Annotated in this window: 101 protein-coding genes, 3 tRNA genes and 1 pseudogene (2 of these 105 running past the window's edge); 49 read left to right on the forward strand and 56 right to left on the reverse strand. The window is 67.6% G+C overall.

Annotated elements, in window-relative coordinates:
• The 7 genes and pseudogenes from GRI75_RS03715 to GRI75_RS03740 form a co-directional block, all read right to left on the reverse strand.
• Positions 1 to 443: the 5' portion of an FKBP-type peptidyl-prolyl cis-trans isomerase gene (locus tag GRI75_RS03715; RefSeq protein WP_235911276.1), read on the reverse strand. Its footprint begins 52 nt before the window's first position; 443 of the gene's 495 nt are visible here — the first part of the coding sequence; its start codon is at positions 441 to 443; its stop codon lies off the left edge, out of view.
• A gap of 319 nt (positions 444 to 762) precedes the next feature.
• Entirely contained in the window at positions 763 to 1161 is a 399-nt protein-coding gene (locus tag GRI75_RS03720; protein ID WP_160745622.1) for a DUF6491 family protein, read from the reverse strand.
• Positions 1162 to 1248: 87 nt separating this feature from the next.
• Positions 1249 to 3834 (reverse strand): TonB-dependent receptor, encoded by a 2586-nt coding sequence (locus GRI75_RS03725; RefSeq protein WP_160745623.1) that lies wholly within the window; start codon positions 3832 to 3834, stop codon positions 1249 to 1251.
• Between the two features lie 75 nt (positions 3835 to 3909).
• A complete protein-coding gene (locus tag GRI75_RS14730; RefSeq protein WP_328597936.1) occupies positions 3910 to 5388 on the reverse strand; it encodes a M16 family metallopeptidase in 1479 nt (492 codons plus the stop codon).
• Between the two features lie 224 nt (positions 5389 to 5612).
• Positions 5613 to 6755, reverse strand: a pseudogene (locus tag GRI75_RS14735) (M16 family metallopeptidase); the annotation flags it as partial.
• On the reverse strand, positions 6752 to 8560 hold the full coding sequence (locus tag GRI75_RS03735) for an amino acid kinase family protein (protein WP_160745624.1): 1809 nt from the start codon (positions 8558 to 8560) through the stop codon (positions 6752 to 6754). The gene GRI75_RS03735 and the pseudogene GRI75_RS14735, both read right to left, overlap by 4 nt.
• Before the next feature lie 227 nt (positions 8561 to 8787).
• Positions 8788 to 9006, reverse strand: coding sequence for a hypothetical protein (locus GRI75_RS03740; RefSeq protein WP_160745625.1), 219 nt, complete (start codon positions 9004 to 9006; stop codon positions 8788 to 8790).
• 189 nt (positions 9007 to 9195) lie between these two features.
• Between GRI75_RS03740 and GRI75_RS03745 the strand changes: the two genes are divergently transcribed.
• Together GRI75_RS03745 and GRI75_RS03750 are read left to right on the forward strand one after the other, a co-directional pair.
• Positions 9196 to 9924, forward strand: coding sequence for an SDR family oxidoreductase (locus tag GRI75_RS03745; RefSeq protein WP_160745626.1), 729 nt, complete (start codon positions 9196 to 9198; stop codon positions 9922 to 9924).
• Positions 9925 to 9935: 11 nt separating this feature from the next.
• A complete protein-coding gene (locus tag GRI75_RS03750) occupies positions 9936 to 11084 on the forward strand; it encodes an alpha-hydroxy acid oxidase (protein WP_160745627.1) in 1149 nt (382 codons plus the stop codon).
• 71 nt (positions 11085 to 11155) lie between these two features.
• Here GRI75_RS03750 and GRI75_RS03755 read toward each other — a convergent pair whose 3' ends face one another.
• On the reverse strand, positions 11156 to 11386 hold the full coding sequence (locus tag GRI75_RS03755; RefSeq protein WP_160745628.1) for a hypothetical protein: 231 nt from the start codon (positions 11384 to 11386) through the stop codon (positions 11156 to 11158).
• A gap of 236 nt (positions 11387 to 11622) precedes the next feature.
• On the opposite strand from GRI75_RS03755, the gene GRI75_RS03760 reads away from it, so the two are divergent.
• Complete coding sequence (locus GRI75_RS03760) at positions 11623 to 12579, forward strand: M48 family metallopeptidase (RefSeq protein WP_160745629.1); 957 nt, start codon at positions 11623 to 11625, stop codon at positions 12577 to 12579.
• A 16-nt stretch (positions 12580 to 12595) separates the two neighbouring features.
• Here the strand turns inward: GRI75_RS03760 and GRI75_RS03765 are convergent, their stop codons facing one another.
• Positions 12596 to 13111 (reverse strand): flavin reductase family protein, encoded by a 516-nt coding sequence (locus GRI75_RS03765; RefSeq protein WP_160745630.1) that lies wholly within the window; start codon positions 13109 to 13111, stop codon positions 12596 to 12598.
• A gap of 98 nt (positions 13112 to 13209) precedes the next feature.
• On the opposite strand from GRI75_RS03765, the gene ribB reads away from it, so the two are divergent.
• The 4 genes from ribB to GRI75_RS03785 are packed head-to-tail and all read left to right on the forward strand — an operon-like array spanning position 13210 to position 18207.
• Positions 13210 to 14499 (forward strand): 3,4-dihydroxy-2-butanone-4-phosphate synthase, encoded by a 1290-nt coding sequence (ribB, locus tag GRI75_RS03770; RefSeq protein WP_160745631.1) that lies wholly within the window; start codon positions 13210 to 13212, stop codon positions 14497 to 14499.
• A gap of 10 nt (positions 14500 to 14509) precedes the next feature.
• Positions 14510 to 14929 carry a 6,7-dimethyl-8-ribityllumazine synthase gene (gene ribH, locus GRI75_RS03775; protein WP_160745632.1) on the forward strand — a complete coding sequence of 140 codons (420 nt, stop codon included), beginning with the start codon at positions 14510 to 14512 and terminating at the stop codon, positions 14927 to 14929.
• Positions 14926 to 15852: an aldo/keto reductase gene (locus GRI75_RS03780; RefSeq protein WP_160745633.1), complete on the forward strand. Its 927-nt coding sequence runs from the start codon at positions 14926 to 14928 to the stop codon at positions 15850 to 15852. The genes ribH and GRI75_RS03780 overlap by 4 nt, the downstream gene beginning before the upstream one ends.
• A 60-nt stretch (positions 15853 to 15912) precedes the next feature.
• Complete coding sequence (locus tag GRI75_RS03785; protein WP_160745634.1) at positions 15913 to 18207, forward strand: putative bifunctional diguanylate cyclase/phosphodiesterase; 2295 nt, start codon at positions 15913 to 15915, stop codon at positions 18205 to 18207.
• A 4-nt stretch (positions 18208 to 18211) separates the two neighbouring features.
• On the opposite strand, the gene GRI75_RS03790 is transcribed toward GRI75_RS03785, so the two are convergent.
• Together GRI75_RS03790 and eno are read right to left on the reverse strand one after the other, a co-directional pair.
• Complete coding sequence (locus GRI75_RS03790) at positions 18212 to 19102, reverse strand: HAD family hydrolase (RefSeq protein ID WP_160745635.1); 891 nt, start codon at positions 19100 to 19102, stop codon at positions 18212 to 18214.
• Between the two features lie 58 nt (positions 19103 to 19160).
• Positions 19161 to 20447 carry a phosphopyruvate hydratase gene (eno, locus tag GRI75_RS03795; RefSeq protein ID WP_160745636.1) on the reverse strand — a complete coding sequence of 429 codons (1287 nt, stop codon included), beginning with the start codon at positions 20445 to 20447 and terminating at the stop codon, positions 19161 to 19163.
• Between the two features lie 182 nt (positions 20448 to 20629).
• Here eno and GRI75_RS03800 point away from each other — a divergent pair, with 182 nt between their 5' ends.
• The 5 genes from GRI75_RS03800 to GRI75_RS03820 all read left to right on the forward strand — a co-directional run bounded on the left by GRI75_RS03800 (position 20630) and on the right by GRI75_RS03820 (position 22860).
• On the forward strand, positions 20630 to 21232 hold the full coding sequence (locus tag GRI75_RS03800; RefSeq protein WP_160745637.1) for a hypothetical protein: 603 nt from the start codon (positions 20630 to 20632) through the stop codon (positions 21230 to 21232).
• A 6-nt stretch (positions 21233 to 21238) separates the two neighbouring features.
• Entirely contained in the window at positions 21239 to 21700 is a 462-nt protein-coding gene (locus GRI75_RS03805; RefSeq protein WP_160745638.1) for a phage holin family protein, read from the forward strand.
• Positions 21697 to 22032, forward strand: a complete 336-nt coding sequence (locus GRI75_RS03810) for a hypothetical protein (RefSeq protein WP_160745639.1) — start codon at positions 21697 to 21699, stop codon at positions 22030 to 22032. Before GRI75_RS03805 ends, GRI75_RS03810 begins: the two co-directional genes overlap by 4 nt.
• 23 nt (positions 22033 to 22055) lie before the next feature.
• On the forward strand, positions 22056 to 22547 hold the full coding sequence (locus GRI75_RS03815; RefSeq protein ID WP_160745640.1) for a hypothetical protein: 492 nt from the start codon (positions 22056 to 22058) through the stop codon (positions 22545 to 22547).
• Between the two features lie 79 nt (positions 22548 to 22626).
• Positions 22627 to 22860: a DUF4170 domain-containing protein gene (locus GRI75_RS03820; RefSeq protein ID WP_160745641.1), complete on the forward strand. Its 234-nt coding sequence runs from the start codon at positions 22627 to 22629 to the stop codon at positions 22858 to 22860.
• 177 nt (positions 22861 to 23037) lie between these two features.
• Here GRI75_RS03820 and greA read toward each other — a convergent pair whose 3' ends face one another.
• The 3 genes from greA to carA form a co-directional block, all read right to left on the reverse strand.
• The gene (gene greA / locus GRI75_RS03825) at positions 23038 to 23526 is read right to left on the reverse strand and encodes a transcription elongation factor GreA (RefSeq protein WP_202389581.1); all 489 of its coding nucleotides are present in this window, start codon (positions 23524 to 23526) and stop codon (positions 23038 to 23040) included.
• Positions 23527 to 23596: 70 nt separating this feature from the next.
• Entirely contained in the window at positions 23597 to 26920 is a 3324-nt protein-coding gene (gene carB, locus GRI75_RS03830; protein WP_160745643.1) for a carbamoyl-phosphate synthase large subunit, read from the reverse strand.
• 84 nt (positions 26921 to 27004) lie between these two features.
• Positions 27005 to 28168 (reverse strand): glutamine-hydrolyzing carbamoyl-phosphate synthase small subunit, encoded by a 1164-nt coding sequence (gene carA, locus GRI75_RS03835; protein ID WP_160745644.1) that lies wholly within the window; start codon positions 28166 to 28168, stop codon positions 27005 to 27007.
• Positions 28169 to 28318: 150 nt separating this feature from the next.
• Here carA and GRI75_RS03840 point away from each other — a divergent pair, with 150 nt between their 5' ends.
• Genes GRI75_RS03840 through rpoD form a run of 4 tightly spaced genes read left to right on the forward strand, consistent with a single transcriptional unit; the run spans position 28319 to position 33393 of the window.
• The gene (locus GRI75_RS03840; RefSeq protein WP_160745995.1) at positions 28319 to 28771 is read left to right on the forward strand and encodes a GatB/YqeY domain-containing protein; all 453 of its coding nucleotides are present in this window, start codon (positions 28319 to 28321) and stop codon (positions 28769 to 28771) included.
• Positions 28768 to 29424, forward strand: coding sequence for a hypothetical protein (locus GRI75_RS03845; protein WP_328597921.1), 657 nt, complete (start codon positions 28768 to 28770; stop codon positions 29422 to 29424). Before GRI75_RS03840 ends, GRI75_RS03845 begins: the two co-directional genes overlap by 4 nt.
• Positions 29425 to 29458: 34 nt before the next feature.
• Complete coding sequence (dnaG, locus tag GRI75_RS03850) at positions 29459 to 31342, forward strand: DNA primase (protein ID WP_160745645.1); 1884 nt, start codon at positions 29459 to 29461, stop codon at positions 31340 to 31342.
• Positions 31343 to 31350: 8 nt separating this feature from the next.
• Positions 31351 to 33393 (forward strand): RNA polymerase sigma factor RpoD, encoded by a 2043-nt coding sequence (rpoD, locus tag GRI75_RS03855; protein WP_160745646.1) that lies wholly within the window; start codon positions 31351 to 31353, stop codon positions 33391 to 33393.
• 79 nt (positions 33394 to 33472) lie between these two features.
• Here the strand turns inward: rpoD and GRI75_RS03860 are convergent, their stop codons facing one another.
• A complete protein-coding gene (locus tag GRI75_RS03860) occupies positions 33473 to 34555 on the reverse strand; it encodes a sensor histidine kinase (protein WP_160745647.1) in 1083 nt (360 codons plus the stop codon).
• 105 nt (positions 34556 to 34660) lie between these two features.
• Positions 34661 to 36847, reverse strand: coding sequence for a spermidine synthase (locus tag GRI75_RS03865; RefSeq protein WP_160745648.1), 2187 nt, complete (start codon positions 36845 to 36847; stop codon positions 34661 to 34663).
• Positions 36848 to 37993: 1146 nt separating this feature from the next.
• Between GRI75_RS03865 and rpiB the strand changes: the two genes are divergently transcribed.
• The 7 genes from rpiB (at position 37994) to GRI75_RS14415 (ending at position 42267) form a co-directional block, all read left to right on the forward strand.
• A complete protein-coding gene (rpiB, locus tag GRI75_RS03870; RefSeq protein WP_160745649.1) occupies positions 37994 to 38437 on the forward strand; it encodes a ribose 5-phosphate isomerase B in 444 nt (147 codons plus the stop codon).
• 4 nt (positions 38438 to 38441) lie between these two features.
• Positions 38442 to 39764, forward strand: coding sequence for a serine hydroxymethyltransferase (gene glyA, locus GRI75_RS03875; protein ID WP_160745650.1), 1323 nt, complete (start codon positions 38442 to 38444; stop codon positions 39762 to 39764).
• Between the two features lie 4 nt (positions 39765 to 39768).
• Positions 39769 to 39984: a hypothetical protein gene (locus GRI75_RS03880; protein WP_160745651.1), complete on the forward strand. Its 216-nt coding sequence runs from the start codon at positions 39769 to 39771 to the stop codon at positions 39982 to 39984.
• A gap of 3 nt (positions 39985 to 39987) precedes the next feature.
• The gene (gene nrdR / locus GRI75_RS03885) at positions 39988 to 40467 is read left to right on the forward strand and encodes a transcriptional regulator NrdR (protein WP_160745652.1); all 480 of its coding nucleotides are present in this window, start codon (positions 39988 to 39990) and stop codon (positions 40465 to 40467) included.
• On the forward strand, positions 40460 to 41179 hold the full coding sequence (locus GRI75_RS03890) for an RNA methyltransferase (RefSeq protein WP_160745653.1): 720 nt from the start codon (positions 40460 to 40462) through the stop codon (positions 41177 to 41179). Before nrdR ends, GRI75_RS03890 begins: the two co-directional genes overlap by 8 nt.
• Before the next feature lie 188 nt (positions 41180 to 41367).
• Positions 41368 to 41982, forward strand: coding sequence for a 30S ribosomal protein S4 (rpsD, locus tag GRI75_RS03895; RefSeq protein WP_160745654.1), 615 nt, complete (start codon positions 41368 to 41370; stop codon positions 41980 to 41982).
• A 114-nt stretch (positions 41983 to 42096) separates the two neighbouring features.
• Positions 42097 to 42267 carry a hypothetical protein gene (locus GRI75_RS14415; protein WP_202389582.1) on the forward strand — a complete coding sequence of 57 codons (171 nt, stop codon included), beginning with the start codon at positions 42097 to 42099 and terminating at the stop codon, positions 42265 to 42267.
• A 522-nt stretch (positions 42268 to 42789) separates the two neighbouring features.
• Here GRI75_RS14415 and tgt read toward each other — a convergent pair.
• The 9 genes from tgt to GRI75_RS03940 all read right to left on the reverse strand — a co-directional run bounded on the left by tgt (position 42790) and on the right by GRI75_RS03940 (position 50332).
• Positions 42790 to 43914 (reverse strand): tRNA guanosine(34) transglycosylase Tgt, encoded by a 1125-nt coding sequence (gene tgt / locus GRI75_RS03900; RefSeq protein WP_160745655.1) that lies wholly within the window; start codon positions 43912 to 43914, stop codon positions 42790 to 42792.
• 5 nt (positions 43915 to 43919) lie between these two features.
• Positions 43920 to 44870 (reverse strand): DUF481 domain-containing protein, encoded by a 951-nt coding sequence (locus GRI75_RS03905; protein ID WP_160745656.1) that lies wholly within the window; start codon positions 44868 to 44870, stop codon positions 43920 to 43922.
• A gap of 18 nt (positions 44871 to 44888) precedes the next feature.
• A complete protein-coding gene (locus GRI75_RS03910; protein WP_160745657.1) occupies positions 44889 to 45656 on the reverse strand; it encodes an ABC transporter permease in 768 nt (255 codons plus the stop codon).
• A complete protein-coding gene (locus GRI75_RS03915; RefSeq protein ID WP_160745658.1) occupies positions 45653 to 46597 on the reverse strand; it encodes an ABC transporter ATP-binding protein in 945 nt (314 codons plus the stop codon). The genes GRI75_RS03910 and GRI75_RS03915 overlap by 4 nt, the downstream gene beginning before the upstream one ends.
• 84 nt (positions 46598 to 46681) lie before the next feature.
• Positions 46682 to 47713, reverse strand: coding sequence for a tRNA preQ1(34) S-adenosylmethionine ribosyltransferase-isomerase QueA (gene queA, locus GRI75_RS03920; RefSeq protein ID WP_160745659.1), 1032 nt, complete (start codon positions 47711 to 47713; stop codon positions 46682 to 46684).
• A gap of 130 nt (positions 47714 to 47843) precedes the next feature.
• Positions 47844 to 48587 carry a peptidylprolyl isomerase gene (locus GRI75_RS03925; protein WP_202389583.1) on the reverse strand — a complete coding sequence of 248 codons (744 nt, stop codon included), beginning with the start codon at positions 48585 to 48587 and terminating at the stop codon, positions 47844 to 47846.
• Between the two features lie 77 nt (positions 48588 to 48664).
• A complete protein-coding gene (gene coaD, locus GRI75_RS03930) occupies positions 48665 to 49177 on the reverse strand; it encodes a pantetheine-phosphate adenylyltransferase (protein ID WP_160745660.1) in 513 nt (170 codons plus the stop codon).
• Positions 49174 to 50079, reverse strand: coding sequence for a polyprenyl synthetase family protein (locus GRI75_RS03935; RefSeq protein WP_328597922.1), 906 nt, complete (start codon positions 50077 to 50079; stop codon positions 49174 to 49176). The genes coaD and GRI75_RS03935 overlap by 4 nt, the downstream gene beginning before the upstream one ends.
• Positions 50080 to 50083: 4 nt before the next feature.
• The gene (locus GRI75_RS03940) at positions 50084 to 50332 is read right to left on the reverse strand and encodes an exodeoxyribonuclease VII small subunit (protein ID WP_160745998.1); all 249 of its coding nucleotides are present in this window, start codon (positions 50330 to 50332) and stop codon (positions 50084 to 50086) included.
• A gap of 279 nt (positions 50333 to 50611) precedes the next feature.
• Between GRI75_RS03940 and purL the strand changes: the two genes are divergently transcribed.
• Positions 50612 to 52846 carry a phosphoribosylformylglycinamidine synthase subunit PurL gene (gene purL / locus GRI75_RS03945; RefSeq protein WP_160745662.1) on the forward strand — a complete coding sequence of 745 codons (2235 nt, stop codon included), beginning with the start codon at positions 50612 to 50614 and terminating at the stop codon, positions 52844 to 52846.
• Positions 52847 to 53212: 366 nt separating this feature from the next.
• Positions 53213 to 54472, forward strand: a complete 1260-nt coding sequence (locus GRI75_RS03950; RefSeq protein WP_160745663.1) for a DUF418 domain-containing protein — start codon at positions 53213 to 53215, stop codon at positions 54470 to 54472.
• 116 nt (positions 54473 to 54588) lie between these two features.
• On the opposite strand, the gene serB is transcribed toward GRI75_RS03950, so the two are convergent.
• Positions 54589 to 55473 carry a phosphoserine phosphatase SerB gene (gene serB, locus GRI75_RS03955; RefSeq protein WP_160745664.1) on the reverse strand — a complete coding sequence of 295 codons (885 nt, stop codon included), beginning with the start codon at positions 55471 to 55473 and terminating at the stop codon, positions 54589 to 54591.
• On the opposite strand from serB, the gene miaA reads away from it, so the two are divergent.
• From miaA to GRI75_RS04015, 12 genes are all read left to right on the forward strand, one after another.
• Positions 55466 to 56410, forward strand: coding sequence for a tRNA (adenosine(37)-N6)-dimethylallyltransferase MiaA (miaA, locus tag GRI75_RS03960; protein WP_160745665.1), 945 nt, complete (start codon positions 55466 to 55468; stop codon positions 56408 to 56410). The two genes, serB and miaA, sit on opposite strands and share 8 nt — an antisense overlap.
• A gap of 143 nt (positions 56411 to 56553) precedes the next feature.
• Positions 56554 to 58296, forward strand: coding sequence for a biosynthetic-type acetolactate synthase large subunit (gene ilvB, locus GRI75_RS03965; protein WP_160745666.1), 1743 nt, complete (start codon positions 56554 to 56556; stop codon positions 58294 to 58296).
• The gene (ilvN, locus tag GRI75_RS03970; RefSeq protein ID WP_160745667.1) at positions 58296 to 58811 is read left to right on the forward strand and encodes an acetolactate synthase small subunit; all 516 of its coding nucleotides are present in this window, start codon (positions 58296 to 58298) and stop codon (positions 58809 to 58811) included. Before ilvB ends, ilvN begins: the two co-directional genes overlap by 1 nt.
• Positions 58812 to 58928: 117 nt before the next feature.
• Positions 58929 to 59948: a ketol-acid reductoisomerase gene (gene ilvC / locus GRI75_RS03975; RefSeq protein ID WP_160745668.1), complete on the forward strand. Its 1020-nt coding sequence runs from the start codon at positions 58929 to 58931 to the stop codon at positions 59946 to 59948.
• 116 nt (positions 59949 to 60064) lie between these two features.
• A complete protein-coding gene (locus GRI75_RS14670; protein ID WP_160745669.1) occupies positions 60065 to 60472 on the forward strand; it encodes an I78 family peptidase inhibitor in 408 nt (135 codons plus the stop codon).
• 91 nt (positions 60473 to 60563) lie between these two features.
• Positions 60564 to 61214: a YceI family protein gene (locus GRI75_RS03985; protein WP_160745670.1), complete on the forward strand. Its 651-nt coding sequence runs from the start codon at positions 60564 to 60566 to the stop codon at positions 61212 to 61214.
• A gap of 34 nt (positions 61215 to 61248) precedes the next feature.
• A complete protein-coding gene (locus GRI75_RS03990) occupies positions 61249 to 61656 on the forward strand; it encodes an I78 family peptidase inhibitor (protein WP_160745671.1) in 408 nt (135 codons plus the stop codon).
• Between the two features lie 208 nt (positions 61657 to 61864).
• Positions 61865 to 63550, forward strand: a complete 1686-nt coding sequence (gene leuA / locus GRI75_RS03995; RefSeq protein WP_160745672.1) for a 2-isopropylmalate synthase — start codon at positions 61865 to 61867, stop codon at positions 63548 to 63550.
• 70 nt (positions 63551 to 63620) lie between these two features.
• Entirely contained in the window at positions 63621 to 63866 is a 246-nt protein-coding gene (locus GRI75_RS04000) for a hypothetical protein (RefSeq protein WP_160745673.1), read from the forward strand.
• Positions 63867 to 63957: 91 nt separating this feature from the next.
• Positions 63958 to 65739: a single-stranded-DNA-specific exonuclease RecJ gene (gene recJ / locus GRI75_RS04005; RefSeq protein ID WP_160745674.1), complete on the forward strand. Its 1782-nt coding sequence runs from the start codon at positions 63958 to 63960 to the stop codon at positions 65737 to 65739.
• Between the two features lie 69 nt (positions 65740 to 65808).
• Positions 65809 to 65883: transfer RNA gene (locus GRI75_RS04010), tRNA-Glu, on the forward strand.
• A gap of 27 nt (positions 65884 to 65910) precedes the next feature.
• Positions 65911 to 65985, forward strand: a tRNA-Glu gene (locus GRI75_RS04015).
• A 103-nt stretch (positions 65986 to 66088) separates the two neighbouring features.
• Here the strand turns inward: GRI75_RS04015 and GRI75_RS04020 are convergent.
• From GRI75_RS04020 to GRI75_RS04035, 4 genes are all read right to left on the reverse strand, one after another.
• Positions 66089 to 66982, reverse strand: coding sequence for a zinc metalloprotease (locus tag GRI75_RS04020; RefSeq protein ID WP_160745675.1), 894 nt, complete (start codon positions 66980 to 66982; stop codon positions 66089 to 66091).
• 138 nt (positions 66983 to 67120) lie between these two features.
• A complete protein-coding gene (locus tag GRI75_RS04025) occupies positions 67121 to 69439 on the reverse strand; it encodes a TonB-dependent receptor (RefSeq protein WP_160745676.1) in 2319 nt (772 codons plus the stop codon).
• Between the two features lie 210 nt (positions 69440 to 69649).
• Positions 69650 to 70333, reverse strand: coding sequence for a class I SAM-dependent methyltransferase (locus GRI75_RS04030; protein WP_202389585.1), 684 nt, complete (start codon positions 70331 to 70333; stop codon positions 69650 to 69652).
• A gap of 7 nt (positions 70334 to 70340) precedes the next feature.
• A complete protein-coding gene (locus GRI75_RS04035) occupies positions 70341 to 70805 on the reverse strand; it encodes an Rrf2 family transcriptional regulator (RefSeq protein WP_160745999.1) in 465 nt (154 codons plus the stop codon).
• Positions 70806 to 70951: 146 nt separating this feature from the next.
• Between GRI75_RS04035 and GRI75_RS04040 the strand changes: the two genes are divergently transcribed.
• The 6 genes from GRI75_RS04040 to phoB all read left to right on the forward strand — a co-directional run bounded on the left by GRI75_RS04040 (position 70952) and on the right by phoB (position 77080).
• Positions 70952 to 72151: a sensor histidine kinase gene (locus tag GRI75_RS04040; RefSeq protein WP_160745678.1), complete on the forward strand. Its 1200-nt coding sequence runs from the start codon at positions 70952 to 70954 to the stop codon at positions 72149 to 72151.
• 95 nt (positions 72152 to 72246) lie between these two features.
• Positions 72247 to 73632, forward strand: coding sequence for a phosphate ABC transporter permease subunit PstC (gene pstC, locus GRI75_RS04045; RefSeq protein ID WP_160745679.1), 1386 nt, complete (start codon positions 72247 to 72249; stop codon positions 73630 to 73632).
• Positions 73625 to 74875: a phosphate ABC transporter permease PstA gene (gene pstA / locus GRI75_RS04050; RefSeq protein ID WP_160745680.1), complete on the forward strand. Its 1251-nt coding sequence runs from the start codon at positions 73625 to 73627 to the stop codon at positions 74873 to 74875. The genes pstC and pstA overlap by 8 nt, the downstream gene beginning before the upstream one ends.
• Complete coding sequence (pstB, locus tag GRI75_RS04055; protein WP_160745681.1) at positions 74869 to 75651, forward strand: phosphate ABC transporter ATP-binding protein PstB; 783 nt, start codon at positions 74869 to 74871, stop codon at positions 75649 to 75651. The genes pstA and pstB overlap by 7 nt, the downstream gene beginning before the upstream one ends.
• Positions 75651 to 76328, forward strand: a complete 678-nt coding sequence (gene phoU / locus GRI75_RS04060; protein WP_202389586.1) for a phosphate signaling complex protein PhoU — start codon at positions 75651 to 75653, stop codon at positions 76326 to 76328. The genes pstB and phoU overlap by 1 nt, the downstream gene beginning before the upstream one ends.
• Before the next feature lie 62 nt (positions 76329 to 76390).
• Positions 76391 to 77080: a phosphate regulon transcriptional regulator PhoB gene (phoB, locus tag GRI75_RS04065; protein WP_160745683.1), complete on the forward strand. Its 690-nt coding sequence runs from the start codon at positions 76391 to 76393 to the stop codon at positions 77078 to 77080.
• Positions 77081 to 77341: 261 nt separating this feature from the next.
• Here phoB and GRI75_RS14530 read toward each other — a convergent pair whose 3' ends face one another.
• The 7 genes from GRI75_RS14530 to GRI75_RS04095 form a co-directional block, all read right to left on the reverse strand.
• Complete coding sequence (locus tag GRI75_RS14530; protein WP_328597923.1) at positions 77342 to 78055, reverse strand: extensin-like domain-containing protein; 714 nt, start codon at positions 78053 to 78055, stop codon at positions 77342 to 77344.
• 14 nt (positions 78056 to 78069) lie between these two features.
• Positions 78070 to 78696 carry a LysE family translocator gene (locus GRI75_RS14535; protein WP_235911277.1) on the reverse strand — a complete coding sequence of 209 codons (627 nt, stop codon included), beginning with the start codon at positions 78694 to 78696 and terminating at the stop codon, positions 78070 to 78072.
• A gap of 22 nt (positions 78697 to 78718) precedes the next feature.
• Positions 78719 to 82453, reverse strand: a complete 3735-nt coding sequence (locus GRI75_RS04075; RefSeq protein WP_160745685.1) for an error-prone DNA polymerase — start codon at positions 82451 to 82453, stop codon at positions 78719 to 78721.
• Positions 82454 to 82460: 7 nt separating this feature from the next.
• Complete coding sequence (locus GRI75_RS04080) at positions 82461 to 83897, reverse strand: UdgX family uracil-DNA binding protein (protein ID WP_235911284.1); 1437 nt, start codon at positions 83895 to 83897, stop codon at positions 82461 to 82463.
• The gene (locus GRI75_RS04085) at positions 83894 to 85141 is read right to left on the reverse strand and encodes a putative DNA modification/repair radical SAM protein (protein ID WP_160745686.1); all 1248 of its coding nucleotides are present in this window, start codon (positions 85139 to 85141) and stop codon (positions 83894 to 83896) included. Before GRI75_RS04085 ends, GRI75_RS04080 begins: the two co-directional genes overlap by 4 nt.
• Before the next feature lie 61 nt (positions 85142 to 85202).
• Positions 85203 to 86738 (reverse strand): DUF6504 family protein, encoded by a 1536-nt coding sequence (locus tag GRI75_RS04090; protein ID WP_202389587.1) that lies wholly within the window; start codon positions 86736 to 86738, stop codon positions 85203 to 85205.
• Complete coding sequence (locus GRI75_RS04095; RefSeq protein ID WP_160745688.1) at positions 86692 to 87423, reverse strand: hypothetical protein; 732 nt, start codon at positions 87421 to 87423, stop codon at positions 86692 to 86694. Before GRI75_RS04095 ends, GRI75_RS04090 begins: the two co-directional genes overlap by 47 nt.
• Positions 87424 to 87802: 379 nt before the next feature.
• Here GRI75_RS04095 and GRI75_RS04100 point away from each other — a divergent pair, with 379 nt between their 5' ends.
• Entirely contained in the window at positions 87803 to 88276 is a 474-nt protein-coding gene (locus tag GRI75_RS04100; RefSeq protein ID WP_160745689.1) for a pyridoxamine 5'-phosphate oxidase family protein, read from the forward strand.
• 71 nt (positions 88277 to 88347) lie between these two features.
• Here the strand turns inward: GRI75_RS04100 and GRI75_RS04105 are convergent, their stop codons facing one another.
• On the reverse strand, positions 88348 to 89940 hold the full coding sequence (locus tag GRI75_RS04105) for an amino acid permease (protein WP_160745690.1): 1593 nt from the start codon (positions 89938 to 89940) through the stop codon (positions 88348 to 88350).
• A gap of 136 nt (positions 89941 to 90076) precedes the next feature.
• Here GRI75_RS04105 and panB point away from each other — a divergent pair, with 136 nt between their 5' ends.
• Both panB and GRI75_RS04115 read left to right on the forward strand, forming a co-directional pair.
• Positions 90077 to 90946 carry a 3-methyl-2-oxobutanoate hydroxymethyltransferase gene (gene panB, locus GRI75_RS04110; protein ID WP_160745691.1) on the forward strand — a complete coding sequence of 290 codons (870 nt, stop codon included), beginning with the start codon at positions 90077 to 90079 and terminating at the stop codon, positions 90944 to 90946.
• A 71-nt stretch (positions 90947 to 91017) separates the two neighbouring features.
• The gene (locus GRI75_RS04115) at positions 91018 to 92073 is read left to right on the forward strand and encodes a DUF475 domain-containing protein (protein WP_160745692.1); all 1056 of its coding nucleotides are present in this window, start codon (positions 91018 to 91020) and stop codon (positions 92071 to 92073) included.
• On the opposite strand, the gene GRI75_RS04120 is transcribed toward GRI75_RS04115, so the two are convergent.
• The 11 genes from GRI75_RS04120 to efp all read right to left on the reverse strand — a co-directional run bounded on the left by GRI75_RS04120 (position 92057) and on the right by efp (position 104605).
• Positions 92057 to 93022: a bile acid:sodium symporter family protein gene (locus GRI75_RS04120; protein ID WP_160745693.1), complete on the reverse strand. Its 966-nt coding sequence runs from the start codon at positions 93020 to 93022 to the stop codon at positions 92057 to 92059. The two genes, GRI75_RS04115 and GRI75_RS04120, sit on opposite strands and share 17 nt — an antisense overlap.
• Positions 93023 to 93062: 40 nt before the next feature.
• Complete coding sequence (locus GRI75_RS04125; protein ID WP_160745694.1) at positions 93063 to 94862, reverse strand: tetratricopeptide repeat protein; 1800 nt, start codon at positions 94860 to 94862, stop codon at positions 93063 to 93065.
• Complete coding sequence (gene prsR / locus GRI75_RS04130) at positions 94846 to 96210, reverse strand: PEP-CTERM-box response regulator transcription factor (protein ID WP_160746001.1); 1365 nt, start codon at positions 96208 to 96210, stop codon at positions 94846 to 94848. The genes GRI75_RS04125 and prsR overlap by 17 nt, the downstream gene beginning before the upstream one ends.
• On the reverse strand, positions 96210 to 98300 hold the full coding sequence (gene prsK / locus GRI75_RS04135) for an XrtA/PEP-CTERM system histidine kinase PrsK (RefSeq protein WP_160745695.1): 2091 nt from the start codon (positions 98298 to 98300) through the stop codon (positions 96210 to 96212). The genes prsR and prsK overlap by 1 nt, the downstream gene beginning before the upstream one ends.
• 14 nt (positions 98301 to 98314) lie before the next feature.
• Positions 98315 to 99700: a TIGR03013 family XrtA/PEP-CTERM system glycosyltransferase gene (locus GRI75_RS04140; RefSeq protein ID WP_160745696.1), complete on the reverse strand. Its 1386-nt coding sequence runs from the start codon at positions 99698 to 99700 to the stop codon at positions 98315 to 98317.
• A gap of 239 nt (positions 99701 to 99939) precedes the next feature.
• Complete coding sequence (locus tag GRI75_RS04145) at positions 99940 to 100605, reverse strand: SIMPL domain-containing protein (protein ID WP_235911285.1); 666 nt, start codon at positions 100603 to 100605, stop codon at positions 99940 to 99942.
• A gap of 239 nt (positions 100606 to 100844) precedes the next feature.
• Positions 100845 to 101123: a hypothetical protein gene (locus tag GRI75_RS04150; protein ID WP_160745698.1), complete on the reverse strand. Its 279-nt coding sequence runs from the start codon at positions 101121 to 101123 to the stop codon at positions 100845 to 100847.
• An 82-nt stretch (positions 101124 to 101205) separates the two neighbouring features.
• Positions 101206 to 102966 (reverse strand): SLC13 family permease, encoded by a 1761-nt coding sequence (locus GRI75_RS04155; RefSeq protein ID WP_202389588.1) that lies wholly within the window; start codon positions 102964 to 102966, stop codon positions 101206 to 101208.
• A gap of 61 nt (positions 102967 to 103027) precedes the next feature.
• Positions 103028 to 103112: transfer RNA gene (locus GRI75_RS04160), tRNA-Leu, on the reverse strand.
• Between the two features lie 98 nt (positions 103113 to 103210).
• Complete coding sequence (locus tag GRI75_RS04165) at positions 103211 to 104032, reverse strand: inositol monophosphatase family protein (RefSeq protein ID WP_160745699.1); 822 nt, start codon at positions 104030 to 104032, stop codon at positions 103211 to 103213.
• A 9-nt stretch (positions 104033 to 104041) separates the two neighbouring features.
• Positions 104042 to 104605 carry an elongation factor P gene (gene efp / locus GRI75_RS04170; RefSeq protein WP_160745700.1) on the reverse strand — a complete coding sequence of 188 codons (564 nt, stop codon included), beginning with the start codon at positions 104603 to 104605 and terminating at the stop codon, positions 104042 to 104044.
• A 90-nt stretch (positions 104606 to 104695) separates the two neighbouring features.
• Between efp and GRI75_RS04175 the strand changes: the two genes are divergently transcribed.
• Entirely contained in the window at positions 104696 to 105043 is a 348-nt protein-coding gene (locus GRI75_RS04175) for an elongation factor P (protein ID WP_160745701.1), read from the forward strand.
• Positions 105044 to 105227: 184 nt separating this feature from the next.
• On the opposite strand, the gene GRI75_RS04180 is transcribed toward GRI75_RS04175, so the two are convergent.
• The 3 genes from GRI75_RS04180 to thiE form a co-directional block, all read right to left on the reverse strand.
• Complete coding sequence (locus tag GRI75_RS04180; protein WP_160745702.1) at positions 105228 to 105857, reverse strand: M23 family metallopeptidase; 630 nt, start codon at positions 105855 to 105857, stop codon at positions 105228 to 105230.
• 4 nt (positions 105858 to 105861) lie between these two features.
• On the reverse strand, positions 105862 to 107103 hold the full coding sequence (locus GRI75_RS04185) for a L,D-transpeptidase family protein (protein WP_160745703.1): 1242 nt from the start codon (positions 107101 to 107103) through the stop codon (positions 105862 to 105864).
• A gap of 91 nt (positions 107104 to 107194) precedes the next feature.
• Positions 107195 to 107854, reverse strand: coding sequence for a thiamine phosphate synthase (gene thiE, locus GRI75_RS04190; protein ID WP_160745704.1), 660 nt, complete (start codon positions 107852 to 107854; stop codon positions 107195 to 107197).
• Here thiE and GRI75_RS04195 point away from each other — a divergent pair.
• A complete protein-coding gene (locus GRI75_RS04195) occupies positions 107843 to 108601 on the forward strand; it encodes a DUF72 domain-containing protein (RefSeq protein WP_160745705.1) in 759 nt (252 codons plus the stop codon). The two genes, thiE and GRI75_RS04195, sit on opposite strands and share 12 nt — an antisense overlap.
• 43 nt (positions 108602 to 108644) lie before the next feature.
• Entirely contained in the window at positions 108645 to 109040 is a 396-nt protein-coding gene (locus tag GRI75_RS04200) for a hypothetical protein (RefSeq protein ID WP_160745706.1), read from the forward strand.
• Between the two features lie 307 nt (positions 109041 to 109347).
• Here GRI75_RS04200 and GRI75_RS04205 read toward each other — a convergent pair whose 3' ends face one another.
• The 4 genes from GRI75_RS04205 to tkt all read right to left on the reverse strand — a co-directional run.
• The gene (locus GRI75_RS04205) at positions 109348 to 110235 is read right to left on the reverse strand and encodes a fructose bisphosphate aldolase (RefSeq protein ID WP_160745707.1); all 888 of its coding nucleotides are present in this window, start codon (positions 110233 to 110235) and stop codon (positions 109348 to 109350) included.
• Positions 110236 to 110260: 25 nt separating this feature from the next.
• A complete protein-coding gene (locus tag GRI75_RS04210) occupies positions 110261 to 111466 on the reverse strand; it encodes a phosphoglycerate kinase (RefSeq protein ID WP_160745708.1) in 1206 nt (401 codons plus the stop codon).
• A gap of 192 nt (positions 111467 to 111658) precedes the next feature.
• Positions 111659 to 112666 (reverse strand): type I glyceraldehyde-3-phosphate dehydrogenase, encoded by a 1008-nt coding sequence (gap, locus tag GRI75_RS04215; protein ID WP_160745709.1) that lies wholly within the window; start codon positions 112664 to 112666, stop codon positions 111659 to 111661.
• 17 nt (positions 112667 to 112683) lie between these two features.
• Positions 112684 to 114194: the 3' portion of a transketolase gene (tkt, locus tag GRI75_RS04220; RefSeq protein ID WP_160745710.1), read on the reverse strand. The gene runs 463 nt beyond the window's last position; the window shows 1511 of its 1974 coding nt (coding positions 464-1974); its start codon lies off the right edge, out of view — the gene reads right to left on this strand; it ends in the stop codon at positions 112684 to 112686.

The raw sequence follows: 114194 nt of genomic DNA on the forward strand, positions 1-114194 counted from the left end.
AATGTCGCGCCGCCGGGAATGGGGCCGCCTCCCCTCGCGCCGTAGGCAAGCTGCTGTGGCACCGCGAACTCATACGTGTCGCCCAGCGACATCAGCGGCACGCCCTCCTGCCAGCCCTTGATGAGGCCCGGCAATGGAAACGTGGCCGGCTCGCCGCGCGCGACCGAGCTGTCGAATTCGGATCCGTCGATGAGCCGGCCCGTGTAATGAATCGTCACCGTGTCCGCAGGCGACGGCCGCGTGCCGGAGCCGGTTCCCTTCACCTTGCGGTACCGCAACCCGCTCGCGGTCGATTTCCATCCGTCCTGCCGATCGAGCTCGATCAGGAATACCGTCTGGTTGTTCAGCCAGCGCGCGTCGTGCTCCGGGCTGGCTGCCGGTGCGGCATGCGCTGCCGCCGCACAAAGCGCAGTGGCCATCCCCAGGCCGATGAAATGTCGCAAGTCTTGCCTCCCGTGAGTTCGCCGCCCGATCGACGCCCGAGCCATCCAGTCCGGAGCCTCATGCCGAAGCTCCGGGCCATCCTATGGCAGATCGATGCGGATCGTGTCGCCCGCCGCGCACCGGAGCTCCACATCCATTTCTCGGCCGCCACCGCGCGCTATCGTGCCTCCCCTGGCCCCACTCTTTAGACGCACCGGGGGCCGGATTCCGCACGCGCTAAGCAACTTTCCGTGCAGTGCGTAGCCTACCAGACGGAGCCGCCCCGCGGAACCGCGCCGGGCAGATCGCGCGTTCGCGCCTGTGGACGGCGACTGTGCCCTACCCGGCTTCAGGTTCGGCTTTCGCGGTGCGGCGGACGGCGTCGATGTAGCAGGATACGCGGCGGCGGGTCGCGGGATCGCGGAAGTGGATCTCGCCCTGCCCCACCTTGTCACCGACGCAGATCCACGAGCCGGGGCGGGACTCCAGCGCGATGCGCTGCGTCCAGTCGACCTGGTCGCACATCGGGCCGGAGATATCGATCTCGTACGTCCTGCTCGGCCCGGCATCGAGCCGGACGGTGTCGCGGTCGACCGACGAATAGCCGGTCACCATGGACACGTTGAAGCAATCGCCGCCGGACGTCGGGCCGCGTGCCGTCTGCGGCGCTTGCGCGGCGCAGCCGGCCAGGACGAGGACCAGCATCGGCATCGGTATCGCAAGGGTGAGCATCCTCATCGGACTTCCTCCTTCATGGGCCCCGTGTTCGGACTCGCGGGTGCGTTGTGCCGGCCTCCACCATACAGGAACGGGCAGGCCGCAGCATCACAGCTGCTTCCGAATACTGAGGCGGACGGCCCGGCCGAGCGGGTCGAGCCAGGCGCCTTCGAACCCCGCCGGCGTCGCGCCGGACGCGTCGCGCACCTCCATGCGCGAGTCGAACAGGTTGGTCAGGCTGACGCTCAGCCGCGTGCCGCGCAGCCAGGGGGCGGCGGCGAGCTCCGGCCGCCTGCCGAGATCCGCGAACAGGCGCAGGTCGAGCGTTGCAAGATCGGAGAATGCAAGATCGGTGGCGCCGCCGCGCAGCCGGCTGCCGCTCTGCCAGTTGGCGTTGAGCGAAGCGCCGAGCCCGGCCATCGTCAAATTGGCGGCGCCGATGACCTGGTGACGGGCGCGGCCACGCCCGCCGAACGCATCGCCGGCGAGGAAGTCGAGCGGCGCGATGCCCTCGCGGATCGTCAGCCGGTCGCGCAGGCTCCAGTTGTGGCTCAGCGACAGCACCACCCGGCCCCGGCCTCTGGCGCCGGGTCCGCCGCCCCAGTCTCCGGCGTGTGCCGGCTCGGCGCCGTCGTCCGTCTCTTCCCCGTTCCGGGGTGGGCGTCCGATCGGCAGCGAGGCGAACAGGCTCCAGCCGAGATGCTGCTGGGCGCCCCGCGCGAAATTGACCGGACGCAGGTCGACCCGCACCAGCCGTCCCTCCCCGTCGCGGACGAACCGATCGGGGAACACCGCCTCGATCTCGGGCGTGACGGCGGGCAGCAGGCCGGCGGCGTCGCGCGTCGTGCTGCGCGAATAGTTGAGGTTCAGCGCCACATTGGCGTCGGGCAGCGGGCGCAAGTGACCGGACAGGCTCAGCACGTTGCGGCTGCTCGCCAGCAGCGCCGGGTTCCCCCCTTCCACCCGGGTGACGGGCACCGTCTCCCCGGTGACGAAGTCGAACACCGGCACGTTGGCGGTCTCGACGACCGGATCGGCGCGCTGGGTGATCGGCGGCAAGCCCTGGTTGCGCGAATAGGTCGCGCTCAGGCGCAGCGGCCGGATGGGCGACCAGGTCGTGCCGAGATCGACATTGGTCGCGGCGCCGACTTGCGAGAGCCGCTCATGCCCGACGGTGAAGTTGAGGCTCAAATCGCCGAGCGGCGCCAGAACCGCGTGCCTGCGGCTGGCGATCGGCAGGGTCATCGTGGCGCGCACCCGCGCCGTGTCGGCGGAAAGACGCGTCTGCTGCACGAGGCCGGCGCGCCGCCCGCTGCTCTCGGAGCTGCGCGAGGCCACGCCCGCGGCGAAAGTCGTGGTGACATTGCCGGCGGGGAGCCGGGCGACGCTGCCGGTGGTGACGACGTCGGCCACCGCGGCGTCGCTCTCGGTCCGGGTCCGGTCGGGCGGGCCGGCGCTGACCAGAGTAGGCGCGACCGGTCCGAATGGGTTGGTCGCCGGATCGCCGGCCGCGATCCGGGCCGCGAATGCGCTGGCGTCCACGCCGGCATCCGTCTGCTGCACGGCGCGGGTGTGGTCGTAGCTGGCCGTGAAAGTCCAGTTCCACTCGGCGAGGCTGCCGTTGAGGCCGAGCCCGAACTGGCCGGTCCCGGTTTCGCTGCGGCCGGCGAGCGCGCCGAACGTCTCGATCGCGCGGTGGAGCGCGACATCGTCCGCGAACGGCGAGTACGGGCTGCCGGCCGGGATCGTCAGCAGGCTCGTCGGCAGCCCGAACGCGCTCGCCGAATTCTCTTCGGCATAGCGGGCGTTGAAAGTGGCATTGATGTCCTCAAGGATCGGCCGCGCGAAAGTCGCGCCCAGCGCCAGGGACCGCGTCTGCGGCAGTAACGTGCGGTAGCGGCCGTCGCCGGTGCGGTTCGGGCGTTCGGCGGTGGCGAGGAAGTCGGCGAGCCGGAGCGGCGCCGTGGCCGCCGCCGCCGGCACGCCCGCGAGAATGACCGTGGCGCCCGCGAGCGCGCTCAGCGCGGGGTCGATCTCGCCGGCGGGCCCCAGGCCGGCGATGTTGCCGGCCGGATCGAACAGCCCGCTCGGGCCGGACAGGCCGCGCTCGGCGGCGTTGAGCGGGCTCGCCCGGGCATAGTCGAGCTCCAGGCTCAGCCGCTCGCGATCCCGGATCCGGGTCATGTTGAGGCTGGCCTTCTGCTCGTCCCGTCCTCCGGCGGTGGCGAATGCTGCTTCGGCGGTGGCCGCCTGGAAGCGGGTCTCGAGCACGATGTTCACCACGCGCTGGTCGGCGCGGTAGCCGTAAGCGAGCGCCACCTCCGGCGGCAGGATGTCCACGCGCTCGATCGCCTCGGGCGGCAGGCGGCTGACCTCGTTCACTCCGGCGATGCGCCGGCCGTTGACCAGCACGACCGGAGCCTCCCCGGTCTGCGGGCGCAGGCTGGTCAGCAGTTCTCCGACATTGCCGGCGCCGTAAGTGGCGATCTCCTCGCGGCCCAGGCGGACGTCCGGGACGCTCCGGCCGATCACCGTCCCGCGCTCTTGCGGCGCGGTGACGATGATCTCGTTCTCAGGCGGAATCTCCCCTTCCGGTGCGGGCGGCGAAGCCTCCGCGGGGTTATCCTGGCCGTGAGCGGGCTGGGCGACGATCGCCAGCAGAACCAGTGCGCGAGCGGTAACGGTCGGTCTCATATCGCTTCATCTCTCGCTTCCCCCCTGCTTTTTGGCGCGCGTACGCCCCCACGCAACGCGCGCCGGAGATGCACGCTATTCGATACGCAAATCTTCGATCGGCAGGCCGAGCGCGGCGAGCTGCGGCCGCACGACCGCCGCATCGCCGACCACGACCCACACGAAGCGGTCGGGATCGATCAGCCGGCGCGCCTCGCGGTCGAGCTCGTCGGCGCTGAGCCCGCGATACCGGTCGGCGATGGTTTCCCAGTAGTCGTCCGGACGCGCGTGAAGCGCATTGGACATCATGCTCCCCAGCAGGGCATTGGACGTCTGGAACTGTCCCGGGAGCTCGCGCGTGCTGCCCTGCACGACCCGCTCGAGCTCGCCGGCCTGGGTGCCGCTGGTTGTGAGGAACGCGCCCATGAGATCGCGCAGTGCCGCGATCGACTCGCCCGTCTTGTCCGCCTGCACCGGGGCCTGAACCGTGTACGCGATCTGATGCTCGCGCAGGCCCGGTCCGCCGCGCACCCCGTAGGACCAGCCGCGCCGCTCGCGAAGTTCCATGTTGAGCCGGGCCATGAAATCGCCCGCCACGACGTCGTTGGCGGCAGATAGCGCCAGGAGATCCTGCCGCCCGTTCGCGTCCAGCAACTGCGCGCCGACGATCAGGGACTGCGGCGATTGCGGGCGGTCGATCAGCACGATGCGCGGCTGCGGCTGCGGGACCGCGGCGGCGAAGCTCTTCGTCCCGCGCGGCGCGTCGGGCGCCCGCCAATTGCCGAACCGCGCCTCCAGCTGGGCGGTCAGCTGCGCCAGCGGCAGATCGCCGACCGCGAAGATCGTCGCGTTGTCCGGCCGCACCCACGAGCGGTGGAAGGCCAGGATGTCCTCGCGCGTGATCGCCCGCACCGCGTCGGGATCGCCCGAGCCGCCGGGGCGGCCATAAGGATGGTCCGGCCCGTAGAGCAACGGCGGCAGCGCGCGGCCGGCGAGGCCGTTCGGCTGGGTCAGCTCGGAAGCGATCGCAGCGAGTTGCTGCCCGCGCAGCCGCTCGATGTCTTGCGGCTTGAACCCCGGGTTGCGGACCACGTCGGCCAGCAGGTCGAGCGACGGCCCGAGATTGGGCGTGAGCGCCGCGAGGCTGACGGACGAGCGATCGAGACCGGCGCCTGCGCCGATCGTCGCGCCGAGCCGCTCCTGCTCTTCGGCCAGTTCGTTGGCCGTGCGGCTGCCGGTCCCTTCGTCAGGAGGCCGAGCATCATCGCGTGAAGGCCCCGCCGGTCGGCACGGTCGGCCGCGGCGCCGGCGTCGAACTCGACCACGACCCGGGTGACCGGAAGCGTGGTGCGCCGCGCGTAGACCACCTGAATGCCGTTGGAGAGCCGGGCCCGCTCGACCTCGGGCAAGTCCAGCCCCGGCGCGTCGGCCATGTCCGGCAGCGGCCGCATGGGCCCGCGCGGAGCGGCGGTCGCGGCGGGATCGCCAGCCGCTGCGGTCTGGACCGGGGCCTCGACGTAAGGCTCTCGCTCCCCCGGATCGACGCGCAGCGCCAGGGTCGGGCGGGACAACCAGCGCTTCAGCGCGCCTTGCACCTGGGCCGGGGTCACCGCCGCAAGCTGCTCGAGCTGCCGGCGGTAGAAGCCTGGATCGTCGGCGTAGAGCATGCCTTCGGCCAGGGCGGTCGCCTTGCCGTTGACTTGCTCGAGCCCGCGCACGCGGCCGGCGAGCGCGGACATGACCGTGCGGCGCACTTCGTCCGCGCTGGGGCCCTGGCGAACGAACTCCGCGATGATCTCGTCGAGCCGGCGCGACACCGCATCGGCGTCCTGCCCGGGCTTCACGTCGACCGTCACGTCGAACATGCTGACCCGCTGGAACGGCTGCGCGCTCGCGGTCACGCGGACCGCGCTTTCGTCCCCGCGCACCAGCAGGTTGTCGAGCCGCGAACTGGCGAGCCCGCCCAGGATGGTCGCGCCGACCTGCAGCGGCACGATGTCCTCGTGGGTCAGGCCCGGAATGGCCCAGGAGCGGTAGAGACGGGTGTTGGCCACCCGGTCGTGCAGGGTCCGGTCGACCCGCGCCGGCAGAGTGGGCACGTCGGCCTCGGCGGGCCTGTTCACCGGCCCGCGCGGAATGCCGCCGAAATAGCGCTCGACCAGAGGGCGCGCCGCGGCCGCGTCGATATCGCCGGCAAGCACGAGCACGGCGTTGTTCGGGCCGTAATTGGCACGGAACCACTCGCGCACCGTATCCAGCGTGGCGGCGGATAGGTCCGCCATCGACCCGATCGTCGAGTGGCGATAAGGGTGGCCTTCCGGAAAGAGCTCTTCGAGCTGCGCATATTCGACCATGCCGAACGACTGGTTGTCGCCCTGGCGCTTCTCGTTCTGGACGACACCGATCTGGTTGGTGAGAGTCTCCTGGCTCACCGCCCCGAGCAAGTGGCCCATGCGGTCGCTTTCCAGGAACAGGGCGCGTTCCAAGGCCGGCGTCGGCACCGTCTGGTAATAGTTCGTGCGGTCGAACCAGGTGGTTCCGTTGAGGTCGGTCGCGCCGATCTTGGAGGTGTGCTCGAAATAGTCGCCCGGCGCGTTCTCCGAGCCGTTGAACATGAGATGCTCGAACAAGTGGGCAAAGCCGGTGCGGCCGGCCGGCTCGTCCTTGGAGCCGACGTTGTACCACACGGAGACCGCCACGACCGGCGTCTTGCGGTCCTCGTGGACCACGACGCGCAAGCCGTTGGGAAGAGTGAAGCTCTCGAACGGTATCGCCACCCGCTCGACCAGAGCGGCCGGGTCCGCCGTATTCTGCGCTCCGACCGCCGCCGGCGCGGACTGGGCGCTGGCCATCGGCGCCAGCACGAGGCTCGCCAGCAGGACCGCAAGTCTGAGCATGGAACGCTTCCTCCCCGGGCGACTATGATTCGCCTTCCCCATCATAAGACGCGTGAGACGCCCGAATCCGCACGGAGCGGCTGCTCCTGCCGGAGGGCGCCTACCGGCTCCTGTGCCGCGGGGCCCCCGCTCCGGCGCAGCGCGGCGATAGCGTAGAGATCGGCCAGCAGCGCTTCCGCCGTGGCCGCCCCGCCGGCGCCGCGCCCGCTGGCGCTCAGCTCCTCGCCACCGGCCAGCCGCACGTGCAGGACGTTCCATTCGGCGGCAGGCGGCCGGATGCCGGCCAGGCCGGCGGGCACGAACCGGATCGCGCCGGCCGGCGCCGGGCCCGCGCCTTCGAAGCTGGCCAGCTGGATCCAGGTCTCCCCGCTGGCGCCGATCCGCGCCGCCAGGGCCCGGTCCAGCGCCTGCACCGCGATCGGCGCGGCGAGCGCGGCTTCGCCCCAGATCTCCGCCGCGAGGATGCGCAGCTTGGCCGCCGCATCGCGCCCGCTCAGGTCCGCGCTCGGGTCGGCTTCCGCATAGCCCGCCCGCCGGGCCAGCTCGAGCGCCTCATCGAAGCTCCGCCCCAGCGCCAGTTCGTTGAGCACCAGATTGACCGTGCCGTTGAGCACGCCTTCGATCGCCACGACCTGCCCGCGCCCTCGCGCGCGCCGGGCGAGTTCGACCATCGGCGCGCTGCCGCCGACGCAAGCGGAGTATTCGAGCCGTCCCCCACGCTCCCCGGCGAGGCCGTGCAGGGCGCCGAAGCCGGCCGCGATTGCCGCCTTGTTGGCGCTCACCACGTCCCCGCCCCGGGCAAGGTGCCGGCTGCACAGCGCGGTGCCCGGTTCGCAGCCGCCGGTGGCGTCGACCAGGATGTCGAAACCGCTCTCCAGGAAGCGCGCCGGATCCGCGGTGGGTTCGCACACCGGCGCGACCGCGCGAGCCTTGCCGGCGTCGGCAACCAGGATCGCGGCGATGGCGAATCCGGTCTCCCCGGCCAGCCGCACCTGGAGCGCCTGGCCGACCGTGCCGAACCCCGCGAGGCCGATCCGCAGCGGCGCCGCGCTTGCCGGGCGGACGGGCGGGCGGGACCTGCCGGCCACCACGGTCGGATCGCTGGAGCCGATCGCCCCGACCTCGATGCTGACCGCGCGGGCCGCGGCATACTCGACTGCGCGCGGCTGGAGCAGCGGGCGCGCGATCGTGAGGCAGTCGCGCCAGCTGACCTCGGCGTAGCGCTGCAGGCTGGCGGGGTCGACCGCCGGATCGTGGTCGTAGACCCCGTCGACATCCTTGTAGAGCCGCAGCGCGGCCCCGGTCTCGCCGGCGATGAAGATGGCGGAGAAGTCCGTCCCGCCCCGGCCGAGCAATGTGCGGCGTCCTTCACGATCGAGTCCGACATAGCCGGGCACGATGACCACGCTGTGCGAGCGGGCCACGGCCGCGATATCGTCACTCAGGCCGACGGGCCGGCCGGCCAGCGCATCGCCTTCGGTGCGGATCGCCAGGGCCTCCGGCTCCAGCAGCATGGCGCGGATGCCGATCCTCAGGCAGGCCAGGCGCAGGAGCCGCGCGGTCTTCTCCTCGCCCAGCGAGACGATGTCGGGAACGCCGGTGCGATCGCCGCCCCCGGCGGTCTCGCACAGCTGCAGGAGCTCGTCGGTCTCACCCTCGAAGGCCGAAACGACCGCAATCACCGCCGCGCCATCGCGGGTCTGGCGGTAGATTTCGCCCGCCACGCGCTGCAGGTCGTGGCCCGAGCGGAGCACGGAGCCGCCGAACTTGAGCACCCTGAGCGGCCGGTTCGATCCGCTCGCTCGGCGATCGGCGCCGGCCGGTGTGGTATCTTCCAGCAGGCGCAACACGTACCCCCAACAGCTTCCCTGACCGATCCGGCGGACCGATACGTTTGCCGGTTCGCGGCATCGCTTCCGGCGAGGAAATCTCCATCTCCTCGGACTTCGATCCCGCCCGAAACGCAGTACGGCGCGGGGCACCACGGCTCTGCGGGACGAGCCAAGCTGCCATGCTCCGAAAGTCTAGACGTTCGACACGGCGAGTTCCGCACCGCCGCGCCGAGAAAAACCGCTCCTCAGCCCCGCTCCGCGGGCCAATCCGGCCGGAAGGCCAGCCAAAGATGGAGCGCCCCGACCATGTCCTCGCCCGCCTCGCGATCGGCCTTGCGGCCCGGCGCCCCGCTCGCGACGGCGGCATTTCCCGCATGTCTTCTGCGCATTTCGATCTCTGCCGATCCTTCCGCTCGTCCGCCGCCGTCGTCCGATCCGCCGATGCCGGCAGCTTCGAAATCCATCGATGTTCCTCCCTCTTGCCTGGCGGACTGCGCCGGCCGGTCCCGCGGCGTCTGTTGCGCTCCTTCCGTTAGACGCACGACCCGGCCTTTTCCGCATGCCTTGCAGGTGCGGAATGCGCCGCTCGCCCTTGCGGTTTTCGTCCCGTCCCGTCAGGAAAGGCTGCAAACCGAGATGGGAGAACGATCGCAGTGAGCATTCTGGAAGGCCGTGTCGCCGTCGTTACGGGAGCCAGTTCGGGCATCGGCGAAGCCTGCGCGCTTTCGCTGGTCGAAAAGGGCGCCAGGGTCGTGCTCGCGGCGCGGCGGGCCGAGCGGCTCTCGGCACTGGTCGAGCGGCTCGAGGCGATGGGCGGCGAAGCGCTCGCCGTCGCCACCGACGTTACCGACGAAGCGGCGATCGACAACCTGTTCGCGCAGGCCGTCGAACGCTTCGGCACGGTCGACGTGCTGATCAACAACGCCGGGATCGCCGACAGCACCCCGGTGGACGAGATGCCGCTCGAACTGTGGGAGCGCGTGCTCACCACCAACCTGACCAGCGCCTTCCTGTGCAGCCGCGCCGCGTTCCGCGTGATGAAGGGCAAGGGCCGCGGGCGGATCATCAACATCGGCTCGATCTCCGCGCGCGTCCCGCGGGAGAACAGCCCGGCTTATGCCGCCAGCAAGTGGGGCCTCGACGGGCTGACCCGCTCGCTCGCGATCGACGGGCGCGCGCACAACATCGCCGCCTCGATCTTCCATCCCGGGATCGTCGCCACCGAGATCGCCCCCGGCGCGGTCAAGCTGCCGGAGGATCTGTCCGCCGATCCGAAGGACATCGCCGACGTGATCGTCCACATGTGCGACATCCCCGACCACCTGAACTTCTACGAGGGCCTCGTGGTGCAGAACAAGATCCCGTTCCTGGGGCGCGGCTGAGGGCGCGGCGGATGGCCGCCGATCTCGGCTGCTACAACATCGCCGACTTGCGCGAGCGGGCGCGGCGGCGCCTGCCGCTCGGCATCTGGGAATATGCCGAACGCGGGGTCGAGGACGAATGCGGCATGGCCCGCAACAGGGCGGCATTCGACGCGCTGACCTTTCGCCCGCGAGTCCTGCGCCGGGTCGACAAGATCGACACTGCCACGCAGATTCTCGGCGGACCGGCGGCTTTCCCGCTCGCCGTCGCGCCGACCGGGGCCGCTGGGCTGCTGTGGTACCGGGGCGATCTCGCCCTCGCCCGCGCTGCCGCCAAGGCGAACGTCCCGTTCACCATCTCCAGCGCCAGCACGATGGACCTGGAGGACATCGCCGAAGCGGGCGGCCGGCTGTGGTTCCAGCTCTACCTGTGGGAAAACCGCTCGCTGTCCCTCGCGGTCGTCGATCGCGCGGCGGCGCTCGGCTGCGAGGCGCTGTTCGTCACGCTCGACATGCCGGTCCCGCCGAACCGCGAATACATCCAGCGCAGCGGCTTCGGCACGCCCTTCACGCTGAACGCGCGCAACACGCTGGACGTCCTCACCCATCCGCGCTGGCTCGCGGGGGTGATGGGCCGCTACCTGCTCACGGGCGGGATACCGACCCAGGCCAACCTGCCGGATCGGCTGCGCGCCAAGGTCACCAAGGGCGCGCCGCCCGGGGCCCTGTTCAAGCAGGACGATCTCGACTGGGATGACGTGAAGCAGCTGCGCGACCGCTGGCCGGGCAAGCTGGTCCTCAAGGGCATACTCCATCCCGAGGATGCGGAGCGGGCGCTGGCGCTCGGCGCGGACGGGGTCGTGGTGTCCAACCACGGCGGCCGGTCGCTCGATTGCTCGATCGCCTCGCTGGAGGCCCTGCCGGCGATCCGCGATGCGGTCGGCGGGCGCATGTCGATCCTGCTCGACAGCGGGATTCGCCGGGGCAGCGACATCGTGAAAGCCATCGCCGGCGGGGCCGATGCGGTACTCGCGGGCCGCGCGCCGCTTTACGGGCTCGGCGCCTTCGGGGAAGCCGGAGTGAGCCGCGCGATCGAGCTGCTGCGGGCGGAAACGGCGCGCACGATGGCCATGCTCGGCACGCGCACGATCGAGGAAGTGAAGTCCGCCCTCCGCAGCTGACTCCACCCAACGCACACAAAAAAAACGGCGGGGAAAGCCCCGCCGTTTTCCTTCAATCGGCGGTCGATTGCTTACGGGCTGACGGCCACGTCGTCGTCGTCGTCCGACAGGACGATGCCGAGGACGCCGGCGACGATCAGGATGCCGAGCAGGAGACCGAAGGTGCCGACACCGGCCAGACCTTCCGCTTCCGAAACCGACGAAGCAGTACGTGCTTCAGCGGCGGGAGCAGCGGCCGCGGCAGTCGAGCCGAGCACAAGCCCGGCAGCTGCGAGACCGAGAAGCGATTTATGAATAACCATTCGTTGCCCTTCCTTTGTCAAAGCCGAAGAACGAAGGAAGATTCCCAGTTCGCCGGCCTCTTGCGCAATTTGATTTCAGGGCCGTTATGGCCCTCCCCCATGAGCGCTATGTCACCGTCCATAACTGCTCAACCATTATCCGTTTCCCGGGGCAAGGAAAAAATCCGAGCTCCCTGTGCCGAAGGTTTGTGAAAGTTTTGTTTAAACCTGCGGATCGCTGGAATATCGGAGATGCCGTGAAGATCAGCAACTTGGTCGCCGCGGCCCTCATGGCCGCCGGCCCCGCAGTCGCACAGGACGCGCCTGCCGCAGGCTCGCTGCGCGCGCAGGACGAGCGCCTGCTGCGGATCGCCGAGCCGATCCTGGCGAGCAATCTCGCGCTGTGCGATCGCACGATGCCGCGCCTCGGCGTAGCCCTGCAGAGCACGGACCAGTATGCTGCCGGCCAGGACCCGGGCTTCGCCGCCCCGGTCGCTTTCGCGGTGGTCCTTCCGCAATCCGCCGCTGCACAAGCCGGGATCGCGCCGAACGACGGGCTGCTCTCGGTGAACCGGCAGCCGGTGGCGAAACGCGCGGAGCTCCAGGCATCGCCGCTGCGAGATTCGGCCTTCGCCGCGATTGCGGAGCACGCCGTCGGCGAGCCGCTGAGGCTCGAGGTCGTAAGCCGCGGCGCGCGGCGGGAAGTCGTCCTGAACCCGCCGGCCGAATGCCGCATCCTCGCCGAGATCCTGGCGGACAGCGGAACCACGGCGCGGTCCGACGGCCGGGTGATCCAGATCAGCCGCGGGCTCGCAGCGCGCGCTACGGACGGGGAAATCGCGGCGATCTTCGCCCACGAACTCGCCCACTCGATCCTGCGCCACCGCGACCGCCTGTCCGCCGCAGACGTCAGCAAGGGTCTCGGCGGCGAATTCGGGCGCGACCGGCGTCTCAACCGGGAGGCCGAGATCGAGGCGGATCGCCTGAGCGTGCACTTGCTGGCGAACGCGGGCCTCGACCCGGCGACCGCTCCGGCGTTCTGGCGCTCCCCGCTCGGCAAGCAGATCGGCGGCGGCCTGTTCCGCAGCCGCGTCTATCCCTCGCCGGAGGCTCGCGCACAGCAACTCGAAAGGGAAATCGCCGACTACCTCTCGGGCGGCCCGCCGAGCTATCCCGGCCATCTCCTGGCCCAGCGCGGCCGACCGCTCGAATAAGCTCCCGCGACCCAGCTCAGCGTGAGGCGCGTTCCGGCGCCGCGCTGATGTCGATGTAGTGGCGGTCGTAGTAGGTCAGCGGGGCGGCATCCTCGCGGTGCCGGGCGTCGATCAGCTCGCCGATGAAGATCGTGTGGGTGCCGAACTCGTGCCGGTGCGCGGTGCGGCATACGAAGCTGGACTGGGCGTTCGCCAGCACCGGCACGCCGTGGGCCTCCGACCACTCACCCACCGCGAAGCGCCCTTCCCCCCGCTCCCGCGTGAATATTTCCGCGATGTCGCGATTGCCGAGCCCGAGCACGTTGACGCAGAACGTCTCGGCGCAGGCGAGCGGCTCGTGCAGCGACGCCGAGCGGTTGATGCACACGAGCAGCGAAGGCGGATCGAAGCTGAGCGAGCTTACCGCAGTGGCGAGAATACCGTGGCGCTCGCCCACCCGGCCGGTCGTCACGGCATAGACGGTGGCCGCGACATGACGCATCGCGGCGCGAAATGCCTCTAGAATCGCTGGGTGATCTGGGGTGTCGCTCATCACCAGCCTCTTGCGGCCCTGCTCTTGAGTGTTCAAGTGCCAAGCTCAAATGTGATATGAAGCTTCCATCGCACATTTCAATGTGATATTCAGCCCGCATGAACAGACAGACCATCGAGCGCGTCCGCGCTCTCGTCAGCGAAGGGCGCATGTCGCGCGCCGGACTTGCGCGCGCCGCCGGCCTACATGCCAACACTCTGCGCGATTGTACCGAACTCGACTGGAATCCGACCGCCGAAACGCTCGCCAAGATCGATCGCTTCCTCGAGGATAACGACCAGACGCCGGTGCTCGTCCCGATCGAAGAGATCATCGACGAAGCGCGCAACGGGCGCATGTTCATCCTCGTCGACGACGAGGACCGCGAGAACGAGGGCGATCTGATCATCCCCGCGCAGATGGCCACGCCCGATGCGATCAACTTCATGGCTACCCACGGCCGCGGCCTCATCTGCCTGGCGCTGACGCCGCAGCGGGTCGAGACCCTCGGCCTGCCGCCGATGAGCCGTTCCAACCGCACCCGGCACGAAACCGCCTTCACCATCTCGATCGAGGCGCGCGAGGGCGTCACCACCGGGATCAGCGCCGCCGATCGGGCGCGCACGATCTCGGTCGCGATCGACGCCGGGAAGACGGCCGACGATATCGTCACCCCCGGCCACGTCTTCCCGCTAGTCGCCCGCGAAGGCGGCGTGCTCGTGCGCGCCGGCCATACCGAAGCGTCGGTCGACATATCCCGCCTCGCCGGGCTCAACCCTTCGGGCGTGATCTGCGAGATCATGAACGAAGACGGCTCGATGGCCCGGCTCGACGATCTGATCCGCTTCGGGCGCAAGCACGGCCTCAAGATGGGCACGATCCGCGACCTGATCGCCTACCGCCGCAAGCACGACCACCTGGTCGAAAAGCGTGCGGAAGGCCGCTTCCGCAGCCGCTGGGGCGGCGACTGGCGCGCGATCAGCTTCTACAACAAGGCGACAAAGGGGGAGACGATGGCCCTGGTCAAGGGCCACATCGATCCCGCGAAGCCGACGCTGGTGCGCATGCACGCGATGTCGATCTTCGAAGACCTGTTCGCCAAGGACACCAAGCGCTGCGGCCTCCTCGAAGGGGCCATGCGCATCATCGGCGAAGAGGGCGCCGGAGTCGTCGTGCTGATCAACCGCCCTGCCCCCGACTATGCGAGCAAGGCGGTTCTAAGGCTGGAACGCGACGAGCCGGCGGAAGACGGCCAGCTGCCGCTCGAGCAACGCGATTACGGGGTCGGGGCGCAGATCCTGGCGGAACTCGGCGTCCACGACATGATTCTGCTCACCAACACCCAGCACTCGCTGGTCGGCCTCGAAGGCTACGACCTGTCCATCGTCGGCGAGCGGCCGATTTCCTAGGAGCATTTTCTTGGCACGTTTTCTGATAGTCGAAGCCCGTTTCTACGATCACCTCAACGACATGCTGATCGCCGGCGCCCGCGGCGCGCTGGAAGCGGCCGGGCATTCGGTCGAGGTCGTCACCGTGCCCGGCGCTCTCGAGGTGCCTGGGGCGATCGCCCTGGCGGCGGAAAGTGGGCGGTACGACGGTTTCGTTGCCGTCGGCGTGGTAATCCGGGGCGAAACCTACCACTTCGAGATCGTCGCCGGCGAAAGCGCCCGCGGCATCATGGCGCTGACGATGGACGGGATCGCCGTCGGCAACGGTATCCTGACGACCGAGAACGAGGCCCAGGCCTTGGTCCGCGCGGATCCTGCGCAAGCCAACAAAGGTGCGGGCGCTGCCGAGGCTGCTATGGCCCTGCTGAAGCTGCAGGAAAGATTCGCATGACCTCGCACCCATCGATCGCCGGAATCCCGCTCGTACTGGGCGGCAACGTGTTCGGCTTCACCGCCGACGAGGACACCAGCTTCGCCGTTCTCGACCGGTTCTACGAAGCCGGCGGGCGCATGGTCGATTCGGCGCAGGGCTATTCCGTGTGGGTGCCCGGCCATGTCGGGGGTGAGAGCGAAACGGTAATCGGCAAGTGGCTCGCCAGCCGCGGCGTACGCGCCGAGATGCGCATCGCCACCAAGACCGGCATGTCCGGCAACCCCGGGGACCTGCAGCCCGCGAAAGTGGCGGAAGAACTGCACAAGTCGCTCGACCGGCTGCAGACCGACTACGTGGACCTGTACTATGCCCACCGTGACGAGCCGCAGACCCCGCTGGAAGACGTCGCCGCCGGCTTCGACGCGCTGGTGCAGCGAGGCCTGGTGAGGGAGATCGGCGCCTCGAACTACAACGCCGAACGGCTCGGCGCCGTCTGCGATATCGCGACCGGCAACGGCATGACGCCGTTCACGATCCTGCAGAACGAATACAACCTGGTCGAGCGCGGCAGCTATCCGCCGGAATTGCAGCAGCTCTGCATGGACCGCGGCATCGCCATGCTGCCGTGGTTCGGGCTTGCCGCCGGGTTCCTGACCGGGAAGTACCGCACGCGCGAGGACCTGAAGCGCTTCAACCGCGGGTCGAGCATCGAGCGCTTCTTCGACAAGGGGCTCACGGTCCTCCCCACGCTCGACGCCGTCGCGGCTGAGACCGGGGCGAGCCACGGCGCGGTCGCCCTCGCCTGGCTGCTGCGCCAGCCCGGCATCGCCGCGCCGGTCGCCAGCGCCAGCAGGCCCGAACAGCTCGATATCCAGTTCGAGGCGCTGCAACTGGAACTGAGCCAGGATCAGCTCGATCGGCTGACGAGATCGTCATCCTGAACCGCCGGCAAGTGACCGACCCAGCGGCATGCCCCAGCGTGGCGAACTCCCCGTAGGCCGATGACGGCTCCCGACCAGGACCTGTCCCGGCCGATCGCCTGGCTCGTGGGCACGAAAGCCACGCCTCCGGCGTCGGTTGCGGCGCAGCTGCAGGCGGGCCTGTTCACCTCCATGCCGATCTTCCTCGGCGGTATCATCAACAGTATCGCCATTGCTGCGATCGCAGCCGCGCGGCATCCGACGACGCCGTTCCTGATCTGGCTGTCATTGGAGGTCGCGATCGGCCTGATCCGGCTGCCGATCGTGCTCGGCGGCAGAGCGGCACTGCGAAACGGCCGAAAGCCTCCGGTCACGGCCGCAGCGCTCTGCTCCTGCGCGTGGGCGGCCTCGGTCGGCTTCGGCGCGTTCATCTCGATCCGTACGGAAGACTGGGTTCTCGCGACGATCATCTGCCTGTCGGCCGCAGCGATGGTCTGCGGCATCTGCCTGCGCAATTTCGGCACTCCGCGCCTCGCCGCGCTGATGGTGTCGCTGATGCTGGTCCCGTGCGCGGTCGCCGCGCTGCTTACGTCGGAAGCAGTGATCGCCATCGTCGGCCTGCAGTTGCCGATTTACATGATCACGATCTTTGCATCCTCGTTCGCACTGCACGAAATGATGGCCTCACGCATGAAGGCACTGGCGGAGCTTCAGCGAAGCGAAGGCCTCAACCAGAGCATCATGGAAGCGAGCCCGGACTACACGCTCATCCTGGACGAGCAGGGCCGGATCGTGTTCATGAACTCGCCGAGGGGATCGACCGGGGAGCCGGAAAATCTCTACGGGATGGAGTGGCTCCCGCTGCTCCACCCGGACGACCGCGACGAAGCTGCGCGCGTTCTTGCCAGCGCTCGCTCCGGCACGCCCGCCAGTCTCACCGCCCGCTCCATCGTCGAGGGCCAACCGGTGCGCTGGTTCGACGTCATCGCCAGCCCAATTATGGGGAGCGCGGGCCAGACGATGATCGTCGGCCGGGACATCACGCACCAGAAAGCATCGGAGGCGCGCGCGGTCTGGGTCGCGCGCCACGACCCGCTGACCGGCCTGGCCAATCGCTCGGTGCTGCAGGACGAGCTGGAACGGCGCCTCCTCGGGGCTGCGCATGGCGATGGGTCGGCGCTCCTGATCGTCGACGTCGACAATTTCAAGACCATCAACGACACCCTTGGGCACGATGCCGGCGATGCGCTGCTGTGCACTTTCGCCGAGCGCCTGCGCAAGGCGGCCGGGCCCAATGACCTGGTGACGCGAACCGGCGGCGACGAGTTCGCGCTGCTGATCGCCGCCCGCAACCTGTCCGACGTGACCGACGCGGCGGAGCGGATCTACGCCAACTTGCGCGAGCCCTTCGTTCACGAGAACCGCCTGCTGGAATGCAGCGCCAGCATCGGCGCCAGCATGCTGCTGAAGGACGGCGTGAACCGTTCCGAGGTGATGAAGTCCGCCGACATCGCGCTCTACGCGGCCAAAGCCGGCGGCCGCGGGCAGCTCAAGGTGTTCGACCTCGGGATGAAGACCCAGGTGGAACGACAGCAGACCATGCTCGCTTCCGCCCGCAAGGCGCTGCAGCAGGATCGCATCGTGCCGTTCTACCAGCCCAAAGTGCAGCTGGGCACCGGACGCATCGTCGGGTTCGAGGCGCTGCTGCGCTGGACCGACGACTACGAGGCCTTGCGGACTCCCGACGATCTCAGCGCCGCCTTCGACGACCCGCCGCTGGCGGCCGCCCTCAGCGAGCGCATGATCGACCTCGTCCTGGATCAAATGCAGGAATGGGGCGCCTCGGGCATCGACTTCGGACATGTCGCGATCAACGTCACCGCAGGAGACTTCCGCCGGCGCGAGTTCGCCGAACATCTGCTGGAAAAGCTGGCGCAGCGCCGGCTCAGCCCATCTCTCCTGCAGCTGGAGGTCACCGAAACGGTCTTCCTGGGGCGGACAGCAGGGTACGTCGAAACCGCTCTCGAGACGCTTAGCGGCAGTGGCGTCCGGATCGCGCTTGACGATTTCGGCACGGGATATGCCTCGCTTTCCCACCTGCAGCAGTTTCCGATCGACCTGCTCAAGATCGACCGCAGCTTCGTGGCCAGGATCGGCGAGGACAAGGAAGCGGAGGCGATCGCCGATGCGGTGATCAATCTGGCCCGCTGCCTCGCTATGGAGGTGGTTGCCGAAGGTGTCGAAAGCCCCGCGCAGGAGAGCTTCCTCGCCCGTCACGGCTGCCACACCGCGCAAGGTTATCTCTATTCGCGCCCCATGCCGGCCGTCGACGTACCGGAAGCAGTGCTCGGCGGTCCGAAGGGAACTGCCAGGTAAGCCGCTATTCGGTCACCTCGGCGCCCGGATCGGTGAGAGACGGGACGAGGAACCAGCCGTCGCCCATCATCGGGTAGAGCCCGACCGCTCCGTCGGGGTCGCGGAGATAGTCGAACAGTTCGTCGAAATCGCTGCGCTCGTCGCCCGCGATGGCGACCACGCAGACGTCCAGGTTGGCCTCCTGGCGCAGCACCTGCTTGCGGTCCTCGCCGCTACGGAGCAGCAGCAGCTGGTCTTGCCCTTGGGGATCGAGCCCCGACGCACGCAGCGCCCGGGCCACGTCGCCGGCGCGGCCGGCGGGCAAGCGGCTGATCCAGAGCACGGTGATCCCCGCGGCACGCAGCCGTGCCAGCCCTTCCGCAGTCCCGGCCGGCGCTGCGGAAAGGCGTTCGGGGGCGAACGGCGTCGACCGGTCGTCCAGGTCGATCACCACTGCGGGAAACTGTGCCGGGCACTCGCGGCGCACCGGGGCGTCGATCGAGGGAGGAGATTGCAGCAGGGCGGATTGCAGGCGGCTCGCTTCGCCTGCGGCCGGCTGTGCTTTGCTCGCAGTGTAAGCGAAGAACTGCTCCCACCGCTCGGACACGGGCGCAGCCGCAACGGCTCCGCTCGGCGGCGGAAGCTCACGAAGCGACGTTATCTCCACGCCAGTACCCGGCTCGATCCCGCCGACCGCCTCCCTTGCCTGCTCCGTCTCCAGGGTCACCTTGGGGTCCGGGCTCGGCACCTCGGTCGCCGCGCGGACCCTGTGCTTGTCCCGCACCATGAACGCGCCGCCGGCAAGCAGCGGCAGCGCCACTGCACCCAGGCAGCCGCTCAGGAGCGGAAGCAGGCCGAGCGCCAGCCACGCTCGGCGGCGCTCGGACAGCGGCGAACCAGGCTGGCGTCCTATCATCGGCGGCAGCGATAGCAGAAGCGGCGCTCGTGAAGCAAAGCGCCGCAGCCGCGGGATGTCACCGGGCCAGGCGTCCGAAGCAGCCCGTGCCCGCATAGCTTGCGCTCTCGCCCAGCTCTTCCTCGATGCGGATGAGCTGGTTGTACTTGGCGAGACGATCCGAGCGGGCCAGCGAGCCGGTCTTGATCTGGCCGCAGTTGGTGGCGACCGCGAGGTCGGCGATCGTCGCGTCCTCGGTCTCGCCGGACCGGTGGCTCATCACCGCCGTGTAGCCGGCGCGGTGCGCCATATCGACCGCCTGGAGCGTCTCGGTTAGGGTGCCGATCTGGTTGACCTTCACCAGCAGCGAATTGGCGAGGCCCTGCTCGATGCCCATCGAGAGCCGCTTCGGGTTGGTGACGAACAGGTCGTCGCCGACCAGCTGCACACGGCTGCCGACGCGCTCGGTCAGCGCCTTCCACCCGGCCAAATCGTCCTCGCTCATGCCGTCTTCGATCGAGCGGATCGGGTAGCTGTCGCAGAGGTCGGCGAGATAGGCGGCCATCTCCTCGCCGCTCAGCGAGAGGCCCTCGCCCGAGATCTCGTACTTGCCGCCCTTGAAGAACTCGGTCGCGGCGCAGTCCAGCGCCAGCACGATGTCCTCGCCGGGCGTGAAGCCGGCCTGCTCGATCGAGGCCATGATGAAGTCCAGCGCCGCGCGGGTGCTGGCGAGGTTCGGGGCGAAGCCGCCCTCGTCGCCGACGGCGGTGGCGAGGCCCTTCTGTTGCAGGCCCTTCTTCAGCGTGTGGAACACTTCGGCGCCCCAGCGCACCGCTTCGGCCAGGGTCGGCGCGCCGACCGGCATGATCATGAATTCCTGGAAGTCGATCGGGTTGTCGGCATGCTCGCCCCCGTTGATGATGTTCATCATCGGCACGGGGAGGACATGGGCGGAAACCCCGCCGATGTAAGCATAAAGCGGCAGCCCGCGAGCGCTCGCCGCCGCCTTGGCGACCGCCAGGCTGACGCCGAGGATCGCATTTGCGCCGAGCGCGCCCTTGTTATCGCTGCCGTCGAGCGCCAGCATCGCCAGGTCGATGTCGCGCTGATCCTCCGCATCGAGGCCGAGAAGCGTGTCGGAAATGGCGCCGTTGACCGCCTCGACTGCCTTCAGTACGCCTTTGCCAAGATACCGGGCCTTGTCCCCGTCGCGCAGCTCGACCGCCTCGTGGGCCCCGGTGGAAGCCCCGGAGGGAACCGCTGCGCGGCCGAAACTGCCATCCTCCAGCAAAACGTCGACTTCGACCGTGGGGTTGCCCCGGCTGTCCAAAATCTCGCGTCCGTGGATGTCGATGATAGCAGTCATTGAGGAAGCTCCGCGCATGGTGTTGCAATCGGGCAATACAGTGCCCAATCAGGAGGGACGGGCGGCGCCTATACCGCGGAACCAAGCGGTGCAAGTCGCGTTCGGGTTGACAAGGGCCGGATGGGGATTCCTACTCGCCGGCAGACCTAGAAACCCCGCGGGGAAACAGGAAAGGGCATTCCATGGCCGAAGCTACTGGCAACTCGCCGAAGACACCGAAACCCACCGCTGCGAAAGCGCAGACGACCGGCGCCAGCACCGCCAGCACCGCCGGCACGACCGCGATGACCGCCGGCTCGGACACCTCGTCGAGCGACGGCGCTGGCACAAGCGACAAGCGCTCCGAAGCCAAGTCGCGCTTCAACGCGGCACTCGAGGAAGCCAAGGCCGGGGCCGCCGCGCTCGGGGCCGAGGCCAAGGAGCGTGCGGGCACATACCGCACCCAGGCCAAGACGAAGAGCGACGATTACAGCGTCCAGGCCAAGATGAAGGCCGGCGAACTCGCCCGCGAAGGCAAGACCCGGGCCAGCGACGCACTGGCAACGCTCGGCAAGATGGTTGCCGACAACGCGCCGACCGTCGATGAGAAGCTCGGCAGCAAGTACGGCGACTATGCCCGCAGCGCCTCGCGTAGCCTGCAGGAAACGGCCGCCCGGCTCGACGAGAAGAGCGTCGAGGAACTCGGCGAGGACGCCCGCGAATTCGTTCGCCGCAGCCCCGGTACGGCAGTGGGCCTGGCAGCAGTCGCCGGGTACTTCATCGCCCGCCTCTTCCGCAGCAAGTAACCGGCGGTGAGGCCACAGGCCGAGGAAGACTTCGCCCCGCTCCCGGGCGCCGGCGAAGTCACCCTGCCCCGCCAGCCCGGCGGCGACCACGCAGCTTCGCATCACGAAGCCGCCGGTTCCGCCGAGGAACGCTCGCTGTTCGAAGACGTCGAGGTGCTGATCGAAGACGGCAAGACCTACCTCGAAGCCGAACTCAACTTCCAGAAGACGCGGGCACGCTTCGCCGGCGATCACGCCAAGTGGGTCCTGGCCTATGGTTCGGTGGCGCTGGTCGTCGCGCTGGTGGCGCTGATCGCGCTTGCGGTGGGCCTGATCATAGCCCTCACCCCGCATCTGAGCGCCTGGGGCGCGACCGCGCTCGTGGTCGTCCTCTTCGGCGTGGTCGCCGCTCTCGCCGCCCGCGCGGCCCTGAGCCGCGTCCGGGAATTGAGCAAGGCATTCGGCAGCGGTACGGAAGGTAGTCGATGAACGCACTGGCCAACGAACTCGCCCGCGACCGGGCCGTGCGCGACGCCGCGCTGGCCGTGTTCCGTGCCGATCTGGCGTTCATTCGCGAGGATCTCGGGACGCGCGGCATCGGCGGGCGCATCAGCGACCGGATCGGTGAAAGCGCCAAGGACATGCTCGACGACGCGGTCGACTATGCCGAAGAGAACCGCGGCATGGTGGCCGCCGCTGTCGCCGCCCTGGTGCTGTGGTTCGCCCGCGCGCCTTTGCTTCACGGGTTGGCGCAAATCCTCGGCTTCGATGATGGCGAGGCGGAACTTCAGAACGGCGACGCCCGTTCGCACGACGACTGACACGATACCGAGGGAGACGCAGCATGGCCGACGCCAAGCGCAAGCAGATCGAGAAGAAAGTCGCCGCCGCCCAGGCGCGCAACGACGCGCGGACCGAACCGACCCTGATGGACCGTGCCGGCGAGAAGGCTATCGAAGCCAAGGACAAGTTCACCGCTTTCGCCAAGGAGCACCCGGTGGCAACCGTCGCCGGCGGCTTGGCGATCGGCGTGCTGATCAGCGCGATGTTCCGCGGCTCGCCCACGCGCAAGGCCGGCAAGAAGATCGGCACGAAGGCCGCGGGCCTGGCGGCGATCGGCGCCGAACTGGCGATGGCCTATGCCCAGCAGGCCTGGGAAGCGGCCGAGGATGCCGGCCGGACCGGCGCGTCGAAGCTCGATCGGCTCGGCGGCACCATCGGCGGCCGCGCGCATGATCTGGGCGAGGATGCCGCGGACTATGCCGCAAGCGCCCGCGAACGCGCGCGCGCGGCTGGCCGTTCGATGACCGAGATGCTGCGCAGCCGGCTCAACTGAGCAGGCTCTTGCGGCCCGCTGCGGTTCGCCTAAGGAGCGGGTGAAACCCCATTCGCGCGCTTCGAAGGAAATGAAACCGATGGCGAAACAGCTACTTCACCTGGTGATGGGCGGCCGAGTGGTCGATCCGCAGGGCGTCGAGTTCCAGAACCTCGACGAGATCGACATCGTCGGCGTGTTCCCGAACTACGCCGCCGCCGAGGAAGCCTGGCGCGGCCATGCCCAGCGCACTGTCGACGATGCCGAGATGAAGTACGTCATCGTCCACCTCCACCGCCTGCTCGAGCCGGAGCTGCCGCAAGCGGACGGTTAAGCTCCCCGCCCCCTCCTCTTCGGAGGAGGGGCGGCGAGACTTGGTGAGCCGCAGGCGAACCTAGTCGCAGCGGGTTGGTGCTGCGGCGGGCGAAACGTTTCGCGTCGCCTCCACCACCCCGGCCCCTCCTCTGGAAGCGAAGCTGTCCCGAAGGGACAACAGGAGGGAAGTCGAGCTTCAAATGAACTCGATCTTCTCGATCAGGTAGACCCGGTCGCCCGAGGGCACGGTCACTTCCACCTCGTCGCCGACTTGGCGCCCGATCAGGGCCCTGCCGAGAGGGGAATCGTAGGAGATGCGGCCGATCTTGGCATCGGACTCGGTCTGGCCGACGATCTGGTAGCGGTGCGTCTTGTCGTCTTCGTCCACCACGGTGATGGTGGCGCCGAACACGACCTTGTCGCCGGACAGCGTCGCCGGATCGATAATCTGGGCGCGGCTCACGCGATCTTCGATCTCGCCGATCTGCGCTTCGACCTGGCCCTGCCGCTCCTTGGCGGCGTGGTACTCGGCGTTCTCCGACAGATCGCCATGCGCGCGCGCTTCTTCGATCGCGTCGACGATCTTCGGCCGCTCCAGCCGCAAAGCCTTGAGGTCGGCGGTCAGCTTTTCATAGCCTTCCGCCAGCATCGGCACCTTTTCCATACTCGGTCCCTGTCTTTCCATTGAAACCCGTCAAAACCGCCCTCCCCGCTCATCTCAGAGCGATGGTACGGACGAAATGTCGGGGAATGTTTCAGCTATAATAGTCTTGCAGCGACCGCACTTCAAGTTCGCTCACTTTGACCGAGGTGATCGCCTGCGCCACCGCGGCCGAAGCGGTCGCCGTGGTGTAGTAGGGGACTTTCGCCTGCAGCGCCGATGCGCGGATCGACTGGCTGTCCTTGTGGCTTTGCCAGCCTTCGGTGGTGTTGAAGATCAGCGCGATGCCGCCGTCGACGATCTTGTCGACGATGTGGGGCCTACCTTCAGCAACTTTGTTCACACGCTCCACTGGAAGTCCGGCCTCGGCGAGGTAGGCCTGGGTTCCGCCGGTGGCGACGACGGTGAGGCCGTGCTCGATGAGCTGGCGAACCGGCTCCACGATCTGGGCCTTGTCGCTGTCCTTGACGGAGACGAACAGCACGCCCGTGTTCGGCAGAACGGTGCCCTCGGCGAGCTGGGACTTGATGTAAGCCGTGGGGAAATCGCGGTCGATTCCCATGACTTCGCCTGTGGACTTCATCTCCGGTGTGAGCACCGGATCGGCCCCCGGAAAGCGCGCGAAGGGGAACACCGCCTCTTTCACGGTCATGTAGTCGATCCGCCAGTCGATCGGCGGCAGGTCGGCCAGCATCTCGCCCGCCATGACCCGCGCGGCGATCTTGGCGATGGGAATGCCGATCGCCTTGGCGACGAACGGCACCGTGCGGCTGGCGCGCGGGTTGACCTCGATCAGGTAGACCTCGCCGTCCTTGACCGCGAACTGCACGTTCATTAGGCCGCGCACGCCGAGGGCCAGAGCGAGTTGCTCAGCCTGCCGCTCCATTTCCGCGATGATCTCGTCGGGCAGGCTGTAGGGCGGCAGGGTCGCGGCGCTGTCGCCCGAGTGGACGCCGGCTTCCTCGATGTGCTGCATCACCCCGGCGACAACCACCTGCTTGCCATCGCACAAGGCGTCGACGTCGCATTCGATGGCATCGCGCAAGTACTGATCGACCAGCACCGGGGAATCGCCGGACACGTTCACCGCCGTGGCGATGTAGTTGTCGAGCTGGGCTTCGGAATCGACGATCTCCATCGCGCGCCCGCCGAGCACGTAGCTCGGGCGCAGCAGCACGGGATAACCGATCCGAGCGGCGACGGCGGCCGCCTCGTCGCGGCTCTTGGCGATGCCGTTCATCGGCTGCTTGAGTTTCAACTGGTTGATCAGCCGCGCGAAACGCTCCCGGTCTTCAGCCAGGTCGATGGCATCGGGGCTGGTGCCGAGGATCGGGATGCCCGCTTCCTCCAGCGCGCCGGCCAGCTTCAGCGGGGTCTGCCCGCCGAACTGCACGATCACGCCGACCAGTTCGCCGCGCGAGTGCTCAACGCGGAGGATCTCCAGCACGTCCTCGGCCGTCAGCGGCTCGAAGTAAAGCCGGTCCGACGTGTCGTAGTCGGTCGAGACAGTCTCCGGGTTGCAGTTGACCATGATCGTCTCATAGCCCGCTTCGGCCAGCGCGAAGCAGGCGTGGACGCAGCAGTAATCGAACTCGATGCCCTGCCCGATCCGGTTCGGACCGCCGCCGAGGATGACGATCTTCCTGCGGTCGCTCGGCCAAGCCTCGTTCTCGGCCTCGCCGAAGCTCGGCGCCTCGTAAGTCGAGTACATGTAAGGAGTGATCGCCTCGAACTCGGCGGCGCAGCTGTCGATCCGCTTGAACACCGGCAGCACGCCGAGCTTCTGGCGCAGCTGGCGGACTTCGTCCTCACTGGTCGCGCCGGCCATCGCCCGCAGCGCATCGTGCAGCAGGCCGCTGCGGCGCGCCTGCGTTTCGGCGAGCCCGCCGGCAACCCCGACGGAGCGCACGGCCAGGGTGGCGAGGCGCTTGTCGGAGAAGCCCATCGCCTTCAGGCGGCGCAGACCCTCGGCATCGCCCGGCAGGCCGTTCTGCCCGATCATCGCCTCTTCATAGACGATCTCTTCGATGTGTCGCAGGAACCAGGGGTCGTAATGGGTGATCGCGTGGACTTCCTCCACCGTGAAGCCCTCGCGCATCGCCTGGGCCGCCATCAGCAGGCGGTCGGGCGTGGCGCGGCTCAGCGCGGCAGTGATCTGGTCGCGGCTGGCGCCTTCCAGCTCGACAACACGGTTGAGACCGTCGAGCCCGGTTTCGAGACCGCGAAGGGCCTTCTGCAGGCTTTCCTTGAAGTTGCGGCCGATCGCCATGACTTCGCCGACCGACTTCATCGCGGTCGACAGCTCGGCCTTCGAGCCCTTGAACTTCTCGAACGCGAAGCGCGGGATCTTGGTGACAACGTAGTCGATCGTCGGCTCGAAGCTCGCCGGGGTGGCGCCGGTGATCTCGTTGCTGATCTCGTCCAGCGTGTAGCCGACCGCAAGCTTGGCTGCGACTCGGGCGATCGGGAAGCCGGTGGCCTTCGAAGCCAGCGCGGACGAACGCGAGACGCGCGGGTTCATCTCGATGACGATCAGGCGGCCGTCCTTGGGATTGACCGCGAACTGGACGTTGGAACCGCCCGTCTCCACCCCGATCTCGCGCAGCACGGCGATGCTCGCCGAGCGCATGATCTGGTATTCCTTGTCGGTCAGCGTCAGCGCCGGCGCGACGGTGATGGAATCGCCAGTGTGGACGCCCATCGGATCGACGTTCTCGATCGAGCAGATGATGATGCAGTTGTCGTGCTTGTCGCGCACGACCTCCATCTCGTATTCCTTCCAACCGAGCAGGCTTTCCTCGATGAGCACCTCGGTGGTCGGGCTGGCGTCGAGGCCGGAGCGGACGATGTGCTCGAACTCCGCCTTGTTGTAGGCGATGCCGCCACCGGTGCCGCCGAGCGTGAAGCTGGGGCGGATGATCGACGGGAGGCCGGTGCGCTCGAGCACCGCGTAAGCCTCTTCCAGGCTGTGCGCGATGCCGCTGCGGGCGCTTTCAAGGCCGATCTTGTCCATCGCCTCGCGGAAACGCTGGCGGTCCTCCGCCTTGTCGATCGCATCGGCATCGGCGCCGATCATCTTGACGCCGTACTTCTCCAGCGTGCCGTCGTTGAACAAAGCCAGCGCGCAATTGAGGGCGGTCTGCCCGCCCATCGTCGGCAGGACGGCGTCGGGCCGCTCCTTCTCGATGATCTTGGTGACGATCTCCGGCGTGATCGGCTCGATGTACGTGGCATCGGCGAACTCGGGATCGGTCATGATCGTTGCCGGGTTGGAGTTCACCAGGACGACCCGGTACCCCTCTTCCTTCAGCGCCTTGATCGCCTGCGTGCCCGAATAGTCGAACTCGCACGCCTGGCCGATCACGATCGGACCGGCGCCAATGACGAGGATGGAGGATATGTCTGTGCGTTTAGGCATTACTGGCCTTCTTGTTTTCGGACGCTGCGTTCCCGATCCTCGCGGATCGGCCAGGGGTTGTCTGTGCTTTTGGCTGCCAGCCGATCACGCCAGCATGCCAACGAACTTTTCGAACAGGTAGAAACTGTCCTGCGGGCCGGGGCTGGCCTCGGGGTGGTACTGCACGCCAAAGGCTTTCTTGCCCCTGATCGCGATGCCGCAGTTGGAGCCGTCGAACAGCGAGACGTGGGTTTCCTCGACGCCTTCGGGCAGCGTGGCGCCATCGACCGCGAAGCCGTGGTTCATGCTGGTGATCTCGACCACGCCGTCCTCCAGCCGTTTGACCGGATGGTTGGCGCCGCGATGGCCCTGGTGCATCTTGCTGGTCTTCGCGCCGGCCGCCAGCGCCAGAAGCTGGTGGCCAAGGCAGATGCCGAACACCGGCATGTCCGCATCGAGCAGCGCCTTGATCGTGGGCACGGCATATTCGCCGGTCGCCGCCGGATCGCCCGGGCCGTTGGAGAGGAACACGCCGTCGGGCTTCAGGGCGAGGATCTCGTCGAGCGAGGTCTTCGCCGGCACGACCGTCACCCGCGCGCCCGCCTTGGCCAGGTTGCGGAAGATGTTGTCCTTCGAACCGTAATCGATTGCCACGACATGCGGCACGCCTTCGCGTGGGGCGAAGCCGTAGCCCTGGCCGAGCGTCCAGAAGCCGCCCTCCCAGTTCTCCTGCTTCTCGCGGGAGACGCGCTGGGCCAGGTCCATGCCTTCGAGCCCCGGCCACTCGCGCGCCTGCTTGAGCAGCGCCGAAATGTCGAAGTTGCCGCGGGGGTCGTGGGCGATCACCGCATTGGGCGCGCCTTCGAGCCGGACCTTGCGGGTCAGCGCGCGGGTATCGATTCCGGAAAGGCCGATCTTCAGGTGCCCCTTCATCCAGTCGTCGAACTCGCGTTCCGCCCGGAAGCTGGAATGGCGGGTGACTTCCTCGCGCACGATGCAGCCGACCGCGCCTTCGACGTTCGACTCGACGTCCTCAGGGTTGGCGCCGACGTTACCGATGTGCGGGAAAGTGAAGGTGACGATCTGCGCGGCGTAGGAAGGATCGGTCATCACTTCCTGGTAACCGGTCATCGCCGTATTGAAACAGACTTCACCTACGGCGCTGCCGATGTGGCCGAATCCTTTGCCCCAGACGATTGTTCCATCCGCGAGAACGAGGACTCCGGTCGCACCTTTGGGGGGCGCAAGCGAAGATGCGGGGTCGGCCATTTTGGGGCGCTCCGAGTAAGGGGTTTTCCGGCGATGCGTGCTAAGTCGCTGCCGCTAATCACCGGCCGCGCCCGCGTCAACCTGTCCAAGCGCGATTTATCCAGCTATTTGCCTGGCCATACCACGCAATCGACAGGGAAGAACTGGGCAATGCTCCGCGACGATCTCAAACAGGCGCAGATTTCCGCGATGAAGGGCGGCGACAAGGAACGCCTCGCCGCGGTCCGGCTGATCCTGGCCAAGGTCAAGGACCGCGACATCGAGCAGCGCACCGCCGGCAAGGAAGTGGCCGACGACGACCTGGTGATCGACGTGCTGCAGAAGATGGCCAAGCAGCGCCGCGAATCGATCACGATGTTCGAAAGCGGCGGCCGCCAGGAACTGGCCGACAAGGAGCGCGGCGAGCTCACCGTGATCGAGGAATTCCTGCCGAAACAGATGGACGAGGCGGAAACCCGCGCTGCGATCGACGCGATCAAGGCCGAGGTCGGCGCCGCGGGCCTCAAGGACATGGGCAAGGTCATGGCCGAGCTCAAGGCGCGCCACGGCGCCGCGCTCGACATGGGCCGGGCGAGCGGCTGGGTAAAGGAAGCGCTGCAGTGAGGCTGGGCGCCGCCCTGCCCCTGCTGCTTATGGCCGCCTGCTCGGACGCGCCCGATACTCCCGCGCCGGAGCCGACGCCGGCGCCCCGGTTCACGCCCGACAAACCGCGCATGCTGGTGCCGGCGGACCTCGCCACCGTGCACTTCGGCGGGCGCATCGAAGGGCTCGAAGGTCCGGAAGTGACCGGTAGCTTCGTGCTGGACGGGGAACCACTGGCCGAGATGGTCAGCTACGTCGCCTGCCCCGAAGCCGTGACCGAGTGCGACCCGGCCGAACTGCCGGACGGTACGGTTTATACCTATGTCCACCGGGTGACCCCGGCCGAAGGCGTCGAGAACGCCGCCGTGTTCCGCACGGCTCGCAAGATCAGCGCATTCGCCAACGGCGTCGGCTTCGACCGGCACGAGGCGGACGCGGCGCTCGGCCCCGGCGGCAAGATCGACGTCTCGGCCGACAACGGCGCGCTCGTCTGGCGCGTGATCGGCGGCGACGGCTGGAAGGCCGGCGAGACGATCACGTTCTACTGGCAATCGACCATGCCGCCCGAAGAACCGCGCCAGGCCTATCAGTTCGAAGCCGACGGCAGCGCCGCAATCGGCAGCGGCCCCTTCCCGCCGCGCGAAAAGCCGGTGCAGGAAACCGCCTCGCGCTAGCGCGCCACACCCCCGCGGGCTAGGGTGGCGGGATATGTCGCTTTCTCCCCAATGGCTGGACGAACTGCGTGCGCGCGTGACGCTTTCGAGCGTGATCATGCGCACGACGAAGCTGCAGAAGGCCGGGCGCGAATGGAAGGCCTGCTGCCCGTTCCATAACGAGAAGACGCCGAGCTTCACCGTCAACGACGAGAAGGGCTTCTATCACTGCTTCGGCTGCGGCGCGCATGGCGACGCGATCCGCTGGATGACCGACCAGCGCGGCCTGGCGTTCATGGACGCGGTGAAGGAGCTGGCTGCCGAGGCGGGGCTGGAAGTGCCGCAGCCCGACCCGCGTCATGCCGAGCGGGCCGAGCGCCAGGCGGGACTGCACGACGTCATGGCGGCCGCGCAGAACTGGTTCGCCGACACGTTGCGATCCGACGAGGGGCGGAAAGCGCGCGAGTATCTCGCGGGCCGCGGGTTCGACGGGCACACGATCGAGCGGTTCGGGTTCGGCTATGCCCCCGATGCGCGCGGCGCGATGAAGAAGGCGCTCGAGAAGTTCGAGGAGCCGATGCTGGTCGAAGCCGGCCTGCGCATCGTCGTGGACGGCAAGGAGCCGTACGACCGCTTCCGCGGGCGGCTGATGCTGCCGATCCAGGACGCGCGCGGGCGGGTGATCGCGTTTGGCGGGCGGATTCTCGACAGCGGCAAAACGGATGCGCCCAAGTATCTGAATTCGCCGGACACTCCGTTGTTCGACAAAGGCCGGACGCTGTACAACCTGCATCGCGCCGGCCCCGGCTCGCGGCAGAGCGGCCGGATCGTCGTTGTCGAAGGGTACATGGATGTCATCGCCCTCGCCGCCGCCGGGATCGAGGAAGCGGTCGCGCCGATGGGCACCGCACTGACCGAGCGGCAGATCGAGCTGCTCTGGCGGCTGGTCGGCGTGCCGCTGCTGTGCTTCGACGGCGACGCGGCCGGGCAGCGCGCGGCGATGCGGGCGGCGGCGCGCGCCCTGCCCTTGCTTCGCCCGGGCCACTCGCTCTCGTTCGTCCACCTGCCGGCGGGGATGGACCCCGACGACCTGCTGCGGCGCGACGGCCGCGCGGCGCTGGACCGGCTGCTGGCCGAGCCGCACAGCCTGCTCGACACGCTGTGGCAGCACGAGCGCGAGGCCCTGCCGCTGAGCTCTCCCGAGGACAAGGCCGGTCTCAAGGAGCGCCTGCTGGCTCACGCAGACGCCATCCAGCACCCGGACATCCGCGCGCTTTACCGCCGCGAACTGATGGACCGGTTCTCCGCGTTCGCCTTTCCCAGGCGCGAGTTCACGAAGACGCCGTTCGTACCGCGCGGCGGGAACGCACCGAAATGGCGCGGCCCCGCGCCGAGCGACACCGCGCGGCTCCTGCGGGTGACCTCCGGCGCGCGCGACCATCTGACCCAGGCCGTGCTGGCCGGGCTGGCCCGGCATCCGCGCGAGATCGCCCGCCATGCGGAGTCGCTGGCCCGGCTCGCGGTGGCCGAACCCGGGGCGGCCTTGGTGATCGACGAACTGCTCGATGCGTCCGAAGCGCTTGAAGCGGGACGAGGAAATCCCATATCCACGCCAAAGGACATCGCTCCGCCCCCGGATAACACTCGCTTCTCCTTCCTGCTGGAAGGCGCCGATCCGGAGGACGCGCGCGAGGATCTGGCCGAGGCAGTCGCCTTGCTGGTCGAAAGGCCGGCGCTCGAGGCGGCGATTGCGGAAGCGACGGCGCGGTTCGATCACGATCCGGAAGGCGCCTTCGCCGAGCAGCAGCGGCTGCGGAAACGAAAGCTGGAAATCGAGGTGCGACTCGGGCACATGGCCCGGAAACGCGCCGCCGGTCCGGCGTTGGAAGATAATCTCACCGGGGCGGCAACGGCTTCCGGCGAACAGGAAACGGAATAACCGAAGCAATGGCGTCCGATGCCACGACCAATCAGCAAAACGAAGATGCGCCCCTGATCGACCTCAACGAGGCGTCGATCAAGAAGCTGATCGCGAAAGCCAAGCGTCGCGGCTATCTTACCTACGACGAGCTGAACGAAGCCCTGCCGCAGGACCAGATGTCGTCCGAGCAGATCGAAGACGTGATGTCGGCGATCTCCGAGATGGGCGTCAACATCGTCGAGAACGACGAGGACGCGGCGGAAGAGGACGACGATTCGGGCCAGGGACCGGACGAGATCAGCCCGTCCGACGACGAGGACGATGCCGAGGACGACGGCGAGACCAAGCACGTCCCCGAGAAGAAGAAGGCCGCTAGCACCGAGCGCACCGACGATCCGGTGCGGATGTACTTGCGCGAGATGGGCGCGGTCGAGCTGCTCAGCCGCGAGGGTGAGATCGCCATCGCCAAGCGCATCGAAGCCGGCCGCGACACGATGATCATGGGCCTGTGCGAGAGCCCGATCACGTTCCACGCCATCATCATGTGGTCGGAAGCGCTCAACAACGAGGAAATGCAGCTGCGCGAGATCCTCGATCTCGATGCCATGCTTTCCAAGGAGCCGCCCGTCGACAAGATGGAAGAAGGCGGCGAGGACGACGACGGCGAAATTAGCGAGGAAACCGCCGGCCCGTCCTACAAGGAAGACGAGGAAGAGGAGGAAGAGGAAACCTCCGAGGACGACGAGGACGGCGAGGGTTCGGCTCGCCGGCGCGAACGCGAAGAGGAGGACGAGGAAGACAACACCCTGTCCCTCGCGCAGATGGAAGCGGCGCTGAAGCCCGAGGCGCTCGAGCGCTTCGCCCGCATCACCGACCTGTTCAAGAAGTTCGAGAAGCTGCAGAACGAGCGCGTCGAAGTGCTCGGCCGCGGCGAGGAATTCCCGAAGGCGAAGGAAGCCAAGTACGAACAGCTTCGCGAGGAGCTGACGGCTGAGGTCGAGAGCGTGCAGTTCCACGCGACCAAGATCGAGTACCTGGTCGACAACCTCTATGCCTTCAACCGCCGCCTGACCGCGCTCGGCGGGCAGATGCTGCGCCTAGCGGAGCGTCACAAGGTCAAGCGCGCCGACTTCCTGCAGGAATACGTCGGCAACGAGCTGGATGAAGCCTGGCTCGCCTCGATGGCGAAGAAGGACAAGAAGTGGGCCGCCTTCGCCGAGAAGGAAGCCGACGCGGTCGAGCGCATTCGCGCCGAGATCGCCGACATCGCTTCCGCCACGGGCATGAGCCTGAACGAGTTCCGCCGGATCGTGAACATGGTCCAGAAGGCGGAGCGCGAGGCGCGCATCGCCAAGAAGGAAATGGTCGAGGCCAACCTGCGCCTGGTGATCTCGATCGCCAAGAAATACACCAACCGCGGCCTGCAGTTCCTGGACCTGATCCAGGAAGGCAACATCGGCCTGATGAAGGCGGTCGACAAGTTCGAGTACCGCCGCGGCTACAAGTTCAGCACTTACGCCACCTGGTGGATCCGCCAGGCGATCACCCGCTCGATCGCCGACCAGGCCCGCACGATCCGCATCCCGGTGCACATGATCGAGACGATCAACAAGCTGGTGCGCACCAGCCGCCAGTTCCTCCACGAGCAGGGCCGCGAGCCGACGCCGGAGGAAATGGCCGAGCGTCTCTCCATGCCGCTGGAGAAAGTCCGCAAGGTGATGAAGATCGCCAAGGAGCCGATCTCCCTCGAAACGCCGATCGGCGACGAGGAAGACAGCCACCTGGGCGATTTCATCGAGGACAAGAACGCGGTGATCCCGGTCGACGCCGCGATCCAGGCAAACCTCAAGGAAACCGTCACCCGCGTGCTGGCATCGCTGACCCCGCGCGAGGAACGCGTGCTGCGGATGCGCTTCGGCATCGGCATGAACACCGATCACACGCTCGAGGAAGTCGGCCAGCAGTTCTCGGTCACCCGCGAACGCATCCGGCAAATCGAGGCCAAGGCGCTGCGCAAGCTCAAGCACCCGAGCCGCAGCCGCAAGATGCGCAGCTTCCTGGACCAGTAAGGCCGGGGATGGGGATCGATCAGGATCGGCGCCGCACGCGCGGCGCGGTCCTGACGGGTTCCTGCGCTCGGCGGCCCCCTCAGACCGCCTGCGGCATGTGCGATGTGAAGGAGGCGTGGGTGAGCGACACCTTCAGGCCTCCGGCTTCCCCGCCTTCCGTTTCCACATTCGCGTCGAGCTGCTTGGCCAGGGCGTTGACGATCGTGGTCCCCAGACCGCCCGGTGCTTGCTGGACCGGCTCTGCGGCGGATTTGCCGACGCCGTTGTCCGACACTGTCAGCTTCCAGTCGGCCCCGGCGACTTCGTAAGTCACCAGGATGTTCGCGTCGGGCTTCTCTGCCGGGAAGGCATATTTGATCGCGTTGATGACCAGTTCGGTGACGATCAGCCCGAGGCTCACCGCGTTGGCCGAGTCCACCGTTCCCTCGTCGCTCAGCACCTTCACGGCGATCGGCTGCTGTTCGCCGATCATCGATGCCGCCAGCGCGGCGCACAGCTTGCTCAGGTAAGTCCCGACGTCGATCCGCTCGATCCCGCTCGATGCATGGAGGTGGAGCTGCACTTCGGCCACCGACATGACGCGCTGGTGCGCCTCGCGCAGGTGCTGGCGGGTTTCCTCGGAAGTGACGGCTTTCGCCTTCAGCAGAAGGATGGCGGCGATGATCGAAAGGCTGTTGGCGACCCGGTGCTCCATTTCCTGCAGCAGCACCTGCTTCTGCCGGAGCAGCTCCTCGGTCCGCTCCAGCAGGTTAGCCTTGTCGAGCTCGATCGCCCGGCGCGCGGTGATGTCGCTGAAGGCGAGCAGGATGGTCGCACTCGGGCTGTCCTCGTAGAGCACCTTGCGGGCATTCAGCAGCATCGTCTTGCGGCCGATCCCGGGAAAGTCATGCTCGACCTCGAAGCCGTCCATGGAGGTCTTCTCGGGGATGATCGTCTCCAGCAGGACGCGCAGCGCCGGGATGTCCCACTGTCCGTCGCCGAGGCCGTAGAGAAGGCAGCCCCGCGTCTGCTCCGGATCGACCTTGAAGGTCTCATAGAACGAGCGGCTGGCCGCCAGGACCCGGAACCTGTCGTCTAGCACGAGGAACGGGTCCGGGATCGTGTTCACGATCGCCTGCGCGAGGACCTGGGCGTCGTGTACGTTCTCGGGAGAAGTCAGCATGTGGTCGCCCTTTCGAGGAAGCGGCAACTTGCTGCGTCGGGACGGCCATACGCGATCCGCAGCGACGTGTCGCGCTTTGCCGGTTCTGGGCCGTTCCGCGCCGGACTAGAAGCGCAGCAGCGGGACCACCGATGCATTGTCGTCGGTCCACGCACGGCGCGAGGGCGGCGGCATGTCCTCCCACGGGTGCGGACTGGCGGCTTCGAGCGCCTCGATTCGCTCCTCGCTGCGCCCCAGGACGATCCAGTCGGACGCCGCCAGGCCTGCGGCCAGGTCAACCGGGTCGCGCCGGATGCGAGCATGCCAGCCGCCAGCCCGCGCCAGCGCGGAGATCATCGGCGCCAAGTCGATGAAGCGGTTGGACACGTGGACGAGAAGCAGCCCGTCCCCGCTTAGCGCGCGGCGGTAGGTCGCGAAGGCTTCCCTGGTCAGAAGATGCATCGGAATGGCGTCGGAGGTGAAGGCGTCGATCACCAGAAGGTCGAATTCGCCCGCCGGCTCCTCCGCCAGCTTCAGGCGGGCATCGCCGATAACGATCCGCGCATTGGGGGCGCAGTCGGCCAGGAAGGTGAAAGTCCGGTCCCGCGAGTATCGAACGACCGCCGGATCGATCTCGAAGAACGTCCAGCCCTGCCCCGGCTTCCGGTAACAGGCCAGCGTGCCCACGCCGAGCCCGACGATCCCGACCTGCGTGCCGGTATCCGCGCCGGCGAGCGCGATCCCGGCGCCGGACCTTGGACCGTAATATGCGGTCGGATCCTTGCTGCGGCCCGGCGCGAGCCATTGCTGGCCGTGCATGGTCGTGCCGTGGGTCAAACGGCGCATGCCTTCCTTCTCTTCCACGCTGTAGACGCCGAAGTAGCTGCGGGAGCGGGCGCCGGCGGCGCTCATCTCCAGCGTCGACAGCCCGCCGTAGCCCAGCATGAGCAGCGCGAAGATCGCGGCGAAGGCCCAGCGCTTGCCGATCACCAGCATGCCGAGCACGATCAGGACGCCGATCGGCCACAGCATCTCCGATCCGGTGCCCTGTTCGACCGCGATCGAAAGCCGCCACGCGGCGATCGCCGCCACGATTACCGCCAGCAGTGCGGCTGCCCGGCTAAGCCGCCCGCTGCGCCAGAACCGACCCAAGAACGGCAGGAGCGGGGATTGCGGGATCAGCAGGGCCGCCGCGAAGAGTAGGATGGCGTGCTCGTAGACCCAGTCGAACACGACCGGTGCGATAAGCGCGGTGAAGATCCCGCCCAGCGCGCCGCCCGCGGCCACCATCAGGTAGAAGAAGGTCAGATGCCGCGGATGGGGGCGCAGAGCATAGAGCCTACTGTGAAGCACCACCGCCAGCACGAACAGCAGCGCAACCATTCCCATGGCCAGGATCGGGTTGCCCTGCCCACCCGAGATCATCGCCAGTCCGCCCACCAGCAGCAGCGTAAAGGGCGCCCATCGGCTAAGGATGTCGGACCAGTCGCCGCGTTCGGAAAAAGCGACCGAGAAGCTCAGCAGATAGAAGCCGAGCGGTATCACCCACAGCAGCGGCATGGCCATTAGGTCAGTGGTCAGCAGCGTGGTGGTGGACAGCATCAGGCCGGAAGGAACGGCGGAGAGCGCCAGCCAGAGCAACAAGCGAGGTTTGCCGATCGGTTCGGCGGCGGCCTCGGACGCTGCAGGCGCCGCGCCGGAACTGGGCACATTCCAGCGCGATGCCGCAGCCAGCGCGGTCATGGCGATGAGCACCAGATAGCCGATGGTCCAGGCCCTGCTCTGCTCGCCCAGCGCCATCTCCGGTTCGAGCCAGAACGGATAGGCCAGCAAGCCAGCGAAGCTGCCGATGTTGGAGGCGGCATAGAGCCGGTAGGGGTTCTTCGCTGCCGGGGCCGCCGCATACCAGCGCTGCATCAGCGATGCCTGGGCCGAAAGCAGGAAGAACACCGGCCCGATCGTCGCCAGGAACAGCGCGGGCGCCCAGAGTACTTCCCAGCCCGCCCGCGGCGGTGGAATGTCGGCCAGGCTCGCCGGCAGGGTCAGGGCCGCCAACGACAGCAGGCTCAGATGGATCGCCGCCTGTCGCCGTAGCGGAAGCCGCGAAAGCGCATGGGCATAAGCATAGCCGCCCAGCAGCAGGACCTGGAACACCAGCATCGCGCTGTTCCACACGCCGGGCGCCCCGCCCAGCTGCGGCAAGGCGAACCGCGCCACCATCGGCTGTACCAGGAACAGCAGGAAACTGCCGCCCAGGATCACAATCGTGAACAGGCCGCGCCCGGCGGCGCCTCTGGTGGAATCTCCCTGCATGGGCACCGCCTTGCGGCGCGCGGCCCAGCGATGGCAAGCCCGGAAATGCACGGCTGGTGGTCGCCCGCGCCTCTCCCCCGTCATGCTGAACTTGTTTCAGCATCCATGCTTCGTCTGCCGCGGCAGTGCAGGCGGAGGAATGGGCCCTGAAACAAGTTCAGGGTGACGGAGGGGGTGAGAGTAAAGGACAACCTCGGGCCGCTCCTGCATCTATGCCCCCCCGCCCCTCGTCCGTTCGTGGTGAGCTTGTCGAACCACGGCTGGCGCGTGCGAGGGTCCTTCGACAGGCTCAGGACGAACGGGTTGAGGGCTGTGCAATGTTGGCAACGGCCCGGCCTCGACCGGATCGCTGACTCGCCCCCTTCCCCGTCATGCTGAACTTGTTTCAGCATCCATGCCTCGTCTGCCGCGGCGATGCAGGCGGAGGAATGGGCCCTGAAACAAGTTCAGGGTGACGGAGGGGTGAGGGTAAAGGACAACCACGGGCCGATCCTGCATCCATGCCACCCGCTCCTCGTCCGTTCGTGGTGAGCCTATCGAACCGCGTGAGCGCCAGTGGTCGTCCTTCGACAAGCTCAGGACGAACGGGTCGAGAGCTGTGCCAAATTGGAAACGGCCCGGCCTCGACCGGGATCGCCCACTCGCCCCTCCCCGTCATGCTGAACTTGTTTCAGCATCCATGCCTCGTCTGCCGCGGCGGTGCAGGCGGAGGAATGGGCCCTGAGACAAGTTCAGGGTGACGGAGGGGTGAGGGTAAAGGACAACCACGGGCCGATCCTGCATCCATGCCCCCCGCCCCTCGTCCGTTCGTGGTGAGCTTGTCGAACCACGCGAATGCAAGCTTGCCGTCCTTGGATAGGCTCAGGATGAACGGGTGGAGTTTGCTCGCCTAGTGTGGAATTTTCTCCCGCTCCGGGAACCGTTCCGAGCACTCGCCGTTTCCTATCTTACCAAGCGATGTAAAAATCATTTGGATGCGGTTTCTTTCGAGAAATCGAAGAAACCGGCAGGAGCCCCGACGTCCTCAACAGACGCCGGGGCTTTCCTGTCTCAGGCGGCGTGTGGCACGGCAGCAAAAGCTGACCTCGCGGTGGACAAAGCCCAATTGCGGTGGCTTCGCACGGCCGGAATCACTATGTGCGGCCCATGAAGATCGCCATCGCTTCCGACCACGCAGCGCTCGACCTCAAGGCGGCGCTCGCGCAGTGGCTCTCCGAACAAGGGCACGAGGTCGACGATCTCGGACCGTACGGTGTCGAGAGCGTCGATTACCCCGATTACGGGTACAAGCTGGCCGAGGCGGTCGCCTCCGGCGGCGCCGAGCGCGGCGTGGCGCTGTGCGGCAGCGGGATCGGCATTTCGATCGCGGTGAACCGCAACCCGGCCGCGCGCTGCGCGCTGGTGTCGGAGCCGGTCTCGGCCGCCCTCGCCCGAGAGCACAACGACGCCAACGTGATCGCCATGGGCGCGCGCCTGATCGGTCCGGAAATGGCCAAGGCCTGCCTCAAGGCCTTCATCGACACTCCCTTCGGCGGCGAGCGCCACCAGCGCCGCGTCGACAAGCTTTCCAAGATTCCGCAGGACGCCTGAACGCATGAGCACCGCCAACGCACCGACCTCCGCCGCCAGCGCGGAGGTCCTCAACCGCTTCTGGCACGACAGCCTGTCCGAAGCCGATCCCGAGATCTTCGCTGCCATCCGTAATGAACTCGGCCGCCAGCGCGACCGGATCGAGCTGATCGCCAGCGAGAACATCGCCAGCACTGCCGTGCTCGAGGCGACCGGATCGGTCTTCACCAACAAGTATGCCGAAGGCTATCCAGGCCGACGTTACTACGGCGGCTGCGAATATGCCGACGTGGTCGAGACCCTGGCGATCGAGCGGGCCAAGCAGTTGTTCGGCTGCCAGTTCGCCAACGTCCAGCCCAACTCCGGCAGCCAGATGAACCAGGCCGTATTCCTGGCCCTGCTGCAGCCGGGCGACACCTTCATGGGCCTCGACCTCTCCTCCGGCGGGCACCTGACCCACGGTTCGCCCGTGAACATGAGCGGCAAGTGGTTCAACGCCGTGGCGTACGGCGTGCGCAAGGACGACCAGCGGCTCGACATGGAGGCGGTCCGCCGCCTCGCCCACGAGCACAAGCCCAAGCTGATCATCGCCGGCGCCACCGCCTATCCGCGCCAGTGGGACTTCGCCGCCTTCCGCGAGATCGCCGACGAGGTCGGGGCCTACCTGCTGGTCGATATGTCGCACTTCTCCGGCCTCGTCGCCGGCGGCGCGCACCCCTCGCCCTTCCCGCACGCCCATGTCGTCACCACGACCACGCACAAGAGCCTGCGCGGGCCGCGCTCGGGCGTGATCCTGTGGGATGACGAGGCGCTGTCCAAGCCGCTCAACATGGCGGTGTTCCCCGGCATGCAGGGCGGCCCGCTGGTCCATGTCATCGCCGCCAAGGCGGTCGCCTTCGGTGAGGCGCTGCGGCCCGAGTTCAAGGCCTATGCCGCCAGCGTAGTGGAGAACGCCAAGGCGCTCGCCGCCAGCCTCGCGGAGGCCGGGCTGACGATCGTCTCCGGCGGGACCGACAACCACCTGATGCTGGTCGACCTCACCCCCAAGGACGTCACCGGCAAGGCCGCCGAGAAGGGCCTCGACCGGGCCTATCTCACCTGCAACAAGAACGGCATTCCGTTCGACCCGCGCAGCCCCTTCATCACTTCCGGCGTTCGCCTCGGCACGCCGGCGGGCACGACGCGCGGCTTCGGACCGGCCGAGTTCCGCAAGATCGGCGGCCTCATCGCCGAAGTCGTCGACGGGCTTGCCAGGAACGGTGACGAGGGCGATGCTCAGGTCGAAGAAAGCGTCCGCCGCCGGGTTGGCGAGCTGTGCGCCGCCTTCCCAGTCTATCCCGGGAGATGACACGATGACCGAGCCGAACGACAAGCCCGACCTCGTCGAAGGCCTTCGCGAAGAGGTCAAAGGCATGGCCAAGGAAGGCATGCGCCACCCTTCGACCAAGCCCGTGCTGACCGGCGCGGCCGTGGGCGCCGTGGCGGGCGCGGTCCTGCCGATCGTCAGCTGGCCGCTCGGGCTGGTCGCCGGCGCCGGGTACATGCTCTACAAACGTATCCGCCGCTGACGAATGCGTTGCCCGTTCTGCGCTCATGACGACAGCCAGGTAAAGGACTCGCGCCCTACCGAGGACAACACCGCGATCCGCCGCCGCCGTCAGTGCGAAAGCTGCGGCGCCCGTTTCACGACGTTCGAGCGCGTGCAACTGCGCGAGATCACCGTGGTGAAGTCCGGCGGCAAGCGCGAAAGCTTCGACCGCACCAAGATCGAACAATCGGTCGCCCTCGCCTGCCGCAAGCGCGGCGTGGAGCAGGAGCGGATCGACCAGCTCGTCTCCGGAATCCAGCGCCAGGTCGAAACCATGGGCGATGCCGAGATCCCCTCGGCCCGCATCGGCGAGATGGTGATGGACGGCCTGCGCCAGATCGACAGCGTCGCCTACATCCGCTTCGCCAGCGTTTACCGCGACTTCAGCGAAGCCAAGGACTTCGAGGAATTCGCCAGCGCGATCCAGGAAGCCGGCGGGCGGGATGCGGCACGCGATGACTGAGGCCCCGATCATCGTCCTCGTCCGCCCGCAGCTCGGCGAGAACATCGGCAAAGCGGCGCGGGCTATGCTCAATTTCGGGCTGACCGAGATGCGCCTGGTTTCCCCACGTGACGGCTGGCCCAACCCCGATGCCGGGCCGGCGGCGAGCGGGGCGGATCGCGTGCTGGCAAACGCGCAGGTGTTCGAGACCACGGCCGAAGCGGTGGCCGATTGCGCGCACGTCTATGCCACGACGGTGCGGAAGCGCGGGGTCACCAAGCCGGTGCTCACCCCGGAGCAGGCGGCGAAGGACATCGCCACGCAGCAGGGCCGCAGCGCCATCCTGTTCGGGCCGGAGCGGTCTGGGCTGGAGACCGAGGACGTCGCGCTCGCCCGCGCGATCGTGACCGTGCCGATCAATCCGGAGTTCGGCTCGCTCAACCTGGCGCAGGCAGTCATCCTCGCCGCCTATGAGTGGTCGAAGCATTGCGACCTGGTCCAGCCGACGCTGGAAGAGGAACTGCCCCCTGCCCCGCAGGAGGAGCTCGAAGGGCTGATCGCCCATTTCGAGCGCCTGCTGGAGCCGAAAGGCTACTTCCTGCCCGAAGCGCGGGCCGAGGCGACGCGCCGCACCTTGCGCGGAGTGCTGACGAAGCCGCGCTGGAATCACCTCGAAGTGCGCACCTTGCGCGGCGTGCTTTCGGCGTTCGGGAAGACCAGACGCGAACCTTAGAGCTGTGCCCGTGCCCGAGGCCCGGCACGAAGCTTGACTTTCGCCCTGCGCCCGGCCATGGGCGCCCCTCGCGATTGGCTCCGCACCCCGGTGAAGCGGCGGCCGCGATGGATCTTGGGTCCATCGGTGCGAGACCGGGTTGAAGCGCTATCAACGGGATAGCGACAGCAGATTGAAGGACACGACTCATGTCGAAGCGCAAAAGCGCCAAGTACAAACTCGACCGCCGGATGGGCGAGAACATCTGGGGCCGGCCGAATTCTCCCGTAAACCGCCGCTCCTACGGCCCGGGCCAGCACGGCCAGCGTCGCAAGGGCAAGATGAGCGACTACGGCGTGCAGCTGCGCGCCAAGCAGAAGCTCAAGGGCTACTACGGCGACGTCACTGAGAAGCAGTTCAAGGCGACCTACCAGGAAGCCAGCCGCATGAAGGGCGACACCGGTCAGAACCTGATCGGCCTGCTCGAGCAGCGCCTGGACATGGTGGTCTACCGCGCCAAGTTCGCGCCGACCGTGTGGTCCGCGCGCCAGCTGGTCAGCCACGGCCACATTCGCGTCAACGGCGTGAAGTGCAACATCGCCAGCCGCCGCGTGAAGCTGGGCGACGTGATCAGCCTGGGCGACAAGGCCAAGGAAATGGCTCTCGTTGCCGAAGCGCAGAGCCTGCCGGAACGTGACATCCCCGACTACGTGACGCCGGACGGCACCGACAAGGTGACCCTCACCCGCATCCCGAAGCTCGACGAAGTCCCCTATCCGGTGACGATGGAACCGAACCTGGTGGTCGAGTTTTACTCGCGCTAACCGGCTTCCATACCGAACACGAAAGGGCGGTCTCACGGGGCCGCCCTTTTTGATTCATTCGGGCTTTTCAGCGCCTTGGGAACCGCCGGGCAGAATGCGCATTAACCAGGCGCAATGACCAAATACCGCTTCATCACCCCCCATCGCGCCGGCAAATGGTACCCCGATCTCAAGCAGGCCCAACGCTTCGCCAACGCCATCGGCGCGGGCTTCCTCGACCGCATGACCGGCCGTTTCGTAGCCTACCGCGACACCCGCATCGAGGTTGCGAACTTTCCCGACTGAGACGTTTCGCCCGATCGTCCTTCGACAGGCTCAGGACGAACGGATCCGGGAGTGCGCCACAAAGGAGCCCGGGCTCGGCCGTCGCCCCCACGCCTGCCCCTTCCATCGCCGTCGTGCTGAACTTGTTTCAGCATCCATGCTTCAGCGGATCCGGCGGTGCAGGCGGAGAGATGGGCCCTGAAACGAGTTCAGGGTGACGAAGTGTGGTGGGCGGCGCTTCCGCATCGAGTTCTCACCCAAGTCCGCTCGCCCTGAGCCTGTTGAACCACGACTGGCGCGCCGATCGTCCTTCCACAGGCTCAGGAGGAGCGGGTTGGCGCTGCGCAGGATGGCAGACGAAGAAACGAACACTCCGCGTCTCCGCGAGGCTGAGCGTATGAACTCCTCCCCCTCTGGGGGAGGTGGCAGCGCGAAGCGCTGACGGTGGGGGCGTGGCCTAGCTCGACGGTTCGTCCAGGCCATCCCCCTCCACCGCCTTCGGCGGTTCCCCTCCCCCAGAGGGGGAGGATCTTGATGTTCACATTACCCGGACAAATAGCCGCGGCGGAAGTCGGCCGCGAACGCGGCGAACCTGCCCTGCCCAATCGCGTCGCGCATAGTCTGCATCAGTTGTTGGTAGAACGTCAGGTTGTGCTCGGTGACGAGCATCGCGCCGAGCATCTCGCCCGCCTTCTGCAGGTGGTGGAGATAGGCCCGGGAGTAGCTGGCGCAAGCGGGACAAGGGCAGCGCTCGTCGAGCGGGGCCGGGTCCTCGGCATGGCGGGCGTTGCGCAAGTTGAGCGGGCCGTTCCAGGTGAAGGCCTGCCCATTGCGCCCGGAACGGGTCGGCAGCACGCAGTCGAACATGTCGACCCCGCGCTCGACAGCGCCGACGAGGTCGTCCGGCTTGCCGACACCCATCAGGTATCGCGGGGCATCGTCGGGCAACTGGCCGGGTGCGAAGTCGAGCGTGGCGAACATCGCCTCCTGCCCTTCCCCGACAGCCAGGCCGCCGATGGCATAGCCGTCGAAGCCGATCTCGCGCAGCGCCTCGGCGCTCTGTTGGCGTAGGTCCCGGTCGAGAGCGCCCTGCTGGATGCCGAACAGCGCCGCGCCTTCCGCGTGCTCGCCGCCGGCGTCGAAGGCGTCGCGGCTGCGCCGGGCCCAGCGCATCGACAGCTCCATCGACCGGGCGATCTCGTCCAGCGGACGGTCCGCACGCGGGCATTCGTCGAAGGCCATGACGATGTCGGAGCCGAGCAGCCGCTGGATCTCCATCGACCGTTCCGGGCTGAGCATGTGCTTCGAACCGTCGATATGGCTGCGGAACTCGACGCCGTTCTCGGTCAGCTTGCGGAGCTCGGCAAGGCTCATCACCTGGTAGCCGCCGCTGTCGGTCAGGATCGGGCGCTGCCAGTTCATGAACCGGTGCAGCCCGCCAAGCTTCGCCACGCGCTCCGCGCCGGGGCGGAGCATCAGGTGATAGGTGTTGCCGAGGATGATGTCGGCCCCGGTCGCGCGCACGGCTTCCGGCTTCATCGCCTTGACGGTGGCCGCGGTGCCAACCGGCATGAACGCCGGCGTGCGGATTTCCCCGCGGCGCATCTCGATGCGCCCGGTGCGCGCACGGCCGTCGGTCGCCTCGACGGCGAAGGAAAAGCGGGTCATCGGTCTTAGAATCCGTAAACGAGCGTGAAGCGGGTGAGCGTGTCGGTCGCGGCCGCCAGCGCCGGGCGGTTGCTGTCGTAATCGACGGCGTATGACAAGCGTGTCGTAAGCCTGTCGGTCATCTTCGCTTCGAGCCCGGTGATCGCGTTGAGCGTCGTGCGGGAGGAATCCACGATCACCGTGGCGCTGCCGCCGGTCTCGGCGATCATGTTGCTGTCCTGGGTCAGGGTCAGGCGGTCGGTGATCCGCCAGTCGAAGTCCAGGCCGGCCAGTCCGCCCAAGCGGTCCTCGCTCGCGCCGCCCACCAGCTCCGTGCGGCGAAAAGCCGGCCCGGCCTTGACCGACAAGTCCAGCGACGGAGTGTCGATAACGTCGTAACCCACCCCGCCCGAGACCGAATAGCGCGCGAGGAAGCCTTGCTGCCTGCTGCGCTCGTACTGCGCGAGCGAATAGGCGAACAGGTCCGGGCTGATCCGGACCCGCGGCTCGTAAGCGAAAAGGTACTGCTCGCGCGAGGTCCGCCCGTTGCTGCGCTGGTAATCGATGCTGGAGCGCACCTTGTGCTGCCAGTCTATGCCCTGCCGGTTGAGGTTGAGAGCGAGCGAGACCCCGGCATCGTCGCTGTTGCCCGATGACTGGAAAGCGCCGATCTGGCCGCTGCCGCTCCAGTTCTCGAACAGGCCGGCGGTGCGGATCTCCTCTTCCTTGCGCGCCTTCTCGGCGGCGGCGAGCTCGCGCTGCTTCGCCAGGAAGGTGCCGTGTAACGCGTCGATCTCGCCCACGTCGCCGGGATTGGTCTGCTTCGCCAGGTCGACCACGGTGCGCACTTTGGCGGCATCGCCGGTCGCGATCGCGGCGTCGATCATCGCCCGCACCGGCTGCGGCAGTTCGGCCGCGGCCGGTTGCGCGCAAGCCGCCAACGCGAGGCCGAACGGGCAAAGAGCACGGATCCTCATGCGTCGTGTGCTAACCCCTCAATCCCGCAGGCGCCACCCGGTCCTGAAAATGAAGGCGACGACCGCAACACACAGTCCGACGAACGCAAGAGTCAGCCCGAAGGCCAGCGCGATGGGCACGTCGGATGTGCCGGTGAAAGTCCAGCGAAGGCCGTTGATCAGGTAGAAGATCGGATTGAACTGCGCCACCGTGCGCCACGGTTCCGCGAGCATGTCGATCGAATAGAACGTGCCGCCCAGGAACGTCAGCGGCATCAGGATCAGCATCGGCACGATCTGCAGCTTCTCGAACCCGTCGGCCCAGATGCCCAGGATGAACCCGAACAGGGAGAATGCCGCCGCCACCAGGACGATGTAGCCGACGGCGTAGAACGGGTGCGCAATCTCGTAATCGACGAACAGCGTCGCCGTCCCGAGGATGATCGCCGCGATGATCAGCGACTTCGCCGCCGCCGCACCGACGAAGCCGATCAGCGTCTCGGCCACGCCGACGGGCGCGCTCAGCAGCTCGTAGATCGCCCCGGTGAAGCGCGGCATGTAGATGCCGAAGCTTGCGTTCGAAGTGCTTTCGCTGAGCAATGTCAGCATGATGAGGCCGGGGATGATGAACGCGCCGTAGGAGGAGCCGCCGAACTGTGCCGGGTCCATCCGGCTGCCGATGGCCGCGCCGAAGACCACGAGGTACAGCGACGTCGTCAGCACCGGCGACAGGATCGAGCCGAACGCGGTGCGGAAGAAGCGCGCCAGCTCGTTGGTGAGGATCGCGAGAGCGCCGCGCAGGTTCATGCCGTCACCTCGCCGCGCTCGACCAGGTCGACGAAGATGTCCTCCAGGCTGGATTCGCGCGTCTCGATGGCTTCGAAGGCGATGCCGTGGTCGACCAGCGCCTTGATGACCGCGGCCGCCTCGCGCTTGCCTTTCCCCGAACCGTCGCCGCCACGATAGACCAGGGTGCGGCCGCCGCGCTCGAGCGAGACCTGGTACGGCGTCAGCGCCGGCGGCAGGTCGGCGAGCGGCTGGGCCAGCTCGATGCGCGCCTCGGTGCTGCCGAGCTTGGCCATGATCGTGGCCTTGTCGTCCACCAGCAGCAGCTTGCCTTTGTTGATCACGCCCACTCGGTCGGCCATTTCCTGGGCCTCCTCGATATAGTGGGTGGTGAGGATGATCGTCGTGCCGTTCTCGCGCAGGGCATCGATCTGGCGCCACATGTCGCGGCGGAGTTCCACGTCCACGCCGGCGGTCGGTTCGTCCAGGAACAGCAGTTCGGGATCGTGGCTTAGCGCCTTGGCGATCATCACGCGGCGCTTCATGCCGCCGGATAGCTCCCGGATCTTGGCCTTGCGCTTGTCCCATAGGCTGAGCGAGCGGAGCACCTGCTCGATCCGCGCCGGATCGGGCGCGCAGCCGAACATCCCGCGCGAGTAGGTCACCGAGTGATCGACCCGGGCGAACATGTCGAAGCTCAGTTCCTGCGGGACCAGGCCGATGCGCCGGCGGACGGATCGCCAGTGGCGCTGCACATCCTGCCCGAACGCCTCGATCGTGCCGCCGGTCGGCCGCAGCAGGCCGCAGACGGCGCCGATCAGCGTGGTCTTACCCGCGCCATTGGGGCCGAGCAGAGCGAAGATCTCGCCGCGGCGTATGTCGAGATTGACCCCGGCGAGCGCCTGCATCCCACCTTTGTAGGTCTTGGTGAGGTCGCGAATTTGAAGAATCGGCCCGTCCACGGGCGGGAGATTGGCGCGGGAGCGGGGATTTGCAAGGGCGCCATTGGGGCCCGGAGTGTCACGCCAATGCGCGGAATACCCTCGTCAGGGGATCAGAAGCGACGAGTCGCCATAGCTGTAGAAGCGATATTCGTTTGCGATTGCATGGGCATAGGCGGCCTGCATGCGCTCCAATCCCATAAGCGCGCTGACCAGCATGAACAGGGTCGATTTCGGCAGATGAAAATTCGTCATCAGCCCGTCGATCGCGCGGAAGCGGTAGCCGGGCGTGATGAAGATCGCGGTGTCGCCTTCGAACGGGCGGATTACTTTGTCCTCGCCGGCCGCGCTCTCGAGCAGGCGCAGGCTGGTCGTGCCGACGGCGATCACCCGCCCGCCGGCCGCGCGCGCGGCGTTGAGGCGATCGGCGGTGGCGGCATCGATCCGGCCCCATTCGCTGTGCATCGCGTGGGCTTCGGTGTCCTCGGCCTTCACCGGCAGGAACGTGCCCGCGCCGACATGGAGCGTCAGCGTCTCGCTGGCGATGCCTGCTTCCGCCAGAGCGGCGAGGAGTTCGGGCGTGAAATGCAGCGCCGCGGTGGGGGCCGCCACGGCGCCGTCCTCGCGGGCAAACATGGTCTGGTAGTCCTCGCGGTCCTGCGCGTCGGTCGGGCGCTTGCCGGCAATGTAGGGTGGCAGCGGCATCGTGCCCGCCCGTTCGAGCAAGACTTCGACCGGCTCCTCCCCGCCGAACGCCAGGGTGAAGCTGCCGTCCGCATGGCGCTCCTCGGCGATGGCGGTCACGCCTTGCGGGAAGTCGATCCGGTCGCCCGGCTTCAGGCGCTTGGCGTTGCGGACGAAGGCCTGCCAGCGCCTCAGGTCGATCCGCTTGTGCAGCGTCGCGCCGATACTCGCTTCCCCGCGCCGGCCTTCGAGCTGTGCCGGAATGACGCGGGTGTCGTTGAACACCAGCACGTCCCCGGCGCGCAGCAGGCTCGGAAGATCGCTGACCCGCCGGTCGGCGAACGGCGCCGCGCCGCCCTCAACCACCAGCATGCGCGCGGAATCCCGCGGGCGCACGGGGCGTAGGGCAATCCGCTCGGGCGGAAGTTCGAAGTCGAAGAGGTCAACGCGCATGGGAGGCGCCTAGCCGAAATTGTCATCCCGGCGGAAGGCTCTCCTGAGCCTGCCGAAGGGCCGGGATCGCTGGCCGCTTGGCCGGACCTGGCGGCCAGCGGTCCCGGATCAAGTCCGGGACGACGGGCGCTTACTGCCCGTCGTTCTGGCTGAGCAGGTTTCCGATGTTGCTGACGGGGGCTGCGCTTGCCGGGACCACGGCCGCGCCGGGCGCGGCGAACTTCTGCGGCTTGTTGTCGGCGGCGATGGAGGCCTGGACGATGTACGTCGGATTGGCCGGCGGCTCGCCGCGGGTGATTGCATCGACCGCGGCCATGTTGCCGATCACGCGGCCGAAGTTGGTGTACTTCCGGTCGAGCGTGAAGCGCGGGTAGAACACGATGAAGAACTGGCTGTTGGCGCTGTCTTCCGACTGCGCGCGGGCCATCGAGACGGTGCCGCGCACGTGCGGCATCGGGTTGAACTCCGCCTTCAGGTCGGGCAGCGGCGAGCCGCCGGTTCCGGTGCCGGTCGGGTCGCCCGTCTGGGCCATGAAGCCGTCGATCACGCGGTGGAAGATCACCCCGTCGTAGAAGCCCTGGCGGGTGAGCGTCTTGATCCGCTCCACATGGTTCGGCGCCCAGTCGTGCATCAGCCGGATGGCGACGCGCTGCCCGTTCGACAGGTCGAGGTAGAGGATGTTGTCGAGATCGCTGGTCTGGTCGAAGTCGACCGCAATGCGCATCGGCTGCTGCTGCTGCGTCGTCTCGGGCGCGGCGGCGTCGGCCTCGGCCATTGCCTGGGCAGCCGAGCCCGGGCCCAATTGCGCAGAGGCCTGACCGGGCGCGAAAGCGAGCGTCAGGGCGAGCGCGGCACTGGCGAGAGTCTTAATCATTATCGGTGCATCCACCCCAAGCATTTTCGTGCCGCCGCCCCTATCGGTATCACGCTGACGCTGCAATGAACGATTGGTCAGTAGTCGCCCCGCCTGCCGAGCCGCTCGACCCGGGCGACGACCTGCTCGCGCACCTCCGGGCTGACGAACGGGCCGATGTCCCCGCCGAACAGGGCGATTTCCTTGACCAGCTTGGAGGCGATCGGCTGCAGCGACACGTCGGCCATCAGGAACACCGTCTCCACCCCCGGGGCGAGCTGCTGGTTCATGCCGGCCATCTGGAACTCGTATTCGAAGTCCGCCACGGCCCGCAGCCCGCGGATCAGCACGGTGGCGCCGATCTTGCGCGCGTACTTGACCAGCAGCGCGTTGAAGCCTTCGACCTCGGCGTTCACGATCCCCAGCCGCTCGACTTCGGCGCGGACCATCTCGATCCGCTCCTCCGGGCTGAACATCGGGTCCTTCGAAGGGTTGGTGGTGACGCCGACGATCAGCCGGTCGACCAGCTTGGCCCCGCGCCGAATGATGTCCGCGTGGCCGAGCGTGATCGGGTCGAACGTGCCGGGGTAGAGGCCGATGCGTTCCGTCACCGGTCCCGCTCCACCACGAACCGCGCCAGCGCGCGCAGCAGGTTTGCCTCTTCGCCGTGGGTCGAAAGGTGGCCGATGGCCTGTTCGGCCAGAGCGTGGGCCTGGTCGCGCGCCTTCTCGGCGCCCATCAGGGAAACAAAGGTGGCCTTGCCGGCGCCATCGTCCTTCCGCAGCGCCTTGCCGGCCTTGCTCTCGTCGCCTTCGCAATCGAGCAGGTCGTCGGCGATCTGGAACGCGAGGCCGATGTCGCGGGCATAGGCGCGAAGGTGCGCCCTGCCCTCCTCGACCACACGGCCGAGGATCGCGCCCATTTCCACCGCCGCCGCGAGCAGCGCGCCGGTCTTGAGCTGCTGTAGGCGGGTGACGGCGTGGAGATCGAACTGCTGATCGGTCGCGGCCATGTCCATCATCTGCCCGCCGGCCATGCCGTGATGGCCGCTGGCCCGGGCAAGCGCGCGGACGAGCTCGGCGCGGACGAACGGATCGGCGCTCGTCTGATCGTCGGTGAGCAGCTCGAACGCCAGCGCATGCAGCGCATCGCCGGCGAGCACGGCGGTGGCGACGTCGAACGCCTTGTGCACGGTCGGCTTGCCGTGGCGCATGTCGTCATCGTCCATGCACGGCAGGTCGTCGTGGATCAGCGAATAGGCATGGATTGCCTCGATCGCGCACCCGGCGCGGACGGCGGCATCGCGCGATACGCCGTAGATCTCCGCCGTGGCGGTCAGCAGCAGCGGGCGCACCCGCTTGCCGCCGCCGATTGCGGCATAACGCATCGCTTCGACTAGCCGAGAGCGCGCGTCCTTCGGCACCCGCAGGTAGCCGTCGAACATCGCGTCGACCTCGCGCTGGATCCGATCGAAGCCGCGAGCGAGGATATCGTCGGCGAGGATCAGCCCCACCTGGCTAGCCCGCCTCGAACGGCTCGATCCCGGCGGCCTTGCCGTCGGGGCCGGCGACGATCTTCTCGATCCGCGCCTGCGCTGCATCGAGCCGCGCCTGGCAATGCTTGCGCAGCGTCTCGCCGCGTTCGTAAAGGTCGATCGACTCGTCGAGCGGCACTTCGCCCGTCTCGAGCCGGCGAACGACGTCCTCGAGCGCGCGCAGCGCGTCTTCGAAGCTCATCTGCGAAATATCGGTACCCTGCTCCGCCATGGCCGGAGCATTGGCGGGGATGGTGGCGAGGGTCAAGCACCGTGCCCCACAGCACCCGGGGCATTTCAAACGCTCGCAGAGGCGCAGAGGCGCGGAGAGGATGTGCCTGCGGCGAAGCCGCTCTGTACACCCTGCAATTCGAACAGGACGATGCTCGAGATTTCTCGCCGCTTCGCGGCAAGGCCCTCCGCGCCTCCGCGCCTCTGCGAGCGCAAAAAAGTTGGGTGCCACCTACGCGACCACTGGCGCCACCAGCCTCCGACCGCTAACGGCGCACCCATGTCCCAGATCACGCCCGAGATCGTCGCCGAACACGGTCTTTCGCCCCAGGAATACGCCATCATCGAGGCCCGGCTCGGCCGCGCGCCGAACCTCGTGGAACTCGGCATCTTCTCGGTCATGTGGTCGGAGCACTGCTCCTACAAGTCGAGCCGCCTGCACCTGAAGAAGCTGCCGACGCAGGCGCCGTGGGTGATCTGCGGCCCGGGCGAGAACGCCGGCGTGATCGACATCGGCGAAGGTCCTAATGGGGTTCGGCAGGCTGCCATCTTCAAGATGGAGAGCCACAACCACCCGAGCTACATCGAGCCTTACCAGGGCGCGGCGACGGGCGTCGGCGGCATCCTGCGCGACGTGTTCACGATGGGCGCGCGGCCGGTCGCCAACATGAACGCGCTGCGCTTCGGCCGGCCGGACCACCCGAAGATGAAGCACCTGGTGCAGGGCGTGGTCGCCGGCATCGGCGGTTACGGCAACTGTGTCGGCGTGCCGACCGTGGGCGGGGAGACCAACTTCCACCCGGCATACGACGGCAACATCCTGGTCAACGCGATGACCGTGGGTGTCGCGGATCAGGACAAGATCTTCTATTCGGCCGCCACGGGGCTCGGCAATTCGATCGTCTATGTCGGTTCCAAAACCGGGCGCGACGGCATCCACGGCGCGACGATGGCGAGCGCCGACTTCGCCGAGGACGCGGAGGCCAAGCGGCCTACGGTCCAGGTCGGCGATCCGTTCACCGAGAAGCTGCTGATCGAAGCCTGTCTCGAGCTCATGGCGACCGACGCCATCGTGGCGATCCAGGACATGGGCGCGGCGGGCCTGACCTCCTCGTCCGTCGAAATGGCCAGCAAGGGCGGCGCCGGCATCCGCCTCGACATGGACAAAGTGCCCTGCCGCGAAGAGGGCATGACCCCCTACGAGATGATGCTGAGCGAGAGCCAGGAGCGGATGCTCATGGTGCTCAAGCCGGGTCGTGAAGCCGAAGCCGAGGCGATCTTCCGCAAGTGGGAGCTCGATTTCGCGGTCATCGGCGAAGTCACCGACACCGGCCACATGGTCCTGGAATGGCAAGGCGAAGTCGTTTGCGACATTCCGCTCGGGCCCCTCGCCGACGATGCCCCGGAATACGACCGCCCGGCAATCTCCAAAGAGGAATATCGGGCCTGGGCGAAGGTCGGGCCGGTCGAGAGCGCTCCGGAAACCACCGACATCGCCGGCGACCTTACCCGGTTGATGGGCAGCGCCGACCTCGCCAGCCGCAAGTGGATCTGGCAGCAGTACGACAGCCAGGTCGGCGCCGATACGCTGCAGAAATCGGGCGGCGATGCCGCTGTCGTGCGCGTGCACGGGACCAAAAAGGCCCTGGCCATCACCACCGACTGCACGCCGCGCTATTGCTATGTCGACCCCTATGAAGGCGGCAAGCAGGCCGTGGCCGAAAGCTACCGCAACCTCAGCGCGGTTGGCGCGCGGCCGCTGGCGATCACCAACTGCCTCAACTTCGGCAATCCCGAACGGCCGGAGATCATGGCCCAGTTCACCGGCTGCCTCGAAGGCATGGGCGATGCCTGCCGTGCGCTCGACTTCCCGATCGTGAGCGGCAACGTCAGCCTCTACAACGAGAGCAAGGCGACCGGCGGCGGCAGCGCGATCCTGCCGACCCCGGCGATCGGCGGCGTCGGCCTGCTCGAAGACTACGACACGATGGCCCGGATCGGCTTCCGCGACGAGGCCGAGGCCATCGTGCTGATCGGCGGCACTGCCGGCCATCTCGGCCAGTCGCTGTGGCTGCGCGAGTTGCACGGCCGCGAGGAAGGCCTGCCGCCGCCGGTCGACCTCGAACTCGAACGCAAGACCGGCGAACTGATCCGCCAGCTCGTGGCCGACGGCATCGTCACAGCCGTGCACGACTGCTCCGACGGCGGCCTGGCGGTCGCCATCGCGGAAATGGCTCTGGCCGGCGGAGTGGGTGCGGTGGTCCGGGCACCGGAAGAGTGCGCGTCGCTCTCCGGCTTCTGGTTCGGCGAGGACCAGGCGCGCTATGTCGTCACGGCGGACGTGACCCGCTCGGTGCTCGAATACGCCGCGGCGGCCGGCATTCCCGCGCTGCACCTCGGCGAGACCGAAGGCGCCCTGCTCTCCTTCCGCACCGCCGGTGACGTCAGCACCGTCGAACTGGCCGACCTGCGCACCGCCCACGAACGCTTCTTCCGGGAGTGGATGGAGGACTAGAGGTTCGTCTTCCACTCACCCCCACTCCGTCATGCTGAACTCGTTTCAGCATTCATGCCTCAGCTGCCGCCGCCGGTGCTTCCGGCGCGATGGACCCTGAACCAAGTTCAGGGTGACGAGGGAAATACGGAAGCAGGAGAGGCGCCCCAGCACAGGCTGCCGTCTCATACTCGTCATGCTGAACTCGGTTCAGCATCCATTTCGCCCCTGCAACCGGAGCGTGAAGCGGAGAGATGGACCCTGAAACGAGTTCAGGGTGACGAGGGAGAGAGAGGCCCCCCCCCCCCCCGTTCGCCCTGAGCTTGTCGAAGGGCCTGCGCTGCGCATAGTGGTCGCCCGGGCGCCCGGGCGCGCAGGGGAACAGTCATGGCGAGCACCGCTTCCGAACGCATCCTGACGCTCGACGTGATCCGCGGCATCGCGGTGATGGGCATCTTCTCGGTCAATGTGGTCGGGATGGGGATGATCGAGCGGGCCTACTTCTACCCACCCGACTACGGCTTCGACTCGCCCGGCGACCGGGTGGTGTGGGCGCTCAATGCGATTTTCGTCGACGGCCGGTTCCGCTCGCTGTTCTCGATCCTGTTCGGCGCCTCGCTGACCGTAGTGGTGGAACGCGCGGTGGCCGCCGGGAAGCAGGGCTGGCAGGTCCACTATCCGCGCATGATCGTGCTGCTGATCTTCGGCCTGGCCCACTACTACCTGCTGTGGTGGGGCGACATCCTGGCCAACTACGCGCTGGTTGGCATGGTCGCCTACCTGTTCTGGCGATTGCGCACGAAGTGGCTGCTACTGGCGGCCGTGGCGGCGCTGCTGCTCCACTATGTCCCGCAATTCGCCCAGACGATACCGCGCGTCGCGCAGATCGAGGCTGGACTGGCGCCCGGCGCGCCGCCCGAGTTGCGCGCGCAAGTGGAAGCGATGCTCGCGCCCTCGCCGGCCCTGGCCAGCGAAATCGCCGAGGACAAGGCGGCCCATGCCAGCATTGCCGCCCATGTCCGCGACAGGACGCAGGGCGACGCTGCATGGCGTCCATTCATGTCCGTTTTCACCTACGGCCTCGAGACGCTCGGCCTGATGCTGCTCGGCATGGCCGGGCTCAAGTGCGGGTTCCTGGCCGGGACCTGGAGCCGCCGGCGCTACGCGTGGATCGCGGCCACCTGCCTTGGCTCAAGCTTAGCGGTGCACGCCTATGCCGCATACGCCTCGCTGGCCGCCGATTTCGCTGCGCAGGTCTACTACCCCTGGACGCGCGTCTACGTGAGCCCGCTGCATCCCGTCGGCGCGATCGGCTATGCCGCGCTGATCATGCTGGTCCTCGGCCGCCCCAGCGCCATCGCCCGCCGCTTTGCCGCGGTCGGGCGCGCCGCCTTCACCAACTACCTCGGCTCGACGGTGGTCGGCACGCTGCTGTTCTTCGGCACTTTCGGCGGACTCTACGGCGAGTTCTCGCGCGGAGAACTGTGGCTGTTCGCGCCGATGGTCTGGGCGATCATGCTGCTGTGGTCGCCCTGGTGGCTTGACCGCTACCGCTACGGCCCGCTCGAATGTGCTTGGCGCAGCCTCTCGCGCTGGAACTGGGAACCGATGCGGCTGCCAAGCCGGGACTCTCCAGCTTCATACTAACTCTCCACATCCGTTCGTGCTGAGCTTGTCGAAGCACCGCTCTTTTTAGCAGCGAGCGCGGCGCTCGAAAGGAAGGGCGGCCCTTCGACAAGCTCAGGGCGAACGGAATCCTTGGGTCAGCCCGCGACCCAGTCGTGCTCGGGGATCTCGAGCAGCTTGAGGATCGCGGTGAGATCCCCCCGGTCGACCCAGCCGTTGGCGGCCTCGCGCGCTTTCGGCTTGGCGTGGTAGGCGACGCCGTAGGTCGCCGCGCGCAGCAGCGGGATGTCGTTCGCGCCGTCGCCGGTGGCGAGGCTGACGGCGTTGTCGCCCAGCTGCGCCATCTCCTCGCGCAGGACCTGTTCCTTCACCGAGCTGTCGGTGATCGCGCCGATCAGCTCTCCGGTCAGCGTGCCGTTCGCCACGGCAAGGCGGTTGCCGGCGACGCGGTCGAAGCCGATCTGCTCGGCCACCGGGTCGGCAAAGTGGTGGAACCCTCCGGTGACGAGCACCGTGCGGCAGCCGCGATGCTTGAGCGTCGCCACCAGCGTGCGCGCGCCTGGCATCGGCTTGATCCGCTCGGCAAGGCACTGCCCGATCGCCGCTTCGTCGAGCCCGGCGAGCAGGCCGACCCGCTCCCGCAAGGCGCTCTCGAAATCGAGTTCGCCCTGCATTGCCCGCTCGGTGATCGCGGCGATCTGTGGCTTGATGCCGGCATAGTCGGCGAGTTCGTCGATACATTCCTGCCCGATCATCGTCGAATCCATGTCGGAGACGAACAGGTCGGGAATGCGAAAGTCCTGTGAGGCGACTATCGCGTCGGACGGGCGGAAGTGCTCGTCGATCACGCGCCGCAGCGTCTCCGCGTCGTCGCCGGGGAGCATCAGCTCGAGCACGTCGCCCCAGTGGTCGTTCATCTGCGCGCGGGCCAGCGCCATGCCCTCCCCCTCCAGCGCACGCGTCGCGGCATCGAGGCTTGCCTCAAGCGTCGCTGGGTCTGCTATCAGGCGGGCGATGAGCACGAATGGGTCTCCTGGAAAATCGGTCGCGCTCATTGCAGGGCCGACAGCCAGCGGCAAGAGCGATCTGGCCGTGCGGCTGGCGCAGGCTATGGAGGAACGCGGGCGCGCCTGCGTGGTGATCAACGCGGACAGCGCCCAGGTCTACCGCGACCTGAGGGTCCTGAGCGCCCGCCCGAGCGAAGAGGAGATGAGCGGCGTGCCGCACCGCCTGTTCGGCGCCTGGGACGGGGCGGAGCCCTGCTCCGCCGCCGACTGGGCCGCCCGGGCGAAGCGGGAGATCGAAGACGCGCAGATCGCCGGCATGCTGCCCATCCTGGTCGGCGGCACGGGGCTCTACATCCGCACCCTGCTCGACGGCATCGCCCCAGTGCCCGAGATCGACCCCGCCGTGCGCGAGAGCGTGCGCGCCCTGCCCCTCGCCGATGCTTATACCGCGCTGCAGGCGGAGGACCCCGAGCGCGCCGCCGCGCTCAACGCCGCCGACGCGACCCGCATCGCACGCGCGCTGGAAGTCATCCGTTCGACGGGCAAGCCGCTGGCCCACTGGCAGCAGCGCCGCACCGGGGGAATCGGCGCCGCCGTCGAGCTCCACCCGCTCGTCCTGCTGCCGCCGCGCGAGGCGCTCTACGCTCGCTGCGACGCGCGGTTCGAGCGCATGCTGGACGAAGGCGCGGTGGAGGAAGTCGAGGCGCTGCTCGCCCGCGGCCTCTCTCCCGCCCTTCCTGTGATGCGCGCCATCGGCGTCCCGGAAATCGCCGGCTGGCTGCGCGGCGAGTGGTCGCGCGAAGAGGCGGTCGTCATGGGACAGCAAGCCACGCGCAACTATGCCAAGCGGCAGTACACCTGGTTCCGCCACCAGACTCCGCAGGAGTGGCCTCGGCACGAGACACTAAGTTGTTCGTTGGCTACCTATTTTGAAAGATTGTTTGTCTTTTAGCTGTTGACACGTCATAAACTGTCCCTTAGCAGGCCTACCAACAAGCGAGTTTCCTGTTACAGAGTTGGAGAGGAGAGACCCGGCACGAGAACATCGTGGCCGGGTCCGCCTTTTTCAGCCTCCACAAGCAGAAGGATGAAGTCGTGTCCGAGGAACGCAGCGGCGCTGCGATATTGGTCGAGTGCCTGGTTCGCCAGGGTGTCGAGTTCGTGTTCGGCTACCCGGGCGGCGCGGTGCTGCCGATCTACGACGAGCTGTTCAGCGACGAGCGGCTGCGCCACATCCTGGTGCGGCACGAAGCCGGCGCCGCGCATGCCGCCGAAGGCTATGCCCGCTCCACCGGCAAGCCAGGCGTGGTCCTCGTCACGTCCGGCCCGGGCGCGACGAACGCGATCACCGGGATCGCCGACGCATTCATGGACTCGATCCCGATGGTGGTCATCACCGGGCAGGTCGCGACGAACCTGATCGGCACCGACGCGTTCCAGGAAGCCGACACGATCGGACTGACCCGCCACTGCACCAAGCACAACTACCTGGTGAAGGACCCGTCCGAACTGGCGGCGACGATCGACGAAGCATTCGAGATCGCCACCACCGGCCGCCCCGGCCCGGTGCTGGTCGACATTCCGAAGAACGTCCAGGTCGCCACCGCGGCGCTCTCCGACGCGCCGGTCCAGCGCCCGAAGCGCTACGTGCCGCGCACCACCGCCGCCGCGGACGAGATCGCCCAGGCGATCGAGATGCTGGCCAATGCCAAGGCTCCGGTCTTCTACACCGGCGGCGGCGTGATCAACTCCGGCCCGCGCGCGAGCGAACTGCTGCGCGAACTGCAGGCCCTCACTGGCGCGCCGGTCACGTCCACCCTGATGGGCCTCGGCGCCTTCCCGGCCGACCATCCTGACTGGCTCGGCATGCTCGGCATGCACGGCACGTACGAAGCCAACATGGCGATGAACCAGTGCGACCTGATGGTGAACATCGGCGCCCGCTTCGACGACCGCGTGACCGGCCGCCTCGATGCGTTCTCGCCGGACTCCAAGAAGATCCACATCGATATCGATCGTGCCTCGATCAACAAGATCGTCTCTGTCGACGTCGGGATCGTCGGCGACTGCACCACCGTCCTGGAGCAGCTGATCGAAGCCTGGGGCAGCCGCAAGCCGCAGGATCTCACGGAATGGAAAGCGCGCGTCGCCGGCTGGAAGGCGCGCGACAGCCTGGCCTACCCGCACCGCACGGACTCGATCATGCCGCAGTTCGCCGTCCAGCGGCTGTTCGAGCTGACGCGCGAGTATGACCCGATCATCACCACCGAAGTCGGCCAGCACCAGATGTGGGCGGCGCAGTACTTCGGCTTCTTCGGCCCGAACCGCTGGCTGACCAGCGGCGGCCTCGGCACGATGGGCTACGGCATGCCCGCCGCGATCGGCGCGCAGCTCGGCAATCCGGGCAAGCTGGTGATCGACATCGCCGGCGAGGCTTCGATCCAGATGAACATCCAGGAGATGGGCACGGCGAGCCAGTTCCGCCTGCCGATCAAGGTCTTCATCCTCAACAACGAGTACATGGGCATGGTCCGCCAGTGGCAGGAACTGACCTATGAAAGCCGCTATTCGAACTCCTACTCCGACAGCCTGCCCGATTTCGTGCACCTGGCCGAAGCCTATGGCTGGAAAGGCATCCGGATCGAGAGCGAAGCCGACCTCGACGCCGGGATCCGCGCGATGATCGAGCACGACGGGCCGGTGATGGTCGACTGCCGCGTGTCGCAGGACGCAAACTGCTTCCCGATGATCCCGAGCGGCGCGGCGCACACCGACATGCTGCTCTACGGCGACCAGGTCGCCGGCACGATGGCAGACGAAGCGAAGGCGCTGGTGTGATGAAGATCGAGCAGTCACAAACCGAACGTCACGTCCTGACCGTAACCGTCGACAACGAGGCCGGCATCCTGGCCAAGATCGCCGGGCTGTTCACCGCCCGCGGCTACAATATCGACAGCCTGACCGTGGCCGACATCAGCGAAGACCACGCGGTCAGCCGCATCACCATCGCCACCAAAGGCCCGCCGCCGGTTATCGACCAGATCATGGCGCAGCTCGAGCGGCTCGTGCCGGTGCACAAAGTCACTGACCTCACTGAGGCCGGCCCGCATGTCGAGCGCGAGCTGGCGCTGGTGAAAGTCGCCGGCAAGGGCGAGCACCGGGTCGAGGCGCTGCGCATCGCCGACGTGTTCCGCGCGAAAGTGGTCGACACGACCACCGAGAGCTTCGTGTTCGAGCTGACCGGCACGAGCGACAAGATCGACAGCTTCGTCACCCTGATGCGCGAGCTCGGGCTGGTCGAGGTCGGCCGCTCCGGCATCGTGGGCATGATCCGCGGCGCCGAGGGGGCGTAGAACAAGTTTGACAACACGCGTCGTCCCGGGCTTGACCCGGGACCGGTGGCCGCCAGGGCGGCGCGTATCCGACAGCGATCCCGGCGCTCGCCGGGATGACGAGAAAGAGTGAGTGAGATGAAAGTTTACTACGACGCCGACGCCGATCTCAGCCTGATCACCGACAAGAAGGTCGCCGTGCTCGGCTATGGCAGCCAGGGCCACGCCCATGCCCAGAACCTGCGTGACTCGGGCGTCAAGGACGTCGCGATCGCGCTGCGTGCCGGCTCGGCCTCCGCGAAGAAGGCGGAAGGCGCCGGCTTCAAGGTCCTGTCGAACGCGGAAGCCGCCGCATGGGCCGACATCCTGATGGTCCTGGCGCCGGACGAGCACCAGGCGGCGATCTGGGCCGACGACCTCAAGGCCAACATGAAGCCGGGCGCGGCGCTCGCCTTCGCTCACGGCCTCAACGTCCACTTCGGGCTGATCGAACCGCGCGCCGACATCGACGTGATCATGATCGCGCCGAAGGGCCCGGGCCACACCGTCCGCAGCGAGTACCAGAAGGGCGGCGGCGTGCCCTGCCTGATCGCCATCCACCAGGATGCCAGCGGCAACGCGCACGACATCGCCCTCGCCTATGCCAGCGGCGTCGGCGGCGGCCGGTCCGGCATCATCGAGACCAACTTCAAGGAAGAGTGCGAAACCGACCTGTTCGGCGAGCAGGCCGTCCTGTGCGGCGGCATCACCCACCTGATCATGGCCGGGTTCGAAACGCTGGTGGAAGCCGGCTACGCCCCCGAGATGGCCTATTTCGAGTGCCTCCACGAGACGAAGCTGATCGTCGACCTGCTGTACGAAGGCGGCATCGCCAACATGCGCTACTCGATCAGCAACACCGCCGAATACGGCGATTACCACACCGGCCCGCGCGTGATTACGAGCGAGACCAAGGCCGAGATGAAGCGCGTGCTGGAAGACATCCAGGCTGGCCGCTTCGTCCAGCGCTTCATGCTCGACAATGCCGTCGGCAACCCGGAAATGAAGGCCGCCCGCAAGCGCCAGGCCGAGCACCCGATCGAGAAGACCGGCGCCCAGCTTCGCGCGATGATGCCCTGGATCACCGCCAACAAGCTGGTGGACAAGGACAAGAACTGAGGCTGCGACGCTAAGCCCCCTCTCCAAGCGCCGCTAGCCGGAGCTGGGGAGGGGGCGGCCGGGCGGAACCTCACCCCAGGCGGCCCGTTGCAATCGGGAACAGCCGGAGGCGTCCCGTGAGAGCAAAGCCCGCATCCGCCATCCTCGCGGTAACCTTCGCTGCGCTGCTGGGCGCCTGCGAGGCGCAGGACGAGGCCGCCACGCAGGCGAGCAGCGCCGAGCAGAGCGCTCCCGCCGCCACCGAAGCCGGCGCCAAGACCAACCCGGAATCGCCGATCGACGAAGCCTCCCCGGCGTTCAACGCCAACGAACCGGACGCGAGCACCTGCGGCGCCGACAAGCTCGACCGCTGGCTGAACGTGCTGCCGACCGAGACCGTCAGGAACGAGATCGCGGATGCCGTCGGGCACGACCGCATTCGCTACATCGCCCCGGGTGACGTCGTGACGATGGACCTGCGGCCCGACCGGCTCAACGTCGAAACCGGCGAGGACGGGCGCATAAGGCTGTTCCGCTGCGGCTGACGCGCCTTCCGCAGCATCTCGCGACGCTTGATGGTAGACAATGTCAACCGGACGCGCCACACTCCCGCCAAACATCCAACGGGAGTGAACCATGCGCATTTCGAAACTCGTCCTTGCCGCCGCAGCCGGCGCCGCCGCCCTTACCTTCGGCACGCTCCATGCGCAGGGTGGAGCGCCGCAGTTGCCGGGCCAGGTCGACGCCAGCCGGGTCGAAGCCGGCACCTATCAGGTCGATCCCAACCACACGCTGGTCGGCTGGCGGGCGAATCACTTCGGCTTCAACGACTACTTCGGGATCTTCGGCAACGTCACCGGGACGCTGGAAATCGATCCGGCCAACCCGAACGCGGCCAAGCTCGACGTCACGGTTCCGATCGCCTCGGTCGTCACCGCCAGCGCCGGCCTGACGGATCACCTCACGCGCGCGGGCAAGGACGGCGCTGCTCCGGACTTCTTCGGCGCCGATCCGGCTCCGGCTCGCTTTGTGTCGACGAAGGTCGAATCGACCGGCGGCACGACAGCTAACATCACCGGAAACCTGACCATGAACGGCGTCACCAAGCCGGTCGTGATCGCTGCCGAGTTCACCGGCGCCGGCGCCAACCCGATGAGCCAGGTGAAGACCGTCGGCTTCGAGGGCCGCACCTCGATCAAGCGGAGCGACTGGGGCGTCAAGTTCGCGGTTCCGATGGTGTCGGATGAAGTCGAGCTCGACATTTCGGCCGCCTTCGAAAAGCGCTGAGGAACTTTTCGCGGCCGCCTGCCTTTCGTGGGGCATGGCGGCCGCACCCCTCAAGCACTGGGCAATCCTGACCGGTTTGCTCCTGACAGCCTGCGGCGATGCCGCGCAAGGCCCCGCCGGCGCCGACCCCGTGGCGGCAGCCGGCGATCCGGACACGGCAGTCGCAAGTGCCGCCGACCCCGCGCCCAGCCCGGTCCATCCGACGATGACATCGCCCGTGGGCCCCGCGGTTCCTTCCGACTGCAATGCACCCAAGGCCGAACCGTTCATTGGCCAGACCGCGACGCCGGCTGTGCGCGAGCGCCTCGCCGCGGCAGTCGCGCCGATCGCCACGATCCGCTGGGTCGGCCCGGGCCAGGCGACGACCGAGGACTACAGTCCGCAGCGCCTCAATGTCATGCTCGACGTCGGCGGAGCGATCACCGAAGTCCATTGCGGGTAGACAAACCGCGGCGCCTCTCCCATATGCCGCAGGCATGTACCGCCGCGACATCCTAGCGCTGCTTCGACTTACGCGCCCTTAGGCGCGTCCCCTGCCCGTGCCCAACGATGGGCCCGCGGGCAACCTGCCTAAGGGCCATTCACCAACACGTCGAAATCGCCGCGCGGATGCTTGCCGCGCGGCCTCCATGCAACAAGGCACTTTCCCGATGGCGATGCTCAGCGATCCGAGCCGCAAGTACAGGCCCTTCCCGCAGGTCCCATTGCCCGACCGGCAATGGCCCTCGCGCATGATCACCCAGCCGCCGCGCTGGCTGTCGACCGACCTCCGCGACGGCAACCAGGCGATCGTCGACCCGATGGACGGGGTGAAGAAGAACCGCTTCTTCGATCTCCTCGTGGAGATCGGCGTGAAGGAGATCGAGGTCGGCTTCCCGAGCGCGGGGCAGACCGAATTCGACTTCATCCAGGGCCTCGTCCGATCCGGAAAGATCCCCGATGACGTGATCGTCCAAGTGCTGACCCAGTCGCGCGAGGACCTGATCCGCACCAGCTTCGCCAGCCTGGAAGGCGCGCGCGCGGCGATCGTCCACCTCTACAACGCGGTCAGCCCCGCCTGGCGCGAGATCGTCTTCCGCATGACGCCCGAGGAAGTGCGCGAAGTGGCGGTCAAAGGCGCAAAGGTCATGCGCGACGAGGCGGGCCGGCGGCCGGACACGGACTGGCACTTCCAGTATTCGCCGGAAACGTTCTCGACCGCCGAGCTCGATTTCTCGATCTCGGTCTGCGAAGCGGTGATGGACGTGCTGCAGCCGACGCCCGAGCGGCCGATCATCCTCAACTTGCCGGCAACGGTCGAGGCGGCGACGCCGAACGTCTACGCCGACCAGATCGAGTACTTCTGCCGCAACCTGCCGAACCGCGAGAGCGCGGTGATCAGCCTGCACACCCACAACGACCGCGGCACCGGGGTGGCCGCGGCCGAGCTGGGGCTGATGGCCGGCGCCGACCGGATCGAAGGCTGTCTGTTCGGCAACGGCGAGCGCACGGGCAACTGCTGCCTGGTGACGGTCGCTCTCAACATGTACACGCAAGGCATCGACCCTGGGCTCGATTTCTCCGACATCGACCGGATCATCGAGACCGTGGAGTACTGCAACCAGCTCCCGGTCCACGAACGCCATCCGTACGGCGGCGAGCTGGTCTTCACCGCCTTTTCCGGCAGCCACCAGGACGCCATCAAGAAGGGCTTCGCGGCGCAGGAACAGCGCAACGACGAGCTGTGGCGCGTGCCCTACCTGCCGATCGACCCGGCCGACCTCGGCCGCAGCTACGAGGCGGTGATCCGCGTCAACTCGCAGTCCGGCAAAGGCGGTTTCGCCTGGGTGCTGGAGCAGGACCAGGGCCTCAAGCTGCCCAAGAAACTGCAGGCGGACTTCTCCAGGCACGTCCAGCGCCTCGCCGACGAGCTGGGCCGCGAGCTCAACGCCGCCGACATCTGGCAGGTGTTCCGCGAAGCCTATTTCGTGAAGGTGGAGAAGCGCCGCTTCCGCCTGGTGGACTTCGAGGAGACCCGTGCCGGCGACGGAGACCGGATCTTCACCGGGACGATCGAAGTCGACGGGCAGGAGCAGAGCGTCAGCGGGCGCGGCAAGGGGTTGATTTCCTCCGTGCTCGCGACGCTGAAGGAGGCGTTCGGGCTCGAGCTCGAAGTGGCCGATTACTCCGAGCATGCGCTCGGCACCGGCACCGATGCCCGGGCGGCGGCGTACCTCGAATGCACCCTGCCCGATGGCCGCGTGGTCTGGGGCGTCGGCATCGACCAGGACGTCGCCACGGCCAGCGTCCGCGCCATCCTCAGCGCCGCCAACGGGGCGAGCCGAAGCGCCGCCTAGCCACCCTCGCCGGAACTGCGCTATGCAGGTTCCGTTGAGAGCTCGAAACGTTTCGATCGGGAGACCCGCAATGCGCATACTCACTTTGGCCACACTGACCGCCGGCCTTGCCCTCGTCGGCTGCTCCGAACGCACGCAGGACAACGCGGAAGAAATGGTCGAATCCGCCGCCGCCGACGCCGCCGCCAACACCGAGCAGGTCCTCGAGGAAGGCGCCGAAGCCGCGGGCAACGCCGCCGAAAACCTCGACCAGGAAGCCGCCGAAGCCGAAGCCGACGTCCAGAACGAGCCGACTGCCGAGGCGCAGGTCGACTGATCGAACGCTCGGTCACCGCACCTGTTGATTGCGCCGCCTAAACCGGCGCCCTCCCCTGTTGCCGTGAGCGCTACTGCGGTAGGTCGTGCGCATGGCGACCCGTGCGGCAGTATTCGGCGTAGAAACCTCCCTCAGCGGCAAGGCCTGGCGCTGGCGCGTCGGCAACATGGAGCTTGAGGCGGGCGCAGGCGGACTGGAACACGGCATCGTCGACCAGTTGCTGATGGGCCGCGGGATCGTGCGCGAGGAGCTGGCGCTGCACCGGCAGCCCAGCCTGCGCAGCTTCCTGCCCGACCCGTCGATCTTCAACGACATGGATACGGCCGCCGACCGGCTGGCTGAAGCCGTGCTGACGAACGAGCAGGTCACCGTCTACGGCGACTACGACGTCGACGGCGCGACCAGCGCGGCGCTGCTGATCCGCCTGCTGCGCATGCTGGGCCACGATGCACGCTACTACATCCCCGACCGCCTGCTCGAAGGCTACGGCCCTAGCGGTGAGGCGCTCGTGCGGCTCGGCGCGGAAGGGTCCAGCCTCGTCGTGACGGTCGACTGCGGGGCGATGGCATTCGACGCACTGGCCGCGGCGCACAACGCCGGGATCGACGTGATCGTGGTCGATCACCACAAATGCGCCGCCGAGCTTCCGCGCACGTTCGCGCTGGTCAACCCGAACCGGCAGGACGAGGCCGAGGATGCCGCCGGCCACGGGCATCTCGCCGCAGTCGGCGTCGCCTTCCTGCTGGCGGTGGCCGTGGTTCGCACATTGCGCCGGCGCGGCTACTTCGAGAACCGCAAGGAGCCCGACCTGTTCTCCCTGCTCGACCTCGTCGCGCTCGGCACTGTGGCCGACGTCGCCGCGATCCGCGGGCTCAACCGGGCGTTCGTCGCCCAGGGGCTCAAGGTGATGGCCCACCGGCGCAACATCGGCATGGCCGCGCTAATCGACGTCAGTAGGCTGACCCGCCCGCCGAGCTGCAGCGACTGCGGCTTCGCCCTGGGGCCGCGAATCAACGCCGGCGGCCGGGTCGGAGAAGCGACGCTCGGCGTGCGTCTGCTGACCACCGAGGATCCCGACGAGGCGCGGGCGATCGCCGAGCAGTTGTCCGTGCTCAACGAGGAGCGCCGCGGCATCGAGGCGATGGTGCAGGAAGCGGCCGAGCAGCAGGTCGCGGCGCAGCACAACCGCGCCGTGCTGACCCTGGCCGGGCGCGGGTGGCACCCCGGCGTGATCGGCATCGTCGCCGGCCGAATCAAGGAGAAGACCGGCAAGCCGGCCCTTGTCATCGCGCTCGACGAGGAAACGGGCCAGGGCAAGGGCTCGGGCCGTTCGATCTCCGGCGTCGATCTTGGAGCTGCAATCATCGGCGCCAAGGACAAAGGCCTGCTGGTCGCCGGCGGCGGGCACGCGATGGCCGCAGGCTTGACGATCGACGCGGACAGGCTCGACGCGTTTGCCACCTGGATCGACGGCCAACTCGCCCCGGCCGTCGCGCGCGCCTCGACCGAACAGGCGATGACGCTCGACCTTGCGCTGGCGCCGGGCGGGCTCACGCCGGGACTGGTCGAGACGCTCGAGAGCGCGGGGCCTTTCGGCGTCGGCTGGCCCGCGCCGCGCCTGGCAGTGGGGCCGGTGAGGCTGGTGCGCGCGGAGTTGGTCGGCAGCGATCACGTCCGCCTGATCGCCGGCGGACAGGACGGCGCGTCGTTCAAGGCGATCGCCTTCCGCGCCGCCGAATCCCCGATGGGCCAGGCGCTGCTGCACGGTTCCGCCGGACGGCGCCTGTGGCTCGCCGGTCGCGCGAAGATCGACGACTGGGGCAGCCGCCCGCAGGCGGAACTGCACCTCGAAGACGCTGCCTGGGCAGATTGATCGCAAAGCGTTCGGTAGCGGGTTGACCATAGGCCTGCACCCCCCTAAGTGCCCGCCACGCACCGAGACGGCCCCTTCGTCTAGCGGTTAGGACGCGGCCCTTTCACGGCTGAAACACGGGTTCGATTCCCGTAGGGGTCACCATCGGCGCGCGCTATGCCTCAGCGGCATGGCCCCTTCGTCTAGCGGTTAGGACGCGGCCCTCTCACGGCTGAAACACGGGTTCGATTCCCGTAGGGGTCACCAGGCGAGAACGCCCTCACATCCAGTTCGGCTCCAAGCTCCGGCATCTTCCGGCCACGCATGCCCGCGGCGAATGAAGCTCGAGGGTCCGCAGCGCCGCCGGGCGCTAGTGACCGTGACCGTCTTGCCAATGCTCGGGGGCCGCATCTTCGGCCCAGATCACGAACGTGGTCACCTGCGTATCGCCGCCGAGGTCTCTCACGAAGACTCTCGGCCGACCTCTCCTATCCGTGGCAACCGATCGGCCCCACTCGCTGCGGACATGGCCGATGCCTCTGCTCGGCGGCGCCGCGGCAGGTGCTCTCGGGGCTCGGGCGGTGCTCGTGTTGCTTGTCGGCTTGGTCGACGTAAGCTGCGTGCTGTCGAGGTGGTTGTAGATCAACGCCAGTTGATCCAGATCGTGCTGATTGGCCCGCTCATTGTTGAGCGTGCCGTTCGTACCTTTGGTGCCGCTCGGATCTCGACTGTAGTCCATGCAGGACCCCAGGTTCCGGTTCGACATGTCGACATCCTGGTGGTCCAGCCCCAACGTGTGGCCAATCTCCTGGCACATGACGGAGCGGCGCCAGGCCGGCGTGTTGTAGGCAACCTGGGAGAAGTAGGTGTCGTTCAGCTTGGCGGTGCCCTGCACGACATGGCCGCCGCTCGACCAGACTTGACCGAGGCCTAGCCAGCCCGTGGCACCGTATGACGCATTGCAGACTTCGACGCGGCCATAAGTCGGAGCACACGCGACCGGATCCTTTCCGCCGCTCGCGACGACGGTGTCCAGCGCGGCAGCTCGGGACCAGTCGACTGCGGCGGCTTGCAGGTGGGCGTCCCAGGCCGTGCCCACGTTGTCGCCCAGGCGTATGCTCAAGGGTCCTGTTCGAGACCAGTGATAGGTCGACCAGGAGTGGTTGGCCGTAGCGGGAAATACCGCAAGCACGGCCAACGAGGCGGCGCCGACTGCTGACAAACATGCGCGAGCGGCAAAGCGAGGAAAACGAGGAGCGGTCATCCTGGCGATCCTTATTCAGGTGGTCCGCTAACGTCCCGTTCGAGCACGAGTTCCAATGCCGCTTGCCCGTTAAGTATATGTATTCGCTACGGGTGATGGCCTAGGCGGCTTTCGGGCGGCGTCACCGACCTTCACGCGTCAGAACTGTTGGCGCATCCCGAACACGATGCTGCGGCCACGCAGCGGCGACTGGTTCTTCACGAACGAGGTGTGCGAGAGCGCCAGTTCATTGGTGAAGTTCGTCCCCCTCGCATAGAGTTCGGCGTACTTGCCCGAGCCCCTGTCGAACCGATAGGCCAGCGTGGCGTTGACCATGTCGTAGCCGCCCGTCCGCGTCTCATAGGATGCAGAGCGGTTCTGCGCGAAAGTGCGGTAGTACTCCGCGTCTGCCGAGATCGGGCCGAGCGCCCATTCGTACCGCCCGCCCAGCCGCCCCGGCGAGATGCGCGGCAGGTTGTCGTTCCCGTCTTTCAACCTGGCGCCGACATAGTCGCCGAACACGGTCAGGCGCGAAACGGGCGAGAGGCGGTAGCCGGCCTGGCCGTCGATGCCGGTGAAGCGCGCGTCGGCGGCGGTGTAGAGCAGGTAATTGTGCGGAATGCCGGATTCGCTGTCGGTTTCGATCAGGCGCGCGAAAACGTAGTCGTCGATCTCCTGGCGGAACAGGCCGATCTCGAACTCCAGCGGACCACCCCGCTTGCGCACGGTGAGGTCGATCGAGCGCGCCGTTTCAAGGACATCGGTGCGACTCTCGGGAAACGAGGACGATGCGCGCCGCGACTGCGTGAGGCCGACCTCATAGCTGTTGGTGGCAAGATTGTTGCCGTAGGCATAGAGCTCGCGAAGGTTCGGCGCCCGCTCGGTCCGCGCGAGCGATAGCGCGACCGAATACCCGCCGTCGAGGTCCCAGGTCGCGCCAAGCGAAGCAGAAAGCGGTCCGTTCTTCGTGCCGGGATTGTTGCGGGCATAAAGCTTGATCGCATCCTCCCGCATGGCATTGCGCCAGTCCGGGCCATAGATCTGGAGGAGGAGGGGGAGGTAGATGGCTTCCAGTTCAGGCGACAGGATCACCACGAACTGCCCCGGCGGCAAGCTGATGTCGCGCCAATCCTTGCGAATGCCGAGCTCGACATGGACGGGCCCGAACGAGCGACGCTCGCTGAGGAACATGCCGACGTTCTTGGTCACGTGGTCGTAAGGCGGGACGAAGTCGAAGAAGCCGAACAGCTCCGCATCCTCCGTCAGAAGGTCGTCCAGGATATGCAGGTCATTGATGTTGAGGCCGGTGAAAGTCCCGTGCGTATATTGCACGCCGAACGTACCTGTGGATCCCAGCAGCGGCTTGTGGGTCAGTTCGATGCGCCCATCATGGACTTCGTTGGTATAGTGCGAGAAGAGAGCCGGCCCGTCGATCTCGTCGTGCCGGTAATCCGTGTAGGAGCCTCGCAGCCGGACACGGTAGAACCCCGGAAGCAGATCGGCGTAGTCCGCCCGCACATCCACCCTCTCGCTGCGCAGCTTGATGGAGGCGGTGTGGTCGTCCGATGAACCGAAGTAGTCGGTGAACTCGTCATGCGCTGCGCAATGAAGATCGGGGCCACCGTGGGTATGGCAAACGGCGTTGCGGTGTGAATGCCCCGGCAGGCCATAGTCGCTGTCCTGCCGTGTATAGGCGGCGCCGATATAGCCCTTGGGCGTGATCAACGACGCGCCGAAGCTGTAGCTCGATCCATCGGCGAAGGAGTCCTTGAGCTTGTCGGTGCCGAAAGCGTTGGGCACCTCGTAGTCCTCGCCGGCATGCCACGACCCTTCGGCATGCACCGCAAACCGGCCGAGGCCGGAGGTGACGCGGCCGACGATCGTCTTCTCCTCGTCCCCGGTGCCAAGCCGGAACTCCATCGCGCCGGAATATCCGCGCTCCGGCACGGCCTTGGGCACTTTGCCGTCGATCAGATTGATCGCGCCGTTGAGTGCATTGCCGCCATAGCGGATGGCGGCGGGCCCGCGCTGGATCTCGATCGCGTCGAGCAGCAGCGGATCGGTGGCGATGGCATGATCGGGCGAGACCGACGAGGCGTCGAACAGATTGGCTCCGTCGGACAGGATCTCGATCCGCGGCAGCGTCTGGCCGCGGATCACCGGGCGCGAAGCCCCGCCGCCGAAGTTGTCGAGGTGCACGCCCGGCAGCCCGGCGAGCGTCTCGCCCAGCCCGCCCTGCCGGCGATGGGCGAGTTCGTCGCCCGTTAGAACCCGGACAGGCGTGGTAGCCGGCATGTCGGGCGAGGTCAGCGAACCGGCGGTGACGATAATGTCGCCGGCGCGCGTGTCCCGATCCTGCTCAGTGTCCTCTGCAGCGGCCTCTTCCGCGATCGCTGCGACCGACAGCATGGTCACCGCCGCGGCCGCAGACAGAAGGCTGACACGCGTCCCGGCCCGATTGGCAGATGTTTTACCCATACGATTTCGATCCCCCCAACCGACTCGTCCCTCGGGGTACGATATACTATATCTCGAAAGGGTCAAACGGCTGGAGGGCAGTCCTGATTGCGCAACTTCCAAGCAGGGCTAAAGGCAGGCGAGATGTCAGCCGCCAGTCGAAGTACGGCCGAGTGTAAGGGCACCCTATATCATCAGTCAGGCGCCAGGGGCGGTGTGCTCGGGCGCAGTTCAGGCATAGCTGATCCAGCCGCGCCAGGTGAACGCCGCGTAGAACAACGCAGGATCCGAGAACCCGGCTTCGCACAGGATCGCCTCGTCCTGGTCAGGGTCCAGCAGCGGAAGGTGCGCGTCCACGGTCGCGCACATCTTCTCCACCTGTTCGGGATTGGCGCCCGACGCACGCGCAAAAGCGCCGTAGCGCGACAGCCAGAGCGCGCGGGCACCCCTCGATTGCGGGAAGCTGGAATGCGCCGCCACGAATGGCGCACCTGGCTTGAGCCGGCGGTGCAGTTCGCGCACCGTGCGCGAGCGTTCGGCGTCCTCGAGAAAATGCAGCGTCAGCAGACAGGCCGCGCCGTCGAAGGGCCCTTCGGGCGCATCGTCGATATAGCCTTCGCAGAATATGACTCGGGCAGCGTCGGGGCCGAGTACACGCCGCGCCTCGTCGAGCATGGCCGCGGCCGGATCGACGCCTACGAACGTCCAGCCCGGATGCGCCTCGGCCAGCGCCCGCAGTTCGAGGCCGCCACCGGCACCAAGCACTAGGATGCGGGCATCTTCCGGCGCGCGCTCGGCCAGGAGGATGGCAGTCATGCGATGCAGATCGGCGAAGCCCGGAATAAATCGGTGTGGACCGTCGCCATAGCGCCTCGCATGTTCGGGGTCGTTGAAGGCCGCGAGCATCGCCTGCATCGTTTGGTCATTCGGCATGGACCATCTCCGGATTGCAGGACTGCTTGCGGCCAGCGAGCCGCTCGTGAAAATCGGCGCTCAATTCAGCGAGCGTCACCGCACCGAAGCGCTCCAGCAGAAAAGCCTCGGCACCGTCGAACGCAGGGCCGAGTGCGGCGTTCACAGCCTGCTCCACAAGGCAGCCGGGCGCTTCCGTCCGGTTTCCGATCGCGAGCAGCGAGGGTTCGCCTAGGGCCTCGTAAACGTCCCGCAGAGTGAGGGTCGCAAGATCGCACGCCAGCGTCCAGCCGCCGCCATGCCCCTTTTCGGACCGGACGTAGCCACGGTCACGCAGGCCGGCCATGATCCGGCGTACCACCACGGAATTGGTCGTCATCGCCTTCGCCAGCATCTCGGACGTCATCGGCCCGTCATGCTCCGCCATATGCAGCAGCAGATGCAGCACGCTCGACAATCGGCTGTCTCGTCTCATGTAACATCTAATATTGCTTGAACGGCGGTAGGTCAACCTTGCTGCCTTGCCGGGCCGATCGGCCGGCCAATGAGGCTCCCAGCTTCCAAGATTTCACGTCCTCAGGGCTGGCGCCGGTTCGGGCTCGCCGCTAACGGTCCCGGCCGATGAGCGAGAGCCGAGCGATTCCCTGGCCTGGCATAGGTCTCGCGCTGGCGGCCGGCGTTTTCATGCTGGTTGCGGGCACGGATTTCTGGATCGCGATCGCCGTGGTGGCGATCTGGATCGGGTCGATCTTCCTGTTCACTCCGCCCCCGCCGAGCGCACCCGCGCAAGTCGAAGGGATGCAGCTCACGCGCGACGGGATGCGCGAGTTGATCGAGCATTCGGGCATGCCGCTGCTGCTGCTCGACGGCAGCCGGATCGTTATCGCGAACGTGGAGGCGCGCGAGGTGCTCGGGCGCCATATCCTGGGCCAGGACGCGCGCGTCGCCTTTCGCCATCCGGCGGCGGTCGACCTGCTGGGACGCGACAAGGGCGGCAGCGTCACCGTCCAGGGGCTCACAGGGCCGCGCAGCACGTGGCAGATGACCCGCCAGCCGATCGACGGGCGCTACTGGCTGGTCGAGCTGATCAACCGCACGACCGAAGCCGACATCAGCCGCGCGCACACCGATTTCGTCGCCAACGCCAGCCACGAGCTGCGCACGCCGCTCGCCTCGATCATCGGCTATGTCGAAACGCTCGCCGAAGAAGGCGAGAACGTCGACCCCGACATGGCCGCCAAGTTCCACGACACGGTGCTCAAGGAAGCGCGGCGGCTGCAGAACCTGGTCAACGACCTGATGTCGCTGTCACGCGTCGAGGCGGAGAAGCACGACCAGCCGCGCGACAAGCTCGACCTCGGCGCCCTGACCGAGCGTGCCGCGCGCGACGGCGCAGGGCCGCAGCGGCTCGACCGCCTGGTGCTGCACCGGCCGGAGGAGCCGATCACGGTGCGCGGGGATTCCGACCAGCTCGAACAGGTCGTCCGCAACCTGGTCGACAACGCATTGAAGTACGGAGATCCCGAAGCGCCCGTCGAAGTGAGCCTGGCGCACGGCGAGCGCGACATGGCGGTGCTGGAAGTGCGCGACAGGGGCGAAGGCATCGCGCCGGAGCATCTTCCGCACCTGACACGGCGGTTCTATCGCACCGATCCGGGTCGCAGCCGCGCGGCCGGCGGGACCGGCCTGGGCCTGGCCATTGTCAAGCACATCGTGGAAAGGCATCGTGGCCGCCTCGACATCGCGAGCAAGCGCGGACAAGGCACGATTGTTACCATTCGCATGCCGATGGTCGGAGAAGAGGTCGAGGGCGAATCATGAAGCGGTCACAATTGCGGGACATCGGACCAGAAGCATGATCGGTTTCTCCCCCCTCCCCTCATTCCCGTCCCGCGTGTTCGAAGGCCGGCGCTGAGATGTCAGCCGCGACGCTCCTCCTGCTCGCGCTCGGGCTGGCGCTCGCCGGCTGGCTGGCCGCGCGCGCCCGCGCCTGGAGTTTTAAGCGCGCCGCGCCGCAGCAGCGGCTGGCCGCGCTGCCTTCGTACCACGGCTGGTATGTCGCGCTGTGGATCGCCGTGCCGGTCCTGCTGTTCGTGCTGGTGTGGAACGTCATCGAGCCGCAACTGGTCATGCAGTCCGTGCTGGCGAGCCCGGCGGCCGGGCAACTGCCGGAGTTCGGCATGCAGCGCAGCACGATCCTGGCCGAAGCCCGTGCCGTTGCGGTCGGCTCCGCACCGACGGTGTTCAACCCGGCCGCGGCGCAACTGGTGGAGCCGTTCCGTGAAGCTCTTGCGCGCTATCGCCTGATCGGCGTGATCGTCACCCTGGCCATTGGGCTGCTGTTTGGCGCCTGGGCCTTCCTGCGCCTGAAGCCCGACTTCACGGCGCGGACCCGCGTGGAGCGGACGGTGATGATCGGCTTGCTGATCGCCTCGCTGGTGGCGATCCTGACCACGCTCGGCATCTTCGTCAGCCTGGTGTTCGAGACGGTCCGCTTCTTCGGCATGGTCAGCCCGCTCGACTTCCTGTTCGGCACCCATTGGGGGCCGGACCCGATGAGCAGCCCGGACAATCCGGATCCGGACCGCTACGGCGCGATCCCACTGTTCTGGGGTACGATCTACATCGGCGCGATCATCGCCATGATCGTGGCCATTCCGCTCGGCCTGATGAGCGCGATCTACCTGACGCAGTACGCCTCCCCCGCATGGCGCAAGTGGCTTAAGCCGATGCTGGAGATCCTCGCCGGCGTGCCGACGGTGGTCTACGGTTACTTCGCCGCGCTGACCGTCGCGCCGGCGATCCGTGACCTGGCGGTTGGCATCGGCATCAGCAACGCCTCGAGCGAGAGCGCGCTGGCCGCCGGCCTGGTCATGGGCGTGATGATCATTCCGTTCGTCTCCTCGATGGCCGACGATTCCATCGCCGCCGTGCCGCAGGCGATGCGCGACGGCAGCCTGGCGATGGGCGCCACGACCAACGAGACGATCCGCCGCGTGCTGGTGCCGGCCGCCCTGCCCGGCATCGTCGCCGGGGTGATGCTGGCCATCAGCCGCGCCATCGGCGAAACGATGATCGTGGTGATGGCCGCGGGCGCCGCCGCCAACCTCAGCGCCAATCCGCTGGAGGCGATGACCACGGTCACCTTCCAGATCGTCGCCATGCTCACCGGCGAAGGCAGCTTCGACCACCCAGCGACGCTGAGCGCCTTCGCGCTCGGCTTCGTGCTGTTCCTCGTCACCCTGGGGCTCAACTTCATCGCCCTGCGCGTCGTCAAACGGTTCCGCGAAGCCTATGAGTGACCAGATCTCCCCCACGCGCACGCCCGCTTTCGAAGCGCGGCTGAAGAAGCGCTATGCGGCCGAGCGGCGCTTCAAGGCCGCCGGTCTTGCCGCGATCCTGTTCTCCGTCGCCGTGTTGCTGTTCCTGCTGGTAACGATGACCTACAACGGCATTGGCGGCTTCACCCGGGCCGAGCTTGCCGTGCCGGTCGATTTCCGCGAGGCGGCGCTGAACGTCGATCCATCGATCGAGGACGAGGACGAGATCGTCCGCGCGCTGGAAGCGCAGGGCCTGCCGGCGGTGATCGACTTCTACGCCGAACGCGCACTTGGCGAAGACGGCGCGGCCCAGCTGGCCGGGCAGAGCTGGCGCAATGCGGCGCAGGAGATCGTCGCCAATCCGGCCCTGCTGAACGGCGAAGCCGTGCTGTGGCTGCCGGCCGATGACGATCTGGCCAGTGCCCACAGCGGCGACGGCCAGGCCGCGCTGCAGCCGCTGGCGCGGAGGCTGGCGGAGGAAGGCAAGCTGGCCAATCGGCTAGACCTCGACTTCCTCGCCCGTTCGGACGCCACGGACCCGCAGCAAGTCGGCATCTGGGGCGCGCTCAAGGGCTCGATCCTGACGATGATCGTCACCCTGCTGCTGGCATTCCCGATCGGCGTGCTCGCGGCGCTCTATCTAGAAGAATACGCGCCGAAGAACCGCTGGACCGACGTGATCGAGGTGTCGATCAACAACCTCGCGGCAGTGCCTTCGATCATCTTCGGCCTGCTCGGCCTGGCCGTGTTCCTGACGCTGTTCCCCAACTTGCGTTCCGCCCCGCTGATCGGCGGCATGACCCTGGCGCTGATGACGATGCCGGTGATCGTGATCGCCGGGCGCAACGCCATCAAGGCGGTACCGCCCAGCATTCGCGATGGCGCCATGGCGCTGGGTGCCAGCCCCGTTCAGGTGGTGTTTCACCACGTCCTGCCCCTGGCCCTGCCGGGCATCCTGACCGGCACGATCATCGGCATGGCCCGCGCCCTGGGTGAGACGGCGCCGCTGCTGATGATCGGCATGCGCGCGTTCGTCGCTACCCCGCCTGGCGGCTTCACCGATCCGGCGACCGTGCTGCCGGTGCAGATCTTCCTGTGGTCCGACGAGATCGACCGCGGGTTCGTGGAACGCACCAGCGCCGCGATTATCGTACTCCTGCTGTTCCTGCTGGTCATGAACGGCGTAGCCATCTACCTGCGCAATCGCTTCGAGAAGAAATGGTGACCGAACCAATCGACCAGAACTCCGCCAAGATGCGCGCCCGCGACGTTTCCGTTTTCTACGGGAACAAGAAGGCGATCGACGCCGTCTCGATCGATATCCCGAGCGAGTTCGTCACCGCTTTCATCGGCCCTTCCGGCTGCGGCAAGTCGACCTTCCTGCGCGCGCTCAACCGGATGAACGACACGATCCCGTCGGCGCGGGTCGAAGGCTGCATCGAACTCGACGGGGAGGACATCTATCGTTCCAAGATGGACGTCGTGCAGCTGCGCGCCCGCGTCGGCATGGTGTTCCAGAAGCCGAACCCGTTCCCCAAGTCGATCTACGAGAACATCGCTTACGGGCCGCGCATCCACGGCCTTGCCGAAGGCAAGGCGGAGCTCGACGCGATCGTCGAGAAATCCCTGCGCCGCGCCGGCCTGTGGGAGGAAGTGAAGGACCGCCTGCTCGATTCCGGCACGGCCCTGTCGGGCGGCCAGCAGCAGCGCCTGTGCATCGCCCGGGCTATCGCCGTGCAGCCCGAGGTCATCCTGATGGACGAGCCGTGCTCCGCGCTGGATCCAATCGCCACCGCCAAGATTGAGGAACTGATCGACGAGTTGCGCGGCCGCTACGCCATCGTCATCGTCACGCACTCGATGCAGCAGGCCGCCCGCGTTTCTCAGCGAACGGCCTTCTTCCACCTTGGACATATGGTGGAATACGGCGATACTTCGCAGATCTTCACCAACCCGCACGAGGAGCGGACGAAGGACTACATCACAGGCAGGTACGGTTGATGACGGAACATACGGTCAAGGCGTTCGACGAGGACATCACCCGCCTGCGCGGCATCATCGCCGAAATGGGCGGACTGGCCGAAGTGGCCATCCAGGATGCGATGCAGGCGCTCGTCAGCGCCGACGAGGATCTCGCCCGCCAGGTGGTCGAGCGTGACGTGAAGCTCGACAAGCTCGAGAGCGAAGTCGACGAACTGGCCGTGCGCGTGATCGCCTTGCGCGCCCCGATGGCTGACGATTTGCGCGAAGTGATCGCCGCGCTGAAGATCGGCGGCGTGGTCGAGCGGATCGGCGATTATGCCAAGAACATCGCCAAGCGCGTCGGCCGCATCGAAGGCCGCAAGCGCTTCGAGCCGCTGACCCTGATCCCGGCAATGGCCGAAGTCGCGGCCGAGATGGTCCACGACGTGCTCACCGCCTATGCCGCGCGCGACCCCGTGCTGGCGCGCGAGGTGATCCAGCGCGACGACAAGGTCGACGCGTTCTACGACAGCATCTTCCGCAATCTCGTCAGCCACATGGTCGAGAACCCGGCGACCATCAGCAGCGCGGCGCAATTGCTGTTCATCGCCCGCAACCTGGAACGGATCGGCGACCACGCGACCAACGTGGCGGAGATGGTCCATTACGCCGCGACCGGCACTTATCCGCCTGAAGAGCGGGATCACGACGCCTGACGGTCAAACGCATGTCGTTCGCCTGTCACATGCCTGTAACACACACAGGCGCATAGGCGGTCATGGCCAGTCCCAAGCTCCTTCTCGTCGAAGACGACATCTCGCTCGCAGAGCTGCTCGAATACCGCTTCACCAAGGAAGGCTATCGCGTTCGCTCGACGCCCGACGGCGACGAGGCACTCGAGATGGCGGAGGAAGATGCGCCCGACCTCGTGATCCTCGACTGGATGATCGAAGGCACCAGCGGGATCGAAGTCTGCCGCCGCCTGCGCCGCGCCAAAGGCACGGAGCACGTGCCGATCATCATGCTGACGGCCCGTGAAGCCGAAGACGACCGCATCCGCGGGCTCGACACCGGCGCGGACGATTACATCACCAAGCCGTTCTCACCGCGCGAGCTGCTCGCCCGCGTCTCCGCCGTGCTGCGCCGGGTCCGCCCGGCCTTGGCCGGCGAGACGATCCAGGTCGGCGACATGAAGCTCGATCCCGTGGCCCACCGCGTCGAGCGCGAAGGCAAAGAGCTCAAGCTCGGCCCGACCGAATACCGCCTGCTGGCGTTCTTCATGGAGCACCCGCGCCGGGTCTTCTCGCGCGCGCAACTGCTCGACGCGGTCTGGGGCACCGGCAGCGAGATCGAGGAACGCACCGTCGACGTCCACATCCGCCGCCTGCGCAAGGCGATCGAAGCCGGCGGTGCACCCGACCCGATCCGCACCGTCCGCTCCGCCGGCTACGCGCTGGAGCCGGTGTAGGGTTCTTCCGGCTGGGTTCGTGCCGAGCCTCACGTGGTTCGACAAGCTCACCACGAACGGTAAGAGCTTGCGATAACGTACTGAATACTACCTAAACCGTTCGTCCTGAGCTTGTCGAAGGACCAGCACGCAACATACGTGGTTCGACAAGCTCACCACGAACGGCTGGAATCTGCGAAACCATCAAGCACGCCCCCCCATCCGTTCGTCCTGAGCTTGTCGAAGGACGAACTGGCACGCCGCTTCAGACCTGCGAGCCGCTCAGCGGCAGAACCCTCCCCATCCGCGCGAAGCCTGGTCCAGGTGCAGGTGATCGCGATGCGCCTCGTTGTAGTCCGGCGAAAGCACGGTGCCGAAAATGCCGCAGGCGCCGTCGCGCACGCGGTGGAGGAACGCCGCTTCATCGTCCTGCTCGTCCTCGCCGCCCCAGTCGCCGAGCACGCTGATCCGCCGCCCGTCCGCCAGCACGAACGCGCCGACGTCGAGCGCATTGCCGGTGGCGTGCTCGCTCCAGCGGCCGGTGCCGCGGCCATAAAGCCGGCGGCAACTGTAGGCGCCGAAATGCTCGATCCGCTCGACCGGAGACCCGAGCAGCTCTTCCGCCGCCGGCTGCACCTCGCGCACCAGCCACAACTCGAGCGCGGCGCCGACCGCGCAAGTGACCGGCGGCCGGTCTGGCACAAGCGGGAGCCCGGTCATCACCGTGCGATCCTCCCGCAGGCATTCGCCCTCGCCCGCCGGATCGAGCACGGAGAACTCGACCGCGCTGCGCTCCAGCACCGCCCGGCACTCGGCCGGATTGCCGCGCAAGCCGGCGATCTTCTTCTGCGTCGCCCAACCTGGGGGATGGCGCAAGTCCAGCGGAGCCCAGGGATCGTGCTGCGGGTGATCGTGCAACCAGGCGCGCGCGGCCAGGAACAGCGCGCCGACGATCAGCAGGGCCAAGGCAGGCTTGTCGATCGAGGGAACGCGCACAGGCGACCTATGCGCTACCTTCCGAACAGTTCCGCCAAGATGGCTAGTGCAATGGCGATGAAGGTGAGACCAACTCCGCGATCGAGCCAGAGTCGCGTGCTCGGTCGCTCCATCGCTTTGGCAATGCGGCTGCCAGCGCCGATATAGAGTAGGCCTAGCGCAACATCGATCACCATGGCGACAATTGCGAGCACCACTAGCTGTGGCACGACCGGGCTGCGGGTGTCGACGAACGGCGGCAGCAATGCCACGATGTAGACTAACGATTTGGGATTGCCGATCGCCACGAAGATTCCGTCGCGGAAGGCGTGCCGCGACGAGCCGCGGGCTGGTTCCACACCCTCGTCGGCCGCAGCTCCCGTATGGCGCAGCGCCTGCACTCCCAGCCATGCAAGATAAAGCGCTCCGCCTACTGCCAACAGGCGAAAGGCTAGGGGAAAAGCCGCCGCCAGCGTTCCAAGGCCGGCTGCCGCGAGCAGCCACCATACGATGTAGCCCAGTTGCACTCCGATAAGTGCAGCAGTACCGGAACGGGCACCGCGCCAAATCGATTGGCTGAGCACGAACAGCATAGATGGACCGGGTACGAGGCTACTAAGCCCCGTCACCAGCGCGAAGGCAGCGACCTTTTCTGCGTCCATTTTGGCCTCCCCGGACAGGGAGCTAATGGAAGTCGCGCGACTTGGGAATGACCCGCACATCGCGCGGGTGCTGCAGCAGGAACTCGTTGGGGTCCTGCGGCCCCGGCAGTTCGCGCGGCGCGGGGCGGCTGTGCGGAGGGTTCTTGCCGTGGTCGCCGTGGGCCAGGGCCGGCCTCAGCAGCCCGTCGGCCAGCTTGCCGAGTTCGCCGGTCGCGTCGACCAGGTGGGTCGCGATCACATGGACCACGTCGTCGTCGTATTCCACGCGCCCGCGCACTTCCATCAGGCGCGAGCCCATGACCACCTTGCGGTATTTCGCCATCGTGTCGGGCCAGATGACGAGATTGGCAACGCCGGTTTCGTCCTCGATCGTGATGAACACCACGCCTTTCGCGCTGCCCGGGCGCTGGCGGATCAGCACGACGCCGGCGATGTCGATCATCGCGCGGTGCTTGCGGGCGCGCAAGTCGCAGGCCCTCACAAAGCCGCGCTGGGCCAAGCCTTCGCGCAGGAAGCTCATCGGATGGGCCTTCAGGCTCAGCCGCTGGGTCTGGTAATCGGCGACCACCTCTTCGCTCAGCGTCATCTGCGGCAGCGCGGCAGGCTCCGCATCGGCGCCCTCGCCCTGCGTCTCGGCATAAGCGAACAGCGGCAGGTCCGGCCCGGATACGAGGCTCCTGGCATCCCACAGCGCCTGCCTGCGCGGCAGGTGGAGCGAACCGAAGCAATCGGCCGCGGCGAGCCGCTCGATATTCGCGGGCGAGAGCCCCGCCCGGCTGCGCAGCTCGGCAAGGTCGCGGAACGGCCCACCGGCTTCGCGCGCCGTCACCAGCTTCGCGGCGACGTGCCAAGGCAGGCCCTCGACCTGGCGCAAGCCCAGGCGCAGCGCGACCCCGGTGTCGAGCCGCCAACGGCCATTCCCGTTAACTCCGTCATCCCCGCGAAAGCGGGGATCGCTGGCCTCCCGGTTCGGCCTGGGGGCCAGCGGTCCCGGATCGAGTCCGGGACGACGAGCCTCTTCCAGCGTGCAGTCCCACTGCGAATGATTGACGTCGATCGGCAGGACGGTGACGTCATGCTCCTGCGCATCACGCACGATCTGCGCCGGGGCGTAGAAGCCCATCGGCTGCGAGTTCAGCAGGGCGCAGGCGAACGCCACCGGGTAGTGGCACTTGACCCAGCTCGAGACATAGACGAGGTGCGCGAAACTGGCCGCGTGGCTTTCGGGGAAGCCGTACTCGCCGAAGCCCTTGATCTGGTTGAAGCAGCGTTCGGCGAACTCCGGATCGTAGCCGCGCTGGACCATGCGGCCGACCATCATGTCCTCCAGCTCGCTGACCATGCCGCGGCTGCGGAACGTCGCCATCGCCTTGCGCAGGCGATTGGCTTCGGCCGCGGTGAACTTCGCCGCGTCGAGCGCGATCTTCATGGCCTGCTCCTGGAAGATCGGCACCCCGTACGTGCGGCCCAGGATGGACGAAAGCTCGTCGGATGGGCCGTGCTCGGGCGCTGGGCCGGGAAGGCGAAGCTCGGGCTTGCCTTCCCGCCGGGCCTTGCGCTGCTTGAGGTAGGGATGGACCATGTCGCCCTGGATCGGCCCGGGGCGGACGATCGCCACCTGCACGACCAGGTCGTAGAACTCGCGCGGCCTCAGGCGCGGCAGCATGTTCATTTGCGCCCGGCTTTCGACCTGGAACACGCCGACCGAGTCCGCCTTGCACAGCATGTCGTAGACCTCCGGATCCTCCTGCGGAACAGTGGCCAGGGTCAGGCTACGATCATGATGACTTTCAACGAGATGCAGGGCCTTCCTGATACATGTCAGCATGCCCAGGGCGAGCACGTCGATCTTGAAGATGCCGAGATCGTCGAGGTCGTCCTTGTCCCATTCGATGAAGCTGCGATCCGGCATCGCGCCGTTGCCGATCGGCACGGTCTCGGTCAGCAGCCCTTCGGTGAGGATAAAACCGCCGACGTGCTGGCTGAGATGGCGCGGCATGCCGATCATCTGCTCGGTCAACTTCAGAACGCGTCTCAAGTGCGGGTCGGAAAGGTCCAACCCCGTTTCCGCCAGGATATGCTGCTCGTCGAGCTCGCGGCCGTACCCGCCCCAGACCGTACGGGCCAGGGAAGCGGTTACGTCTTCGCTGAGGCCCATGGCCTTGCCCACCTCGCGGATCGCCATGCGCGGGCGGTAATGGATCACCGTGGCGCAAAGGCCCGCGTGGTCGCGGCCGTACTCGCTGTAGATGTGCTGGATCACCTCCTCGCGCCGCTCATGCTCGAAGTCGACGTCGATGTCCGGCGGCTCGCACCGCTCTTCGGAGATGAAGCGGTCGAACAGAAGCTGGTGCGTGGCCGGGTCGACGGACGTGATGCCGAGGCAGAAGCACACCGCGGAATTGGCCGCGGACCCGCGCCCCTGGCACAGGATCGGCGGCTCCTGGCTGCGGGCGAAGTCGACGATCTCCTTGATCGTCAGGAAGTAGGGTGCGAGTTCCAGCTTGCGGATCAGCGCCAGCTCGTAATCGAGCGTCTTCCGAATGTCGTCCCTCAGGCCCTCGGGGTAGCGCCACTTCGCCCCTTCCCAGGTCTGCTGCTCCAGGTACCCCTGTGACGTCATGCCGCCGGGATAAGCCCGCTTCGGGTACTCGTACCGGAGCTCATCCAGGCTGAACCGGCAGGCATCGGCCACCTCGCGTGACGTCATGATGGCATGGGGCCAGCGCTCGAACAGCCTGATCATCTCGGCCGGGCTCTTGAGGTGCCGCTCGGCATTGGCGTGGAGCAGATGGCCGGCCTCGGCGACCGTGGTCTTGTGCCGGATCGCCGTCATCACGTCCTGCAGCGGTCGCCGCTCGGGCGCGTGGTAATGAACGTCGTTGGTGGCGAGCAGCGCCAGGCCGTTCGCCCTCGCGAGCCCGTCGAGCCGGTCGATCCGCGCGATGTCGTCCCCGGTGTAGAGATAGCTGGCGGCAAGATGGCGCAGTGTCGGGAGTTGCTCTGTGAGGTGGGGGAGGATCTCGGGGAATGAGGCGGTTAGTTCACGCGGAGGCGCGGAGGCGCGGAGAGAAGATTTGCGCTCGCAGAGGCGCAGAGGCGCGGAGGGTTCTTGCGCCGCAGGCAATACATCGTTCGAAATTGAGAGCGGCTTCGCCGCAGACGTGCCTTCTCTGCGCCTCCGCGCCTCTGCGAGCGCCATTCTCCGCGCCTCCGCGTCTCCGCGTGACCCCGGAAAAGGAATGACGTTGCCTTCGACCTCAATCGTGATCTCCGCGTCCAGGTCGGCCGGCGGCAGGAGGATCAGTTGCACGCCCTCGGAATGGTCCGCCAGCATGGCCAGGTTGATCTGGCACACGCCTTTGTCCTGCCATTCGCCTTCGGGCGTCTGCATCCGCCCGGCGGAGATCAGCCGGCAGAGCCGCCCGTAAGCCGCGCGGTCGGTCGGATAAGCGAGAAACGCCAGACCTTCCACGGTTTCTATGCGGCAGCCGATAACCGGCTTCAACTTAACGGTTTTTGCTTCGGTATGGATGCGCACGATGCCGGCCATCGAGTTGGCGTCGGCGATCCCCAACGCATCGTAGCCGAGCGCATGGGCGGCGAGCACGAGATCGACCGCGTCCGATGCCCCGCGCAGAAAAGTGAAGCAGCTCACCAGGCCCAGCTCGACGAAGGGCGCGCGCGGCGGCGGTGCTATCGCGTCCGGATCGATCTTGATCCGGCGCTTGCCGGGCGTGAGCGGTGCTTCGGGCATGCCATACTCACCCGGCCAGCTCCGCCAGGCGTTCGGCGACGGCGGCAAGATCGGCGCGGAACAGGCGTTCCTGCTCGACCCGCGCCTCGTCGCGCAGGCGCAGCAGGTAGGATGGGTGCGCGGTGATCCACAGCTCGCTGCCGTCCTCCAGACGGTGCGCTTCGCCCCGGGCGCGGGTTATGCTCACCGTCTTGCCGAGCAGGCCGCGCGCGGCGCTGGCGCCGAGTGCCAGCACGAGCTTGGGCTGGACGAGCTCCCGCTCCCCATCGAGCCACCAGCGGCAGATGTCGATCTCCTTGGCGGTCGGCGACTGGTGCAGCCGACGCTTGCCCCGCTGCACGTACTTGAAGTGCTTGACCGCGTTGGTGACGTAGACCTGCCCCCGGTCGATCCCGGCTTCGACCAGGTAGCTGTCGAGCAACTGACCCGCAGGGCCGACGAAAGGCTTGCCGGCAAGGTCTTCCTGGTCGCCCGGCTGCTCGCCGACGACCATCAGCGCGGCATGCTTCGGCCCTTCGCCCATGACCGCCTGGTTCTCCAGCTCGCCGATCGGGCAGCGGCGGCACTGGTGAATCGCTTTTTCTATGGCGGAAAGGGACTTAAGCCGCTCTTCCTCATAGCCTTTGCCAGCTGCAACCATGGCCGCCTCGCGTCCTTGCGCGCCGGCCACGAGCCCGGGAATGAGCGCCGCCTCCGGCATGTTCTTCCAGTACTTGCGGGGCATTTCCTTGAGCATCGCCCCGACCTTCAAACGCGCGGGGTTGAAGATCGATGCGTAGTACTTGCGCCAGAAGTCCTCCATCGGATCGCCGGCAGGCGCGTCGGACCGCTCCGCCGGCGGGCCTTCCGCCAGGGTCTCCCCGTCCCAGTGCAGCGAACCCTTGGGCGTCAGGATCGACCAGGCCATGTTGGCGAACCGGCGCACGAAGAACCCGCCATTGGCGCGCAGGATGTGGTGCTCCGGCTCGAACCAGGCGACGAAGCGCTCCGCCCCGCCATCTCCCTCGACCCGCCGGAAGCGCACGAAGGCACGCATCTTGTGAATGTCGCGGCGAACCGCACGGGCCAGCGCGTCGATGCGGCGGACATCGCCGTCGGCGCCGTCCTCCATTATCCTGGGGTTGGCCTGCAGCCGCCAGAGCAGGCGGTAGAGCAGATCGAAGCGACCGGGATCGGAATGGCACACGGCGCTGCGGGCAAGCTCCACGAACGGCCTGCTGGCCCGCACGACCGGCGCAGCGGCCCCCGGCGCCGGCACGGGCCTGCCGCCGTGCCCGAACAGGCTTTCGAAGCCGCCGGGCTCGGTCCAGACCACCTCGTCCGGCCGCACGCCGCCCTGCACCAGCAGTCGGGCCTGATCGCGCCAGAACTCGAAGTCGTCCGGCTCGGGCATCTCGACGACGCAGGCTTCGGCCGCATGCATGGCAGGGAACGCGGCCGTCATGCCGCGAACAGCTCCAGCTGGGTGGCCTTGGGCGCCAGCATGGCCCGCAAGTCCGCGCGGTCGGTCAGGGTGACCGGGCGCCAGTCGGCGGTGACGATGAACGGCCGCATCTTGGCCACCGAGACGGTCAGCCGCCCCACATCCTCCAGGCGTAAGGTCCGATGGCGGCGTGACGCCAGAATGCGGTCCACCGCCCGCACGCCCAGCCCCGGCACGCGCAGCAGCATCTCCCGCGGCGCCCGGTTGACGTCGACCGGGAAGCGCTCCCGGAACCTGAGCGCCCAGGCGAGCTTGGGATCGATATCGAGCGGCAGCATGCCGTCAGCGCCCGCCGCATCGGCCACTTCGCCGGGGGCATAGCCGTAAAAGCGCATCAGCCAGTCCGACTGGTAGAGTCGATGCTCACGGATCAGCGGCGGGCGCTTGAGCGGCAGCACCGCGCTGGCGTCGGGGATCGGGCTGAAAGCGGAGTAATAGACCCGGCGCAGCTTGAAGCGTCCGTAAAGCTGGCTGGCCTTGCCGACGATGTCGGCATCGGTCGCCGCATCCGCCCCCACGATCATCTGCGTGGACTGGCCGGCGGGCGCGAACTTTGGGGCATGCTTGAAGCGCTTGGTGGCGTCCGCCCCTTCGCTGATCGCCGTCTTCAGCCCGCCCATGGCGCCTTCGATGCGTCCGGCGTTCTTGTCCGGCGCCAGGCGCGTCAGCCCGGCCACCGTCGGCAGTTCGACGTTGATCGACACGCGGTCGGCATAAAGCCCCGCCTGGTGGACAAGCTCCGCATCCGCCTCGGGGATCGTCTTGAGGTGAATGTAGCCGCGAAAATCGTGCTCTTCCCGCAGGATACGAGCCACTTCTATCAACTGCTCCATCGTGTGGTCGGGGCTTTTGACGATCCCGGAGGAGAGGAACAGCCCTTCGATGTAGTTGCGGCGGTAGAAGCTCAGCGTCAGGTCGGCCACTTCCTGGGGCGTGAACCGGGCACGCCGCACGTTCGAGCTCTTGCGGTTGATGCAGTAGTGGCAATCGAACACGCAGTGGTTGGTCAGCAGGACCTTGAGCAGCGAAATGCACCGCCCGTCCGGGGCATAGGCGTGGCAGATGCCCATCCCTTCGGTCGAGCCGATGCCTTTCCCGCCCGCACTGCTGCTGCGCTTGGCAGTGCCGGAGGAGGCGCAGGAGGCATCGTACTTCGCCGCATCGGCGAGGATTTCCAGCTTCTCAAGGAGACTCGGTTGGGCCATTTGTTCCATATATGTTCTACACTTACATTCGCCAAGGACTCTCTTCAGGGACCCGGCTTTTTCATGCGCACAGCCCCTGCAGGAACCAGTCGGGCGCCCCGCCCCGCCCGTCGCCGGCGAGGCCGAGCCGGTAGATCCAGTAGCGGCGCCCCTCGCGGTCCTCGATGCGGTAGTAGTCGCGCAGGCGGGTGCCGCCGCGCTCGCGCCACCATTCGGGCGCGATCCGCTCGGGCCCTTCGATGCGGACGATGTCGTGCGCCTTGCCGCGCCAGCGGAAGCTTCGCGGGAAGCCGTCGGGCGTCGGGTAGAGCACCGCGATCTTCTCCGGCCGGTCGAGCAGCTTGAGCGGGCGCTGGTGGAAGGCCAGCTCGCCCTGGCTTGCCGGTTCGGGCGCGAGCGGCGCCTGCCAGCGCTGGGCCCGCTCCGGGATATGGCTGGGGTGCGGGACCGGGCGGCGGACCGCCTTCTCGCCGAGGCGCATGGCCAGGCGGTCGATGCACACGGCAAGGCTCGTGCCCTGGCCTTCGGCCCCGGCCTCGATATCGCCCTGGGCCAGCGGCAGCGGCTCGGTCCAGCTCGCCCGCAGGCGGACCGTTTCGAAGCCGAAGCCGGCATCCACGTCGTCGAGCTTGCCCGCGAACAGGCGGCAGACATGCGCCGCATCGCGCGTGGCGGCGGCGAATTCGAGGTGGCGCAAGGCCACTTCGCCATCGACGCGCCAGAGGCCGATCTCGAGCCGCCGCGCCCCCTGGGCCCGGCTTTCGAGTTCGCGCACCATGTCGGCGGCGAGATCGGCCACGACCTGGTCGAGCAGCTCGCGGTGGCGGATCGGCTCCATCAAGCGGCGCTGGACCAGCGGCGCGGGTACGGCGAAGACCGGCAGCAGCGGCTCCGGCAAGCGGCCGAGCAACTGGTCCATCCGCAGCAGCGGATTGGCGGCGGGGGAGCGGCGGTTGCGGAAGCGCCGCTGGATCGCGTCGCGCCTGATGGTCCCGACCTGCCCGATCCGCTTGAGCCCGAGGCGGCGAAGCACGGTGAGCACATCGCCCTCCAGCCTGAGCGCAGCGACCGGCAGGTTGGCGAGACGCTTGGCGGCATCGCTCTCCGGCGCGAGGATCGCCCGCTCCGGTCCGTAATGCGCCAGCGCCCAGGCGGCGCCGGCGGTCGGGGCGATGGCCAGCCTGGCCCGGAGACCGCGCCTGGCGAACATGTCCTGCGCATCGGCCAGCAGCCGTTCCTCCCCGCCGAACAAGTGAGCGACGGCGGTGACGTCGACCAGCAGCCCGTCGGGCCGGTCGAGCGCGCTCCACGGCCCCCAGCGCTGCGCCCACAGCGCCAGCTTCCCGAGCAGGGCCAGGTCGCCCGCCGGATCGCTCGGGCTGACCCTGATCTGCGGGCACAGCGCGCGGGCGTCGGCAAGGCGCATCTCCGGCCGTGCGCCGGCGGCGAGGCCGGCGTCGTTGGCCGCTTCGATCCGCGGGCCGTGCGCGGTCTCGGCGATCAGTGCGTGCGGTTCGGCATCGGCGCCCTCCCCCTCGGCGCAGCCGGCTTCAAGACGCCAGCGGTCGATCGCCAGCCGCGCGAGCCAGATCGACATGATCCGGCGTGGTGGCGGCGAGGCGGTCGGCGGCGAGGTGGTTTCCCTCATCGCGTAAGATCCATTCTCCGGGGGCATGGGCGCGGGCGCGGAACAGTTCGGCACGCCAGCTCGGGCGGCCGGGCGCGGCGGCGTTCCAGCGGGGGGCGGACGACGGGGCGGATTTCACTTCCCAGCGCATCCGCGCCGAGCTGAGGTCGCGCGCGGCATCGAGCCGGACGAGGTAGAGCGGCACGCCGTGGCGCTCCGCCGCGAGGCTCAGGCGGCGCGATGCGGTGAAGTCGAGCGCACGGGGATTGCCCGCCAGCTCTCCGATCACGAAAGCAAGGTCGCGGCAGCGGACGCCTTCCTCCAGCGCGAACAGCATGTCCTCGGGCGTCTTGGCCGCGACATGGATCAGCCGCCCGCGCAGCGTCTCCGGCAAGCCGTGGCGATAAGGCCGCCCGCCGAGCCGCAGTGCGGCGGCGTCCTGTACCCAGAGGAACGGGCGCGCTTCCCGCTGCTCCCCTTCGGCAGGGCGCAAGCCGTCCAGCGCCAGCGCCAGCGCGGCGGCCGCCCCGCCCGCTTCGTCTCCCGCTGCGAAGACCTCGCTATGCCGCGCGTCGGCCAGGCCGGGGCGCCAGCGGGGCGCCTGTTCGCCCAGAGAGGCAAGCTCTCCGGCAGTGAGGAAGCTACTTAGGTCCATAACGAATCGACTCCTAAGTTCTCTTTATGTTCCTCTTTGTTTTTGCTCGCAATCCGGTCGTGCCGATCCATCCAGTACGGCCAACGGTTTGCCCGAGGGTGCCGGTTGAAGTTGATCCCTGTCCCGACCACCCTCCCATTCCCCGTCACCCTGAACTCGTTTCAGGGCCCATTTCTCCGCTCGGGCGAGCTTGCTCGCGGGCGCGGCGTTGCCGCTCGTGTCCGGGCGCTCCGCCCCCAGCCGGGAGATGGATGCTGAAACGAGTTCAGCATGACGGGTTCGGAGCGAAGTGGGGCCGTGCAGTGGTGTGCTTGTCCTGCCGAATCCGGAACCAAGGCGCGGGCCGCCCCGTTTCGGGACCAAATCAAGGAGACTTTCGATGAGCGGCGACAAGACCCATGAGCTCAAGAACAAGTTCTGGACGGCGCTGGCCGACAGCCCGTTCCTGTTCCTGCAGCTCGACAGCGATCCCCACACCGCGATGCCGATGACCGCGCAGCTCGATAAGGACGCCAACAGCGCGATCTGGTTCTTCGTCTCGCGCGATCACACGTTCGCGCCGGGCGGCCCGGCCACGGCCACTTTCGCCGGCAAGGGCCACGACATGTTCGCCCGCTTCACCGGGGTGCTCACCGAAGAGACCAGCCGCGAACGGCTGGAGAAGCAGTGGAGCCGCCCGGTCGAGGCATGGTTCGACGGCAAGGACGATCCGAACCTGTTGATGCTGCGGATGGACCTCGGCCAGGCGGAGATCTGGAACGGCGATCTCGGCTTCTTCGATACCACGAAGATGCTGCTCGGCTTCGATGTTCGCGAGGAAGCCCGCGAGGAGCACCTCAACACCACCTTGTAAGCGCTTGACCGAACGCGCGTCACGCGCGTGGGGTCGCTTCCCCGGGGAAGCGGCCCCAACTCAGGCCCGGATCAGGGCCGGCCGCGATCTTCCACGCCGGGAATGTCCGGCTCCAGATCGGCATATTCCGGCTCGTGCACTTCCACGATGCCGCGGCCCAGGTGGCTGCGCTGGCGGCCATAGACCAGGTAGACGACGATCCCGATGGCGGTCCACGCCGGCAGCATGATCATCGCCTCGAACGGCAGGTTGAGAAACAGGAACACGCAGCCGCCGATGGTCAGGGGCCCGATCAGCCACAGCGCCGGCACCCGGAACTTGCGGGCCCGCGAAGGATCCCTTCGGCGCAGCAGCATCACCGAGACCGCCACCATCATGAATGCGTAGAGCGTGCCGGCGTTGGAGATGTCCGCCAACTGCCCAACCGGGAAGAACGCGGCCGCCACGGCCACCACGCAGCCGGTGATCGCGGTCACCACATAGGGAGTCCGCCACTTCGGGTGCACTTTGCTGAGGACTTCCGGCAGCAAGCCGTCGCGGCTCATCACGAAGAAGATCCGCGTCTGCCCGAACAGCAGCACGAGGATCACCGAAGGCAGCGCAACGAAGGCGGCGATGCCGAGCATGTTGCCGACGCCGGAGAAGCCGATCTGCCGCAGCACGTGCGCCAGCGCTTCGTCCGAGCAGACCAGGGCCGCGGAGAATTCGGGCAGCGCGCACTGCCGCGCCAGTTCGGCCGAGCCTGCCGGGAACGGCGCCTGGCCGCCGGTGATGAAGCCGTCGGGGCCGATGGGCTGCCCGCCGATCGCGCCGATCGCACCTGCGGCGACGAGGATGTAGAACACCGTGCAGAACAGCAGTGAGCCGATCAGGCCGATCGGCACGTTGCGCTGCGGATCGCGGGTTTCCTCGGCTGCGGTGGAAACCGCGTCGAAGCCGACATAGGCGAAGAACATCGTCGCCGCCGCGCCGACGGCTCCGACTCCCGAGCCGAATCCTCCGAATACTCCCGCCGGCAGGAAGGGGTTGAACCGCTCCAGCTCGACCTCCGGCAGCGTCAGCACCAGGAACGTCGTCAGCGCGGCGACCTTGATCGCCACGAGCACGGCGTTGACCTTGGCGCTCTCGCTCGTGCCGATGATCAGCAGGCCGGTAACCAGCAGCGCGATGAACAGCGCCGGGAAGTTGATGAGGCCGCCCTCGACCCCGCCGAGCGCCAGCGGCCCGCCTGCCAGCCATGGCGGCAGCGCCACGCCGAGGAACTCGTTCAGGATCGTGCCGGTGAAATAACCGGACCAGCCGACCGAGACCGCCGCCGCGGCGATGGCATATTCCATGATCAGCGCCCAGCCGACCGTCCAGGCGAGAAACTCCCCCATGGTCGCGTAGCTGTAAGTGTAGGCGCTGCCCGCCACAGGGACCATCGCTGCAATCTCGGCGTAACACAGCGCCGCCACGATACAGACCAGGCCGGCGACGGCGAAGGCGATCATGAGGCCGGGCCCCGCCTTCTGCGCGCCGGCGGCCGTAAGGACGAAGATGCCGGTGCCGATGATGCAGCCTATGCCCAGCAGCATGAGCTGGATCGGCCCGAGGGATCGATGAAGGGACTTCTTCTCTGCCGTGGCCAGGATGGCGTCCAACGGCTTCACACGTCCGAACATGCGGCTCCCCTCAAGTGCGGGCTGCGCGGACGCGCCCCATCTCTAAGCTGGTTACAACGCTAACCGCATTCGTGCGCGACGCAAGCGGCTTTGCAATCGCTTTGCACAACGGTGCACGGCGTCTTACACAGCGGTCATGTCCACCACCTTCCAGCTCGACACCGCGACCAGCCGGGCCAATCCCACGCCGCAGCCAATGCGGCGCCTCACAGTGCCGAAGCTGCGGGCTCGCAAGCAGGACGGTGTCACGGCCGAACCGCTGGTGGTGCTGACCGCCTATACCGCGCGCCAGGCTCAACTGCTGGACGAGCATTGCGACCTGCTGCTCGTCGGGGATTCGCTCGGCCAGGTGATCTACGGCCTGCCTTCGACCGTGCCCGTCACCCTGGAGATGATGGCCAACCATGCCGCCGCGGTGGTGCGGGGCAGCTATCACGCGGTGGTCGCGGTCGACATGCCGTTCGGGAGCTACGAAGGCTCGCCTCAGCAGGCGTTCGAGAGCGCTGCCTGGCTGATGAAGCAGAGCGGCGCCGCGGCGGTGAAGCTCGAAGGCGGGGAGGTCATGGCCGAAACGGTCGCGTTCCTCGTCCAGCGCGGCATCCCGGTGATCGGCCATGTCGGGCTGACGCCGCAGGCGGTCAACGTGCTCGGCGGCTATGGCGCGCGCGGCCGGACCGACGCGGAGGCGGACAAGATCGTCGGCGACGCCAAGGCGCTCGACAAGGCCGGCGCGTTCGCGATCGTCGTGGAAGGCGTGGTCGAGCCGATCGCCGTCGCGGTCACGCAAGCCGTCGCCTGCCCGACCATCGGCATCGGCGCTTCGGCCCAGTGCGACGGGCAAGTGCTGGTCACCGAAGACATGCTCGGCCTGTTCGAGCGCGTGCCCCGGTTCGTGAAGCGCTACGAGAACCTCGCCGAAACGATCTCCGCCGCGGCCGGGCACTACGCCAAAGAAGTGCGAGAGCGCAGCTTCCCCGGGCCGGAACAGACCTACGGGAGCGAATGAGCCAACACGGCGTTGCACCCCGGGCGCAAATTGCCTAGCGGGCGCGCTCCACGAAAGAACAGGGTCCACACATGGCCACGTTGAAGCGGTTCTACGGCTTTTCGCTCATCTTCACGATCATCTGCCTTGCGCTCGGCGCATGGTACGGCTGGTCGAGCACCGGCAGCCTCACCGGCACCCTGGCGCTGCTGTGGATCGTCGTCGTGCTTTCGGTGCTGGAGATCTCGCTCAGCTTCGACAACGCCGTGGTCAACGCCTCCGTCCTGACCAACATGGACCGGGTCTGGCAGAAGCGCTTCCTCACCTGGGGCATCGCCTTCGCGGTGTTCGGGATGCGGATCGTCTTCCCGCTGGCGATCGTCGCGATCGCCGCTGGGCTCGGGCCGATGCAGACGATCGACCTTTCGCTGAACAACCCGGCGGAATACGAGCGCATCGTCAGCTCCGCCCATGTCGGCATCGCCGGCTTCGGCGGCGCCTTCCTGGCGATGGTCGGCCTCAAGTTCTTCTTCGACGGCAGCAAGGACGTGCACTGGATCGGCGTGGTCGAGCGGCAGCTGGCTCGCTTCGCCGCCCTCCCGGCCGCCGAGGTCGCACTGTTGCTGCTGGCGCTGTGGGGCATCTCCAACATGCTCGAACCGGAAGAGGCGCTGACTTTCCTGGTTGCGGGTATCCTCGGCCTGGTGACTTTCATCGCGGTCGAAGGGATCAACGCGATCCTCGAGCTGCATGAGGAGAAGCAGCGGCTGCAGGGCGCCGTGGTCCGCAGCGGACTCGGCGGGTTCCTCTACCTCAACGTGCTCGACGCGTCGTTCAGCTTCGACGGCGTGATCGGCGCGTTCGCCCTGTCGAACAACATGATCGTCATCGCCCTGGGCCTGTCGATCGGCGCAATGTTCGTCCGCTCCATGACCATCCACCTGGTCGAGAAAGGCACGCTGGCGCAGTACCGCTTCCTCGAGCACGGCGCGTTCTGGGCGATCATCGCGCTCGGCGCGATCATGCTGATGTCGGCGGTGTTCCATATCCCGGAGACTATCACCGGGCTGATCGGCGCCACGCTGATCGGACTTTCGCTGTGGTGGTCGGTCCGCCACAACCGGCGGAACCCTACCGCGGCCGACTGAGCCGCGCCGCCAGCGGGGCGGAGAGCACGAGCTGCAGCAGGTGGTAGACCAGCACCGGCAGCAGCACGAGACCGGCGGTGCCCGCCCCGAACAGCACCGTCGCCAGCGGCGCGCCCATGGCGATGCTCTTCTGCCCGCCCGAGAACAGCAGCGCGATGCGGTCACCGCGCGCCAGGCGAAGGGCTCCACCCAGCAGCCAGACGCCGCCGAACGCAAAGCCGAGCAGCACGCAGACGGCGCCGAGAAGCACCGCCCAATCCGCCGGGCCCACGCGCTGCCACAGGCCCTCCTCCACCGCGCCCGAGAAGGCGACATAGACCGCGATGGCGATGGCCGTGCGGTCCATCCAGGTGGTCAGCATGCGGTGCTCGCGCACGAGGTGACCGAACCGGCCTTGCGCCACTTGTCCGATGACGAACGGCAGCAGCAGGATCAGCGCGATCTTCTTGAGCGCCGCGAGATCGAACGCAGCCGCTTCGCTCCCGGCCAGCAGCGAAAACAGCGGCGCGGTGAGGAACACGCCGAGGATGTTGAGCATGGCGGCCGCCACGACCGATGCCGCGACATTGCCGCCGGCGAGCGACGAGTAGGCCGTCGCCGATTGCACGGTCGAAGGCAGCGTGCCGAGATAGAGGAAGCCGAGCGCGACCAGCGGCGGCAACCAGCCCGCGAGGACCAGTGACAGACCCCATCCGGCCAGCGCCATCGCCCCGAAGCACCACGCGACCAGCGGCAGCAGGAAGCGCACGTTGCCAATGCCGCGCAAGACTTCCGCGCGCGGCAGGCGCAGTCCGTTGAGCAGGAAGAGCAGGAACACCGCTCCGTTGGCAACGGCCTGGGCGACGTCCCTGGCCGCTCCGGTAACCGGCAGCACCGAAGCCAGGAGGATCGCCAGGCCGAGCAGCCGGACGAGGGGATCGATTCGGCCGAAGGCTGCGGCGATGGGCATCGCCGGCGAGTGCCCGCGGGGAAGAAGCCTGTCCAGCCCGCTAGCGCAGCGCCAGCGCGGGTTGACTGGCCATGCGCAGCGCCTTGGCGAGCAGCACGTCAGACCCGGTCTCGCCTTCCCGCGTCACATCGAGGGCAGCGGCAAGGGCGCCGGTCGTGCGACTGCTGGAGCGTTGCAGCCGGTAAGCCCGGCGCGCGCTGGCCAACGCCGCGGAGGCGTTCCCGGTGGCCAGCTGCGCCCGGGCGAGATCGGCCAGCAGCTCAGGATCGCCTGCGCCGCCCGAGAGCGCGGCCGCGCGGCGCAGAAGCACAGCCGCCTTCGGCCAATCGCGTCGTTCCGCCGCACGGCGTCCTAGCGAGGCGGCAATGCCTCGGTCGCCCGGATAGGCGGCGAGGTAGGTGGCCAGCGCCTCCTCGGCCTGCCGCTCGCTGCCGAGCAGGCGCTGGGCCGCCGCGATGCGCTCCGCCAGCGGCGCGTTCCAGCGGACGCGCGCGGCCCGCCCGAAAAACTCCAGGGCCGCTGCCGGATCGCCGGCCAGCAAGGCTGCGTCGCCCGCGAGCACTTCGATATCGGCAGAGCCGGGATAGCGTTCCGTCAGTTGGCGCGCGAAAGCGGCGGCCTCCGCCGCACGGCCTTGCGACAGCATCTGCCGCACCATCTGCACTGCCACTTGCGGCCGCGCGGGATCGCCGCCCCAGCGAAAGATTTCGAGCTTGCCCTGTTCGGACAGGGGCAGCGCCCGCAGCGTCCGGTCGGGCCCCAGCGCCGCCCGGTCGAGCATGGGCGCCGCCAGATCGCGCCGCCCGGCCTGCTCGTGCGCGCGGGCGAGCAGCGCGAGCATGTAAGGCGTCGCGCCGGGGCTCGCCGCCCGTTCGCCGAAACGGTCGACGACTTCGCGCCCGTCGTTCACGGCCAGGAGCGCCCGGCCCAGCAGGCGCGCGACCATCGGATTGTCCGGCTGCCGGCGCGCCAGCTCGGCGAACCGCTCCACAGCCAGTGCGGGGTTGCCGCTGCGGAACTCCAGCACGCCCTCTAGCAGCATCCCGGCCGCCGTTTCGGCATAGGCGCCTTCGGTGCGCCAGAGCAGCCGCCGGGCGAGATCGTCGCGGCCCCCCCGCGCCGCCAGCACGGCCTGCAGGTAATAAGCCCGGGGATCGGTGCGGTCGATCTCGACCATCCGCCGGGCCACCCGCAGCATGTCCTTGTAGCGGCCCAGCTCGCCCAGAGTGGCGGCATATTCGCCCAGCAGGTCGATGTCGCCGGGGGCGCGCCGTACGGCCCCGGCGAACCACCGCAGCGCCGCCGGCAGCCCCTGCGAGTCGCGCACGAGGACGCCGCGAAAGGCCAGCGCCTGGGGCTCCCGGGGGTCGATAGAGAGGGCCCGCTCGGCGGCCTCCGCGGCGAGGTGCTGCTCACCCCCGCGATAGCGCATGCGGCCGATATCGACCCACAGCCGGGCATTGTCGCCGCCGGCCTGGAGCGCCCGGTCGAACGCCCGCGCCGCCGCCGGGAAATCGCCCTCGGCAAGCTCCAGCCGGCCCAGGGCATGAAAGCCGCGCTGCCTGCTTGCGGCGTCGAACCGGCCGGGCGCGAGCCAGCGCCGCGCTTCGCCCGGGTCGCCTTCGAGCAGCGCCGCCTCCCCCAGGTAAGCGGCCACGGCCTCTATGGAAGCGCCGGCCCGGAACGCCCGCCGCGCCGCGACTTCGGCGGAAATACCGTCCCCCTGCTCTATCGCAGAGGCAGCCTCGGCCAACGGATCGCGGCCGGGCCCCGCTAGCGCGGGGAGCGCCAGCAGGGTCAGCAGCGCCGCCAGCAGGATCCCGTCACGCCTGAAGGTCATACTGCTTGAGCAGGTCGTACAGCGTCGGGCGGCTGATCCCGAGCAGCTTGGCCGTGCTGGAGATGTTGCCTTCGGTCCGCGCAAGGGCGTGGCGGATCACCTTGCGGTCGGACTGCTCGCGCGCGGTCTTGATGTTGAGCGCTTCGGGTTCGCTCCCCACCGCGCTCTCCAGGTCGAGGTCCGCGGCGCTCACCAGCTTGCCGTCGGCCATGATCACCGCCCGCTTCACCCGGTTCTCCAGCTCGCGGACGTTGCCGGGCCAGGGCCAGGCATCGATCGCCGCCAGGGCATGGGGCGCGAAGCCCTTGACCTGTGGGTTCATCTCGCCGGCGAAGCGTGTGAGGAATGCTTTCGCCAGCAGCACCGCATCCCCCGGCCGATCGGCCAGGCCGGGTATCTTCACGACGATCTCGGCAAGACGGTAGAACAAGTCCTCGCGGAAGCGCCCGGCGGCGATCATCGCCTCCAGATCCTGATGTGTGGCGCAGACGATCCGCGTGTCGACCTCGATTGCCTTGCGGCCGCCGATGCGCTCGATCTGGCGCTCCTGCAGGAAGCGCAGCAGCTTGACCTGCAGCGGCAGCGGAATGTCGCCGACCTCGTCTAGGAACAGCGTGCCGCCGCTGGCCTGCTCGATCTTGCCCTCGGTGGTCTTCACCGCCCCGGTGAAGGCGCCCCGCTCGTGGCCGAACAGCTCGCTTTCGAGCAGGTTCTCGGGGATTGCCGCGCAGTTGATGGCCACGAAGTTGCCGCCCCTGCGGCCGCTCTCGTCATGCAGCCCGCGCGCCAGGAGCTCCTTGCCGGTGCCGCTGGCGCCCAGCAGCATGACGGAGACGTTGGTGTTGGCCACCCGCTCGATCATGCGCGCGACGCGGACCATCTCCGGCGCCGCGGTGATCAGCGATCCGAGCACCCGGTTCCCCTCGCCCGCCTTGTCCGCGAGCATCCGGTTCTCCGCTTCGATCCGGTGCAGGTTGAGCGCGCGGCGCACGATCAGCCCGAGCTGCTCGATATCGACCGGCTTGTGGTAGAAGTCGTAGGCCCCCCGGTCGATCGCGGTCAGCACGCTCTCGCGCGCGCCGTGCCCGCTGGCGACGATCACTTTGGTATCCGGCTTCAGGGCCATGATCTCGTCGAGCACGGCAAAACCCTCGCTCGTTCCGTCCGGATCCGGCGGCAGGCCGAGATCGAGCGTCACCACGAGCGGTTCCTCGGCGCGCAAGGCGGCGATCGCGCTCGCCCGGTCGCCGGCGACGATCACCTGGAAATCGTCATAGGCCCACTTGAGTTGGGCCTGCAGGCCCTCGTCGTCCTCGACGATCAGCAGCTTGGGTTTGCTTTCCGACATCATGCTACTTTCGCCTCGTGTTCCTGCATCATGCGCCTGAGCGCGGCCCTCTCGGCCAGCGGCAAGCGGATCGTGAACCGGGTGCCGAGCCCTTCATGGCTTTCCACGTCGAGCCGTCCGCCCATCGCCCGGATCGTCTCGCGCGCCTCGAACGCGCCGATGCCGAAGCCGCCGGGCTTGGAGGAGTGGAATGGCTTGAACAGCCGCGTGCGGATGAATTCGGGCGTCATACCGGATCCCGAGTCCACGATCTCGATCGCAACGTCGCCGTCGTGCCGCCGCGCCTCCAGCATCACCGGAAGCCCGCTTTCCGTCGCATCGACCGCATTCTGCACCAAGTGGATCAGCGCCTGTTCGAGCGCTTCGGGATGGGCGGAAACCTTGCAGTCCGGGCCCTCGTTGACCAGCACCGCGTGCTGCAGCCGGTAACGTTCGGCAATCCCGCGCAGCATCGGCTGGATCGAAACCGCGCCGGCCGCTTCCCCGGCTTGCGCGCCGTAGCGACCGAGCCGCTGGAGCAGCGCATTCAGCTTGTCGGCACTGTTGCGCAACGTGACCAGCATGTCGGCGCGGAAATCGGGATTGTCGGCGTGACGTTCGGCGTTGCGCGCAAGCAGCGAAAGCTGGCTGGCGAGGTTCTTGATGTCGTGCATCACGAAGGCGATCCGCCGGTTGAACTCCTCGAACCGAAGCGCTTCGCCCAGGGCGTCGTGGCTCGCCTGCTCGGCCAGATAGCTGGCCAGCTGGCGCCCGATCACCCGCAGCAGGTCGAAATCCTCCCAATCGAGCGTACGCGCATGGGGCGGACGGGCGAGCACGACCACGCCCAGCAGGCGCTCGTAATGCAGCAGCGGCACGAGCGCCCAGGCCCGCTCGTCGCCCGCCAGCCAATCCGGCACAAGGCCCTGCGGCAGGCCCTCGCGGGAGCCCAGCCGCCAGCGATCGAGATCGACGATGTACTCGGAATCAGCGAAGAACCGCGCGGCCGTTTCGTCCAGAGCCGGCGCCGGGACATGCTCGTCCTGCCATTGCCAGCGCGCCGCCAGCACCAGGCCGCCATCCTCGTCCGGCGTCAGCAGCAGGCCGGCGGGGCTGTCGGTGATGTCCGCCAGCGCCTGGACCGCGCGCTCGCGCAGCGGCAGCACCTCCGGCCCGCCGCCGCCCATAGTGCGGGTGAAGCGGAGCCATTCCTCGCGGTAGTCGTAGCGATGCTGGAACAAGTGCTTCGTCGCCGTGACGCGCAGCCAGCCGCGCATCCGGCGCGACGGCAGCACGATCAGCGCCAGGGCGCTGGCCACCGCGATGAACGCCAGCTGCGCCAGCCGCACGAAGTCGCCGTCGATCGCCGTCAGCCCCTGGAAGGCGACGACCATGACCAGGAAATACGCGCCGATCAGCAGCAGCGAGAACGACTGGAAGGCGAATGCGCGCGAAGGCCGGAACGCCTGCTGCCCGTTCTTCGACATCGCCCCGAGCGTCAGCAGGCCGACCATCGCAAGCGGCACGCAGCCGCGCAGCGCGGCCAGGAGCAGGGGAACGTCGCCGCCGAGATAGACGATCGTGTTGTAGTTCAGCTCGTAGACCCACAGCACCGCCAGCGCGGCGGCCGGCCAGCGCAGCGCCAGGCGGTTGGCCGGGGACGCGCCAACGTAGAGGTTGTGCACCAGCACCAGCGCGCCGGCGCAGAACAGCAGCCGGATGGACACTCCGGCGCGAACAAGTTCGTCCGCCGCGCTCACCTCCGCCGTGCCGATCCCCGTCAGGGTGATCGCGATCTGCAGGAACTCGACGAACGTCAGCGACAGCACCACCGGCCGGATCGGGCCAAGGCTGGCGTGGCGGCCGTCCTGCGCGAACAGCCCGTAGAGCACCCACAGCCAGGCGAGGTTCACCAGGCTGAACAGCAAATGCCCGGTCGCCGCCGTGAGCCCGAATGCGAGAACGGAGATGGCCCACATCGACGAGAGGACGATCGCCGCACCCATCGGGCGCGACACCGCGCCGATGGTCCCCCGCCGGGTGACCAGCCAACCGGCGAGGACCAGCCCGGCGATGGCCGAGATCAGGTACCCCGACAGCAGAACGGCCATGGCGACCCCGCCGCTCACCGTGCGCCTTCCGGCCAGAGGATCACGCGGAAGGTCTGCAGCAGGATCAGCAGATCGAGGAAGGGGGTGTAGTTCTTCGCGTAATAGAGATCGTATTCGAGCTTAGCCCGCGCGTCCTCGACCGATGCGCCGTACGGGTAGTTGATCTGCGCCCACCCGGTGATCCCGGGCTTGACCATGTGGCGCTCGGCATAGAACGGCAGCTTCTGCTCCAGGTCGTCGACGAACGTGGGCACCTCGGGACGCGGTCCGACGAAGCTCATGTGGCCCCGCAGCACGCTCCAGGTCTGCGGCAGCTCGTCGATGCGAACGGTTCGGATGAACCGCCCGATCCGGGTCACCCGCGGATCGCCAGCCTCGGCCCATCTCGCGCCGTCCTTCTCGGCGTCGCTGCGCATCGAGCGCAACTTGAGGACCTCGAACGGCACCCCGTAGAGGCCGATGCGGCTTTGGCGAAAGAAGGCCGGCCCGCGGCTGTCGAGCTTCACCAGCACGGCGAAGATCGCGATCACCGGCCATGTCAGCAGCAGCAAGGCGCCGCTGACCACGACGTCGAAGGCGCGCTTGGCCACGCTCGACAGCATCCGGCCCGAGGAGAACCCGTCGGAGAAGATCAGCCAGCTCGGGTTGAGGGTATCGAGATCGACCCTTCCGGTTTCCCGCTCGATGAAGCTGGAGAAGTCATTGACGTGGACCCCGGCGGTCTTGATCCGCAGCAGGTCCTTCAGCGGCAAGGCGTTGCGCCGTTCTTCCAGCGCGAGGACCACCTCGCTCGCGCGCAAGGCTTCCACGTGGCGGGAGAGGTCCTCGATCGCCGCGCGGGGGACGGCCCCTTCAACGACCGCGCGGCCTTCGTGCATCGCGATATAGCCGACGATGGAGAAGCCGCTCTCTGGCCGCTTTCCCAGCGCCTCTAGCCGCGCGGCCCGGGGGCCCGCGCCCAGCACCAGCACACGCCGGCGAAACGCATCGGCATCGATCAGGCTGCCGACGAGGATGCGGTTCACCATGAGGAAGGCGATCGCCAGCCCCATCGTGTAGGCCAGGGTCGAGCGCCAATAAGTGCTGCCGGGCAGCAGGAAGTCCACCAGCGCGAGAAACATCACCGCCAGGCTCACGCCCACGAGCATGCGCGCGCCGGCGAAGCGCATGGAGCGCAGGGCATCGGCGCCGTAGACGCCGACCGCGATCAGAGCGCTTTCCGTGATCGCCGCGAACCCGGCGAGCGCCCACAGGCGCTGGCCGAGCGTACCGGCATCCATCCCGATCTGGGCAGCGCGCAGCGTCCACGCGAGATCGCCCGCCAGCAGGAGCAAGGCGAAGTCGACCAGGCCCAGCAGCAACACCGCGTGCGGGATGTAATGCTTGAAGAGGCGGATCATCGCTCCCACCGGCCACGCCCACGCAAGACCGCGGACGCGGCCGGATTAGGGCGGAGAGATGAAGCGTCGGTAAATTTGACACAGGGAAATCGGGCCGCTGCGCAGGCAAAGCGTCGGGAAACCTGACACGTTCAGGATCAAGGCCTTGGCAGCGCAAGTGCGATCCTTGGCTGGGCTGATCCCCGGCCTCGCCGCGCGGATGCAGATAAGCACAGGTTGCTAGCTACAGGAGCGCAGTGTCATTCCGGTGTGAGAGCGAAATCCACCTGCACGGCCACCGCGCTGGTCGTCTGTCCCGTCATGATCATGGAGCCGCCAGTTCCCGCTGCTTCCTCCGGCGCCGGCCAGCCCCCGCCGCGGGCCTGGGTCGCGATCGGCGGAGGCGGAGGGGCAACCGGTACAGCGCCGGGCAAGTAGCGGTTCCCCTGGGCGCCGCCGGCGTCACGAATGGAGAGCACGCGCGAAATCTTGAGGCCCGCCGCATCCGCATAAGCTTCCGCCCGCGCCCGCGCCGCACGGTAGGCGGCGCCATAGGCCGAGTTGGCGGCTTTTTCCGGATCGGACATCCGCAGGTCGGGTCCGCTGACGATATTCGCGCCGGCTTCGGTGACTGCGGTCACCGCCTGCCCGGCACGGTCGACGTCGCGAACGGTCACCGAAACGATGTTGCTGGCCTGGTACTGGCCCTTTCGATCGCCGTAATCGATCCGCTGTACGCCCACGGCGCGGGTCTGGATGTCCCTCTCCGCCACGCCGGCACTTCGAAGCGCGGTGACGATCTCGCGAATATCGGCGGCGTTGGCTTCGCTGGCGGCGCGCGCGCTCGGCGCCCAGTTGTTCACTCCCGCCTCGAACTTCGCAACGTCGGGCCGGGTCTCGGCCTCGCCTGTGGCGCTTACGGACAAAAGGGTCTCGTCATGACCCACCCCACGCGGATCATAGGCCTGTTCACCGCAGGCTGAGAGAGACGCCATTCCTGCAAGCGCCACGAAGTACCGCATGCTCATCCAGTCCTTCACCGAGGGGAGCGTCAGCAGGCGTGATCCGAGTTAGCCGCCACAAGGGCAGTGCGGTTCACCAGCATCACGCCTGTCACTAAGTTCCCTCTAAGTATGCGCCCCTCGGCGCGGAACGCTTAGAGCGCCTAGTTGGCGACGGTGTTGGCCGCATCCTGGGCTGCATCGCCGACCTGTTCGGCCGCCGTGCCGACGCTGTTGGCCGCATCGGTGACCGCCGTGTCCTTCGCCACTTCGGCCCCGCTCATCTGCGTGAACGCCCAGATGCCCACGAGCAGTGCGATCAGCACGATCAGCGCGATCAGCCAGGTTCCGCCGCCGGAACGCCGTTCGTCGGTGACCACGGTGGTATGGGTGTGCGTCTGCCCTTCGGGGTCGCGAACCGTGGTGATGCGTTCTTCGGTCATTGGCCTTGTCCTCATGTTGCGTCGGCCAGGAAACGCCAGGCCGCCGCCGCGAGTTCCCCGGCGCGCGCCGGAGGCGAGGACACTACATCCGGTAAGTGTACACCAGCAGGGCCGACAGGGTGCCGACCATCAGCAGGACCAGCGGAACGCCCGTGCGCACGTAATCGCCGAACGTGTAGCTGCCTTCCGCCATGATCAGCATGTTGGTCTGGTAGGCGATGGGGGTGGCGTAGCAGAGGTTGCAGCCGAATAGCACCGCCAGGATCAGCGGCTCGGGCGGCATTCCGAGCTGCGTCGCGATCGAGAACGCGATCGGAGTCCCGACGGTCGCCGCCGTCGCGTTCGAGGCGAAGTTGGTCAGCAGGGTCACGAACAGCATGATCGCCGCCAGGACGCCCGCCGGCGGCAGATATTGCAGGCCGCTCGCCATTGCCTCGCCGAGCCAGGCAGCGGCGCCGGTCTCGAGGATAAGCCGGCCGATGGCGATGCTTGCCGCCACCAGCACGATGACTTTGGCGGAAAGTGCCCTGCCCACCCGGTCGAACTTCACGCAGCCGGTCACGAACATCGTGATCGCGCCGCCGAGCGCGGCGATGGCGATCGGCAACAGGCCTACGGATGCCATGCCGACCGAGGAGACCATGATCGCCGCCGCCAACAGCGCTTTCGACCGGCGCGGCACTTCGCGCGCGCCTTCGAGTTGCAGCAAGCTGTCGGTCGAGGCGAATTCCTGCAGGCCGCGGGGTACGCCCATCACCAGCAGCACGTCGCCTTCGGCCATGCGGATGTCGCCGTGCGCGTCCATCGGCTCGTTGTGGAGCAGCTTCTCCGGCTTGTGGATGCCGAGCACCGCGACCCCGTAGAGATCGGCGATGCCCGAGGTCGAAAGCGTGCGCCCGACCAGCCGCGAGTCCGCCGTGACGACCATCTCGACCACTTGCACGTCCTCGCCAAGCTCAGCGGCGGTCCTGGTGATCCGGTCGATCACCCAGCCCGGCGCGACTTGTCCTTTGAGTGAACGGATCGCTTCTTCCAGCGCGTCGTGCGTGCCCGATATGCGCAGCCGCTGACCCGCTTCGAACGGGCCCGAGGGGCGCTCCTCGAACCGAAAGTCGTTCGGCAGGCGGTCGAGGATCTCGTCGAAGTGCCGGCCGACCAGGTCGCTCTCCGCGGGCACGCGCAAGCGGGTGAAGAAACGCCGCTGGGCCTGAACGTTCTCGGGGCTGTTATCGCCCAGCAGCCTGGGCATCACCAGCCAGAGGTAAGGCAGCGCCACCAGCGCGGCGACCAGCACGATCGGGGTGAAATCGAAAACGCCGATCGGCCGCATGCCCAGGTCGCGGGCGATCGATACGACCAGGATGTTGGTGGACGTGCCGATCGTCGTCGCCATTCCGCCGATCAGCACCGCGGCGTTCACCGGGATCAGCGTCTTCGACGCCGGCAGCCCGCCCCTCGCAGTGAGGGCCACGAAGATCGGCAGCAGCAGCACCAGCACCGGGGTGTCGTTCACGCCCATCGACAGGAACATCGCCGCCAGCAGCGAGACCAGCAGGCCGAGCTGCTGGTTGAACTTGAACACTCGCTCCAGCAGCCGGGCCGCGGGATCGAGCGCCCCGGTGACGACCAGGCCCCGGCCCATGACCATCAGCGCGCAGATGGTGATCAGCGCGTGATGGCCGAACCCGGAGAAGGCAAGCGCGATGCCGTCGGTCGGCGCGGCGTGGGGCAGAGGGAAGAAATAGAGACCGAGCGCGATGATCGCGATCGTCAGCAGCGAGATGATCTCGGCCGTCATCCGGCCGCGGGCGAAGGCGATGAACACCGACACCGTAACGATCATCGCGGCGGCGGCGTGCAGTGACGGGAATGCAATCACGCCGTCGACCGGGAAGGATTGCGGTTGGTGCCCCTGGCCCGACTCGAACGGGCACTTCCGAAGAAACTCGATTTTGAGTCGAGCGCGTCTACCAATTCCGCCACAGGGGCTGCCTCCACCGGCCCGGGACTAGCCGAGGTGCGGCGCATGCACAACGGGTCAACTGGGGGGTCAACCGGATCGCTTGTCGCTTGCTTCCTTCCGCCGGTCAGCCCTTGAGTGCCTCGGCAATGAGCTTGTGCAACCGCGAGTGCAGTGGGTCGTTCCCGGCGATCACCTGCTTGTCGCAGATCGCCTGCGACCGGCCGCGATAGTCGCTGACGAAGCCGCCGGCCTCGCGCACGAGCAAGCACCCGGCAGCCGTGTCCCACGGGGAAAGATCGCTTTCCCAGAACGCGTCGTAACGGCCGGCAGCGACCCAGGCGAGGTCGAGCGCGGCCGAGCCGAAGCGCCGGATTCCGGCGACCTGCGGGCCGACGGAGGCCAATATCCTGGCCCATTCCCCGAAATCGCCGTGGGCGTTGTAGGGAATGCCGGTGGCGATGAGCGCTTCAGACAGCTGCCGGCGGCCGGATACGCGCAGGCGCGCGTCCTGCAGCCAGGCGCCGCGGGTCTTCTCGGCCCAGAAGGTGTCGTCGGTGATCGGCTGGTAGACCACGGCGGCGATCACGTCGCCCCAGCCGGATCCGTCGAGCTTCGGCTCCTGCGCCGCGATCGAGATCGCGAAGTGTGGGATGCCGTGGAGGAAGTTGGTCGTTCCGTCGAGCGGATCGACGATCCAGCGCGGCTTGGTCGGATCGCCTTCGATCTCCCCGCCTTCTTCCATCAGGAAGCCCCAGTCGGGCCGGGCGAGACGAAGCTCGTCCCACAGCGTGCGCTCGGCCTGCTGGTCGGCCTTGGACACGAAGTCCGACGGCCCTTTGCGGCTGACCTGGAGGTGTTCGACTTCGCGGAAGTCGCGCCGAAGCTTGCCGCCCGCTTTGCGCGCGGCCCGTTCCATGACGCGGATGAGACCCGATACGGCTGCCATCGTCAGTCCTCAGCCGGCTTTGCCGACGTAGGTCCGCTCGTACACGTCGACGACGATCCGGGTTCCGCTGCCGATATGCGGCGGCACCATCACGCGCACGCCGTTGTCGAGGATCGCCGGCTTGTAGCTGGAAGAAGCGGTCTGCCCCTTCACCACCGCGTCGGCTTCCACGATCGTGGCTTCGACCTGTTCCGGCAGGGCGACGCTGATCGGCTTTTCGTCCCACAGCTCGAGCGAAACTTCCATGCCGTCCTGCAGGAAGGCGGCGGCGTCGCCGAGGAGGTCGGCGGGAAGCTGGATCTGCTCGTAATTGTCGTTGTCCATGAACACCAGCATGTCGCCGTCGGCGTAGAGGTACTGGTAGTCCTTGGTGTCGAGCCGAACCTTCTCGATCGTGTCGGCGCTGCGGAAGCGGACGTTGGTCTTGCGGCCGTCCTGCAGGTTCTTCATTTCGACCTGCATGTAGGCGCCGCCCTTGCCCGGCTGCGTGTGCTGGATCTTGGCGACCTTCCAGATGCCGCCTTCGTACTCGAGAATGTTGCCGGGACGGATGTCCACGCCGCTGATCTTCATCGCTGCCTGCCTTGATGAGAGCTGTGGGATTGCCGCGCGCCATAGGGGCCAATTCATGCAAGCGCAACGCAGCCGTGCTATGCTGCCGCCATGAAACGCATCCTGTCAGCGCTCGCCCTGATTCCCGTCGCCTCCGCCGCGCAGGCGCAAGGGCCGATCGCGACTGCCCAGCGCGGTGCTTATGTCTGCGAGATGCCGGGCACCGCCGCCGGCAAGGCGGGGTATGAGCAGCCGGAGCGCAGCTTCCGCATCGAGAGCGCCTCGCGCTATTCCGCGCCCCAGGGCGGAGGCACTTATCTGCTGCGGGGAGACCGCATCGAATTCACCAGCGGGCCGCGCAAGGGTGAAGCCTACCAGGTGATTCGCGCGGGCTTCCTGCGCGCTATCGGCGCAGACGGCTCGCCCGGGCGGCTCCGCTGCGTGCAGCAGGGATCCTAGCCAAGCGTCCCTGAAATCCTCCCCGGGACGGGGAGGGGGACGGTGGAGGGGGCCCGCCGCACGCGCTGCGCCCGAAGGCGGGCCCCCTCCGTCACCGGCCCGAGCCTGACCTGAGCGAATCCGCAGACCACGTGGCAGGGGCCGGCGCCACCTCCCCGTGCCGGGGAGGATTTACGGACAAATGCTACCGATTGGTCAGCAACGGGTAGGGATTGATCGCCGTCGCGGGCTCCCACCATTCGGCGTCGGGCGTGGTCCGCAGGATTGCGAAATGCAGGTGGGGCGCTTCGGGACTGGCGTTGCCGCTGAACCCCACCGTGCCGAGCCGCTGCCCCTGGCTCACCTGCTGCCCTTCCTGAAGACCCAGCGCATAGGCGTCCAGGTGAGCATAGTAGTGGATCGTCCGCCGATCGGCCGAGCGGACGTAGATCGTGTTTCCGCCGGCCTCGGACTGGAACAGGCTGCCGATCGTCCCCGGCGCGGCGGCAATCACCGGCGTGCCCCGGGGCGCCATGATGTCGAGCGCTTCGTGCAGCCGCTCCCCGTCCCCGCGATCATCGGCGAACGTATCGCTTAGCTGAGCGGCGGTCACGCCCTCTACCGGAATGATGAGCGACGCGCTCTCGCCGGGGAGGACGGACCGCCCGGGCTCCGCCTGCCCTTCCCCCACCGCCGGAGCTCCCGCGGAACGTCGTTCGGCACGCATCCCGCCCGTTCCGAGATCGTCGATGTAAAAGCTGCCGACCAGGATCCACACCGCCGAAGTCAGCGTGACGGTGACGACGATCGTCAGAAGCCGGTCGGCCAGCTTCATCGCCTCATGCCTGGAAGATCACTTCGGTCGAACCGTCGACCATCTGTGCCAGGCGCGCCGCGTCCCAGTTGGTCAGACGCACGCAGCCGTGGCTCTGCGCCCGGCCGATCGTTTCCGGCGCGTTCGTGCCGTGGATGCCGTAGTTCTCCTTGGTGAGATCGATCCACACCACGCCGACCGGTCCGTTCGGTCCCGGCGGCAGCTGCTGCTTCTCCTCACTGTCCGGCACGTCCCAGAACAGTTCGGGATCGTAGGAGAACGGCGGGTTGTAGGCGATGCCGTTGATGCCCCACTCGCCGAGCGGGAGGGGGTCGTTGCTGGAGCCGGTCGTGACGGTGAACATGGCGACGAGCTTGTTGCCCTCGTCATAGGCCTTCAGCCAGCCATCGGATTTGTCGACGACGATCCTGCTCACCTCCGGCTGGTCGGTACCGACCCCGAGGGAGGCGAGCGTCTGCTGCCAGCCTTTGTCCTGCACCGCCGACGGATCGATGCGGTCCGCGCCGACGTTCGGCACGCGGATCATCTGGCCCGCGGTGAACATGCCTTGCGCTGCACCGGCCGTGCCCGTGGGCGAAGGCGAAGCGGCGGCGCGAGCGGCCGCCTGGGCATTGCCTTCCGCCGTGTGCTGGCCGCCTTCCGCCAAAGCCGCGCCGCCGCCGGCTTGTCCCGACATCCCCGCAGGCTTGCCGCCGGGATTGAGCTGCCTCAGCACCTCGACAGTGGTGTGGAACCGTTCCGCCAGCCGCTCCTCCAGGCTTTCGTAGCCGAGCCGCTGCAGCTTCGCCTGGTCGGCGGGATCGTCTGGCACCGGCTGGTACGGGCGGGTGCCCCAGTCCTCGGGGATGCGGACGACCCGCGTCGCCGGAATGTTGTTCCACCGCGCGAGCGCCGCCTTCGTCGCCTCGTCGAGCTTGCCGGTCACCTCCAGGCCGTTCGCTTCCTGGAAGCCTTTCAGCGCGTTCTCGGTCGAAAGGCCCATCTTGCCGTCGATAACCCCCGGGCCGAACCCGCGCCGTTCCAGCACGACTTGCGCCTGCATGATCGGCCGCGGTTCGGAATCGGGGATCGCCTCCCGCACCCGCTCGCCCGGCGCAGGATCCTTCGACGCCATCGAATCCGCGCCGCCATCCTGGGCCGGCGTGGCGGCCGCCTCGGCGGTGGTTTCCTCGTCCTTGTCGTCGGTGCCGTCCAGGCCGCAGGCTGTGAGTCCGAGCAGGACGGTGGCGGCGATCAATGTGCGCATCGGCGATAGCTCTCCATGGCGAGGCGCAGGCCGCCCCTCTCTCGGAGAGCTCAACGGGTCACGAACGGATTATATCCAGCCCCTCACCGCGTCAGCGCGCCGCCGCGGCTTGGATCACCTCGCCGAACGCCTTCACCGCGGCGGCTTCGTCCCCGTTCCACACCGCACCGCTGACCGCGATGAAATCCGCTCCCGCCTCGACCAGCGGGCCGCAGTTCTCCGGCGTGATGCCGCCGATGGCGACGCAGGGAAGTTCGAAGATCGACTGCCACCAGCTCAGCAGCTCCGGCTCCGGCCGGTGCTCGCTCGGCTTGGTCTCGCTCGGGAAGAAGCTGCCGAACGCGACGTAGTCGGCCCCCGCCTCGCCCGCTTCCATCGCCAGGTGGCCGCTGGCGTGGCAGGTCACGCCGATCTGCGCCTCGCGGCCGAGTTCCTCCCGCGCCTCCCTCACGTCGCCGTCGCCCTGGCCGAGATGCACGCCGTCCGCCCTCAAGCGCTTGGCTAGCGCGATATCGTCGTTGACGATGAAGGCCACGTCCTTCTCAGCGCAGATCGCCTGCAGCGGTTCGGCCAGACGGGCCGCCTCATGCTGCTCCACGCCTTTCACCCGGAACTGGAACGCCGCCACCGGCCCCGCCGCCAGCGCCCGCTCGAGCCGCGCGGGGAAATCGCCCCCGACCTCGAGCGGCGAGATCAGGTAGAGCTGGCACGAAGGCACGCGCCCCGCATTTTTACCGGTATGACTGCTCACGCTACTGTCCTCAACGCGCCGGTCCGCATTGGCTGCTCCGGCTGGATATACAAGCACTGGCGTGGGCTGTTCTATCCAGACACGCTGCCCGTCAAGCGCTGGTTCGATTACTATGCCGACGCGTTCGACACGGTGGAGATCAACAACAGCTTCTACCGCCTGCCCAAGCCGGAGACTTTCGAGAACTGGCGCAAGCAGGCGCCGCCGGGATTCTGCTACGCGGTCAAGGCCAACCGCTTCCTCACCCAGGCGAAGAAGCTGAAGGATTGCGAGGAGCCGCTCACGCGGATGATGGCTTCCTTCGAGGCACTGAAGCCGGCGCTCGGGCCGATCCTCTACCAGCTTCCGCCGCGCTTCAGGATCAACCTCGAACGGCTGGAGAGCTTCCTCCAGCTCGTCCCCAAAGACGTGACCAACGTCCTCGAATTCCGTGAGCCAAGCTGGTACACCGACGAGACTTTCGCCCTGCTCGAACGCTACGGCGCCAGCTTCTGCGCCCACGACATGCCCGGATCGAAAAGCCCGGACATCGCCGTCGGCCCGGTCGCCTACTTGCGGTTCCACGGCGGCGAAGGGAAATACTGGGGCCGCTACTCCGACGAGCGCCTGCAGAACTGGGCCGAGTGGATCGCCGCCGAAGCGCGCGGCGGCCGGGCGGTGTGGGCCTACTTCAACAACGACATCGACGCCCACGCCATCCACGATGCGCAGACCCTGCGGGCTATGGTCCGTCAGGCCGTTCGATGATCGCACGCTGGTGCGCGAGCGGCGCGGGCGCTAGGACCGGGGCATGAAAAAGCTGGCTGCGCTTGGCGCCCTTGCCCTCCTTTCCGGCTGCATCCACTACCGCAACGCTCCGGCGGTGGACAATGGCGCGGCCGCTCCGCAGGGCACGCCGGTCGGCCTCGGGCAGCCGGTGCAGGTCGGGACGCTCATCGTCACTCCGATCTCGGTGATCGAGGACAGCCGCTGCCCCGAGAACGCCCGCTGCGTCTGGGCCGGCCGCCTCGTCGTCGCCACCCGCATCGACGGCCCCGGCTGGCGGGAAACTCCCGAACTGGCGCTCGGCGAAAGCTACACCACCCCCGCCGCGACCGTGACGCTCGTCTCCGGCCTCCCGGAAAAGCGCACCGACATCGTCACCGCACCCGCGGAATACCGCTTCGTCTACGACGGCAGGAACTAGCGCTCTCTAAATCCTCCCCGGGCCGGGGAGGGGGACCGCGCGAAGCGCGGTGGAGGGGGCCCGCCGCCAGCGTTGCACCAGGAGGCGGGCCCCCTCCGTCACCGGCCGGAGCTTGTCCTGAGCGACGCCGCAGGCGGCGTCGAAGGGGCCGGCGCCACCTCCCCGTACCGGGGAGGATTTTATTCTCGCGCAAAGTGAATCAATTGAAGCTCACACGAAGGCACGAAGCCACGAAGATGAGGGCGGCTCCGCGGCAGGGTCTTCTTCGCGCCTTTGCGCGTTTGCGTGAAAAAAATCCCGGGAACGATCAGGCCAGGCTCGCCTCACAGATCTGGTCGATAGCCGCCCCAAGCGTCCGATCGAATTCCTCGTCGCTCTGGTCGGCGCGCAGGTCCTGCAGCAGGCCGCGGCTGAAGCTGGCGATCATGCCCTTGTTCTTCGCCAGTTCCTCGCAGGCCTCTTCGGTGCTGTAGCCGCCGGACAGGGCGACCACGCGCAGGACTTTGGGATGCTGGACCAGCTCGCGGTAGAGATCGGCCTTTACCGGGATCGACAGCTTGAGCATGACCTGCTGCCCTTCCTCCAGTGAATTGAGCTGCTTGAGGATCTCGGCCTTGAGGATCTCCTCGCCCTGTTCCCGGTCCTCGGCCTTGATCGTATATTCGGGCTCAAGGATCGGCATCAGGCCATGGCCGAGGATCTGCTTGCCGATCTGGAACTGCTGGGCGACGATCGCCCCGATGCCGGTCGGCGAGGCCTGGTTGATGACCGAGCGCATCTTGGTGCCGAACACTCCGAGCCCTTTGGCTCGCTCGCAAAGACCATCAAGGCCCGCGATCGGCTTCATCAGCTGAACGCCGTCGGTTTCGTCCTCCAGCCCTTTGTCCACCTTGAGGAACGGGACCACCCCGCGATCGATCAGCGCCTGGGGGACAGGCTTCCCCTCCACCATTCCGTCCATCGTCTTCTCGAACAGGATCGCGCCGATGACCTTGCCGCTGGCGAAGCTGGGGCTGGTGATGATCCGGCAGCGCATCTCGTGGATCTTGGCGAACATCTCGTCCTCGCCGTTCCACTCGCTGTCGTCCACGCCATAGCCGCGCAGGGCCTTGGGGGTCGATCCGCCCGACTGGTCCAGCGCAGCGATGAAGCCCGTGCCCTGGGCCATCTTGGCGGTCATGTCCTGCTGGTTCATTCGAACTCCCTCATTGGCTGCGGTGTTACTTCTGAAGCGCGGCAACCCCCGGAAGTTCCTTGCCTTCCATCCATTCCAGGAAAGCCCCGCCGGCGGTCGAGACGTAAGTGAAATCCTCGGCCACGCCCGCCTGGTTGAGCGCCGCCACAGTGTCGCCGCCACCGGCGACCGATGTCAACGAGCCTTCTTTGGTCAGGGCGGCCGCAGTCCGGGCCAGCGCCACCGTCGCTTCTTCGAACGGCGGCGTCTCGAACGCGCCGAGCGGCCCGTTCCAGACGAGCGTGCGGCAGGTCTTGAGCACGTCGGCCAGAGCCTCGGTCGCCTGCGGGCCGACGTCGAGGACCATCTCGTCCGCGGCGACTTCGTGCACGTTGCAAGTGCGCAGCGAAGCGGGATTGGCGGCGAATTCCTTCGCCACGACTACGTCGTACGGCAAGTGGACGGTGCAGCCCACCTTGTCCGCCGCGTCGAGGATCTCCTCGACGGTGCCCGTCAGGTCGTGCTCGCACAGGCTCTTGCCGACATCCACGCCGCGCGCGGCCAGGAACGTGTTGGCCATGCCGCCGCCGATGATCAGGTGCTGGACTTTACCGACGAGGTTTTCGAGCACCGCCAGCTTGGTCGAAACTTTGGCTCCACCAACGACCGCAGCGACCGGCGTCTCGGGGTTCCCCAGCGCCGCGTCGAGCGCCTTCAGCTCCTTCTCCATCGCGCGCCCGGCATAGGCCGGCAGCAGGCGCGCCAGTGCCTCGGTGCTGGCATGGGCGCGGTGAGCGGCGGAGAAGGCGTCGTTGACGTAGAGATCGCCGTTGGCCGCGATCGCCTGGGCGAACTCCGCATCGTTCTGCTCCTCGCCCGGCCAGAAACGGGTGTTCTCCAGCAGGCCGATGTCCCCGGGGCGGAAGATGCCGAGCGTCTGCTCGACCACCGGACCCGCGACTTCGGAGATGTACATCACCCGGCGGCCGAGCACGCGCTCCAGATCGCCCTGGATGATGCTCAGCGACATGGTCGAATGCCGTTCCCCCTTGGGGCGACCGAAGTGCGCCAGAAGCAGCACTTTGCCGCCGGCGTCGGCCAGTTCCAGGATCGTGGGCGCGACAGCCTGGGCGCGGGTCAGGTCGGTCGCCCGCCCGTCCTGCAACGGCAGGTTGAGGTCGACGCGGACGAGCGCGACTTTGCCGTGGACGTCGCCGAGATCGTCGAGAGTGCGGAAAGCGGTCTTCTGCATGGCGTTATTCGGGCTTCCGTTTGTCCGTGGTGCGTTGTTCGACAGGCTCAACCGCACCTCACTCGTCATCCCCCACCCTGGTCGTCATCCCCGCGAACGCGGGGATCCCGCTGGCGGCGCTCGCAGCTAGCGGGGTTCCCGCTTTCGCGGGAATGACGGAAGGGGGTTAATCAATGCAATCCAAATCACCCGTCAGAGGAACTTCGCCATCAGGCCGGCGGTGTCGATCATCCGGTTGGAGAAGCCCCACTCGTTGTCGTACCAGCTGACCACGCGGGCAAGCTTGCCTTCGAGCACCGCGGTTTCGAGGCTGTCGACAGTCGAGCTGGCCGGCTGGTGGTTGAAGTCGCTGCTGACGAGCGGCTGATCGGTGAAGTCGAGCACGCCCTTCATCGCGCCGTTCGCGGCAGCCTTGAGCGCTTCGTTGAGCTCTTCCTTGGTCGTGTCGCGCGAAGGCGTGAACACGAGGTCGATCAGCGACACGTTCGGCGTCGGCACGCGGACCGAGGAGCCGTCCAGCTTGCCCTTCAGCTCCGGCAGCACCAGGCCGACCGCGCGGGCGGCGCCGGTCGTGGTCGGGATCATGTTCTGCGCCCCGCCGCGGGCCCGGCGCATGTCGCTGTGCATCTGGTCGAGCATGCGCTGGTCGTTGGTGTAGCTGTGGATCGTCGTCATGAAGCCGCGCTCGATGCCGACCGCGTCGTTGAGCACTTTGGCCACCGGCGCGAGGCAGTTGGTGGTGCAGCTCGCGTTGGAGACGATGTCGTCCTCGGCGGTCAGGGTGTCCTGGTTGACGCCGAACACGATGGTCTTGGAAACGCCCGTCGCCGGCGCCGAAATCAGCACCCGCTTGGCGCCGGCTGCGATGTGCGGGCGGCTCGCTTCGTCGGACTGGAAGAAGCCGGTGCACTCGAGCACGATGTCGACGCCCATCTCGCCGTGCGGCAGCTTGCCCGGCTCGCGCTCCTTGGTGACGGCGATGCGCTTGCCGTTCACGGTGATGCTGTCCTCACCGGCGGTCACCTGGCCGGGGAAGCGGCCGTGGGTGCTGTCGTACTGGAACAGCAGCGCGTTGGCCTTGGCGTCCGCGAGGTCGTTGATCGCGACGAGCTCCAGATCGTGGTCGTCCCGCTCCAGGATCGCCCGGGCTACGAGCCGGCCGATGCGTCCGAAACCGTTGATCGAAACCTTCGTCGCCATCTAATGAACTCCTGCTATTAGCCTATTTTCTCAAGGATTTTCGGAACGATCGCATCGACGCTGAAGCCGAAGTGCGGGAACAGGTCCTCGGCCGGGGCCGATGCCCCGAAGCGGTCGAGACCGATCCGCACGCCCTCCAGCCCCGTGTAGCGTTCCCACCCGAAAGTCGTTCCCGCCTCGATCGAGACGCGCAACGCGCCTGCCGGAAGGATGTCCGCGCGATAGCTTTCCGGCTGTTCGTCGAACAGTTCGGTGCACGGCATGGAGACGACGTCCGCGCCGATCCCCTTGCCTTCGAGCGCTTCGGCCACATCGCAGGCCAGCTCGACTTCCGATCCGGTCGCGATCAGCACGACCTTGCGATCGGCCTTGGCCGCGCGCAGGCGATAGCCGCCCTTCGCGCAAAGGTTCTCCGAAGCATCGTCGCGCACCGCCGGCAGGTTCTGCCGGGTCAGCGCAAGCAAAGAGGGCCGGTCGGCCTGCTGCAGCGCCAGTTCCCAGCATTCGGCGGTTTCGAGCGCGTCGGCCGGGCGCATGACCAGCAGGTTCGGGATCGCGCGCAGCGACTGCAGATGCTCGATCGGCTGGTGGGTAGGACCGTCTTCGCCGAGGCCGATGGAGTCATGGGTCATGACATAGACCACACGGATTTCCTGCAGCGCCGAGAGGCGGATCGCCGGGCGGCAGTAGTCGGCGAAGACCAGGAAGGTGCCGCCGTAAGGGATCACGCCGCCGTGCAGCGCCATCCCGTTCATCGCCGCGCCCATGCCGAACTCGCGGATACCGTAGTAGACGTAGCGCCCGCCATAGCTTTCCGCCGTCAGGGGCGTCGTGCTCGGGGTCTTGGTGTTGTTCGATCCGGTGAGGTCTGCGGAGCCGCCGATCAGCGCCGGAATGTTCTGCGTCAGCACGCCCAGCGCCGCTTCGCTCGACTTGCGGGTGGCCATCTTCGGGCCTTCGGCGGCGAGCTGCGCCTTGTAATCGGTCCAGTCCTGCGAGGTCGGCAGCGTGCCGGCCATGCGCGCGGTGAACTCATCGGCCCGAGCATTGCCCTTGAGCCGCCCTTCCCACTCGCTGCGCAGCGCCTTGCCGCGCTCCCCAGTGGCGCGCCAGTCGGACAGGATCTCGCCGGGAATCTCGAACGGAGCAGACGTCCAGCCCAGCGTCTCGCGCGCGGCGGCGACTTCAGCCTCGCCCAGGGCGGCGCCGTGCGTCGCGCTGGTGCCCTGCTTGTTCGGCGCGCCTTTGCCGATCACCGTTTTGCAGGCGACCAGCGACGGGCGCGGATCGGCCAGCGCTTCGTCGATCGCCCGCGACACATCGGCGGCATCATGGCCGTTGCAGCTGACGACGTGCCAGCCGGTGGCGGTGTAGCGGGCGCGGATGTCCTCGCTGGTCGAAAGGTCGGTGCTGCCGTCGATAGTGATGTTGTTGTCGTCCCACAGCACGATCATACGGCCGAGCTTGAGGTGCCCGGCCAGGCCGATCGCCTCGTGGTTGACGCCTTCCATCAGGCAGCCGTCGCCGG

Origin of the sequence: Croceibacterium soli (assembly GCF_009828065.1) — a bacterium.
Lineage (GTDB): Bacteria > Pseudomonadota > Alphaproteobacteria > Sphingomonadales > Sphingomonadaceae > Croceibacterium_B > Croceibacterium_B soli.

Coding starts and splice junctions, on each gene's coding strand:
- GRI75_RS03720 (WP_160745622.1), bottom strand. CDS start 1,161: ATGAGGATGCTCACCCTTGCGATACCGATGCCGATGCTGGTCCTCGTC.
- GRI75_RS03725 (WP_160745623.1), bottom strand. CDS start 3,834: ATGAGACCGACCGTTACCGCTCGCGCACTGGTTCTGCTGGCGATCGTC.
- GRI75_RS03740 (WP_160745625.1), bottom strand. CDS start 9,006: ATGGATTTCGAAGCTGCCGGCATCGGCGGATCGGACGACGGCGGCGGA.
- GRI75_RS03750 (WP_160745627.1), top strand. CDS start 9,936: ATGGCCGCCGATCTCGGCTGCTACAACATCGCCGACTTGCGCGAGCGG.
- GRI75_RS03755 (WP_160745628.1), bottom strand. CDS start 11,386: ATGGTTATTCATAAATCGCTTCTCGGTCTCGCAGCTGCCGGGCTTGTG.
- GRI75_RS03765 (WP_160745630.1), bottom strand. CDS start 13,111: ATGAGCGACACCCCAGATCACCCAGCGATTCTAGAGGCATTTCGCGCC.
- ribB (WP_160745631.1), top strand. CDS start 13,210: ATGAACAGACAGACCATCGAGCGCGTCCGCGCTCTCGTCAGCGAAGGG.
- GRI75_RS03780 (WP_160745633.1), top strand. CDS start 14,926: ATGACCTCGCACCCATCGATCGCCGGAATCCCGCTCGTACTGGGCGGC.
- GRI75_RS03785 (WP_160745634.1), top strand. CDS start 15,913: ATGACGGCTCCCGACCAGGACCTGTCCCGGCCGATCGCCTGGCTCGTG.
- GRI75_RS03790 (WP_160745635.1), bottom strand. CDS start 19,102: ATGATAGGACGCCAGCCTGGTTCGCCGCTGTCCGAGCGCCGCCGAGCG.
- eno (WP_160745636.1), bottom strand. CDS start 20,447: ATGACTGCTATCATCGACATCCACGGACGCGAGATTTTGGACAGCCGG.
- GRI75_RS03800 (WP_160745637.1), top strand. CDS start 20,630: ATGGCCGAAGCTACTGGCAACTCGCCGAAGACACCGAAACCCACCGCT.
- GRI75_RS03810 (WP_160745639.1), top strand. CDS start 21,697: ATGAACGCACTGGCCAACGAACTCGCCCGCGACCGGGCCGTGCGCGAC.
- GRI75_RS03815 (WP_160745640.1), top strand. CDS start 22,056: ATGGCCGACGCCAAGCGCAAGCAGATCGAGAAGAAAGTCGCCGCCGCC.
- GRI75_RS03820 (WP_160745641.1), top strand. CDS start 22,627: ATGGCGAAACAGCTACTTCACCTGGTGATGGGCGGCCGAGTGGTCGAT.
- greA (WP_202389581.1), bottom strand. CDS start 23,526: ATGGAAAGACAGGGACCGAGTATGGAAAAGGTGCCGATGCTGGCGGAA.
- carB (WP_160745643.1), bottom strand. CDS start 26,920: ATGCCTAAACGCACAGACATATCCTCCATCCTCGTCATTGGCGCCGGT.
- carA (WP_160745644.1), bottom strand. CDS start 28,168: ATGGCCGACCCCGCATCTTCGCTTGCGCCCCCCAAAGGTGCGACCGGA.
- GRI75_RS03840 (WP_160745995.1), top strand. CDS start 28,319: ATGCTCCGCGACGATCTCAAACAGGCGCAGATTTCCGCGATGAAGGGC.
- dnaG (WP_160745645.1), top strand. CDS start 29,459: ATGTCGCTTTCTCCCCAATGGCTGGACGAACTGCGTGCGCGCGTGACG.
- rpoD (WP_160745646.1), top strand. CDS start 31,351: ATGGCGTCCGATGCCACGACCAATCAGCAAAACGAAGATGCGCCCCTG.
- GRI75_RS03860 (WP_160745647.1), bottom strand. CDS start 34,555: ATGCTGACTTCTCCCGAGAACGTACACGACGCCCAGGTCCTCGCGCAG.
- GRI75_RS03865 (WP_160745648.1), bottom strand. CDS start 36,847: ATGCAGGGAGATTCCACCAGAGGCGCCGCCGGGCGCGGCCTGTTCACG.
- rpiB (WP_160745649.1), top strand. CDS start 37,994: ATGAAGATCGCCATCGCTTCCGACCACGCAGCGCTCGACCTCAAGGCG.
- glyA (WP_160745650.1), top strand. CDS start 38,442: ATGAGCACCGCCAACGCACCGACCTCCGCCGCCAGCGCGGAGGTCCTC.
- GRI75_RS03880 (WP_160745651.1), top strand. CDS start 39,769: ATGACCGAGCCGAACGACAAGCCCGACCTCGTCGAAGGCCTTCGCGAA.
- nrdR (WP_160745652.1), top strand. CDS start 39,988: ATGCGTTGCCCGTTCTGCGCTCATGACGACAGCCAGGTAAAGGACTCG.
- GRI75_RS03890 (WP_160745653.1), top strand. CDS start 40,460: ATGACTGAGGCCCCGATCATCGTCCTCGTCCGCCCGCAGCTCGGCGAG.
- rpsD (WP_160745654.1), top strand. CDS start 41,368: ATGTCGAAGCGCAAAAGCGCCAAGTACAAACTCGACCGCCGGATGGGC.
- GRI75_RS14415 (WP_202389582.1), top strand. CDS start 42,097: ATGACCAAATACCGCTTCATCACCCCCCATCGCGCCGGCAAATGGTAC.
- tgt (WP_160745655.1), bottom strand. CDS start 43,914: ATGACCCGCTTTTCCTTCGCCGTCGAGGCGACCGACGGCCGTGCGCGC.
- GRI75_RS03905 (WP_160745656.1), bottom strand. CDS start 44,870: ATGAGGATCCGTGCTCTTTGCCCGTTCGGCCTCGCGTTGGCGGCTTGC.
- GRI75_RS03910 (WP_160745657.1), bottom strand. CDS start 45,656: ATGAACCTGCGCGGCGCTCTCGCGATCCTCACCAACGAGCTGGCGCGC.
- queA (WP_160745659.1), bottom strand. CDS start 47,713: ATGCGCGTTGACCTCTTCGACTTCGAACTTCCGCCCGAGCGGATTGCC.
- GRI75_RS03925 (WP_202389583.1), bottom strand. CDS start 48,587: ATGATTAAGACTCTCGCCAGTGCCGCGCTCGCCCTGACGCTCGCTTTC.
- GRI75_RS03940 (WP_160745998.1), bottom strand. CDS start 50,332: ATGGCGGAGCAGGGTACCGATATTTCGCAGATGAGCTTCGAAGACGCG.
- purL (WP_160745662.1), top strand. CDS start 50,612: ATGTCCCAGATCACGCCCGAGATCGTCGCCGAACACGGTCTTTCGCCC.
- GRI75_RS03950 (WP_160745663.1), top strand. CDS start 53,213: ATGGCGAGCACCGCTTCCGAACGCATCCTGACGCTCGACGTGATCCGC.
- miaA (WP_160745665.1), top strand. CDS start 55,466: ATGAGCACGAATGGGTCTCCTGGAAAATCGGTCGCGCTCATTGCAGGG.
- ilvN (WP_160745667.1), top strand. CDS start 58,296: ATGAAGATCGAGCAGTCACAAACCGAACGTCACGTCCTGACCGTAACC.
- ilvC (WP_160745668.1), top strand. CDS start 58,929: ATGAAAGTTTACTACGACGCCGACGCCGATCTCAGCCTGATCACCGAC.
- GRI75_RS03985 (WP_160745670.1), top strand. CDS start 60,564: ATGCGCATTTCGAAACTCGTCCTTGCCGCCGCAGCCGGCGCCGCCGCC.
- GRI75_RS03990 (WP_160745671.1), top strand. CDS start 61,249: ATGGCGGCCGCACCCCTCAAGCACTGGGCAATCCTGACCGGTTTGCTC.
- leuA (WP_160745672.1), top strand. CDS start 61,865: ATGGCGATGCTCAGCGATCCGAGCCGCAAGTACAGGCCCTTCCCGCAG.
- GRI75_RS04000 (WP_160745673.1), top strand. CDS start 63,621: ATGCGCATACTCACTTTGGCCACACTGACCGCCGGCCTTGCCCTCGTC.
- recJ (WP_160745674.1), top strand. CDS start 63,958: ATGGCGACCCGTGCGGCAGTATTCGGCGTAGAAACCTCCCTCAGCGGC.
- GRI75_RS04020 (WP_160745675.1), bottom strand. CDS start 66,982: ATGACCGCTCCTCGTTTTCCTCGCTTTGCCGCTCGCGCATGTTTGTCA.
- GRI75_RS04025 (WP_160745676.1), bottom strand. CDS start 69,439: ATGGGTAAAACATCTGCCAATCGGGCCGGGACGCGTGTCAGCCTTCTG.
- GRI75_RS04030 (WP_202389585.1), bottom strand. CDS start 70,333: ATGCAGGCGATGCTCGCGGCCTTCAACGACCCCGAACATGCGAGGCGC.
- GRI75_RS04035 (WP_160745999.1), bottom strand. CDS start 70,805: ATGAGACGAGACAGCCGATTGTCGAGCGTGCTGCATCTGCTGCTGCAT.
- GRI75_RS04040 (WP_160745678.1), top strand. CDS start 70,952: ATGAGCGAGAGCCGAGCGATTCCCTGGCCTGGCATAGGTCTCGCGCTG.
- pstC (WP_160745679.1), top strand. CDS start 72,247: ATGTCAGCCGCGACGCTCCTCCTGCTCGCGCTCGGGCTGGCGCTCGCC.
- pstA (WP_160745680.1), top strand. CDS start 73,625: ATGAGTGACCAGATCTCCCCCACGCGCACGCCCGCTTTCGAAGCGCGG.
- pstB (WP_160745681.1), top strand. CDS start 74,869: ATGGTGACCGAACCAATCGACCAGAACTCCGCCAAGATGCGCGCCCGC.
- phoU (WP_202389586.1), top strand. CDS start 75,651: ATGACGGAACATACGGTCAAGGCGTTCGACGAGGACATCACCCGCCTG.
- phoB (WP_160745683.1), top strand. CDS start 76,391: ATGGCCAGTCCCAAGCTCCTTCTCGTCGAAGACGACATCTCGCTCGCA.
- GRI75_RS14535 (WP_235911277.1), bottom strand. CDS start 78,696: ATGGACGCAGAAAAGGTCGCTGCCTTCGCGCTGGTGACGGGGCTTAGT.
- GRI75_RS04075 (WP_160745685.1), bottom strand. CDS start 82,453: ATGCCCGAAGCACCGCTCACGCCCGGCAAGCGCCGGATCAAGATCGAT.
- GRI75_RS04080 (WP_235911284.1), bottom strand. CDS start 83,897: ATGACGGCCGCGTTCCCTGCCATGCATGCGGCCGAAGCCTGCGTCGTC.
- GRI75_RS04085 (WP_160745686.1), bottom strand. CDS start 85,141: ATGGCCCAACCGAGTCTCCTTGAGAAGCTGGAAATCCTCGCCGATGCG.
- GRI75_RS04090 (WP_202389587.1), bottom strand. CDS start 86,738: ATGTCGATCTGGCTCGCGCGGCTGGCGATCGACCGCTGGCGTCTTGAA.
- GRI75_RS04095 (WP_160745688.1), bottom strand. CDS start 87,423: ATGGACCTAAGTAGCTTCCTCACTGCCGGAGAGCTTGCCTCTCTGGGC.
- GRI75_RS04100 (WP_160745689.1), top strand. CDS start 87,803: ATGAGCGGCGACAAGACCCATGAGCTCAAGAACAAGTTCTGGACGGCG.
- GRI75_RS04105 (WP_160745690.1), bottom strand. CDS start 89,940: ATGTTCGGACGTGTGAAGCCGTTGGACGCCATCCTGGCCACGGCAGAG.
- panB (WP_160745691.1), top strand. CDS start 90,077: ATGTCCACCACCTTCCAGCTCGACACCGCGACCAGCCGGGCCAATCCC.
- GRI75_RS04115 (WP_160745692.1), top strand. CDS start 91,018: ATGGCCACGTTGAAGCGGTTCTACGGCTTTTCGCTCATCTTCACGATC.
- GRI75_RS04120 (WP_160745693.1), bottom strand. CDS start 93,022: ATGCCCATCGCCGCAGCCTTCGGCCGAATCGATCCCCTCGTCCGGCTG.
- GRI75_RS04125 (WP_160745694.1), bottom strand. CDS start 94,862: ATGACCTTCAGGCGTGACGGGATCCTGCTGGCGGCGCTGCTGACCCTG.
- prsR (WP_160746001.1), bottom strand. CDS start 96,210: ATGTCGGAAAGCAAACCCAAGCTGCTGATCGTCGAGGACGACGAGGGC.
- prsK (WP_160745695.1), bottom strand. CDS start 98,300: ATGGCCGTTCTGCTGTCGGGGTACCTGATCTCGGCCATCGCCGGGCTG.
- GRI75_RS04140 (WP_160745696.1), bottom strand. CDS start 99,700: ATGATCCGCCTCTTCAAGCATTACATCCCGCACGCGGTGTTGCTGCTG.
- GRI75_RS04150 (WP_160745698.1), bottom strand. CDS start 101,123: ATGACCGAAGAACGCATCACCACGGTTCGCGACCCCGAAGGGCAGACG.
- GRI75_RS04155 (WP_202389588.1), bottom strand. CDS start 102,966: ATGATCGTTACGGTGTCGGTGTTCATCGCCTTCGCCCGCGGCCGGATG.
- GRI75_RS04165 (WP_160745699.1), bottom strand. CDS start 104,032: ATGGCAGCCGTATCGGGTCTCATCCGCGTCATGGAACGGGCCGCGCGC.
- efp (WP_160745700.1), bottom strand. CDS start 104,605: ATGAAGATCAGCGGCGTGGACATCCGTCCCGGCAACATTCTCGAGTAC.
- GRI75_RS04175 (WP_160745701.1), top strand. CDS start 104,696: ATGAAACGCATCCTGTCAGCGCTCGCCCTGATTCCCGTCGCCTCCGCC.
- GRI75_RS04180 (WP_160745702.1), bottom strand. CDS start 105,857: ATGAAGCTGGCCGACCGGCTTCTGACGATCGTCGTCACCGTCACGCTG.
- GRI75_RS04185 (WP_160745703.1), bottom strand. CDS start 107,103: ATGCGCACATTGATCGCCGCCACCGTCCTGCTCGGACTCACAGCCTGC.
- GRI75_RS04195 (WP_160745705.1), top strand. CDS start 107,843: ATGACTGCTCACGCTACTGTCCTCAACGCGCCGGTCCGCATTGGCTGC.
- GRI75_RS04200 (WP_160745706.1), top strand. CDS start 108,645: ATGAAAAAGCTGGCTGCGCTTGGCGCCCTTGCCCTCCTTTCCGGCTGC.
- GRI75_RS04205 (WP_160745707.1), bottom strand. CDS start 110,235: ATGAACCAGCAGGACATGACCGCCAAGATGGCCCAGGGCACGGGCTTC.
- GRI75_RS04210 (WP_160745708.1), bottom strand. CDS start 111,466: ATGCAGAAGACCGCTTTCCGCACTCTCGACGATCTCGGCGACGTCCAC.
- gap (WP_160745709.1), bottom strand. CDS start 112,666: ATGGCGACGAAGGTTTCGATCAACGGTTTCGGACGCATCGGCCGGCTC.